This window comes from Methylobacterium hispanicum (assembly GCF_022179285.1).
Taxonomy (GTDB): Bacteria; Pseudomonadota; Alphaproteobacteria; order Rhizobiales; family Beijerinckiaceae; genus Methylobacterium; species Methylobacterium hispanicum.
In genome coordinates, this window is record NZ_BPQO01000012.1 from 1 (window position 1) to 111020 (window position 111020).

General features: G+C 71.7%; 102 protein-coding genes, 2 tRNA genes and 1 pseudogene (1 of these 105 running past the window's edge). 59 read left to right on the plus strand and 46 right to left on the minus strand.

Annotated features, from left to right (window positions below; all coding sequences use genetic code 11):
* From MFF56_RS14795 to MFF56_RS14805, 3 genes and pseudogenes are all read left to right on the plus strand, one after another.
* Nucleotides 1-859, plus strand: a pseudogene (locus MFF56_RS14795) (hypothetical protein); the annotation flags it as partial.
* A gap of 204 nt (nt 860-1063) precedes the next feature.
* Nucleotides 1064-1291, plus strand: a complete 228-nt coding sequence (locus MFF56_RS14800; RefSeq protein ID WP_066921142.1) for a hypothetical protein — start codon at nt 1064-1066, stop codon at nt 1289-1291.
* 258 nt (nt 1292-1549) lie between these two features.
* On the plus strand, nt 1550-1801 hold the full coding sequence (locus MFF56_RS14805) for a hypothetical protein (protein WP_066921144.1): 252 nt from the start codon (nt 1550-1552) through the stop codon (nt 1799-1801).
* Nucleotides 1802-2135: 334 nt separating this feature from the next.
* Here MFF56_RS14805 and MFF56_RS14810 read toward each other — a convergent pair whose 3' ends face one another.
* Entirely contained in the window at nt 2136-3272 is a 1137-nt protein-coding gene (locus MFF56_RS14810) for an HPP family protein (protein ID WP_066921146.1), read from the minus strand.
* Nucleotides 3273-3545: 273 nt separating this feature from the next.
* Here MFF56_RS14810 and MFF56_RS14815 point away from each other — a divergent pair, with 273 nt between their 5' ends.
* A complete protein-coding gene (locus tag MFF56_RS14815; protein ID WP_066921148.1) occupies nt 3546-5588 on the plus strand; it encodes a YgiQ family radical SAM protein in 2043 nt (680 codons plus the stop codon).
* A gap of 98 nt (nt 5589-5686) precedes the next feature.
* Nucleotides 5687-6421 carry a sulfite exporter TauE/SafE family protein gene (locus MFF56_RS14820; protein ID WP_066921150.1) on the plus strand — a complete coding sequence of 245 codons (735 nt, stop codon included), beginning with the start codon at nt 5687-5689 and terminating at the stop codon, nt 6419-6421.
* Nucleotides 6422-6458: 37 nt separating this feature from the next.
* Here MFF56_RS14820 and MFF56_RS14825 read toward each other — a convergent pair whose 3' ends face one another.
* Both MFF56_RS14825 and MFF56_RS14830 read right to left on the minus strand, forming a co-directional pair.
* Complete coding sequence (locus MFF56_RS14825; RefSeq protein ID WP_238230283.1) at nt 6459-6959, minus strand: hypothetical protein; 501 nt, start codon at nt 6957-6959, stop codon at nt 6459-6461.
* The gene (locus MFF56_RS14830) at nt 6952-7230 is read right to left on the minus strand and encodes a hypothetical protein (protein ID WP_066921152.1); all 279 of its coding nucleotides are present in this window, start codon (nt 7228-7230) and stop codon (nt 6952-6954) included. The genes MFF56_RS14825 and MFF56_RS14830 overlap by 8 nt, the downstream gene beginning before the upstream one ends.
* Nucleotides 7231-7762: 532 nt before the next feature.
* On the opposite strand from MFF56_RS14830, the gene MFF56_RS14835 reads away from it, so the two are divergent.
* From MFF56_RS14835 to MFF56_RS14870, 8 genes are all read left to right on the plus strand, one after another.
* Nucleotides 7763-8092 carry a hypothetical protein gene (locus MFF56_RS14835; protein ID WP_066921155.1) on the plus strand — a complete coding sequence of 110 codons (330 nt, stop codon included), beginning with the start codon at nt 7763-7765 and terminating at the stop codon, nt 8090-8092.
* Nucleotides 8093-8141: 49 nt separating this feature from the next.
* Nucleotides 8142-9857: an NAD(P)H-dependent oxidoreductase subunit E gene (locus MFF56_RS14840; protein WP_238230285.1), complete on the plus strand. Its 1716-nt coding sequence runs from the start codon at nt 8142-8144 to the stop codon at nt 9855-9857.
* A 55-nt stretch (nt 9858-9912) separates the two neighbouring features.
* Nucleotides 9913-12885 carry a formate dehydrogenase subunit alpha gene (gene fdhF / locus MFF56_RS14845; protein ID WP_238230287.1) on the plus strand — a complete coding sequence of 991 codons (2973 nt, stop codon included), beginning with the start codon at nt 9913-9915 and terminating at the stop codon, nt 12883-12885.
* Nucleotides 12886-13066: 181 nt separating this feature from the next.
* Nucleotides 13067-13384: a hypothetical protein gene (locus MFF56_RS14850; protein WP_066920324.1), complete on the plus strand. Its 318-nt coding sequence runs from the start codon at nt 13067-13069 to the stop codon at nt 13382-13384.
* A 109-nt stretch (nt 13385-13493) separates the two neighbouring features.
* Entirely contained in the window at nt 13494-13880 is a 387-nt protein-coding gene (locus tag MFF56_RS14855) for a hypothetical protein (protein ID WP_066920321.1), read from the plus strand.
* A gap of 82 nt (nt 13881-13962) precedes the next feature.
* Complete coding sequence (locus MFF56_RS14860; protein WP_066920320.1) at nt 13963-15681, plus strand: efflux RND transporter periplasmic adaptor subunit; 1719 nt, start codon at nt 13963-13965, stop codon at nt 15679-15681.
* Nucleotides 15682-15694: 13 nt separating this feature from the next.
* Nucleotides 15695-18913, plus strand: coding sequence for an efflux RND transporter permease subunit (locus MFF56_RS14865; protein ID WP_238230289.1), 3219 nt, complete (start codon nt 15695-15697; stop codon nt 18911-18913).
* A 33-nt stretch (nt 18914-18946) separates the two neighbouring features.
* Nucleotides 18947-19309, plus strand: a complete 363-nt coding sequence (locus MFF56_RS14870) for a hypothetical protein (RefSeq protein ID WP_066924553.1) — start codon at nt 18947-18949, stop codon at nt 19307-19309.
* 37 nt (nt 19310-19346) lie between these two features.
* Here the strand turns inward: MFF56_RS14870 and MFF56_RS14875 are convergent, their stop codons facing one another.
* Both MFF56_RS14875 and MFF56_RS14880 read right to left on the minus strand, forming a co-directional pair.
* Nucleotides 19347-22091: a cation-translocating P-type ATPase gene (locus tag MFF56_RS14875; RefSeq protein ID WP_066924551.1), complete on the minus strand. Its 2745-nt coding sequence runs from the start codon at nt 22089-22091 to the stop codon at nt 19347-19349.
* A gap of 200 nt (nt 22092-22291) precedes the next feature.
* Entirely contained in the window at nt 22292-23254 is a 963-nt protein-coding gene (locus tag MFF56_RS14880) for a 2-hydroxyacid dehydrogenase (protein ID WP_066924550.1), read from the minus strand.
* A 184-nt stretch (nt 23255-23438) separates the two neighbouring features.
* Here MFF56_RS14880 and MFF56_RS14885 point away from each other — a divergent pair, with 184 nt between their 5' ends.
* Nucleotides 23439-24494 (plus strand): asparaginase, encoded by a 1056-nt coding sequence (locus MFF56_RS14885; protein ID WP_066924548.1) that lies wholly within the window; start codon nt 23439-23441, stop codon nt 24492-24494.
* Between the two features lie 271 nt (nt 24495-24765).
* Nucleotides 24766-25734 (plus strand): sensor histidine kinase, encoded by a 969-nt coding sequence (locus MFF56_RS14890; protein WP_066924547.1) that lies wholly within the window; start codon nt 24766-24768, stop codon nt 25732-25734.
* Nucleotides 25735-25770: 36 nt separating this feature from the next.
* Here MFF56_RS14890 and MFF56_RS14895 read toward each other — a convergent pair whose 3' ends face one another.
* The 3 genes from MFF56_RS14895 to MFF56_RS14910 all read right to left on the minus strand — a co-directional run bounded on the left by MFF56_RS14895 (nt 25771) and on the right by MFF56_RS14910 (nt 31626).
* Nucleotides 25771-29607, minus strand: a complete 3837-nt coding sequence (locus tag MFF56_RS14895; protein WP_308445273.1) for a PAS domain S-box protein — start codon at nt 29605-29607, stop codon at nt 25771-25773.
* Between the two features lie 106 nt (nt 29608-29713).
* Complete coding sequence (locus MFF56_RS14905) at nt 29714-30496, minus strand: DJ-1/PfpI family protein (protein WP_082772840.1); 783 nt, start codon at nt 30494-30496, stop codon at nt 29714-29716.
* An 11-nt stretch (nt 30497-30507) separates the two neighbouring features.
* Nucleotides 30508-31626, minus strand: coding sequence for an FAD-binding domain-containing protein (locus MFF56_RS14910; RefSeq protein ID WP_082772841.1), 1119 nt, complete (start codon nt 31624-31626; stop codon nt 30508-30510).
* 358 nt (nt 31627-31984) lie between these two features.
* On the opposite strand from MFF56_RS14910, the gene MFF56_RS14915 reads away from it, so the two are divergent.
* The gene (locus MFF56_RS14915) at nt 31985-32242 is read left to right on the plus strand and encodes a hypothetical protein (protein WP_238230291.1); all 258 of its coding nucleotides are present in this window, start codon (nt 31985-31987) and stop codon (nt 32240-32242) included.
* A gap of 433 nt (nt 32243-32675) precedes the next feature.
* A complete protein-coding gene (locus MFF56_RS14920) occupies nt 32676-33227 on the plus strand; it encodes a fasciclin domain-containing protein (RefSeq protein WP_066918883.1) in 552 nt (183 codons plus the stop codon).
* Between the two features lie 39 nt (nt 33228-33266).
* Here MFF56_RS14920 and MFF56_RS14925 read toward each other — a convergent pair whose 3' ends face one another.
* From MFF56_RS14925 to MFF56_RS14945, 5 genes are all read right to left on the minus strand, one after another.
* Entirely contained in the window at nt 33267-34001 is a 735-nt protein-coding gene (locus MFF56_RS14925; RefSeq protein WP_066918885.1) for an anti-sigma factor, read from the minus strand.
* Nucleotides 33998-34555, minus strand: a complete 558-nt coding sequence (locus MFF56_RS14930; protein ID WP_082772842.1) for a sigma-70 family RNA polymerase sigma factor — start codon at nt 34553-34555, stop codon at nt 33998-34000. Before MFF56_RS14930 ends, MFF56_RS14925 begins: the two co-directional genes overlap by 4 nt.
* A gap of 464 nt (nt 34556-35019) precedes the next feature.
* Entirely contained in the window at nt 35020-35910 is an 891-nt protein-coding gene (locus MFF56_RS14935; protein WP_066918891.1) for an ImmA/IrrE family metallo-endopeptidase, read from the minus strand.
* Between the two features lie 193 nt (nt 35911-36103).
* The gene (locus MFF56_RS14940; RefSeq protein WP_003600567.1) at nt 36104-36286 is read right to left on the minus strand and encodes a DUF3606 domain-containing protein; all 183 of its coding nucleotides are present in this window, start codon (nt 36284-36286) and stop codon (nt 36104-36106) included.
* Nucleotides 36287-36710: 424 nt separating this feature from the next.
* Entirely contained in the window at nt 36711-37508 is a 798-nt protein-coding gene (locus tag MFF56_RS14945) for an FkbM family methyltransferase (RefSeq protein WP_066918893.1), read from the minus strand.
* A gap of 248 nt (nt 37509-37756) precedes the next feature.
* Between MFF56_RS14945 and MFF56_RS14950 the strand changes: the two genes are divergently transcribed.
* Nucleotides 37757-41521: a glycosyltransferase gene (locus MFF56_RS14950; protein ID WP_066918895.1), complete on the plus strand. Its 3765-nt coding sequence runs from the start codon at nt 37757-37759 to the stop codon at nt 41519-41521.
* Between the two features lie 585 nt (nt 41522-42106).
* Here the strand turns inward: MFF56_RS14950 and MFF56_RS14955 are convergent.
* The 5 genes from MFF56_RS14955 to MFF56_RS14970 form a co-directional block, all read right to left on the minus strand.
* Nucleotides 42107-42196, minus strand: a tRNA-Ser gene (locus MFF56_RS14955).
* Between the two features lie 97 nt (nt 42197-42293).
* Entirely contained in the window at nt 42294-42416 is a 123-nt protein-coding gene (locus MFF56_RS32120; RefSeq protein ID WP_280949053.1) for a hypothetical protein, read from the minus strand.
* Between the two features lie 44 nt (nt 42417-42460).
* Nucleotides 42461-42949: a DUF2243 domain-containing protein gene (locus MFF56_RS14960; RefSeq protein WP_066918900.1), complete on the minus strand. Its 489-nt coding sequence runs from the start codon at nt 42947-42949 to the stop codon at nt 42461-42463.
* A gap of 4 nt (nt 42950-42953) precedes the next feature.
* On the minus strand, nt 42954-43181 hold the full coding sequence (locus MFF56_RS14965) for a hypothetical protein (RefSeq protein WP_066918902.1): 228 nt from the start codon (nt 43179-43181) through the stop codon (nt 42954-42956).
* A complete protein-coding gene (locus tag MFF56_RS14970) occupies nt 43178-43363 on the minus strand; it encodes a hypothetical protein (protein ID WP_066918904.1) in 186 nt (61 codons plus the stop codon). Before MFF56_RS14970 ends, MFF56_RS14965 begins: the two co-directional genes overlap by 4 nt.
* Before the next feature lie 357 nt (nt 43364-43720).
* On the opposite strand from MFF56_RS14970, the gene MFF56_RS14975 reads away from it, so the two are divergent.
* The 6 genes from MFF56_RS14975 to MFF56_RS15000 all read left to right on the plus strand — a co-directional run bounded on the left by MFF56_RS14975 (nt 43721) and on the right by MFF56_RS15000 (nt 49087).
* The gene (locus tag MFF56_RS14975; protein ID WP_066918906.1) at nt 43721-44077 is read left to right on the plus strand and encodes a hypothetical protein; all 357 of its coding nucleotides are present in this window, start codon (nt 43721-43723) and stop codon (nt 44075-44077) included.
* A 110-nt stretch (nt 44078-44187) separates the two neighbouring features.
* Nucleotides 44188-44970, plus strand: coding sequence for a hemerythrin domain-containing protein (locus MFF56_RS14980; RefSeq protein WP_082772849.1), 783 nt, complete (start codon nt 44188-44190; stop codon nt 44968-44970).
* A 316-nt stretch (nt 44971-45286) separates the two neighbouring features.
* Nucleotides 45287-46291, plus strand: a complete 1005-nt coding sequence (locus tag MFF56_RS14985; RefSeq protein ID WP_066918920.1) for a sulfate ABC transporter substrate-binding protein — start codon at nt 45287-45289, stop codon at nt 46289-46291.
* Between the two features lie 7 nt (nt 46292-46298).
* A complete protein-coding gene (cysT, locus tag MFF56_RS14990; RefSeq protein ID WP_066918908.1) occupies nt 46299-47153 on the plus strand; it encodes a sulfate ABC transporter permease subunit CysT in 855 nt (284 codons plus the stop codon).
* Complete coding sequence (cysW, locus tag MFF56_RS14995) at nt 47146-48039, plus strand: sulfate ABC transporter permease subunit CysW (RefSeq protein WP_066918910.1); 894 nt, start codon at nt 47146-47148, stop codon at nt 48037-48039. The genes cysT and cysW overlap by 8 nt, the downstream gene beginning before the upstream one ends.
* Nucleotides 48040-48058: 19 nt before the next feature.
* Entirely contained in the window at nt 48059-49087 is a 1029-nt protein-coding gene (locus MFF56_RS15000; protein WP_280949055.1) for a sulfate/molybdate ABC transporter ATP-binding protein, read from the plus strand.
* 51 nt (nt 49088-49138) lie between these two features.
* Here the strand turns inward: MFF56_RS15000 and speB are convergent, their stop codons facing one another.
* Complete coding sequence (speB, locus tag MFF56_RS15005) at nt 49139-50143, minus strand: agmatinase (RefSeq protein WP_066918914.1); 1005 nt, start codon at nt 50141-50143, stop codon at nt 49139-49141.
* A 247-nt stretch (nt 50144-50390) separates the two neighbouring features.
* Between speB and rpsT the strand changes: the two genes are divergently transcribed.
* From rpsT to MFF56_RS15035, 6 genes are all read left to right on the plus strand, one after another.
* Nucleotides 50391-50672: a 30S ribosomal protein S20 gene (gene rpsT / locus MFF56_RS15010; RefSeq protein WP_066918916.1), complete on the plus strand. Its 282-nt coding sequence runs from the start codon at nt 50391-50393 to the stop codon at nt 50670-50672.
* Between the two features lie 558 nt (nt 50673-51230).
* Nucleotides 51231-52724, plus strand: a complete 1494-nt coding sequence (gene dnaA / locus MFF56_RS15015) for a chromosomal replication initiator protein DnaA (protein WP_238230293.1) — start codon at nt 51231-51233, stop codon at nt 52722-52724.
* A 172-nt stretch (nt 52725-52896) separates the two neighbouring features.
* Entirely contained in the window at nt 52897-54018 is a 1122-nt protein-coding gene (dnaN, locus tag MFF56_RS15020) for a DNA polymerase III subunit beta (protein ID WP_066924424.1), read from the plus strand.
* A 105-nt stretch (nt 54019-54123) separates the two neighbouring features.
* Nucleotides 54124-54462 (plus strand): hypothetical protein, encoded by a 339-nt coding sequence (locus MFF56_RS15025; RefSeq protein WP_066924428.1) that lies wholly within the window; start codon nt 54124-54126, stop codon nt 54460-54462.
* A gap of 87 nt (nt 54463-54549) precedes the next feature.
* Nucleotides 54550-55707 (plus strand): DNA replication/repair protein RecF, encoded by a 1158-nt coding sequence (gene recF, locus MFF56_RS15030; RefSeq protein WP_066924422.1) that lies wholly within the window; start codon nt 54550-54552, stop codon nt 55705-55707.
* Between the two features lie 8 nt (nt 55708-55715).
* A complete protein-coding gene (locus MFF56_RS15035; protein ID WP_066924420.1) occupies nt 55716-56327 on the plus strand; it encodes a LysE family translocator in 612 nt (203 codons plus the stop codon).
* Between the two features lie 45 nt (nt 56328-56372).
* Here MFF56_RS15035 and MFF56_RS15040 read toward each other — a convergent pair whose 3' ends face one another.
* Complete coding sequence (locus MFF56_RS15040; protein ID WP_066924418.1) at nt 56373-56612, minus strand: type II toxin-antitoxin system VapB family antitoxin; 240 nt, start codon at nt 56610-56612, stop codon at nt 56373-56375.
* 84 nt (nt 56613-56696) lie between these two features.
* Between MFF56_RS15040 and recQ the strand changes: the two genes are divergently transcribed.
* From recQ to MFF56_RS15080, 8 genes are all read left to right on the plus strand, one after another.
* Nucleotides 56697-58544 carry a DNA helicase RecQ gene (gene recQ, locus MFF56_RS15045; RefSeq protein WP_066924417.1) on the plus strand — a complete coding sequence of 616 codons (1848 nt, stop codon included), beginning with the start codon at nt 56697-56699 and terminating at the stop codon, nt 58542-58544.
* Nucleotides 58545-58655: 111 nt separating this feature from the next.
* A complete protein-coding gene (locus MFF56_RS15050; protein ID WP_238230295.1) occupies nt 58656-59858 on the plus strand; it encodes a hydrolase in 1203 nt (400 codons plus the stop codon).
* Between the two features lie 196 nt (nt 59859-60054).
* Nucleotides 60055-62283, plus strand: coding sequence for a phosphoribosylformylglycinamidine synthase subunit PurL (purL, locus tag MFF56_RS15055; RefSeq protein ID WP_066923486.1), 2229 nt, complete (start codon nt 60055-60057; stop codon nt 62281-62283).
* A gap of 22 nt (nt 62284-62305) precedes the next feature.
* Entirely contained in the window at nt 62306-62542 is a 237-nt protein-coding gene (locus MFF56_RS15060) for a BolA family protein (RefSeq protein ID WP_066923483.1), read from the plus strand.
* Nucleotides 62543-62567: 25 nt separating this feature from the next.
* Nucleotides 62568-63059, plus strand: coding sequence for a DUF29 domain-containing protein (locus MFF56_RS15065; protein WP_066923480.1), 492 nt, complete (start codon nt 62568-62570; stop codon nt 63057-63059).
* Nucleotides 63060-63129: 70 nt separating this feature from the next.
* Nucleotides 63130-63468 carry a Grx4 family monothiol glutaredoxin gene (gene grxD / locus MFF56_RS15070; RefSeq protein WP_066923477.1) on the plus strand — a complete coding sequence of 113 codons (339 nt, stop codon included), beginning with the start codon at nt 63130-63132 and terminating at the stop codon, nt 63466-63468.
* 116 nt (nt 63469-63584) lie between these two features.
* Nucleotides 63585-64484, plus strand: coding sequence for an NAD(P)/FAD-dependent oxidoreductase (locus MFF56_RS15075; protein WP_066923474.1), 900 nt, complete (start codon nt 63585-63587; stop codon nt 64482-64484).
* 220 nt (nt 64485-64704) lie between these two features.
* Nucleotides 64705-64920, plus strand: a complete 216-nt coding sequence (locus MFF56_RS15080) for a hypothetical protein (protein WP_066923471.1) — start codon at nt 64705-64707, stop codon at nt 64918-64920.
* 4 nt (nt 64921-64924) lie between these two features.
* Here MFF56_RS15080 and MFF56_RS15085 read toward each other — a convergent pair whose 3' ends face one another.
* Together MFF56_RS15085 and MFF56_RS15090 are read right to left on the minus strand one after the other, a co-directional pair.
* Complete coding sequence (locus MFF56_RS15085; protein ID WP_066923468.1) at nt 64925-65773, minus strand: hypothetical protein; 849 nt, start codon at nt 65771-65773, stop codon at nt 64925-64927.
* Between the two features lie 201 nt (nt 65774-65974).
* Nucleotides 65975-68044, minus strand: coding sequence for a M3 family metallopeptidase (locus tag MFF56_RS15090; RefSeq protein ID WP_066923465.1), 2070 nt, complete (start codon nt 68042-68044; stop codon nt 65975-65977).
* A 432-nt stretch (nt 68045-68476) separates the two neighbouring features.
* Here MFF56_RS15090 and MFF56_RS15095 point away from each other — a divergent pair, with 432 nt between their 5' ends.
* The 3 genes from MFF56_RS15095 (at nt 68477) to MFF56_RS15105 (ending at nt 71135) form a co-directional block, all read left to right on the plus strand.
* Nucleotides 68477-69295, plus strand: coding sequence for an extensin-like domain-containing protein (locus MFF56_RS15095; RefSeq protein ID WP_373324084.1), 819 nt, complete (start codon nt 68477-68479; stop codon nt 69293-69295).
* An 84-nt stretch (nt 69296-69379) separates the two neighbouring features.
* Complete coding sequence (locus tag MFF56_RS15100) at nt 69380-70480, plus strand: L,D-transpeptidase (protein ID WP_082772799.1); 1101 nt, start codon at nt 69380-69382, stop codon at nt 70478-70480.
* A 265-nt stretch (nt 70481-70745) separates the two neighbouring features.
* Nucleotides 70746-71135, plus strand: coding sequence for a response regulator (locus tag MFF56_RS15105; protein WP_066918148.1), 390 nt, complete (start codon nt 70746-70748; stop codon nt 71133-71135).
* A 13-nt stretch (nt 71136-71148) separates the two neighbouring features.
* Here the strand turns inward: MFF56_RS15105 and MFF56_RS15110 are convergent, their stop codons facing one another.
* The gene (locus tag MFF56_RS15110) at nt 71149-71535 is read right to left on the minus strand and encodes a YraN family protein (RefSeq protein ID WP_066918150.1); all 387 of its coding nucleotides are present in this window, start codon (nt 71533-71535) and stop codon (nt 71149-71151) included.
* On the minus strand, nt 71516-72499 hold the full coding sequence (gene rsmI / locus MFF56_RS15115) for a 16S rRNA (cytidine(1402)-2'-O)-methyltransferase (protein WP_238230297.1): 984 nt from the start codon (nt 72497-72499) through the stop codon (nt 71516-71518). Before rsmI ends, MFF56_RS15110 begins: the two co-directional genes overlap by 20 nt.
* Before the next feature lie 114 nt (nt 72500-72613).
* Between rsmI and MFF56_RS15120 the strand changes: the two genes are divergently transcribed.
* The gene (locus tag MFF56_RS15120; RefSeq protein WP_238230299.1) at nt 72614-73849 is read left to right on the plus strand and encodes a penicillin-binding protein activator; all 1236 of its coding nucleotides are present in this window, start codon (nt 72614-72616) and stop codon (nt 73847-73849) included.
* A 144-nt stretch (nt 73850-73993) separates the two neighbouring features.
* Here the strand turns inward: MFF56_RS15120 and hemW are convergent, their stop codons facing one another.
* The 4 genes from hemW to MFF56_RS15140 form a co-directional block, all read right to left on the minus strand.
* Complete coding sequence (gene hemW, locus MFF56_RS15125) at nt 73994-75166, minus strand: radical SAM family heme chaperone HemW (RefSeq protein ID WP_066922458.1); 1173 nt, start codon at nt 75164-75166, stop codon at nt 73994-73996.
* Between the two features lie 35 nt (nt 75167-75201).
* Nucleotides 75202-75831: an RdgB/HAM1 family non-canonical purine NTP pyrophosphatase gene (gene rdgB / locus MFF56_RS15130; protein ID WP_238230301.1), complete on the minus strand. Its 630-nt coding sequence runs from the start codon at nt 75829-75831 to the stop codon at nt 75202-75204.
* Nucleotides 75828-76544, minus strand: coding sequence for a ribonuclease PH (gene rph, locus MFF56_RS15135; RefSeq protein ID WP_066923966.1), 717 nt, complete (start codon nt 76542-76544; stop codon nt 75828-75830). Before rph ends, rdgB begins: the two co-directional genes overlap by 4 nt.
* 94 nt (nt 76545-76638) lie before the next feature.
* Nucleotides 76639-76941, minus strand: coding sequence for a hypothetical protein (locus MFF56_RS15140; RefSeq protein WP_066923962.1), 303 nt, complete (start codon nt 76939-76941; stop codon nt 76639-76641).
* Nucleotides 76942-77125: 184 nt separating this feature from the next.
* On the opposite strand from MFF56_RS15140, the gene hrcA reads away from it, so the two are divergent.
* The gene (gene hrcA, locus MFF56_RS15145) at nt 77126-78211 is read left to right on the plus strand and encodes a heat-inducible transcriptional repressor HrcA (protein ID WP_156453820.1); all 1086 of its coding nucleotides are present in this window, start codon (nt 77126-77128) and stop codon (nt 78209-78211) included.
* 192 nt (nt 78212-78403) lie between these two features.
* Nucleotides 78404-79753 (plus strand): MFS family transporter, encoded by a 1350-nt coding sequence (locus tag MFF56_RS15150; protein ID WP_066923960.1) that lies wholly within the window; start codon nt 78404-78406, stop codon nt 79751-79753.
* Between the two features lie 82 nt (nt 79754-79835).
* Here the strand turns inward: MFF56_RS15150 and MFF56_RS15155 are convergent, their stop codons facing one another.
* Complete coding sequence (locus MFF56_RS15155) at nt 79836-80408, minus strand: superoxide dismutase family protein (protein WP_066923958.1); 573 nt, start codon at nt 80406-80408, stop codon at nt 79836-79838.
* An 88-nt stretch (nt 80409-80496) separates the two neighbouring features.
* Here MFF56_RS15155 and MFF56_RS15160 point away from each other — a divergent pair, with 88 nt between their 5' ends.
* From MFF56_RS15160 to MFF56_RS15170, 3 genes are all read left to right on the plus strand, one after another.
* Nucleotides 80497-81249 (plus strand): TlyA family RNA methyltransferase, encoded by a 753-nt coding sequence (locus MFF56_RS15160; RefSeq protein ID WP_066923956.1) that lies wholly within the window; start codon nt 80497-80499, stop codon nt 81247-81249.
* A complete protein-coding gene (locus tag MFF56_RS15165; protein ID WP_066923954.1) occupies nt 81246-82505 on the plus strand; it encodes a class I SAM-dependent RNA methyltransferase in 1260 nt (419 codons plus the stop codon). The genes MFF56_RS15160 and MFF56_RS15165 overlap by 4 nt, the downstream gene beginning before the upstream one ends.
* A gap of 62 nt (nt 82506-82567) precedes the next feature.
* Nucleotides 82568-82834, plus strand: a complete 267-nt coding sequence (locus tag MFF56_RS15170; RefSeq protein ID WP_066923952.1) for a hypothetical protein — start codon at nt 82568-82570, stop codon at nt 82832-82834.
* Between the two features lie 103 nt (nt 82835-82937).
* On the opposite strand, the gene MFF56_RS15175 is transcribed toward MFF56_RS15170, so the two are convergent.
* The 5 genes from MFF56_RS15175 to MFF56_RS15195 all read right to left on the minus strand — a co-directional run bounded on the left by MFF56_RS15175 (nt 82938) and on the right by MFF56_RS15195 (nt 89382).
* Complete coding sequence (locus tag MFF56_RS15175; protein ID WP_066923948.1) at nt 82938-86180, minus strand: efflux RND transporter permease subunit; 3243 nt, start codon at nt 86178-86180, stop codon at nt 82938-82940.
* Nucleotides 86181-86303: 123 nt separating this feature from the next.
* Nucleotides 86304-86738: a tellurite resistance TerB family protein gene (locus MFF56_RS15180; RefSeq protein ID WP_066923946.1), complete on the minus strand. Its 435-nt coding sequence runs from the start codon at nt 86736-86738 to the stop codon at nt 86304-86306.
* Nucleotides 86739-86806: 68 nt separating this feature from the next.
* Nucleotides 86807-87007, minus strand: coding sequence for a DUF3606 domain-containing protein (locus MFF56_RS15185; RefSeq protein WP_066923944.1), 201 nt, complete (start codon nt 87005-87007; stop codon nt 86807-86809).
* A 79-nt stretch (nt 87008-87086) separates the two neighbouring features.
* On the minus strand, nt 87087-87308 hold the full coding sequence (locus MFF56_RS15190) for a YbdD/YjiX family protein (RefSeq protein WP_066923942.1): 222 nt from the start codon (nt 87306-87308) through the stop codon (nt 87087-87089).
* 4 nt (nt 87309-87312) lie between these two features.
* Nucleotides 87313-89382 carry a carbon starvation CstA family protein gene (locus MFF56_RS15195; protein ID WP_066923940.1) on the minus strand — a complete coding sequence of 690 codons (2070 nt, stop codon included), beginning with the start codon at nt 89380-89382 and terminating at the stop codon, nt 87313-87315.
* Between the two features lie 213 nt (nt 89383-89595).
* On the opposite strand from MFF56_RS15195, the gene MFF56_RS15200 reads away from it, so the two are divergent.
* The gene (locus MFF56_RS15200) at nt 89596-90462 is read left to right on the plus strand and encodes an NAD(P)-dependent oxidoreductase (RefSeq protein ID WP_066923938.1); all 867 of its coding nucleotides are present in this window, start codon (nt 89596-89598) and stop codon (nt 90460-90462) included.
* A 214-nt stretch (nt 90463-90676) separates the two neighbouring features.
* Here MFF56_RS15200 and miaA read toward each other — a convergent pair whose 3' ends face one another.
* A complete protein-coding gene (gene miaA, locus MFF56_RS15205) occupies nt 90677-91609 on the minus strand; it encodes a tRNA (adenosine(37)-N6)-dimethylallyltransferase MiaA (protein WP_066923936.1) in 933 nt (310 codons plus the stop codon).
* Nucleotides 91610-91627: 18 nt separating this feature from the next.
* On the opposite strand from miaA, the gene serB reads away from it, so the two are divergent.
* The 3 genes from serB to MFF56_RS15220 all read left to right on the plus strand — a co-directional run bounded on the left by serB (nt 91628) and on the right by MFF56_RS15220 (nt 93592).
* Nucleotides 91628-92524, plus strand: a complete 897-nt coding sequence (gene serB, locus MFF56_RS15210; RefSeq protein WP_066921828.1) for a phosphoserine phosphatase SerB — start codon at nt 91628-91630, stop codon at nt 92522-92524.
* A gap of 141 nt (nt 92525-92665) precedes the next feature.
* Nucleotides 92666-93277, plus strand: a complete 612-nt coding sequence (locus MFF56_RS15215) for a BA14K family protein (protein ID WP_238230303.1) — start codon at nt 92666-92668, stop codon at nt 93275-93277.
* Between the two features lie 102 nt (nt 93278-93379).
* Nucleotides 93380-93592, plus strand: coding sequence for a hypothetical protein (locus MFF56_RS15220; protein ID WP_066919087.1), 213 nt, complete (start codon nt 93380-93382; stop codon nt 93590-93592).
* A 15-nt stretch (nt 93593-93607) separates the two neighbouring features.
* Here the strand turns inward: MFF56_RS15220 and moaA are convergent, their stop codons facing one another.
* The gene (gene moaA, locus MFF56_RS15225) at nt 93608-94636 is read right to left on the minus strand and encodes a GTP 3',8-cyclase MoaA (protein WP_066919085.1); all 1029 of its coding nucleotides are present in this window, start codon (nt 94634-94636) and stop codon (nt 93608-93610) included.
* Between the two features lie 128 nt (nt 94637-94764).
* Here moaA and MFF56_RS15230 point away from each other — a divergent pair, with 128 nt between their 5' ends.
* On the plus strand, nt 94765-95196 hold the full coding sequence (locus MFF56_RS15230; RefSeq protein ID WP_066919089.1) for a gamma-butyrobetaine hydroxylase family protein: 432 nt from the start codon (nt 94765-94767) through the stop codon (nt 95194-95196).
* A gap of 135 nt (nt 95197-95331) precedes the next feature.
* Here MFF56_RS15230 and MFF56_RS15235 read toward each other — a convergent pair whose 3' ends face one another.
* The 4 genes from MFF56_RS15235 to nadA all read right to left on the minus strand — a co-directional run bounded on the left by MFF56_RS15235 (nt 95332) and on the right by nadA (nt 99791).
* Nucleotides 95332-95994, minus strand: coding sequence for a L,D-transpeptidase (locus tag MFF56_RS15235; protein WP_066919083.1), 663 nt, complete (start codon nt 95992-95994; stop codon nt 95332-95334).
* Between the two features lie 382 nt (nt 95995-96376).
* The gene (nadC, locus tag MFF56_RS15240; RefSeq protein WP_066919081.1) at nt 96377-97228 is read right to left on the minus strand and encodes a carboxylating nicotinate-nucleotide diphosphorylase; all 852 of its coding nucleotides are present in this window, start codon (nt 97226-97228) and stop codon (nt 96377-96379) included.
* Complete coding sequence (locus MFF56_RS15245) at nt 97225-98760, minus strand: L-aspartate oxidase (RefSeq protein WP_238230305.1); 1536 nt, start codon at nt 98758-98760, stop codon at nt 97225-97227. Before MFF56_RS15245 ends, nadC begins: the two co-directional genes overlap by 4 nt.
* Entirely contained in the window at nt 98757-99791 is a 1035-nt protein-coding gene (gene nadA, locus MFF56_RS15250; protein ID WP_066918129.1) for a quinolinate synthase NadA, read from the minus strand. Before nadA ends, MFF56_RS15245 begins: the two co-directional genes overlap by 4 nt.
* Before the next feature lie 449 nt (nt 99792-100240).
* Here nadA and MFF56_RS15255 point away from each other — a divergent pair, with 449 nt between their 5' ends.
* The 4 genes from MFF56_RS15255 (at nt 100241) to MFF56_RS15270 (ending at nt 105007) form a co-directional block, all read left to right on the plus strand.
* Nucleotides 100241-100975, plus strand: a complete 735-nt coding sequence (locus MFF56_RS15255) for a sigma-70 family RNA polymerase sigma factor (RefSeq protein ID WP_066918127.1) — start codon at nt 100241-100243, stop codon at nt 100973-100975.
* Between the two features lie 167 nt (nt 100976-101142).
* Nucleotides 101143-101796, plus strand: coding sequence for a 2Fe-2S iron-sulfur cluster-binding protein (locus MFF56_RS15260; protein ID WP_082772797.1), 654 nt, complete (start codon nt 101143-101145; stop codon nt 101794-101796).
* Nucleotides 101797-101807: 11 nt separating this feature from the next.
* Nucleotides 101808-102773 carry an FAD binding domain-containing protein gene (locus MFF56_RS15265; protein ID WP_066918125.1) on the plus strand — a complete coding sequence of 322 codons (966 nt, stop codon included), beginning with the start codon at nt 101808-101810 and terminating at the stop codon, nt 102771-102773.
* 8 nt (nt 102774-102781) lie between these two features.
* Complete coding sequence (locus MFF56_RS15270) at nt 102782-105007, plus strand: xanthine dehydrogenase family protein molybdopterin-binding subunit (protein WP_066918123.1); 2226 nt, start codon at nt 102782-102784, stop codon at nt 105005-105007.
* Between the two features lie 145 nt (nt 105008-105152).
* Here the strand turns inward: MFF56_RS15270 and MFF56_RS15275 are convergent, their stop codons facing one another.
* From MFF56_RS15275 to MFF56_RS15290, 4 genes are all read right to left on the minus strand, one after another.
* Nucleotides 105153-105593 carry a hypothetical protein gene (locus MFF56_RS15275; RefSeq protein WP_066921028.1) on the minus strand — a complete coding sequence of 147 codons (441 nt, stop codon included), beginning with the start codon at nt 105591-105593 and terminating at the stop codon, nt 105153-105155.
* 7 nt (nt 105594-105600) lie between these two features.
* Entirely contained in the window at nt 105601-105978 is a 378-nt protein-coding gene (locus MFF56_RS15280) for a glycosyl hydrolase (RefSeq protein WP_066921030.1), read from the minus strand.
* A gap of 73 nt (nt 105979-106051) precedes the next feature.
* Nucleotides 106052-106513 (minus strand): hypothetical protein, encoded by a 462-nt coding sequence (locus MFF56_RS15285; protein ID WP_238230307.1) that lies wholly within the window; start codon nt 106511-106513, stop codon nt 106052-106054.
* 354 nt (nt 106514-106867) lie between these two features.
* Complete coding sequence (locus tag MFF56_RS15290; protein WP_238230308.1) at nt 106868-107122, minus strand: hypothetical protein; 255 nt, start codon at nt 107120-107122, stop codon at nt 106868-106870.
* Between the two features lie 335 nt (nt 107123-107457).
* On the opposite strand from MFF56_RS15290, the gene MFF56_RS15295 reads away from it, so the two are divergent.
* From MFF56_RS15295 to MFF56_RS15305, 3 genes are all read left to right on the plus strand, one after another.
* The gene (locus MFF56_RS15295) at nt 107458-108987 is read left to right on the plus strand and encodes a class I adenylate-forming enzyme family protein (RefSeq protein ID WP_238230310.1); all 1530 of its coding nucleotides are present in this window, start codon (nt 107458-107460) and stop codon (nt 108985-108987) included.
* Between the two features lie 50 nt (nt 108988-109037).
* Entirely contained in the window at nt 109038-109883 is an 846-nt protein-coding gene (locus MFF56_RS15300) for a glycosyltransferase family 2 protein (protein ID WP_082773344.1), read from the plus strand.
* A gap of 13 nt (nt 109884-109896) precedes the next feature.
* A tRNA-Ser gene (locus MFF56_RS15305) sits at nt 109897-109989 on the plus strand.
* A 246-nt stretch (nt 109990-110235) separates the two neighbouring features.
* Here MFF56_RS15305 and MFF56_RS15310 read toward each other — a convergent pair.
* A complete protein-coding gene (locus tag MFF56_RS15310) occupies nt 110236-110388 on the minus strand; it encodes a hypothetical protein (protein ID WP_197430748.1) in 153 nt (50 codons plus the stop codon).
* 67 nt (nt 110389-110455) lie between these two features.
* Nucleotides 110456-111020: the 3' portion of a DNA-3-methyladenine glycosylase gene (locus tag MFF56_RS15315; protein WP_066927155.1), read on the minus strand. Its footprint extends 5 nt past the window's final position; 565 of the gene's 570 nt are visible here — the last part of the coding sequence; its start codon lies off the right edge, out of view; the stop codon is at nt 110456-110458.

Genomic DNA, 111020 nt, shown 5'->3' on the forward strand with positions numbered 1-111020 from the left:
GAACTCGGCCAACGTCTCCGGGATGGTGGGCGGCGACAACGCGATGGCGCGCGCCGACACGATCTGCTCGGCCGGCGGCTATCTCGGCCTGCGGGCCAACTTCGCCCCCCCGCCCCAGACCGGATGCCCGGTGATCGAGGATCCGCTCAAGGACCGGCCCGCGCCCGGCATCGGCGCGTGCATGACGCTTCCCTCGTCCGCGAAGAAGCCGCCGAAGCAGAAGCCCAACACGCCGGCGAACCAGATCGATCAGAGCGTCACGCTCGAGCCCGGCACCTATTGCGGCGGCCTGCAGATCACCAATAACGCGGTCGTGACGCTGCGGCCTGGGATCTACGTGATGAAGGATGGCCCCCTGATCGTGGACAAGTCCGCGACGATGACCGGCAGGGACGTGGCCTTCTACTTCACCGGGAACACGAGCGGGCTCGTCTTCGACAAGAAGACGACCATCAGCCTCACGGCGCCGACCACCGGCACGATGGCCGGCCTCCTGATGATGGAGGAGCGTGCGGTCGAGACACCCCTCGATCCGAGCGACGTGGTGGATGTCGATTACGGCGACACCATCGCGCCGACACCGCCGCCGCTCGGCCAGAGCAAGGCGATGCGGACCTACCGCATCATCAGCGACAACGCCCGCACCATGCTGGGCACGATCTACCTGCCGGCCGGGCGCGTGGTGATCGATGCGAAGCGCCCGGTGGCGGACCAATCCGCCTACACGGTCGTGGTGGCCCAGCAGGTCAACCTCTACGAGGGACCGAACCTCTACCTGAACGCCAACTACGACCAGACGAGTGTGCCGGTGCCCAAGGGCGTCGGGCCGATCTCGGGCAAGCTCCTGCTGTCGCAGTAGGCGCGGCCCGGCGCAGGTCCCGGCCCGGATCCTCGAGCGCACGGAGCGCGTACTCCGCGGGCCGGGAATCGCCGGAGCGGGGTTCCTGCGCCGGTCCGCCGCAAGAGTATTTATTTTGCTGTACGATCCGGGATCGGTTTCATCCGCCCGGTCGTTGATAGGGAGTTGCGGGTCGGCCGGCCCTGGGCCCGAGGGGAGCGTTCCATGATGCCCCAGACGTTCTTCCGGGTGACACTGGAAACGCAAGACGGCCGACGCGTCCTGCACGCGCCGGCCGAGCGCGAGGCCGCCCTCATGGCCGAGTCGGTGATGCGCCGCTACGAGGGAGAGACCCTCAGGGTGGGGTTCAGCATCGATTGCGCGGACCGCGAGGCGAGCCACCGCATCGCCTTCTACCTGACCGACCTGGCCCTCGAACTCGCGCTCGCCTGAGCGCCACGCGCGGGCGCCCCGGCGCCGGCTCGCCGATCGAGGTCGCGCCGGCCGTTCGGCCGCCTGCCCCGGACGACGGCCTGTCGGGCATGCGCCGGAGCGAGGCCGGGCTGACCTCGCAGCCGTCGATCTCGCGGACCACGGGCGGGCCTCCCGCCCCGAGCGCCGCATGCGGTCGAATACGGCAGCGTCGCATGCAACGTTTTCGCGCCGTCGCGACTTTCGTCCCGGTTTCTCTGAACGGATCGGAAGCACACCATGCTGGTACGCATCGTGACGTCTGTTGCACTTCTGGCGGGCGTGGCGAACGCCGCCCTGGCAGCGCCGATGTCCGCGGACGACAAGGCGCTCCTCCAGCAGCAATGCATGGGGGATTTCACGACGTTCTGCGGGGACATGCCGCCCGAGGACGGCCCGGAGACGCAGGCCTGCTTCGAGAAGAACCTGTCGAAGCTCTCACCCGGATGCCAGAACGCCATCCAGAGCTACAAGCAGGGCCGGAAGGGCTGAACGTCGGCGGCGGGGGCCGTGGCGGAACCGGAGGGCGGGCCCGGCACCGGAATTCGCCCTCTGCCCGCACCTCGGCAGGACGTTTGCCCCGAGTCGCACCGCCCGCGGAGATCGACCCTATTTCGCCGCGGGCTTGCGGAGGCGATGGACCTGCCAGGTCAGCATCATGCTCGCCGCCATCAGGGCGGCGTGCAGGAGGTGGAGGAGAAGCGCCCCGTCTTGCATCGGCTCGATCCCGCGGACCTGGCCGTGCCAGGATTGCGGGGTCTCTGGCAACAACCGGGCCAACGGCTCCGCCGCGGCGGCGCGCCCTCGCTCGAACCGGCGCGCGCGCCTAGGCCGGAACCGATTCCGCGGGTGCCACCGCCCTGGCCGAGAGGAGACGCGTCAGGGTCGCGAGCAGGTCGGTCTGGGTGATGATCCCGAGGACCCGCCGGTCGCCGTCGACGACGACCACCGCGTGCGTGCGGCCGTCCGTGAGCGAGGGGGCCAGCGAGACCACCGGCTCGTCCGGCCCGGTCGTCCGGGCCTCCGACATCACCTGCGCGATGCCGACATCGCCGTGCAGCGTCAGCTCGCGCAGGCCGAGCGTGCCCGCGAGCCGGCCGGCCCGGTCCACGACGGGCAGCGTGCGGATGTTGTGGGCGATCAGGAGTTCGCGCGCCCGCTCCGCACGCCCATCCAGCCCCACCGTCACCACGTCGCGCGACATCACCTCGCCGCAGGTGAGATCGCCCTGCGTCCGCACGAGCGCGCGAAGTTCGACCTGACGCAGAAGCCGGTCGATGTCGGCGCGGTCGATGTCCAGCGTCTCGTGCAGTTCGAGCAGGGCGGCGTCCACGTCCTCCGGCCGGAAGCCGACCCGCAGGGGCGCGGGCAGGTCCGCCGTCCCGTGGGTGTTGACCGGCGCCGCGACGGGAGCGTGCGGGTAGTTGCGGCGCGACACCTTGTGGAAGGCGACGCCGAGCGCGACCAGGATGACCGAGTTCACGCAGACCGGGAACAGCGGGAACAGGAAGCCCGCGGAGGTGACGGCCGGGCCGCCAATCAGCGCCGTCAGCGCGGCCGCGCCGCCGGGCGGGTGCAGGGAGCGGGTGAGCGACATCGCCGCGATGGCCAGCGAGACGCCGACGCCGATGGCGATGACCGGGTCCGGGATGAAGTGGGCGGCAAGCACCCCCATGAAGGCCGAGATCGTGTTGCCGCCGATGATCGACCAGGGCTGCGCGAGGGGACTGGCCGGCACGGCGAACAGCAGCACGGCCGAGGCGCCCATCGGGGCGACGATGAGCGGGATGTGGGGTCCCTGGCCGAAGACCAGACCGCAGATCAGGCCGGTCAGCGTGATGCCCACCAGCGCCCCCAGGCAGGCGACGAGCCGCTCTCTCAGGGTCGCCCCGGCCAGGATCGGTCTGAACAAGCGAAACCCGGACGCGGTGCCGGCCTCTCCGGTGCTGACCGTCTTGGACATCCGCGCGCGTCCCTCGCTCGCCGTCACCGATGCCGGAGCTGCCCGTTCCGCGGGCAGACGCTCGGACGGTCGGCACGGCATTCTGGTATACCAGAGTCCGGTTTACGGACGGCGGTCGAAATTGCAACCTGGAAAGGCAGGATGCCTGCTATCGAGGCATTCCTCGAGGCAGTCATCAAGGCAATGCGGGCGCCGACAGGACGGGCAGGTCCGGCCCAGCGTCCCGCCCGCCATTCGTTGAGATCGCGGTCGCGGCGGACTATGGATGCCGCCATGGAACTCCGAGCTTCGACCGAGCGACCCCCGGCGCCCTTCGCCCACAAACCGCCGCCGACCGGCAGGGCGGCGCCGTTCCTGCCGATGAGCCGCGCCGAGATGGCGGCACTCGGGTGGGACGCCTGCGACGTCGTCCTGGTCACGGGCGACGCCTACGTGGATCATCCCAGCTTCGGCATGGCGATCATCGGCCGGCTGCTCGAATCGCAGGGGTTCAGGGTCGGCATCATCGCGCAGCCCGACTGGCAGTCGGCCGAGCCGTTCCGGGCGCTCGGCAAGCCCAGGCTCTTCTTCGGCGTCACCGGCGGCAACCTCGACTCGATGGTGAACCGCTACACGGCGGACCGCCGGCTGCGCCACGACGACGCCTACACGGCCGGCGGCGAAGGCGGACGGCGTCCGGACCGCTGCACCATCGTCTACACGCAGCGCTGCCGCGAGGCCTACAAGGACGTGCCGATCGTGCTCGGCGGCATCGAGGCGTCGCTGCGCCGCATCGCCCACTACGATTACTGGTCCGACAAGGTGCGCCGCTCGATCCTGGCGGACGCCAAGGCCGACCTGCTGATCTACGGCAACGCCGAGCGCGCCGTGGTCGAGGTGGCGAACCGCCTCGCGGCCGGCGAGGCGCCGCAGGAGATCGACTCCGTCCGGGGCGTCGCCCTGTTCCGCCGCGTGCCCGGCCACTACACCGAGCTGCCCGCCGACGACCTCGATTCGGCCGACGAGGCCGCGGCCCGCCGGCCCGGCGACACCGTGATCCGGCTCCCCGCCTACGACGAGGTCAAGGACGACAAGGAGGCCTATGCCCGCGCCTCGCGCGTGCTGCACCGGGAAGCCAACCCCGGCAACGCGCGCCCGCTCGTCCAGCGCCACGGCGACCGCGACCTGTGGCTGAACCCGCCGCCGATCCCGCTCTCCAGCGACGAGATGGACGCGGTCTACGACCTGCCCTACGCCCGCGCGCCGCACCCGTCCTACGGCGACGCGAAGATCCCCGCCTGGGACATGATCAAGTTCTCGGTCACGATCATGCGCGGCTGCTTCGGCGGCTGCACCTTCTGCTCCATCACCGAGCACGAGGGCCGGGTCATCCAGAACCGCTCGGAGGGCTCGATCCTGCGCGAGATCGAGCGGATCCGCGACAAGACGCCGGGCTTCACGGGCGTGATCTCGGATGTCGGGGGGCCGACCGCGAACATGTACCGGATGGCCTGCAAGGACCCGAAGATCGAGGCGGCCTGCCGGTTGCCGTCCTGCGTCTTCCCGGACATCTGCCCGAACCTGAACACCTCGCACGACGACCTGATCCGGCTCTACCGCAAGGTGCGCGAGGTGAAGGGCGTCAAGAAGGTGATGGTGGCCTCGGGCGTGCGCTACGACCTCGCGGTCCGGAGTCCCGAATACGTCAAGGAGCTCGTGACCCATCACGTCGGCGGCCGCCTCAAGATCGCGCCCGAGCACACCGAGCGCGGGCCCCTCGACAAGATGATGAAGCCGGGGATCGGCACCTACGACCGCTTCAAGGAGATGTTCGACGCCGCCGCGAAGGAAGCGGGCAAGAAGTACTACCTGATCCCGTACTTCATCGCCGCCCATCCGGGCACGACCGACGAGGACATGATGCACCTCGCGCTCTGGCTCAAGAAGAACGACTACCGGGCCGACCAGGTCCAGACGTTCCTGCCCTCGCCCATGGCCACCGCCACGGCGATGTATCACACCGAGATCAACCCGCTGCGGGGCGTGCGGCGCGGCGGAGCCGAGCCGGTCGAGGCGATCAAGGGCCTGCGGCAGCGGCGCCTCCACAAGGCGTTCCTGCGCTACCACGACCCCGAGAACTGGCCCCTGCTTCGCGAGGCGCTGCGGGAGATGGGCCGCGCGGACCTGATCGGGCCGAGGCCGGACCAGCTGGTCCCGTTCTCGCAGCCGCCGGGAACGGGCGCGGGCGCGGGCAAGGCGGGCGGACCGCAACGGCCCGTGCGCCGCGCGGGTGGCGGGCCGCGCTTCACCACGAAGGGCGTGCCGCTGAGGAAGTGACGGCCTCGCGCGCCTGATCTCGGGGACGCTCCGGCGCCTCCCGCGGCAGGACGCGCGATCCGGGTCGTCCGTCGAGACCGTCAGCCAGATCCCCCGCCATGCTCGTCCTCATCGCCGCCGTCTTCGGCATCGCCGGCTTCGTGAAGGGCGTGATCGGCCTCGGTCTGCCCACCGTCTCGATGGGCCTGCTCGCGGTGGCGATGACTCCGCTGCAGGCCCTGACCATCGTCATCGTGCCCGCCATCGTCACCAACCTCTGGCAGACCTTCGCCGGCCCGTACCTGCCCGGCATCCTGCGCAGGCTGTGGCCGCTGCTCCTCGGCACGGGCTTCGCGATCTGGGGCGCGGGCGCGCTGATGGCGGGTCCCTACGCGCGCTACGCCACGATCGTGCTCGGGTTCCTCCTGGTGGTCTACGCCTGGCTCGGGCTGACGCGCCTGCAGTTCCGGACGCCACCCCGGAACGAGAAATGGGTCGGGGGCGTCGTCGGCCTCCTCACGGGCGTGATCTCGGCCGCCACGGGCATCCAGGTGATCCCGTCGATGCCCTACCTGCAGTCAATCGGGTTGGAGAAGGACGAGCTGGTGCAGGCGCTCGGCGTGTTCTTCACGGTGGCGACCCTGGCGCAGGCGTTCAACCTCACGAGCGTGGGCCTCCTCGACGCCTCGACGGCCCTGCCCGGACTCGTCGCCATGGGAACGGCCTTCGCGGGGATGTTCGCGGGCCAGGCGGTCCGCCAGCGGATGGACCCGGAGGGGTTCCGACGGTGGTTCCTGATCGCGATGCTCGTGCTCGGCCTCTACCTGACGGCCAGCACGATCGTGTCGCTGTAAGGCCGCGCCGGGTCGGGTTCACCCGCGGGGCCGCACCTCAACGGCGCGTCCCGGAGGCCGTCGCGTCGTCCGGCGGGCGCCCGGGCCCGGCATACATCAGGGTCGCCGCATCACCGCAGGCCCGCCACACCGGCAGGGACCCTTCCCGGACGAACATTGCGAACGCCTCGCTCACCCGCCCTTCGTCGAAGGTCTGCACGCCCGCGACGGCGCGGCCCACGATGCAGGCTCCCTCCGGTGCCCCGGCGACCGGCGGCCGGCTATCCATCGAGAACATCACCCCGGACCGATCCGGCCTCAGCGCGTCCGGCAAGCTGTCGATCCTGCGCCAGAGGCAGTGCCACCGGGCACAGGCGTCCGGCCGCTGCGCGTAGATACCGCAGGCCGCGCCGGTATTGTGCCCGCACAGGATGCCCGCGGGTTTGCCGAGGGCTTCGATTTCCAGGATGCTGCAGCACGCGGTGCACGGGCCGCATCCGCGCCCAGGCGCAAGGGTGCCGCCGGTTCGACGGGACGGCACGCGGCCGCGCTCACCCAACGGGCCGGGCCTGCCGCACGACCGCGACCTTGGTCTGCTCGATCATGCCCACGACGGCCATGTCGAAGGCGCGCTGATCGTTCGTCATGTCGGGCACGCGGTAGCCCGTCAGCGCAACCTGCAGGTCATCCAGGGCGGCCGCGCGCGCTTCCGCTCCCTTCTGGCACAGCGCGTAGTGGAGCAGCAGATCCTGTGCCGCGCCGAGATCCTCGCGCTTCCCGGCTCGGATGAAGGAGCGGAGGTCGCGGGCGCATTCGTCTCTGGAAATCATTCGGTACCATGGCACATGCGCGGCCGTGGCCCAAGCGGATGGCCGGCGGCGCGGGCCGATGGCGCGGGCCGATGGCGCCGTCACAGGAGCGTCGCGAGCGTCAGAAGCCCGGCAAAGAACAGGCCCGAGGAGGCGAGCACGCCCGCGATCTCGCGATGCTCGCGGATGAGGGAGCGGGAAGCAGCGATCATGGTCGACCGGATCGCGCCCGATTGGGTCGGGCTTGGGCTGAAAGCTTGACGCTTCGAAGGCAGGCGGGCCCGTCCACAGCGTCCGAGGCGGACCAGCGCCCCCGCACCGGCGGTCGCGGCCGTCCGCGCGGCGATCCCGCGTCAGGCGTTCCGATCCGGATCTAGCTGCGGCGCGGCCGCGGACGCTGCGCTGCAGCATTTTGCAAAGTCACCAAACCGATATAACAATCATTCCAACGCGGCTGCCATGTGGTATACCAAAGGCCGACCGCCGTCCGTGCGACCGATCCGGACCCTCATGTGCGGCTCGAACGAGTTTGAGTGAACGAGCAGGCCTGAGCATGAACGCCGAGCACGATGCAGCCTTCTGGGCGGACGCCGTCGCCGAGGCGTATGCGGCGGCCGCCAAGCCGCCGCTCACCCGGGACCTCGTCGATCAGGTCCGCGCGACCCTGCTCGAGGCTCTCGTCGAGCCTCTCGAGCCGGGGTTGCGGGATGACGCGCGGGCCGGCAAGGCAGACCGGTTGAACGCCGCCCTCGACGGCTTCGAGATCGAGCTTCGGGCGGTCGTCGGCCCCCGCATCGCGTCGCTGGACGAGACGAGCGGCGCGGTCGTCATGGAGCACCGGTCCGAGGCCGGGCAGCCGCTGCGCGCCTTCGGCGGGCAGTAGCCGCCCCACCTCAACCGTCCGTCTCAACAGCTGGAAATCAGATCGCATCATGAGTGAGGCTCCGGGGACTGTCAGGCAATTCGCGCATCCCGGCCGGGGCCGGGAGCGGGCGAGGCCGGTGCCGAAGGGGCGGCAGGTCGAGCCGCGCGCGAAGGTGGAGATCGAGGCGCTGCTCGGCGACCGCCCGCGCCAGCGCGACCTCCTGATCGAGCACCTGCACCTGATCCAGGACACCTACGGCCAGATCAGCGCCGCCCATCTGGCGGCTCTGGCCGACGAGATGCGCCTCGCCTTCGCGGAGGTGTTCGAGACCGCAACGTTCTACGCGCATTTCGACGTGGTGAAGGAGGGCGAGGCCGCCATCCCCCGGCTCACGGTTCGGGTCTGCGACAGCATCACCTGCGCGATGTTCGGCGCCGAGAAGCTCCTGGAGACCCTGCAGGCGGAACTCGGCGGCGACGTGCGCGTCGTGCGCGCGCCCTGCGTCGGGCTCTGCGACCACGCGCCCGCCGTCGAGGTGGGGCACAACTTCCTGCACCGCGCCGACGTGGCGGCCGTGAAGGCGGCGGTGGAGGCGCAGGACACGCACGCCCACATCCCGGCCTACACCGATTACGACGCCTACCGGGCCGAGGGCGGCTACGCCACGCTGGAGCGGATCCGCAGCGGGGCGCTCACGGTCGACGACGTGCTCGCGGTGCTCGACGACGGCGGCCTGCGGGGGCTGGGCGGGGCGGGCTTCCCCACGGGCCGCAAGTGGCGCTCGGTGCGCGGCGAGCCGGGCCCGCGCCTGATGGCGGTGAACGGCGACGAGGGCGAGCCCGGCACGTTCAAGGACCAGCTCTACCTGAACACCGACCCGCACCGCTTCCTGGAAGGCATGCTGATCGGCGCCCACGTGGTCGAGGCCGCGGACGTCTACATCTACCTGCGCGACGAGTACCCGATCGCCCGGGAGATCCTGGCCCGCGAGATCGCCAAGCTGCCCGAGGGCGGCCCGCGCATCCATCTGCGCCGCGGGGCCGGCGCCTATATCTGCGGCGAGGAATCCTCGCTCATCGAGTCGCTCGAGGGCAAGCGCGGGCTGCCGCGGCACAAGCCGCCCTTCCCGTTCCAGGTCGGCCTCTTCAACCGCCCGACGCTCATCAACAACGTCGAGACCCTGTTCTGGGTGCGCGATCTCCTCGAGCGCGGCGCCGGCTGGTGGAAGAGCCACGGCCGCAACGGCCGCGTGGGCCTGCGCTCCTACTCGGTGTCGGGGCGCGTGCGGCAGCCGGGCGTGAAGCTCGCGCCCGCCGGCCTCACCATCCAGGAGCTGATCGACGAGTATTGCGGCGGCCTCAGCGAGGGCCACGCCTTCGCGGCCTACCTGCCGGGCGGCGCCTCGGGCGGCATCCTGCCCGCCTCGATGAACGACATCCCGCTCGATTTCGGCACGCTCGAGAAGTACGGCTGCTTCATCGGCTCGGCCGCGGTCGTGGTGCTGTCGGACCAGGACGACGTGCGCGGCGCCGCGCTCAACCTGATGCGCTTCTTCGAGGACGAGAGCTGCGGGCAGTGCACGCCCTGCCGCTCCGGCACGCAGAAGGCCCGCATGCTGATGGAGAACGGCGTCTGGGACACGGACCTCCTCGGCGAACTCGCGCAGTGCATGCGCGACGCCTCGATCTGCGGCCTGGGTCAGGCGGCCTCGAACCCGGTCAGCTCCGTGATCAAGTATTTCCCGGACCTCTTCCCGGCCCCGCGCGCGGTCGCGGCCGAATGACGATCGCGCGCCCGACCGAAAGCCCGACACAGACGCCCCAGACTGGAGCGGACGCATGAGCAACGCACCCGAAACGCACGGCGACAAGACCGAGCGGGCCGAGATCCGGGCCGCCGAGCCCCAGGACGCCGGTGGCCCCGCCCCCGGCGCGGGGCCTGCCGCAGCCAATAGCTACACGCAGGGCGTGAAGGCCGGCGGCCAGGCCGCGCCCGAGCCCACCGGCCTCTACGGCCTCGCGGAGCGCCCGAGCGCGCCCCCGACGATCCAGTTCGAGTTCGACGGCCGCCAAGTCGAGGCGCAGCCCGGCGAGACGATCTGGGCGGTCGCCAAGCGGCTCGGCACCCACATCCCGCATCTCTGCCACAAGCCCGAGCCCGGCTACCGGCCGGACGGCAATTGCCGCGCCTGCATGGTCGAGATCGAGGGCGAGCGGGTGCTCGCGGCCTCGTGCAAGCGCACGCCGGCGGTCGGCATGAAGGTGAAGTCCGCCACCGAGCGGGCCGAGAAGGCCCGCGCCATGGTGCTGGAACTCCTGGTCGCAGACCAGCCGGAGCGGGCGACCTCGCACGACCCGGCCTCGCATTTCTGGATCCAGGCCGACCACGTCGAGATCACGGAGAGCCGCTTCCCGGCGGCCGAGCGCTGGACCGGCGACTTCAGCCACCCGGCCATGAGCGTCAACCTCGACGCCTGCATCCAGTGCAACCTCTGCGTCCGCGCCTGCCGCGAGGTCCAGGTCAACGACGTGATCGGCATGGCCTACCGGGCGGCCGACGCGAAGGTCGTGTTCGATTTCGACGACCCGATGGGCGGCTCGACCTGCGTCGCCTGCGGCGAGTGCGTGCAGGCCTGCCCCACCGGCGCGCTGATGCCCTCGGCCTATCTCGACGCCGAGCACAACACCCGCACGGTCTATCCCGACCGCGAGGTCGCCTCGCTCTGCCCCTATTGCGGTGTCGGCTGCCAGATCTCCTACAAGGTCAAGGACGAGAAGATCGTCTACGCCGAGGGCCTGAACGGCCCGGCCAACCACAACCGCCTCTGCGTCAAGGGCCGCTTCGGCTTCGACTACGTCCACCACCCCCACCGGCTGACGAAGCCCCTCATCCGCCTCGACAACGTGGGCAAGGACGCCAACGATCAGGTCGATCCGGCCAATCCCTGGACCCATTTCCGCGAGGCCAGCTGGGAGGAGGCGCTCGACCGCGCCGCCGCCGGGCTCGTCCGGATCCGTGACACCAGCGGGCCGAAGGCGCTCGCGGGCTTCGGCTCGGCCAAGGGCTCGAACGAGGAGGCCTACCTCTTCCAGAAGCTGGTGCGGCTGGGCTTCGGCTCGAACAACGTCGATCACTGCACGCGCCTCTGCCACGCCTCGTCGGTGGCGGCCCTGATGGAGGGGCTGAACTCGGGCGCCGTCTCCGCGCCCTTCTCGGCCGCGCTCGATGCCGAGGTGATCATCGTCATCGGCGCCAACCCGACCGTGAACCACCCCGTCGCCGCGACCTTCCTGAAGAACGCGGTGAAGCAGCGCGGCGCCAAGCTGATCATCATGGATCCGCGGCGCCAGAGCCTGTCGCGGCACGCCTACAAGCACCTTGCCTTCCGCAACGGCACCGACGTGGCGATGCTCAACGCGATGCTCAATGTCATCGTGGAGGAGAAGCTCTACGACGAGCAGTACATCGCCGGCTACACGGAGAACTTCGAGGCGCTGAAGGAGAAGATCGTCGATTTCACGCCGGAGAAGATGGCGCCGGTCTGCGGCATCGACGCGGAGACCCTGCGGGAGGTCGCACGCCTCTACGCCCGGGCCAAGTCCTCGATCATCTTCTGGGGCATGGGCGTCAGCCAGCACGTCCACGGCACCGACAATTCCCGCTGCCTGATCGCGCTCGCGCTGATCACCGGGCAGATCGGGCGTCCGGGCACGGGGCTGCACCCGCTGCGCGGCCAGAACAACGTGCAGGGCGCCTCCGACGCCGGCCTGATCCCGATGGTCTACCCGGACTACCAGTCCGTCGAGAAGGCGGCGGTGCGCGAGCTCTTCGAGGAGTTCTGGGGCCAGTCCCTCGATCCGCAGCGGGGCCTGACCGTCGTCGAGATCATGCGGGCGATCCACGCGGGCGAGATCCGCGGCATGTTCGTCGAGGGCGAGAACCCGGCGATGTCCGATCCCGACCTCAACCATGCCCGGCACGCGCTCGCGATGCTCGACCATCTCGTGGTGCAGGACCTCTTCCTCACCGAGACGGCCTTCCACGCCGACGTGGTGCTGCCGGCCTCGGCCTTCGCCGAGAAGGCGGGCAGCTTCACCAACACGGACCGGCGCGTGCAGATCGCCCAGCCCGTCGTCAGCCCGCCCGGCGACGCGCGCCAGGACTGGTGGATCATCCAGGAGCTGGCCCGGCGCATGGGCCTGCCGTGGAGCTACGGGGGGCCTGCCGACATCTTCGCCGAGATGGCGCAGGTGATGCCCTCGCTGAACAACATCACCTGGGAGCGGCTGGAGCGCGAGGGGGCGGTGACCTACCCGGTCGATGCGCCCGACCAGCCCGGCAACGAGATCATCTTCTACGCCGGCTTCCCGACCGAGAGCGGCCGCGCCAAGATCGTGCCGGCCGCCATCGTGCCGCCGGACGAGGTGCCGGACGCGGAGTTCCCGATGGTGCTCTCGACGGGGCGCGTGCTGGAACACTGGCACACCGGCTCGATGACCCGCCGGGCGGGCGTGCTCGACGCGCTCGAACCGGAGGCCGTGGCCTTCATGGCGCCCAAGGAGCTCTACCGGCTCGGCCTGGAGCCGGGAGACACGATGCGGCTCGAGACGCGCCGCGGCGCCGTCGAGCTGAAGGTGCGCTCCGACCGCGACGTGCCGGAGGGCATGATCTTCATGCCCTTCTGCTACGCCGAGGCCGCGGCCAACCTGCTGACCAACCCGGCGCTCGACCCGATGGGCAAGATCCCGGAGTTCAAGTTCTGCGCCGCGCGGGTGACGCCCCTCCACGCGATGCCCGTCGCCGCGGAGTGAACGCCGGCCGGCCCCGAGCCTCCGCGCCGGCGGCACGTCCCGACGTGCCGCCGGATCCCGGCCGCGTTCCGGCCCCGCACGCTTCCGGAGCCGATCCACGCGATCTTCACCAGGGTTAAGGAGGGGCGGACGCGCCGGGCCTAAAGCATGATCCAGGCCTCTGTTACGGGGAGGGATCGCCATGCACGGGCACGCTGCGGACGTCGATGGTGAGACCGCTTGGCTGGTGCAGCAGCTCGCCCAGGAGGGACCGGAACGCCGTGATGCGGCGACGGTCCTGACGATCGAGAAGCTGCGCCGCCTGGAGGATCTGGCCCGCAACGCCGGAACCAGCCGGCAGGCGTTCCAGAAGATCGTCTCGGCACGCCGGGTCCTCGGCGATCACGCCGAGCTGGGCCCGACACCGGACTTCGCGTGGGATGCGGATCAGGACCTGTTCGGTCCGTCCTCGGACGCGCTGCCGCCCGTGCCGGGGTACGACGCGCAGAACATCCGGTGAGACCGGGCCTGCCGGCCCTAGCTGGCCGGCAGGTGTCGATCCGTGCGTGTCGATCGGCACCAGAAACCGCGTGGCCGCACAGCCCGCGTCGTGCTAAGCGTGCGGCGTCATGTCGGCCACCCGCTCCCTCTGGCGCTCGCTTCTCACGGTCCTCCTGGCCGTGTCGCTCGTCGCCGTCTCGGTGCTGGGTGCCGGACATGCGCATGCCGGGGCGCGGCATGGCGGCGTCCTGCAGCATGCCGCGGCGGTTCACCCGGACGCGGCGGGCCCGGAACGCACCCTCGGCCTGTCGGGCTGCGCCGAGCTTGCCGGCGACGAGACGCCGACGAGCCCCTGCGGCCTGAACTGCTGCTGCCACGCGACCTTCCTGCGCCGGGACTTCCCGGCCGTGGCGGTCGGCTGGAGGCCCGGTCGGATGCTGGCCGGCATCCACGAGGTCTTGTTCGACAGCCTCGCCCCCGAAAGCCTTCCCGAGCCCCCTCGAACCTTCGCCTGAGGTCCGCGCATCGATGCGCGTCCTGAGCGGCGGCCCCTGAGGGCTGCCGCCAGCCTCCCTGTCGCGAAGGCTCGGTTTCCCCATGCGTGTCCTCTCCGCCGCCGCCCTGCGGACGGCTGTCCTGGCTCTCGGCCTCTGCGCCGCTGCGCCGCCGACGTCCCGTGCCCACGAGGGACACGATCACGGCAGCGAGGCGCAGGCGCCGCCGACGGCGACCGCACCGCGCGGCTCATCGAGCACGGAGGCGCTCGAGCTGGTCGCCATCGCCCGCGACGGTCGTCTGTCCGTGTTCCTCGACCGCGCGGGCACCAACGAACCGGTGACGGACGCCGTCGTGCAGGCCGAGACGCCGGAGGGCTCCGTCCCGGTCTTGCCGATGCCCGACGGCAGCTACGGGCTCGATGCCCATTGGAGCCAGCATCCCGGCGCCTACGAGGTGCTGTTCACGGTGACGGCATCGGGCACGACCGACATGTTCCCCGTCTCGCTCACCGTTCCGGAGGCGCCGCCGGCACCGGAGGCGGCGGGTGCCTCGGCCTGGGCGGCCGGCCTCGCCGCGGCCCACGATTTCCAGCGCCACCTGAAGGAGGCGGATCCCTTGCCGCTCGCCGTCGGCGGCCTCGGCTTCCTCCTGGGCAGCGCGGTCACGCTGCTGATGCGGGGCCGCCGCTACCTGCCGGCCACCGCCCTGGTCGTGCTCGTCGTCGCCCTCGCCTTCGCGCCCCGGGCCTTCGCGCACGAGGGCCACGGCGAAGGCGGGTCCGCGCCCCCCCTCGCGCCGATGGCCGCGCCCTCCGCCCAGGACCTCGCGCGACGCCAGCCGGACGGCTCGGTCTTCGTGCCCAAGCCCACCCAGCGCGTCCTCGCGGTCCGGACCGTGGTGACCGCCTCCGACACCCTGCGACGCACGGTCGAGCTGCCCGGCCGCATCGTCCCCGATCCGAGCGCCAGCGGCGTCGTACAATCCTCGGTCGGCGGCCGCCTCTCGCCGCCGGAATCCGGGATCTTCCCGCGCCTGGGCGCGCGGGTGCGCAAGGGCGAGGTGCTCGCCTACGTGACGCCCCCGGTGCAGGCGGTGGACGTCTCCGACATGCGCCAGCGGCAGGGGGAACTCGACCAGCAGATCGTGATCACCGAGCGGCGGGTCGAGCGCTACCGCAAGCTCGCGCCGGGCGGCGCCGTCTCGCAGGTCCAGCTGGAGGATGCCCAGGCCGAACTCAAGGGCCTGCACGACCGCCGCGCGGCCCTCGACAACATCCGCCAGCAGCCCGAGGCGCTGAGAGCGCCGGTCGACGGGGTCGTCGCGGAGGCGAGCGCGGTGGCCGGCCAGATGGCGAGCCCCGGCGTGCAGGTCTTCCAGATCGTCGATCCGAGCCGGCTCTGGGTCGAGGCGCTGAGCTTCGACGCGCTGGCGGGCGGGCAGGACGCGACGGCGCGCCTGGCGGACGGCCGGATGCTGCGCCTGGCCTACATGGGCGCCGGCCTCGCCGACAGGAGCCAAGCGGTGCCGATGCACTTCGCGGTGGAGGGCGCGCCGCCCGAACTGCGCACCGGCCAGTTCGTCACCGTGCTGGCCGCGACGGACGCCCAGCAGGCGGGGTTGGCGCTGCCGCGCATGAGCGTGGTGCGCGGCGGCAACGGCCAGAGCATCGTGTACGAGCACGTCGCGCCCGAGCGCTTCCAGCCGCGCGAGGTGCGGGTCGAGCCCCTCGACGCGGGCAACGTCCTGGTCGTGTCCGGGCTGGCCCCGGGGAAGCGGATCGTGACCCAGGGCGCCGAACTCCTCAACCAGGTCCGCTGAGGAGACGCGCCCGATGTTCACGCTCCTCGTCGCGCAGTCCCTGCGCAACCGCCTGCTCGTCCTGGCGCTCGCGGCGGTGCTCGTCCTCTACGGCGGCTTCGTCGTCACGAAGCTGCCGGTGGACGTCTTCCCCGACCTCAACCGGCCGACCGTCACCATCATGACCGAGGCCGAGGGGCTGGCGCCCCAGGAGGTCGAGCAGCTCGTCAGCTTTCCCGTCGAGACGCAGATGAACGGGCTGCCCGGCGTCGCCCGCGTCCGCTCGGTCTCGGGCGTCGGGCTCTCGGTGATCTATGTCGAGTTCGACTGGGGCACCGACATCTACCGCAACCGCCAGCAGGTCTCCGAGCGGCTGGCGATGGTGCGGCCGCAGCTGCCCCCCACCGTGAACCCGATGATGGGCCCGGTCTCCTCGATCATGGGCCAGATCGTGATGGTGGCGCTCTCCGGCGGCTCGGTCTCGCCGATGCAGCTGCGGGAACTCGCCGACTTCACCATCCGCCCGCGCCTGCTCTCGATCCCCGGCGTCGCCCAGGTGATCCCGATGGGCGGCGAGGTGCGCCAGTTCCGCGTGGCGCCCCAGCCCACGGCGCTGCGGGCGCTGGGCGTCACCCACGCCCAGCTGGAGACGGCGCTCGCGCAGTTCGGCACCAACACGGGCGGCGGCTTCACCGACCAGTACGCCCGCGAGTACCTGATCCGGAACATCGGCCGGACCATGGACCTCGACGACCTGCGCACCCTGGTTGTGGCCAACGTCCAGGGCCGGCCGATCTACCTGCGGCAGGTCGCCGAGGTCTCGTTCGCGGCCCGGGTGAAGCGGGGCGATGCGGGCTACATGGGCGCGCCCGCGGTGGTCGTCTCGGTGGAGAAGCAGCCGGGCGTCGACACGGTCCGGCTCACCCGTCAGGTCGAGGCGGCGCTCGCGGAGATCACCGCCGGCCTGAACGCCTGCGGCGCCGGGAAGACGCCGGAGCGCGGGGGCCCGTCCCGGACGGAGGCCGCGGGCGAGGCCTGCGCCTTCAAGGGGGTGCGCGCCGACCAGCTCATCTTCCGGCAGGCCAACTTCATCGAGACCTCGATCCGCAACGTCGAGACCGTGCTGATGGAGGCGGTCGCCGTCGTCGCCGTGGTACTGTTCGCCTTCCTGCTGAACGTGCGCACCACCGCGATCTCGCTGACTGCGATTCCCGTCTCGATCCTGGCCACCGCGATCGTGTTCCACGCGGCCGGGCTGTCCATCAACACGATGACGCTCGGCGGCCTCGCGATCGCCATCGGCGAGCTCGTCGACGACGCGGTCGTCGATGTCGAGAACATCTTCCGCCGCCTCGGCGAGAACCGGCGGGCCGGCAATACGCGCTCGGTCTTCGAGGTCGTGGTCTCGGCCTCGAACGAGGTGCGCTCCGGCATCGTCTACGCCACGATGGTGATCGTGCTCGTCTTCGTGCCGCTCTTCGCCCTCTCCGGCATCGAGGGCCGGCTCTTCGCGCCGCTCGGGCAGGCCTACATCGTCTCGATCCTGGCAAGCCTCCTCGTCTCGATCACCCTGACGCCGGTGCTGGCCTACTACCTGCTGCCGGGCCTGAAGCGCCTGGAGGAGCACGAGAGCGGGCTGGTGCGCGTCCTCAAGCGCGGCAACGCCGCGCTGCTGCGCGCCCTGCTCGGGCATGCCCGCCCGGTGATGGTCGCGGCGGCCCTCGCGGTGGCGGGCGCGGGCTTGGCCGCGGCCTTCCTGCCGCGCACCTTCCTGCCGCCGTTCAACGAGGGCTCGTTCACGGTCAACATGAGCTTCAACCCCGGCATCTCGCTCGCCGAGAGCAACCGGATCGGCCTCGTGGCCGAGCGCCTGCTCCTCGACATGCCGGACGTGCGCTCCATCGGCCGCCGCACCGGGCGGGCCGAACTCGACGAGCACGCGGAAGGCGTGCACGCCTCCGACCTGGAGATCGACCTGAAGCCCGGGGCCCGGCCCAAGCGCGAGCTCGTGGCCGACATCCGCGGCCGCCTCGCGGTGCTGCCGGTCAGCGTGAACGTCGGCCAGCCGATCTCGCACCGGCTCGACCACATGCTGTCGGGCGTGCGCGCCGAGATCGCGCTCAAGATCTTCGGCGAGGATCTCGACACCCTGCGGGGGCTGGCCGAGGACATCCGGCGGCGCGTGGCCGACATCCCGGGCATCGCCGACCTGCAGGTCGAGAAGCAGGTGCTGATCCCGCAACTCGAGATCCGCGTCGACTACGCCCGGGCCGCCCTCTACGGGGTGCAGCCGGCGGCCCTGGTGGAGCAGCTGAGCCGCCTCTCGAACGGCCAGGTCGTCTCGCGCGTGGTCGACGGCTACCGCCGCTTCGCCGTGGTGATGCGGCTGTCCGACACGATGCGCACCACCCAGCGCCTCGGCGACATGCTGGTCGAGACGCCCTCGGGCTGGGTGCCGGCGCGCCAGATCGCCGACATCCGCGAGACCGACGGGCCGAACCAGATCCTGCGCGAGAACGCCCGCCGCCGCATCGTGGTCCAGGCCAACACGCAGGCCGGCGCCGACATGGGCCGGATCGTCCAGGCCATCCGGGAGAGGGTCGCCGCGACGCACCTGCCCGACGGCTACGCCACCAGTCTGGAGGGCTCGTTCCAGGCGCAGGCCGAGGCGAGCCGGACCATCGGCCTGCTCTCGCTCCTCTCGCTCGCGCTGGTCTTCGCGCTGCTCTACAGCCGCTACCGTTCCGTCGTGTTCACGCTGATCATCCTCGGCAGCATCCCGCTGGCGCTGATCGGCTCGGTGGCGGCCCTGTGGCTCGCCGGGCAGCCGCTCTCGGTCGCCTCGATGATCGGCTTCATCACGCTGACGGGCATCGCCACGCGCAACGGCATCCTCAAGATCAGCCACTACCTGAACCTCGCGATCCACGAGGGCATGCCGTTCGGGCGCGACCTCGTGATCCGCGGCAGCCTGGAGCGGCTGGCGCCGGTGCTGATGACGGCGCTCTCGGCCGGCATCGCCCTGGTGCCGCTGCTGGTCGGCGCGGACGCGCCCGGCAAGGAGATCCTGCACCCGGTGGCGGTGACGATCTTCGGCGGCCTGATCAGCGCCACGCTCCTCGACACGGTCCTGACGCCGGTCCTCTTCCTGACCTTCGGCCGCGGGCCGCTCGAGCGGCTGCGGGCGGAGGCCCGGCGCCGGCCGGAGGCCTCGCCCGACGCCCCGAGATCCACCCCGGCCGAGGCGTTCTGAGGCCGCCCTCACCCACCCAGAAGGGACATCACCATGCGCACCGCACTCCGCGCCGCGGCCCTCGTCCTGGCGCTCGGCGCCACGCCGGCGCTCGGCGCCGGCCCGAACGGCGGCCAGACCACGGTCTCGGACGGCCATCCGGTCGAGTTCGTCGCCACCGAGAGCGGCGTCACGTTCTTCCTCAGCGACGAGGCGGGGAAGCCGGTCGACACGGCCGGCCTGGCGGCCAAGGCCTTCATCCAGGCCGGGGGTAGGACGGAGACCGTGACCCTGAGGCCTGCGGCTCCGAACAGGCTCGTCGGCGACCTGAAGGCGCCGCTGGCGGTGGGCACGAAGGTCGTGCTTTCGGCAAAGCTGCACGGCCACAGCCTCCAGGCCCGCTTCGAGCAGCGGTGAGGCTGGCCCTCGGCCCGCGCCCCGAGGCCGGCGGCGGTCATGCGGGCCTCGGCCGCCTCGGCCGCCTCGGCTCGCCGACGATCATCGCCCGGAGCTCGACGAGGAGGAGCGGCGCGAGGCTCGCGCCGAGGATCACGCCCCACATGGCCGGATCGGGCGGGACGATGCCGAGCACGGCGCCGACCGGAGGCAGGTAGGCCGGCCCGACGAGCAGCACCGTACAAAGCAGCAGGGCGGCCCAGACCCAGGGGTTGCGGGTGACCTCGTTGCGGAGCGGATGCGAGCCCGGGGCCCGCATGTTGAAGATCTGCCAGAGCTGCGTGAAGGCGAGCGTCAGGAACGTCACGGTCACCACCCCGGCCCGGTCGAGGCCGAGCCACAGGGCGGCGACCGCCAGGGCCCCGAACGTCGCGGCCGTCATGGCGGCGGCGTGGGCGGCGATCCGGACCCATTGGGCGCTTCCGAGGATGGGCTCCTTCGGGTCGCGCGGGGGGCGTTCGAGGATGTCGTCCGGCCCCTCCCCCAGCGCGAGCGCGAAGGCCGGGAACATGTCGGTCACGACGTTCAGGTAGAGGATCTGCAGCGGCAGGATGGGCAGCGGCAGTTCCGTCGGGACCGCGAGCCCGACGACCAGCACCTCGCTCAGGTTGCAGCACAGCAGGTAGGCGACGAAGCGGCGGATGTTGTCGAAGATGATCCGCCCCTCGCGGATCGCGCCGACGATGGTCGGGAAGGCGTCGTCCAGCAGGACCATGGCGGCCGCCTCGCGCGCCACGTCGGTTCCCCGCCCGCCCATCGCCACGCCGATATCGGCCTGTTTCAGGGCCGGGGCGTCGTTGACGCCGTCGCCGGTCATGGCGACGATCTCGCCTCTCTCCTGGTACGCCCGGACCAGCGACAGCTTCTCGGCGGGGCTCACCCGGGCGAAGACCGAGACGTCCGCGAGCCCCTCCGGATCCCCGTCGCCCGGAACGCCCTCCGCGACCCGGTCGCCCGGCCGCGCGAGCCCGACCGACTCGGCGACGCTCCGGGCCGTGACGGCGTGATCGCCCGTGACCATCACCACGCGGATGCCGGCCGCGCGGCAAGCCGCCAGCGCGGCCGGGACGTCCGCGCGCGCCGGGTCCTCCAGCCCGATCAATCCCAGGACGGCGAGATCCTCGAACGGGCGGGCCCGCGCATCCGCCAGGGGGGCCTCGGCGCAGGCGATGACCCGCAGGCCCCGCGCGCCCATGGCCTCCACGCGGCGGCGCCACAGGTCCCGGGCGGCGCCGTCGAGGGGGACGGGGCACTGCGCATCGCCGACGCGGCGCGAGGCGGCGAGCACCGCCTCCGGCGCGCCCTTGACGAGCGCCACGTACCCCTGCCCGGCGGTGTGGACCGTCGCCATCATCCGCGTGGCCGCGTCGAAGGCGTGCTTTCCGACGAGCGGCCAGTCGCGCAGGAGCGCCGCACGGTCGAGCCCGCCGGCACGGCCCGCCCGCAGCAGCGCCTGCTCCATCGGGTCGCCGCTGGCCCCGCCCGGGCCCTGCCCGAGCGCCGCATCGTTGCAGAGCATGGCCGCGCGGAGAAGACGCTCGGCCCCGGCGCCGCCTCGGCCAGGCTCGGCCAGGTCCACCTCGCCCGAGGGCAGCGACAGGTGCCGCACCGTCATCCGGTTCTCGGTAACGGTGCCGGTCTTGTCGGTCAGGATCACGGTGGTGGCGCCGAGCGTCTCGACGGCCGCGAGGCGCTCGATCAGCGCGTTCTTCCGCGCCATGCGCCACAGGCCGCGCGCGAGCGCCAGGGTCGCCACGATCGGCAGGCCTTCCGGGATGGCCGCGACGGCGAGCGCGATGCTCGCCTCGGCCATGAGGCGAAGGTCCTTGCCGGCCGCCACGCCGAGACCGGCGAGGAGGGCGGCCGTCGCCAGGACCGCCCAGACCATCTGGCCGGACAGGCGCTCCAGGCGACGCTCCAGCGGCGAGGCGTCGGGCTCGGCGCCTTCGACGAGCTGCGACACATGGCCGAGCTCGGTTCCCGCCCCCGTCGCGACGACGACGCCCGTGCCGCTGCCGCGGGTCACCAGGGTGCCCCGGAACATCATGGAGGCGCGCTCGGCCAAGCGTGCGCCGGGGGCGACCGGATCGGCCGACTTGTCCACCGGAACGGCCTCGCCGGTGAGCATGGACTCGTCCACGCCGAGGTTCGACGCGTCGATCAGCCGGAGGTCGGCCGGCACGGCGTCGCCGCCTTCGACCAGCACGATGTCGCCCGGGACGAGCTGCTCCGCGGCGAGCACCCGCGCGTGCCCGTCGCGGCGCACGCGGGCCGCATGCGTGCACAGGGCCCGCAATCCCTCGACGGAGCGAGCCGCGCGCAGTTCGGTGAAGAAGCCGAGGCCGGTATTGACCGCCAGGACCGCGACGATCGCCGCCGTCTCCCGCCAGTCGCCGAAGGCGAGCGACAGGGCGGCGGCCGCCGCGAGCAGGTAGACGACGGGGCTCGCGAACTGGTGCAGGAGCAGGCCCAGTGCGCCGGCCCGCTCCCTGGCGGCGATCACGTTGCCACCGAACCGTGCGAGCCGTGCGCGGGCCTCCGCCTCCGTCAGACCCGTATGCGGGACGGTCCCGAAGCGTCCGAGGACCTCGGGGACCGGCAGGGCATGGATCTGCCGCGTGTCGTGGGGGGCATCGTCGGCCGTCGCGTCGGGAGGGGCGAGCGGGCGCGCCGCCGGCCCGCGGATCGCCGCGCTCCGCGCGCGCACCGGCTCGTGGACCCGATGGGCTCGCTCGCTCGCCATCCGAATGCCTCGCCCGGTGCGCCTGCCCGGCCCCCGTCCGGACGGGCAGGCCCGATCCGCGAGGGCCCGCGCGCCCGAAGGCTCCTTCTATCGAGGGGCATCCCGGCCGCCTTGATTCAGGACAACGGGTGCGACGCGGCGGTGGACCGGCCGGCCCGGCTTCGGCGCTCGGCCCGGGGAGGACGCGATGCGCAGGCGCGTCAGTAGCCGCGCGCGGTATCGACGGAGGCGGGTATCCGCCCGGTCGCCCGATAGGCGCGCAGGTTGCCCGCGACCACGGCCGCGGCGGTCACGGGGTTCGTCGGAGCCGCGACGTGCGGCAGGACCGTGACGTCCGGGTGCCGCCACAGCGGGGAACCGGCGGGCAGCGGCTCGGCGTCGAACACGTCGAGGACCGCGTGCGAGAGATGGCCGGCATCGAGGGCGGCGAGCAGGTCCCCGGTGACGACGATCGGCCCACGCGCGAGGTTGACGAGGGCACCGCCCGGCTTCATCGCGGCAAGCCGCCGCGCATCGAGGAGGCCGCGGGTCTCCGCAGTCAGCGGGAGCAGGCAGACCACGATGTCGCTGCGCGCGAGGAGATCCGGCAGCGCGTCGGGACCGGCGCAGGTCACGATCGGCGGCAGCGCCGCGCGGGCCGTCGCGGACGGAGCCGACCGGCTCCAGGCCGCCACGCGGAAGCCCGCCTCGAGCAGCCGATGCGCCGCCGCGGCGCCGAGGGCGCCGAGCCCGAGCAGCCCGACCGTCGTGTCGGCCGGCGCGCGGTAGGCCCGCGGGCGCCACATCGCCGCCTCCTGCTGGCGCCGATAGGCGGGCATGTCGCGCTGCAGGTAGTAGGTCCAGGCCAGGACGGCCTCGGCCATGGTGCGGGCGAGTTCGGGATCGACCAGCCGCACGATCGGCGGCGCCCCGGCGCCGAGATCCCGCACGAGACGCTCGACACCGGCCCACAGGGAGTGGATCCAGGCGAGGCGCGGCAGCCGCGCCACCTCCGCGGGGTCGGAGTTGGCCACGACCGCGACCTCGACCGTGGCCCGTTCCATCTCCGTCAGCGCGCGAAACGGCCGGACGCACTCCTCGGGCATCGCGGCGGACAATGCCGCGAGGTACCGGACCTCGTCGTCGGTCCCGAGGTTCCCGACGAGGGCGACAGGTGGGTGCATCGTTACCGACCAGATCCGTAGCGCCGCAGTGCGTCTATCCCATACCCGCAAAGGTCGTTAGATCGCGAGCGGAAGTCGTCCCGGTCGGCGTCGTGCGTCCCGCGAAGCATCACCGCGGATGTGAGGAACCCTCGCGTCGTGCAGGGTGTTCGAATGGCCGATTCTCGGCGACGGAGGTTTGGGTATGGCTGGAGAGTTTCTCAGGCAAACGCTGCTCGGCCTCGCCGGCTTGACTTTGCTCGGGGCCCAGGCGGGTGCCGCGGAGCTTCCGAAGATCGCCGTGGTCGCGACCGGCGGCACGATCGCGATGAAGCTCGACCCCACCACCCATGCGCCGGTGCCGGCGCTGTCGGGCGAGGACCTCGTCTCGGCCGTGCCGAAGCTGAAGGACATCGCCACCATCGCGGTCACCGAGTTCAGCAACGTCCCGAGCGACTACATGGGGCCGGACCGCTGGCCGGCGCTGTCGCGCAAGGTCGATGAGATCCTGGCCGACCCGGGCGTTCGGGGCGCGATCGTCCTGCACGGCACCGACACCCTCGACCAGACCGCCTACTTCCTCGACCTGACGCTGAAGAGCGACAAGCCGGTGGTGCTGGTCGGCGCGCAGCGCAACGCGTCCGACTGGGACGCGGACGGCCCGCGCAACCTCCTCAACGCGGCGCGCCAGATCCTGGCGGACGGATCGGCCGGCCTCGGGGTCACGGTGACCCTCAACCACCGCATCAACGCGGCGCGCGAGGTCCGCAAGACCCACACGAGCAACGTCGAGACCTTCAATTCGGGGGATGCGGGCATCCTCGGCTACGTGGACGAGGACCGGGTCGTCTTCAGCCGGAAGTCGCTGCGGCGCCAGACCCTGCCGCTGCCCGAGCGGATGCCGCGGATCGATCTGGTCGCGATGTATGCCGGCGCCGACGGCAGTCAGGTCCGCCACGCGGCAGAGACCGGCGCCGAGGCGATCGTGGTCGAGGCCTATGGCTGGGGCAACATGAACGCGGAGATGCACGACGCCATCGCCGAGGTGATCGCCAAGGGCGTTCCGGTCATCGTGGCCACCAAGGTCTACGACGGGCGCGCCCTGCCGGTCTACGGCTTCAAGGGCGGCGGCAACACGCTGCTCAAGGCCGGCGCGGTGTTCGCGGGCGACCTCACGCCGGACAAGGCCCGGATCCTGGCGCTCATCGCGCTGCCGGCGACGAAAGAGCGGGCCGCCCTCCAGGCCATCTTCGACAAGTAGCCGCCGCGGCCGGGTGTGCCGCGCGCGAATCGCCGATCGCGCGCTGGGACCCGCGTGATGCCGGATCGAGACCTTCGGCACCGGCGCCGCCGGGCCGTTAAGCACCTGTTAAGGCCGGGTTCGCCGTAACGGTGCGGGTGCGCATGGCGGGCCGCCCGGCCGGCCTCACCCGAACGGGAGTGTCCTCATCAGCTCGACCGCGACGTCACGGCATCGACCCGATCTCCGCGTCCTGGCCCACCTCACGGGGCGGCTGCGCGCCCATCCCTGGATGGGCGACGTCGCGGCCGTGGCGGCGACCGGAATCGCGCTCGCGCTGCGCTTCGCGGTCGACGACGTGCTGCCGCCGGGCTTTCCCTACCTGACCTTCTTCCCGGCCGTGATCCTCACGACCTTCTTCTGCGGCCTGCGGCCGGGCATCGTCTGCGCGGTGCTGTGCGGCCTCTCCGCCTGGTACTTCTTCCTGCCGCCGACCGGATCCTACGCGCTGGACGGGGCGACCGCGCTCGCGCTGCTGTTCTATGCCGGCATCGTGGGGGTCGACATCGCGCTGATCCACCTCATGCAGCGCGCCGGCACGCGCCTGCAGGCCGAGCGTGCCGTCACCGCGACGCTGTACGAGCAGCAGCGGACCATGTTCCAGGAGTTGCAGCACCGCGTCGCCAACAACATGCAGTTCGTCGCCGCGCTGCTCACCCTTCAGAAGAGGAAGGTCGGCGCGGATCCGTCGGCGGCGCTGTCGGCCCTGGACGAGGCGCGCGTGCGCCTCGAGACGATCTCCCGGATCCACCGGCGCCTCTACGACCCGGAGCGGGTGAGCCAGCCGGTCGGCCGGTACCTGCAGGAGCTGTGCTCCGACCTGCTCGACGCGACCGGCGCACGCAACGTCGTCTGCCTGGTCGATGCCTCCCACGTCCAGCTCGACCTGCCACGCCTGACGACCTTGTCCCTCCTCGTGGTCGAGGTGGTCACCAACGCCCTCAAGCACGCCTTCGTCCCGGGTGGGCGCGGCACCATCACGGTCCGGCTGGACCAGCTGACGCCGGAGCGCCTGATGCTGACCATCGCCGACGACGGGCGGGGTCTGCCCGCCGCGTTCGACCCAGAGGCCGGCAGGAGTCTCGGCTTCCGCATCTGCCAGGGACTGGCGAGCCAGCTCGGCGGCGTCCTCCGGCACAGCTCGGAGGGCGGCGTGGTGGTGCGCCTCGATTTCCCGGTCGCCGGGCCGGCCTCTCCCTGAGGCGGCGGCCCGGCCCGGCAGCCGTGCCCGGACGCCCTAAAGGCTCATCAGCGCGCGGACCCGGGAGGCCAGCGTATCGATCGCGAACGGCTTGGTCAGCACCTGCGTGCCCGGCCGCAGGTGGCCGTTGCCGACGGCGGCGTTCTCGGCATAGCCGGTGATGAACAGGGTCTTGAGCTGCGGGCGGACGTCCTGGCCCGCATCGGCCATCTGCCGGCCGTTCATGCCCCCGGGCAGGCCGACATCGGTGATCAGCAGGTCGATGCGCACGTCCGAGCGCAGCACCTTGAGGCCGGCGACGCTGTCGGCGGCCTCGATCACCGCGTAGCCGAGATCGCAGAGCACGTCCGTCACCAGCATGCGCACGGAGGGCTCGTCGTCCACGACCAGCACGGTCTCGCCGGCCTCCGCGAAGGCGGCAGGCGTGCGCTCGACGCCGCCCTCGTCCGGTGAGGCGTCGCCGTAGTAGCGCGGCAGGTAGATGCACACCGTGGTGCCCTGGCCGACCTCCGAGTAGATCCGGACCTGCCCCCCCGACTGCTGGGCGAAGCCGTAGATCATCGAGAGGCCGAGGCCCGTGCCCTGGCCGATCGGCTTCGTTGTGAAGAAGGGCTCGAAGACGCGCGCGACGATCTCGGGTGGCATGCCGGTGCCGGTGTCGGTCACGCACAGGGACAGGTACTGGCCCTCCGGGATCTCGTGGGCGCGGGCGGCCTCGCGGTCCATCCAGCGGTTGGCGGTCTCGACCGTGATGCGCCCGCCGTCCGGCATGGCGTCGCGGGCGTTGATGCAGAGGTTCAGGAGCGCGTTCTCGAGCTGGCTCGGATCGACCAGCGCCGGCCAGAGGCCGGTCGCCCCCACGGCCTCGACCGGGATGCTCGGCCCGACCGTGCGCTGGATCAGGTCGGTCATGCCCTCCACGAGCGCGTTCACGTTGGTCGGGCGCGGGTCGAGGGTCTGGCGCCGGGAGAAGGCGAGGAGCCGGTGCGTCAGGGCGGCGGCGCGCTTGGCCGCGCCCTGGGCGGCGGCCATGTACTTGTCGACGTCCGACAGGCGGCCCTGGGCGATCCGCGTGCCCATCAGTTCCAGGGAGCCGGAGATGCCCGCCAGCAGGTTGTTGAAGTCGTGCGCGAGGCCGCCGGTGAGCTGGCCCACCGCCTCCATCTTCTGCGACTGGCGCAGCTTCTCCTCGGTCTGCATCAGCTCGTCGGTCCGTTCGGCCACGCGCTGCTCGAGGGTCTCGTTGAGGGCGCGCAGCGCCGCGATGGCCCGGTCGCGCTCGGCCTCGACGGCGCGGCGCTCCTCAACGTCGATGAGGACGCCGGGGAAGCTCAGCGGCGTGCCGTCCGGCGCGTGGTCCACGCGGCCGTTGGCCTCCAGCCAGTAGTACTTCCCGTCCGTCCGGCGCGTGCGGTACTGGTGGGCGTAGGCGCCTCCCCGGGCGATCGCCTCCCGGATCGCCTCGGCCAGCCCCGCCTGGTCGTCGGGGTGCACGGTCGCGACGATCTGGGCGAGCGGGATGCCCTCGCGCCCGAGCGCCGGGTCGAGGCCGAAGCTGCGCGCGAAGGCCTCGTCGACCGCGAACCGATCGGTGGGCAGGTCCCAGTGCCAGGTGCCGATGATCGCGCCGGCCGCCAGCGCGAGCTGGACGCGCTCCACGTTCTCGCGCGCGAGCGCCTCGCTGGCGCGCAGGCGCTCCTCCGCGACCCGCCGGGCGGTCACGTCGTTGAAGATGATCGCGATCTGGCGGTCGGCCGGCTCCCCGACGGGCACCGCGCGCACGTCGAACCAGCGCTTGAAGGCCTCCGCATAGCTCTCGAAATTCGCGGGCTCCCGGGTCTTGGCGACGCGCCCGTAGGTCTCGAACCAGAATCGTTCGAGGTCCGGCGCGAACTCCGTCACCCACTTGCCGCGCAGGTTGACGCCGGATTCCCGCTCGAAGGCCGGGTTGGCCTCGAGGAAGCGGTAATCGACCGGCCGGTCGTCGGCGTCGAACTTGACCTCGACGATGGCGAAGGCCGCCTCGATCGTGTCCAGGATCATCCTGAAGCGCTCCTCGCTGCGCGCCAGGGCATCGACGGCGCGCCGCTGCTCGGTGATGTCGCGCGCCACGCCCGAGAACCGGACCGGCCGGCCCCGGGCGTCGCGCTCAATCTCGCCCCGGCGGGCGATCCAGCGCAGGGCGCCGGTATCCGGCCGGCGGATGCGGTACTCGACGTCGCGGGGTGGCCGGCCGCTGCGGCGGGTCTCGGCCGTCGAGATCAAGTGCCGGTCCTCGGCGACGATCAGCCGCTCGAAATCGCCTGCCGGGTAGCTCTCTCGCACGGGCAGGCCGTAGAGACGGCAGAATTCCGGAGTGGGGTGGAGGAGGCCGTCCGCGATGCTGACGGTGAACAGGCCGACCCCGCCGGCCGCCTGCGCGCGCCGCAGGTTGGCCTCGGCCGTGCGGAGGGCTTCGCCGGCCGCGTGCTGCGCGGTGCGGTCGCGCAGGAACTTGACGTATCCCTGATGGGTTCCGGCCGGATCCTGCAGCCGCATCAGCTCGCCGGACGCCCACAAGGCCGTGCCGTCCTTGCGCAGATGCCAGCGCTCGTCGAGCGCCCGCCCCTCGCGAGCCGCCGTCAGCAGTTCTTGGGCCGGTATGCCCGCCTCCCGGTCCTCGGGCGTGAAGATCAGGTCCGTGGTGAGCCCCGCCACCTCCTCCGGCGACCAGCCGAGGATGCGCGCAGCACCCGCGTTCCAATCGACGATCCGGCCGGCGAGGTCGAGCAGGAGGATGGCGTAGTCGGTCGCGCTGTCGAACAGCGCGCGGTAGCGACCCTCGCTGACCTGCCCGGCCCGGCGCGCCTCGGCTTCGCTGGCCTGGGCCAGCCCCGCCGAGATCATGCCGGCGAACAGGCGCGCCGCCCGGAGGTCGAGCTCGGCGAACGCTCCGGCCCGGTCCGACTGGAGCTTGAGGACCCCGACCGTGTCGGATCCGCGCTTGATCGGCGCCATCACGCAGGCGCGCAGGCCCATGCGCGCGGCCAGGTCCTGGTTGACGCGGCCATCCGCCCGCACGTCGTCCAGGCGCAGGGCCTCGCCGCCGCGGAAGCAGGCGCCCGACAGGCTGCCGTCGAGCGGGACGCGCAAACCCTGCCGGTCCGTCAGGCGGCCACGGGTCGTGCGGTAGAGCAAAGTGTCGTCGTCCAGGAGTTCGATCACCCCGCCCTCGGCCTGCGGGACGGCGCGCATGGCCCCGGCCAGGAGCGCATCGAGGATGCGGTCGAGGTCGCCGCCGGCCGCCAGCACGTCGGCCTGTGTGGCGATCAGGGCGTTCTGCTGCGCGATGGTGGCCGCCTGCTCCGCCAGGGCCACGTCGCGGGCCGCGACGGCGCGGCGGATCTCCAGCTGGCTCATCACCTGCCGGGCCAGCGCCCGCAGCCCGCGGGCCTGTGAGGCGGTCAGGCCGTCCGGCCGCGGCGCGCCGTCGATCACGCACAGGCTGCCGAGCACATGGCCCTCGGGGCTGCGCAGCGGCGCGCCCGCGTAGAAGCGCAGGTGCGGATCCTCGACCACGAGGGGATTGGCCCGAGTCCGCGGATCCTGGGTCAGGTCGGGTATGACCAGCAGATCCGGTGCGGACAGGACGTGGACGCAGACCGACCGGTCGAGGTCGGTCTGGCAGTCCGGGAAACCCAGGCGGGCCTTGAACCACTGCCGACTGTCGGCAACCAGGCTGACCAGCGCCACCGGGGCGGCGCAGAGCTCGGCGGCGAGCTGGACGACGTCGTCGAATCCCTCCTCCGCCGGCGTATCGAGGATGCCGTAGGAAGCGAGGGCGTTCAGGCGTTCGGTGTCGTGGACGTCGGACAGGTCGGACGGGTGTGACATGCGGAATGGGATCTTCGACGGTTCCGGCTCATAGCGTGAAGCGAGCGGCCGCGTCAGCCTCTGCGCTCGCCCCGCGCGACCTCTCGCATCCGCCCGAAGCGCGCGGCTAACGGGGGCGACTTGCGGTTGCGGCCGCTCGCGCCTCGGCGACGAGATCGCCGAGGATCGCGAGCGCCCCGCGCGTGATCGCTGGTCCCGCCTTTGCCGGGCTACCCGCCGCGAAGGGCGGCTGCGGCGCATATTCCGCGACGAGCTGGGCCGTTCGCGCATAGTCGTCACCCCGCAGGCGGGCGGCGAGCGCGAGGGCGAAGTCGAGCCCGGCCGAGATGCCCGCCGCGGTGATCCGGTTTCGGTCGAACACCACGCGCTCATCGACCGGGACCGCGCCGAGGAGGGGCAGCACGGTGTCGCGCACGCACCAGTGCGAGGTCGCGCGGTATCCGTCGAGCAGCCCCGCGGCCCCGAGGATCAGCGAACCGGTACAGACGCCCGTGACCCAGCGCGCGCGACCCGCCCGGTCCCGCAGGAAGGCGAGCGTGGCGGCGTCGCGCATCTGGGCGGGGGTACCGTCACCGCCGGGCACGAACAGCACGTCGAGGTCGGCGGGACAGGCGGCAAAGCTCGTCGTGGCAAGCAGGCCGATGCCGGTGTCGCTCGGTACGGGGCCGGGAGTCCGGGCGACGAGATGGAGGCTGCCGGGTGCGAGGCCCGCGAGCAAGTCGTGCGGGCCGACCACGTCGAGGGCCGTCATGCCCGGATAGAGCAGCATGGCGATGCGCATCGGCCGCCCTGCGGCGAGCGGAGGGGGTGCGTCGCGGGCCTGCGCCCGACGGGGCAGAAGGCTCGCGGCCATGAGGGCGGCCGCACCGACCTCGCGGCGACTCACCATGATCGGTCTCCCTACGCCGCGACGGCGTCGAGGATGCGCGGGATCGCCGTGCGCATCCTGAAGAAGCCGCGCGTCGCGTGCGGCCAACTCGCCTCGTCCCAGGTTCGGCGCAGCCGCAGAACCCCGGCCGGCAGATTCGAGGCGCTCGGCCCGACCGGTGCCCAAGCACCAACCACCGGAAGGTCGCTGGACCAGCCGGCATCCGCCGGCATGGCCGGGCAGGCGAAGTGCGCCCCCGCTCGGGCCAGGGCGTCCGCCATCGCCGCCGCGTCGGCTGCCCGCACCGCCTCGCTCGCGCCCGGTGCGTGGGCCAGCAGCCCGCCGACGCATACGACGCGGGCGGGGTCGAGCGGCAGGCTCTCCGGGTGCAGGTCGTCGAGATGGATCAGCAAGGCGACCGAGCCGGCAGGAAGCGGGTCGGCCGGTGCCAGCGGCACTGTCGGGGCGATCTCGACCTCGCTCAGCGGGGCGGCCCGCTCATCGAGACCGACCGGATCGAAGCGGCCATCGGTGTGGCGGCGGATGTTCTCGGCACGGGCGAGGTAGTGCTTGCCACGCGTGTGCAGTCCCGCCACCCATCGCCAGGACAGGGTGTTCGAGGCCGGATCGCCATCGAGCAGGTGGCGCAGGAAGAAGTCGGCACCGAGCGCCCAGGGCAGGCGCAGGGTGAAGATCCAGATCGAGGCGAACCACATCCGCGCGTGGTTGTGCAGCCAGCCGGTCTCGACGAGTTCGCGCGCCCAGTCGTCGAAGCCCTCGATGCCCGTGCGTCCCGCCACCGCCCGCTCGTAGGCGCGGCGCAACCCGGACGCGGTGGCAAGCTGCTCCTCGCCCGCGGCGACGAGGCGGAGATAGTCGGCCCAGATCGCCGGGTGCGTCTCGAGATAGCCCTTGAAGTAGGTCCGCCAGAACACCTCCGAGATGAATTTCTCCGCGGCTCCGCCATGCGCCTCCCGGGCTCGGGCGACGATCTCCTGCTCGGTGGTCAGCCGGCGTCGCAGGTAGGGCGAGAGCGCCGATGTCGTCGTCTCCGCGTCCGGACCGGGTGCGATGTTGCGCTCGGCCGCGTAGTGTGGCCCGAGCCGGTCGGTGATGGCGGCGAGACGAGCGAGGCCGGCCTCGCGGGTCATGGGAAAGGCGCGATCCATGCCGCCCAGGTAGAGCGCTGCAGAGCCGGGCTCACGCCCTGCGACCTTGCGACCGTCCGCGGCGCATCGGCCGCGGGCTGATACCGGCAGGTCCGGACATCGACCTCGTAGGCGCAGGCCTGTCACCCGACGCGGTGCCGCAGGCAGTCGCGGTCGTGGAGGCCCCGTCGTCCGCAGGGCGTCAACGCGATTGTGATGCGGCGCCCCCGGCGATCGCGCAGAGGGCTCGCGCCGTGCGAGATTGCGAGACCAGTCCGTGTAGCGGGGCCCGGCGGACGACGACCCTGCCTGGGACGCCATCACCGATCACACGGCCGGCGGCTCGAAGGTGAAGAGCGCGATGACGCACGGCACCGTTCGGGCCGGCAAGGTCTCGGCGGAGGGCGGCGCGCGCACGCTCACCGTGAGCTACGGCAAGGACGGTGGTGCGAAGACGATCGTCGTGCCCTCGGATGCGCCGATCGTCGCCTTCGAGCCGGCCGGCAAGCAGGGGCTTGTCCCCGGCGCGAAGGTCTTCGCCGTGGTGGCCAAGGATGGCGGCAAGACCGACGGAAAGCTCGTCGCGGTGGGCAGGGACGGCTTGACGCCTCCCATGTGATCGGAGCCTCGAACGAGGCCGTTTCGGGGGGCTGGCGTTCGTCCGGACGCTCTCGCCTTCGACAGGCGCTGGGCGGCCATCGCGCCGCCCTTGCCGCCCGGACCCGCTGGCTGCGCCTGCGCCGATCGGACGGCGATCCTGAAGGGTCAGCGCATATCCGGGAGGATCGGCGGCGATGCGTCGGCGGCTCGGCGAACCGGGATCGCCCGCATCCCTGGACGGGGTTGGGAGCGGGTCGCCCGGTTCCGGGCGCGGCGCGAGAGCCCGCCCCATTCGGACGCTCTGGCCGAGCACGTCGCGGCGACTGGGCTTGTCGGCCGGCGACCCGTTCGATTTTTTAAGCATCGCCGGGACGCAAGGCTGAAACTTTCCCACCCCTGGCCTCCGTAGGGGCTCGCGACGCCCCCATAGGGCGCACCTCCAGGGAGACACCATGTCCACGACCCTTCTCCGCCTCGCTCTCGGCCTCGCTCTCGTGGCCGCCACCCCGGCTCTGGCCAAGAATCCGATGGTCGGCGGCGCGCCGATGTTCGCGAGCAAGACCATCGTCGAGAACGCGGTCAATTCGAAGGACCACACCACGCTGGTCGCCGCCGTGAAGGCCGCGGGCCTCGTCGACACGCTGTCGGGCCCCGGCCCTTTCACCGTGTTCGCGCCGACCAACGCGGCCTTCGGCAAGCTGCCGCCGGGCACGGTCGAGACGCTGGTCCAGCCGCAGAACAAGGCCCAGCTCACCGGCATCCTGACCTACCACGTGGTGCCGGGCACCTACACGTCGAAGGAGCTGATGAAGCTGGTCCGACAGGGCGGCGGCGAGGCCACGCTGAAGACCGCACAGGGCGAGCCGCTCACCGTGGCGATGGCGCGCGGCGGCAAGGGCCTGACCGTGACCGACACCAAGGGCAACACCGCCCGTGTCACCATCGCCAACGTGATGCAGTCGAACGGCGTGATCCACGTCATCAACGGCGTGCTGATGCCCTGATCCCCTCCGAGCGGGCTCCGGCAGACGTCGGAGCCCGCCTCACTCGCGCACGAGCTTGCCCGAATAGATGACCGGACCGGTCGGTACGCCGGTCGGCGAACCGCCCTTCGGCTCCACCGAGACCGCTAGGCTCATACCGTCCGCGTCCGCACGCAGGGCAGCCGGTATGGGCCGCCGGGCGACGCCCTCCGTGATGAGACCCAGGGAGCGCGGCGCGGCGCCTGCCCCCACGTACCAGAGCTCCAGGTTGCGGTCCGGCGGCGTCTCCGCGGCGAGGCTGCGGACCTGCACGGTGCCGCTGTCGAGATCGACCCGCACGATCAGAGCGGGCAGAGCGCCGCCGCGATCCACCACGGCGAGATACTGCCGCTCCGTGCCCGTGGGGCGCAGGCCGAGGGCCAGCCAGAGGGCCAGGCCGGCCGCGAGCGCGGTCGCCGCCCCCGCCGCGAGGCGCCAGTTTCGCACCTTGCGCTCCAGCCTCCGAATGCGCGCCCCACCATCGGCGGATACGGCTGCGGGCGCCTGCGCGATCCGCGCCTCGATCCCGTCCCACACGCCCGGGGCGGGTTCGACGGCCCGGGGCGCGGCCGCGAGCGGTGAGAGCCGCACCTCCCACGCTGCTACCGCTGCGCGCAGGGACGCGTCGCGCTCCAGCGCCTCGGCGAAGGCGGCGCGCTCCTCGGCGGTCAGGGTGCCGAGCACGTACTCACCCGCCGCCCCGTCCCGATCTTCGTCCCAGAAAGGCACGGCGCCCGTTCGTGTCTCGCCGCTCATGACGCCTCCAGGCAACCGCGCAGGCTGATGAGGCCACGACGCAGCCACGTCTTGATCGTATTGACCGGACGATCGTGCCGCGCCGCCAGCTCCTCGCGTGACCAGCCCTCGCAGTACGCCAGGAGGAGGCAGTCGCGTTGGCTGGGCTCGACGGCTTCGAGGCAATGCGCGAGGGCGTCTCGACGGGCGAGGTCTGCCTCGCCGTCGCGTGTGTCGGCGAGGCGCTCGAGCCAGTTCTCGTCGGCCTGTGTCAGACGCGCGGCCTTGTCCTGCCGGAGCCGATCGATCGCCTTGTGCCGGGCGATCGCACCGAGCCAGACGAGCGATGGGGCAGCCTGCGCATCATAGGTGGCTGCCCGCTGCCAGACGCGCACGAAGACCTCCTGCAGCGCATCCTCGGCCGCGCCCCGATCCCGCAGGATACGCAGGATGATCCCGAGAAGTTTCGGGGCGGTCGCGTCATAGAGTGCGCGCAGGGCTGTGCGGTCGCCCTCCGCCACGGCCCTGATCAGCCGCGCAAGATCTGCGTCGGCAGGCGCCTTCAAAGTCGGCACGGCTCCCCCACCCGCCCAGAGCGATCCCGCTTATCCTGCGGGCTCCAGCGCCTCAACCGGCACGCTACGCCCCTCTGTGCACGAACGGGAGACCCGAGTCCTGAATCTCTGTCCGGGGCCAGTCGTACGCACTGACCTCAGGTCCCGGCAGGCCGTAACGGGTGGCTACCGCGGTGTAGTCCGGTTCGTTCATGCTGTTCGGCACCGTCCGGACGTTGGAGAGGAAGCCGCCATACCGCTGGACGTGCGGGATACGTTCGGGCCGGCCAAGCAGCCCCCGAGCCGTCTCGCGATTCCGGGCGAAGGCCGCGTCGGCGGAGCGGGCCATGGTCTCGGCATTGCGCGCCTCGACCCGGGCGACAGCCTCCGCCCCATCGATCTCCACAAGCCAGAGATGCGGGTCATGCCAAGCGAAGCGAGTTGAAACCGGCGCGCTGCCGGATCCGACCGTGACCGAGTGCCGCCTACCGTCGCCCCGAGTGGAAGCGGTGACGCCAGCCCTCCTCCAGCCTGCGCTCCTCCGCGCTCTCCTCCGGGACGGGGTCCAGACGCAGCAGGATCATCGCGAAGCCGTTCGGCTGAAGATACACCTGCTCGTAGAGGGCCGGCGCGCGGAGGTCGCGCTTCACATCGATCCAGAGATCGGGAGAGGACGCGGCGATGTCGCTCGCGCTGTTCGGCCGATGCGGGCTGCCGTGATAGAGCGAGCCGGTCGAGACGGGGTCGCCGACCGCGCGGATGATCTCCGGGAAGGAGAGGCTGCGGTAGCACCGCTGCACCCGGCCTCTGCCCGTCACGACGATCGCGATCCGGGCGGGATGGTACTGTACGTAGACCCGAGCCGCCGTCTCCTTGCCGACCGCGAAGTCGCGCGCGAGCGCGAGAACGTGCTGCAGGTCGGGCTCGCGAAAGGCCGCCATCGCCCCCCGCAGCCGGTGCGGGGGCATCAGAAGCAGGGTGGCGAAGCGGTTGGCCTCGACCTCCCTTTGCTGCCGCCCGTCGCCCGCTCTGGCCGTGGTGCGCAGCATGTCCGCACTCGTGCACAGGAACCGGCCGGGTTGATCTGGGACGTGGTGCGCCATCAGGAAATGGCCGAGTTCGTGAGCGATGGTGAAGCGGCGACGCGGTTCGCCTCCGCGCTTGACGAGGATGGTGCCGTCTGACCGCTTCGCATCGGTCACGAGGCCACCCTCGAACCCGGGGGTGTCGAGATCCTCGATCTCGATGATGCCGAGGCGCGCGCACAAGTCCTGGATCGGCACGGGCACTGAGAGGTTCGGCTCGGCCTCGAAGATGCGTTTGACGAGCGCCTCCGGTGAGCGCGCGTCCGCGAGGTCCTTCCTGCTGATCGGCATTCGCGCAGCCCCTTCCGTCCCTGGACCCATCCATCAGGCCGCCACGCGCCCGCGATGCCGAGATCGGATCGTGGGGAGTCTTTGCGGGCGATGACCCGCCTTGCGTTCAGCAACGTGGTCCGGCCGACGTCCACGGCGTCTTCACCATCGCCCGGGTCCGCCAACCTGGTGTGCCGCCGCAGCGAGCACGCGCCTAACGCTTCTTACCCAACTCGGCGGCGATATCCTTCGTCATCCGGCCGACCTTCCGATGCGCTGCCGTAAGCTGGTCCTGCGTGACGCCCCATCGCTTCATCCAGAACTCGACAGCCTTGCGCTCCGACAGGTCAAGCCGGTCCTTATCGATGAAGCCACGCTTGTCCTTGAGGCCGGCCATGGGGATCCTGGTGGCTTGATGATGTGCGGTCTGGGATGGACCTGGCGGTTCCCCCGACGATGACGGTGGCGAAAGGATGCCGGGAACCGAGCTGATACGCCAAAGCGTCTAGCACGTCGGTGTCTGGATGCGTATGGCCGAGGCCACAAGCGCTAGGCCGAGCGGCCGGTCCCACGGAGCCGAGCCAGCGGCCCGAACCGATTCCCCCCACGCAATCGTCCACCGGGGTGCAGCGGCGCGCACTCCCAGCCGTCAGAACAAGTCCGCACGAGTCGTTCTTCTATAATGATAGAACGAGCGCATCATTCTGCATGAGCAAGCAGCTGCGCGAAAAACGAGCCTCAGGTGCTGCACTGCATTTGGTTTCGGCAAGCTGTCCGCTTGGAATAGGTCGGGAAGCATCGTCCATGCTTCATGATGCCGATCAAGTCAGCTGAAACCGGCGAAGCAGAGTCAGATTGCAGGAATCGCACGCTGCTTTGAAGTCCGGCAGGCGCTCCCTGGGTACAAGGGCATGATTCCAGGCGGCATTGTCGAACATCACCGCCCCGTCGTGGATCGCCATATCGGGCCGCAGGCGGAAATCCATGTAATCGACGCTGTGCAGGAACGCACCGATGGCGGCGCGCTTGGCCGGACCGACCACCTCCGCGAAGATGATAGGTCGGTCTCGCAGGATCGTGTCGCGCGCGCCCCGCAGGAACGCGTGCTCGTGCCCCTCGATGTCGACCTTGATCACCCCGATCTGATCGGTGATCCCGATGTCGTCCAGCCGTTCGACCCGCACCGCGCAGACCGAATGGGCCGGCTGGAAATCGGGCTCCAGCGACGCGCTCGTTTCGACGAGGCCGTGACCCGGGTCGGGCAGGTGGAGCGTCGCCGTTCCGGCCCTCTCGCTGAGCGCGACCTCGATCAGACGCACGCGCTCCGCCAATCCGTTGGCCAGGATGTTGCGCTTCAGAATCTCGACGACGGGCGGCAACGGTTCGAAGGCGATGATGGACCGATCGGGAGCGATCGCCCCGGCCATGACTGTGTAGACGCCCGTATTGGCTCCGACGTCGACGAAAATCCCCTCGGCACGAACCAGGGCCGCCATCATCAGCATCGGCAGGGGCGGCTCGTAGGAACCGCCGGCGATCTGCCGGGCCACGAGGTCCATGTCGTTCCGATTCTCGAGCTGAAACACGCGACCGGCGAAGCTAACCTCCACGAACGCCATGATCCCTGCTCGCCCGTCTGTGCTGCGCGTGAGGGCGACACGCGCGCCGCCGATCTCCGATCATCCTATTTGGGATCGGCTGGGGGAGCCATGGGCTCGGCCCACGAAGCTCCGCGAAGTCGGTCGCGTTCGAGGCGGGCGGCCTGCTGATAGCCCCAAAGTGTGCACTCGTCCCCTCGACGGTGCCGATCCACTGCTGCCATAGTGATCGGGTCAGGGTGTCCGATTTCTCGTAGCTCGGCGGCGTTTTGGTCAGTTTGTTTCCGACCCGTGCCCTCGCCAACCTGCGTCGTCTCGGCAGGAGCAAAGCCCGCATCGACGGCTTCGATCCGGTCTTCTACCGGCGATGCTACCCCGACCTGCACCGACTGACGAGCGACGAGGCCCTGGCCCTTCATTTCCAGCGTCATGGGTGCGTGGAGTCCCGCTTTCCGAACGCGGACGCCCTGATCGCCGCGCTGGAACGACGTCACGGCCCGCTGCCGGACGATTTCGTTCCGGTCCAGTACCGGCTCAATCATGCCGATCTGGTCGAGTTTTCTCTCCCCTGGCAACTCAAGGCCCATTACCTGCAATTCGGCCGTGCGGAGGGCCGCACCTATCGGTCGCTGGACCTGGCGCCGTACGAGCGGTCGTTCGAGCGCATGCGCGCCGCCCAGGCCCAGGATCTTGGCTGTTCTGAAGGGACACCTGCAACCGACACGTTCGCCGAACGCCTGTCGATCGCGGGCGTGCTGCCGGGGGCTTGGCTCGAATGCTTCGTCCTCCACGAATTCAACATCCTCAACGCGTCGTGGCTGGCGCGGCAGCCGGTCTCCCGAATCGATGGCCTGTGCGTGTTTCTCGAGCAGGGTATCGAGCGCCTCGCGCCGATTGCCCTCGGCAGGCGCTTCGACCCCGCGTTCTATCGCGGCCATGTCGGCGCGCGTGCGACCGCGAGCGATACAGACCTGTATCGACAGTGGCTCGGACTCGGTATTGCCGAGGGACTACCCGGCTGCGAGGGTGAGGCGCTTCTCGCGCTCCTGCGGGAGGAGGCTTTCCCGGATTGCTTCGACGAAGCAGCCTACCGGGCCAAGCTGCCACGAACCGTTGAGAAGCCCGGATCCGGGCGCTTCGCCGCGCTCGCGCAGTTCGTCACGAAGACGTTTCAGCTTCCCGCCCTTGAGAGCGTCCGTCGCCAGTGCTCCGCACGCCTTCTGGAGCAGATCGGCGAGTACCACATCCTGCGGGGCGACAACGTCATTGCCCACGACGCGCTGAACCGAGCGATCGCGGCCAAGCCGGGGATCGGGCGCTTCCATCATCGCCGCGGCGACGCGTTGCGGGCCTTGGGGCGCGCGCGCGAGGCAACCGCGGACTATCTGGTGGCCGCCGAAGCGCCGGATGCCATCGTCTGGAGCCACATTCACGCGGCAGAAGGGCTCGCGGCCGAGCGCGACGGGCTGGAGGCCGCGTTCGATCGCCTGCGACGCTCCGCGCCGCACTGGTGCGGTTCGCCGCACTGGCGCGCCGCAGGTCATCGGGTGATTGCGCGTGCCTTCGAGGCGGCGAGCGCGCGGGCGCACACGCTCTATGCGGCACATCGGCGTATCGAGGCAGATTCAGCGCTGACGGCGTGTCTGGATGAGATCGCCGCGCTGTTGCCGGTCGTCGATCCGCTGCCCGCCCCCCTGCCGCCCGCCTCGTCCGCCCGCATCGTCCTCGTCGCCAACCGGGACCTTCCGCAATGCGATCATTACCGCGTGGTCCAGAAGATCGAGCAGCTGGAGCACCTCGGCTGGCACGTTGAGGTGTTCCGCCAGGGCGAGGCAGGCCGGTGCCGTCCGGCGATCGATGCGGCATCGGCCGTGATCTTCTATCGCGTGGCAGCCCTCCCCGAGGTCGTTCACGCCATCCTGTACGCACGCGCACTCGGCGTCCCGACCCTCTACGAGATCGATGACCTGCTGTTCGAGCCCGCCTTCTACCCGGATCCGTTCGACAGCTTCGAGGGTCAGATCACCCCCGCCGAGTACGCCGGGCTGCAGTACGGCGTGCCGCTATTCCGCTACGCGATGCACCTGTGCGAGACCGGCCTCGCCTCGACGCCTGCCCTGGCGGAAGCCATGCAGCCGCTCGTGCGATCGGGCGTCTGTTACGTCCTGCGCAACGGGCTCGACAGCCGCAACGAGCCGTTCATCGCGCGCGGTCCAATGCCGGCCGCCACCGATACGGTCACGCTGTTCTACGGGTCTGGGACGAAAGCGCACAACCGGGATTTCAATGATCTCGTCGCCTCGGCTCTGATCGAGATCTTCGAGAAACATGCAGGCGTCCGGCTGGTCGTCGCCGGCTACCTCAAGCTCGATGAGCGCTTCCGGACCTATGCTCACCGGATCCACCAGCTCGGCTTCGATCCGAATGTGAGGGCCTACTGGGAGGTGCTCTCGAGCGCCGACATCAACATCGCGGTGCTCGCGATCAATCCGATGACGGATGCCAAGAGCGAGATCAAATGGCTTGAGGCGGCCATGTGCGGCCTGCCGTCGGTCGTGACGCCGACGCGCACCTACCGCGAGATGCTCGTCGACGGCGAGGATGTCCTCTTTGCCACGACCCCGGACGAGTGGGCGACGGCGCTTGGGCGCCTGATCTCGGACGCGCGCTTGCGCCGACGGATCGGCCTCGGCGCCCATGCCAAGGCGCGGAATGCCTACACCTTGAACGCCGCGAGCGCGGTCCTCGCTCAGGCTCTACCGCCGCTCCCGCCCAAGGCCCCGGTGGGTCGCAGCAGCGCTCCGGTCCAGCGCACCCGGAAGGCGGGCCGACCGCGCCTCCTCTTCGTGCACGTGTACTTCCCACCGCAGACGATCGGCGGTGCGACGCGCGTGCTGCGCGACAACGTCGATCACCTCATCGCGGTCGGAGCCGACAGATTCGAGATCGCGATCGCTGCGACCGACCTCGATGCGGAGCCGGCCTATCGGACACGGATCGACAACTACCGCGGGCTGCCTGTCTATCGGATCGCGGTCCCGGCCGAAATGCACATGGACTGGCGCCCATTCGATCCCGAAATGGAGGGACCCTTCGAGGCGCTGATCGACCGCTTCGAACCCGACTTCGTGCATTTCCACTGCGTGCAGCGCCTGACGGGGTCCGTCGTGGAAGCCGTGCGGGCGCGCGGCGTGCCCTACCTGATCACCCTGCATGACGCTTGGTGGATCTCCGACTTCCAGTTCCTGACCGATGCCGACGGCATCCTTCAGATGCCGTCCGACGACGCGCTTGCCGACGCAACGGATCGCAAGCTCAGCCCCATCAACTCGATCGCGCGGCGGCGGCGGCTCGGTCGTTTGCTGGATGGGGCGACCGCCCTCCTTGCCGTGTCGGATGCCTTCGCCGAGGTGTACCGCCGTGCAGGCCACCCACAGACGCTCGCCGTGCCGAACGGCGTGTCATCCTTTACGCCCCGGTCGCGCGTCTTCGGACGCGACGGGTGCGTGCGCCTGGGCCATGTTGGAGGCCGTACAGCGCACAAAGGCGCCTCGTTGCTGGAGGTAGCCCTGCGCACGGGTGCTTATGAGAATCTCGACCTGACCCTTGTCGATCACAGCTATCCTCCCGACTACACGAGTGCGGAGGTCTGGGGAGCAACCCCTGTCCGGATCATTGGCCGCCTGCCACAGGACCGCATCGCCGACCTCTACGCCGAACTCGATGTGCTGGTGGCGCCTTCCATTTGGCCGGAGAGTTTCGGACTCGTCACCCGCGAAGCCCGCGCCGCGGGTCTTTGGGTGGTGGCCAGCGATCGTGGCGCGATCGGCCAGGACATTCGCCAAGGCGTCGATGGCTTCCGGATCAATGTCGAGTCGCTGCAGGATCTGCGCGAGGTGCTCTCCCGGTTGAACACCGAGCCCCATCATTTCTCGCGCAGTCCGCCGGACGCTCAATCGATGCGGACGGCCTCAGACCAGGGGTCTGATTTGATTGCCCTGTACAGCGACTTGATCGCGCGTCGCGCTGGATGACGCTCCAGGCTCGGTCAAGCTCAACGGACGAGTAGCAGTTTTCACTGATGATGTCTCCATCCTACTATCCGGATATTCAATCAATTAAATGATCGAAGGCGTAAAATGCACTGATATACCTCATATCATTCAGTGAAATACAGCATAAAGGTAGAAATTTGCCTACACGGGCGAATGGCCCTGCGCTACAATCCTTTCTATCGCAAGGAACTGGACGCGGCGCATCATGAAAGGACTGTATGGAGGCGCACAAACTTGAGGCTCTGAAGAAAACGAACGCCGAACTGCTGCTCGCGCTGCGGGGCCCTCTGAGGCACGCTGAGAACCCAGGGGGCAGCCATGAGACCCCCCGAACTGGCGTACAAGTTCGGCTGGGTAGAGTGCTACAACTGCCTGCAAACCTGGGATGCGAGCGATCCACCGGTCGCCGCCGCTGTCCAGTTTGAGCGGTCACTTACCACCAGCGTGGATATCGGCGCGCCCCTCCTCTGGAGCCATGACCCGTTGGGCGGCTGAGCGAAAAGAGAATGCCGAAGAGGCCAAAAATCAAAACGCCCAATGTACACAACGACCTACAAGTCCGCTTGGCGGAAGGGGTGGGATTCGAACCCACGGTGGAGTTGCCCCCACGGCGGTTTTCAAGACCGCTGCCTTAAACCGCTCGGCCACCCTTCCACAGGGGCTCGGGCCCTGTCGGCGCGCTCTGCGCGGCGAGCCGTTCGTGTCTAGGGTGTTCGTGCGCTCAGCGTCAACCGGGTCGCGACCGGAAGCGTCAGCAGCGCAGGCGCAGCAGCGCATCGAGCGGCAGGTCCGTCCCGAAGACGAGGGCGCGCCAGGCGGGCGCCGACGCCAGCACGAGACCGAGGATCAGGAGAAGCCACGCGAGCGCCGGCATCCGGGGCCGGTCCGCGCGTTCGCCAGGAGGCGCGGGGTCCGTCATCAGGCGGGCGCCGGGCGGCCGCGCCGGGCGGTCAGCCACGTGCCCGCGGCGACCATCGCGAGGCCCCAGGCGAGAAAGCCGAGATCCCAGACGAGCCAGCGGTCCCGGGGGGCCAGCTCGTTGACGTGGTGCACGCCCAGGATCTGGTGATCGATCAGCCCCTCGACGAGGTTGAACAGGCCCCAGCCGACGAGGACGGCGCCGGCGAAGCGCGGGGTCGACCACGTCACGTGCGGCAGGCGGGCGGCGCGCCAGAACAGGAACAGGCCGAGCACGACGAACACGTAGGTGGCCGAGTGGAAGAGGCCGTCCCACAGCGTGTTCAGGCGGATGTTGTCGATCGTGTCGGCGGGGTACCAGCTGCTCAGCATGTGATGCCATTGCAGCACCTGATGCAGCACGATCCCGTCGAAGAACCCGCCGAGGCCCAGCCCGAACAGAAGGCCGGCGCCGAGCGGGAACGGGATCGGCCGCGCCCGCTCGGCCATCCGCTCAATGCGACCGGTCGGAGCGGTCGGGCGCGTGGCCCTGGCCGCTGTGGCGGTGGTGCCGGTCGCGCTCGCCCCCACCCCCGGAGACGTGCGAGCGGGTGTCGTTCGTCGGAGAGCCGGGCGTCGGCCCGGAGCGCTCCTCGGCGCGGGGCTTCGACGCGTCCTGGTGGCTGCTGCCCGGACCGCCCTGGTGGCGGTCGGCCGCAGGCGTCTTGCTCGATGTGCTCATCGGTCCTGCTGATATCCCTGGTTGGTGGTGTTGACCTTCGTGTTGCCGGCCTGCCCGACCTTGTCGGGGTCGCGCGTCTGGCCGGCTCCCTTCGGGCCGGTTTCGGTCGGCGCCGCGGCGGCGCTGCCGGGGCCTTTGTCGGAGCGGTTCGCGGGCGGAACGGGGGGCGGTTTCGTAGTCATCGGATCTCCGCTGTCTCGGGTCTGGACGGCGCGCCGGGCGCCGGGTCCCGGATGGGACGAGTCTCGGGCGGCGGGCCGGGATCGTTCGATGAGCCAACGCCGGGCCGGAAGTCGGGTTCATCGCGGCTCGAACGTTTCCGCACGACCAGATCCGTCCGGCCCTCAAGACCAAGCCAAGATTATCCACGCCGACGACCTGTCGAATCCGCCGCTCGCGATCCTGGATCCTGGCAGAATGTTCCGGGACGGCGGCCGGATAAATTCGCAGCGGCTCCGCTTGCTCTGTCGGCCCGCGCGGCCATCTTCGTTCGCCTGATGTCGCCGGTCCGGCGGCGCGACGAAGAACGGAGGACGATCATGGCGAACGCCAGCAAGAACAGCATCGGCCCGGGCGCCCAGGGCAAGCAGTCCGGCACCGGCGCGATGACCGACCTGCCGGAGGGAATCCTCCCCGAGAACATGGTGTTGAGCAACCGCGACAAGAGCCGCCACGGCGACGAGCGCGGCCTGGACGGCAAGCACGTGCAGACCGAGCAGTACCAGGACCACGCGGGCAACCGCCTGGACGCGCCGGGAGCCGAGGGGCCCGGCGAGAGGCTGGGCGCCGCCGAGCGTACAGCCGGCGGCCGCCCGGGCAACACCAGCGGGCTCGCCGAGCCGATGACCGATCTCTCCGGCGACGAGAGCAGCCTGAAGCGGCGCCAGCACGGCTGAGCGCCGCCGCGGCGCGCGACGCGGAACAAACGGCCGTGCCGCGCGCCTGATCAGGACGACAGGAGCGGCGACCCCGGACCGGGATCCGGGCGCCCGGAGGACAGGACCGCATGGACATCTGGCAGCGCATCGAGAACGATCACGCGAACATCGCGCAGCTGATCCACGAGACGCCGAACGCGCTGAACGGTCCGGGCGTGGTGCGCAGCCGCGAACGGCTGCTCGGCGACCTGATCGATGCGCTCGACCGGCACGGTGCGGCGCTCGCGGCCGGACTCTACCCGCCGCTGCGACGCGAGGCGCGCACCGCGCGGCTGGTGGACGAACTCGCGCACGAGCAGGCCGCCTTCATGCGCGACCTCCGGGCGCTCGCGCGGCGCCGCGGCGGCTCCGGGTGGCTCAACCGCTTCGAGGACGTGACCTACGCGGTCGATCAGTGCCTGCACCGCCACGTGCACGAGCTGGTGCCCGCGGCCCGCGCCCTGCTCTCGGCGGAGGCGGCCGAGCGGGCAGGCCACGCCTACGTCCGGGCCAAGATCCAGGCCTTGCGCGGCGACGGCGCGCTCCTGGGTGGCGCCCTTGGCGGCGGCGCGGCGACGGGGGCCGCGGTCGCCGCGGTCGCCGGCCTCGCCCTGCTCGCATGGCGGCTCGCCGGCTCGCGGCGGCGGTCGGCGGGCGGCGACCGGTCCGAGGGCGGTAACGCAGGTCGGCAGACCCGCCCGGTCGGCGTCGGCTCTGGTCGGCCCGGCCCGGACCGGGGGACGCGGTCGGCTTCGGGCGAGCGGCGCGGCGGTGAAGAGCTCCGCGCGCGCCAGGAACGCCTCCTCGACGAGGCGATCGAGGAAACCTTTCCGGCGAGCGACCCGATCGCGCCGAAGAGGATCACGCGGTAGCGCGCCCGGCACGGGACGGCGACGTTCTTTCTACAGGACGCGCGAGGGAGGCAAGTTTCGTCTCCCTCGCGGGGGCCTGGAAGAACGTTCTTCCGGAGGCCGACACAAGACAGGGACGCGGGCACCGTCCCGCGCCGCGGTGGCGATGGTGGACAGCAGGATCGCCTCCCCGTCCCGGCCCGCCGGACGGGTTGACTTCGTTCTGTAAAACGAACACCTGATGGGCTTCAGCCCCGGTCGCGTTCCGCGCACCGGCTCTCTGGAGGCCATCGTGACCGATCTGCGCGCCCACCGTCCCGCCGCGCCCGCCCGCCGGATGCGCCGCCTCGCCTGCGCGCTGGCGCTCGCCGTCCTGGTGCCGTCCGGCGCCGCGCGGGCGCAGTCCGAGCTTCTCAACGTCTCGTACGACCCGACGCGCGAACTCTACCGCGACGTGAACGCGGCCTTCGCCGAGGAGTGGAAGGCCAAGACCGGCGAGACCCTGACGGTCCGTGCCTCGCACGGCGGCTCGGGCTCGCAGGCCCGCACGGTGATCGACGGCGTGCCGGCCGACGTTGTGACGCTCGGCATCCCCTCCGACATCGACGCGATCGCCCGGATCTCGAAGAAGATCGATCCGAACTGGCGCAGCAAGCTGCCGAACGAGGGCCTGCCCTATACCTCGACGGTGGTCTTCCTCGTCCGCAAGGGCAACCCGAAGGCCGTGAAGGACTGGTCGGACCTCGCCAAGCCCGACGTCAAGGTGATCACCCCGAACCCGAAGACATCGGCGGGCGGGCGCTGGAACTTCCTGGCCGCCTGGGGCTACGCCTACGAGCGCGAGGGCAAGGACACCGAGAAGGCCAACGCCTTCGTGGGCCAGCTCTACAAGAACGTGCCGGTGCTCGACACGGGCGCGCGCGGCTCGACCGTCACCTTCGCCCAGCGGGGCTTGGGCGACGTGCTGCCGACCTGGGAGAACGAGGCCTTCCTGGTGCTGCAGGAATTCGGCGCCGACAAGTTCGACATCGTGGTGCCGCCGACCTCGATCTACGCCGAGCCGCCGGTCGCGATCGTCGATGCCAACGTCGATTCCAAGGGCACCCGCCGCCAAGCCGAGGCCTACCTGCAGTTCCTCTACGGCGACCGGGCGCAGGCGATCTTCGCCAAGCACCGCTACCGGCCGCTCAAGCTCGAGGCCGCCGACCCGAAGGACCTCGCCTTCCTCCCCGAGGTGAAGCTGTTCAAGATCGAGGACATCCAGGGCAGCTGGGACGATATCCAGAAGCGGAACTTCGACAACGGCGGCCTGTTCGATCAGCTCAGCAAGGCCGGCCGCTGACCGCCCCATGACCGCATCGACCAAACCGCGCTGGCGCTTCCGCCGGCCGAGCGTGCTCCCGGGCTTCGGGATCACCTTCGGCTACACCATCCTGTGCCTCTCGCTTGTGGTGCTGATCCCGCTCGGCGCGCTGGTGGTGCGCGCCTCCGGGCTCGGCCTCTCCGGCATCCTGGAGGTCGCCGCCGACCCGCGGGTGGCGAGCGCGCTGAAGATCAGCTTCGGCGTCTCGCTGCTCGCCGCCCTCACGGCCTCGGTGTTCGGCTTCCTGGTGGCCTGGGTGCTGACCCGCTACCGCTTCCCCGGCCGCCGGATCGTGGACGCGGTGGTGGACCTGCCCTTCGCGCTGCCGACCGCTGTCGCGGGCATCGCCCTCGCCCAGGTCTACGCGCCGAACGGCGTGATAGGGGCGCAGCTGGAGCGGATCGGCATCAAGGCGGCCTACACGCCGGTCGGCATCTTCATCGCCATGGTGTTCATCGGCCTGCCCTTCGCGGTGCGCACCGTGCAGCCGTTGATCGCCGAGATCGACAAGGAGGTCGAGGAGGCCTCCGCCACGCTCGGCGCCAGCCGCCGGGCGACGCTCTGGAAGGTGGTGCTGCCGCCCCTCATCCCGGCGGTGCTGACCGGCTTCGCGCTCGCCTTCGCCCGGGGCGTCGGCGAGTACGGCTCGATCATCTTCATCGCCGGCAACCTTCCTTACGTCTCCGAGATCGCGCCGCTGCTCATCGTGATCAAGCTCTCGGAATACGACTACGCGGGGGCGGCGGCCATCGCCACGATCATGCTCGGGATCTCGTTCCTGACGCTGCTTGCCATCAACCTGATCCAAGCCTGGAGCCGCCGGAGGTTCGGCTATGTCTGAGACCGCCGCCACGACCTTCGCGGCCCTGCCCGCCAAGCCCGACACGCCGCGCAGCGCCGTCACCGAGGGGCGCGCGGTGCGCTGGACCCTGATCGCCGTCGCGATCGTGTTCCTGGCGCTCTTCCTCGTGGTGCCGCTGGCGACGGTCTTCGTCCAGGCACTCTCGAAGGGATGGGAGACCTACCTCGCCACCTTCCGGGAGCCCGACGCGCTCGCGGCTGTGCGGCTCACCCTGATCGTCGCCGCCATCGCGGTGCCGTTCAACCTCGTCTTCGGCATCGCGGCCTCTTGGGCGATCGCCAAGTTCGAGTTCCCGGGCAAGAGCCTGCTCGTCACGCTGATCGACCTGCCCTTCTCGGTCTCGCCGGTGGTCTCGGGGCTGATCTACGTGCTGGTCTTCAGCGCGCAGGGGGTGTTCGGCGCCTTCTTCGTGCAGCACGGGATCCAGGTGCTGTTCGCGCTGCCCGGCATCGTGCTGGCGACGATCTTCGTCACCTTCCCGTTCGTGGCGCGCGAGCTGATCCCCCTGATGCAGGAGCAGGGCACCGCCGAGGAGGAGGCCGCGCTGACGCTCGGCGCCTCCGGGCTCTGGGCCTTCCTCACCGTCACGCTCCCCAACATCCGCTGGGGCCTCCTGTACAGCGTGCTCCTCTGCAATGCCCGGGCGATGGGCGAGTTCGGCGCGGTCTCGGTCGTGTCGGGCCACATCCGCGGCCTCACCAACACGATCCCGCTCCACGTGGAGATCCTCTACAATGAGTACAACTTCGTCGCGGCCTTCGCCGTCGCCTCTCTCCTCGCCGGCCTCGCCCTTGTCACGCTCCTCATCAAATCCGTCCTCGAGTGGCGCTACGCGGGCGAGCTCGCCGCCGGCGGGCGTCATTAGCGGCCGCCCCTCGACGGCGATCCGGGTCGAGGGCCTGTCGAAGACCTTCGACACGGCCGCGGTGCTGCACGATTTCGACCTCGACGTGCGGGCGGGCGAACTGCTCGGCCTTCTCGGCCCCTCGGGCTCGGGCAAGACGACGCTGTTGCGCATCATCGCCGGGCTGGACTTCCCCGACCGCGGCCGCGTGCTCTTCGGCGGCGACGACGCCACCGGCCTGCCCGTGCAGAAGCGGGCGGTGGGCTTCGTCTTCCAGCACTACGCCCTGTTCAAGCACATGAGCGTGGCCGACAACATCGCGTACGGGTTGAATGCGAGGAAGCGCGCCGACCGCCCCGACAAGGCCGAGATCAAGCGCCGGGTCGGCGACCTGCTCGACCTGATCAAGCTCTCGGGGTTCGCCGACCGCTACCCCTCACAGCTCTCGGGCGGCCAGCGCCAGCGCGTGGCCTTGGCCCGCGCGCTCGCCGTCGAGCCGCGGGTCCTGCTCCTCGACGAGCCCTTCGGGGCGCTCGACGCGCAGGTGCGCAAGGACCTGCGCCGCTGGCTGCGCGAGATCCACGACCGCACCGGGCAGACCACGATCTTCGTGACCCACGACCAGGACGAGGCGCTGGAACTCTCCGACCGGGTCGCCGTGCTGGACCGGGGCCGCCTCGAGCAGGTCGGCACGCCCGACGAGGTGCAGGACAACCCGGCCTCAGCCACGGTGCTGAGGTTCCTGGGCGACGCCGTCGAGGTCGAGGCGATCGCCGAGAGCGGGCAGGTGCGGGTCGACGGTCGCCCGGTGCCGGGCGTCGTGTCGCCCGCCGGCCTGATCGGCCCGGTGAAGCTCTACGTGCGGCCCTGGCAGTTCCAGCTGACCGAACCCTCCGCCGCGCATCTGCGCGGCACCGTGCGGGCCTCGCACCGCAGCCAGGGGCGGCAACGCATCGAGGTCGAGCGCGGCGAAGGCCGCCCGCTGCTCGTCGAGGATTTCGACGGCGAGCGCTACGCGGCCGGCCACCCGGTGGGCCTGCGCATCGTCGGCGGCTACGTCTTCGCCTGACATCGCGACGTACCCCCTCCCCCGCGGAGGGGGGAGGGAAAATCGCGCGCCCTACCCTGCCCCTGCCCGTCGCGCCGCCACGGCGTCGGCGAGCAGGCACAGAATCTCGAAGGCGAGCTGCCCGCCGGCCAGCGCCGTCACCCCGGACGGATCGAGCGGCGGGGCCACCTCCACCAGATCCGCACCGACGAGGTCGAGGCCGCGGAGCGCCCGCACGAGGTAGAGCGCCTCCCGCGCCGTGAAGCCGCCGATCTCCGGCGTGCCGGTGCCGGGCGCGTAGGCCGGGTCCAGCGCGTCGATGTCGAAGCTGAGATAGGCTGGCCCCGCCCCCACGATCGCCCGCGCCTCGGCGACGATCTCCGGCAGGCCGCGGGCCACCGCCTCCTCCATCGTGACGATGCGGATCCCTTGCCCGCAGGCCCAGTCGCGCTCGTCGGCCGCGTCCATGCTGCCCCGGATGCCGATCTGCACGCAGCGGCGCGGATCGAGCACGCCCGCCTCCACCGCTCGCCGAAACGGCGTGCCGTGGGTGAGCCGGGTACCGTCGTACTGCACGTCGTCGGTATCGCTGTGAGCGTCGATGTGGACGAGCCCGAGCGGGCGTCCCTGCCCGAGCGCCCGGAGGATCGGGTACGTGACGAGGTGGTCGCCGCCGACCGCGAGGGGCACGATGCCCTGCCCGCGCAGGTCCGCGAAGAACGCCTCGATGCGCCGGCAGGTCGCGGCGGCGTCGATCGGGTTCACCGGCACGTCGCCGAGGTCGGCGCAGGCCGCGAGCGCGTAGGGCGCGATGCCGCTGGCGTGGTTGACCATGCGGGTGCCGGTGGAGGCCTCGCGCACGCCCCGTGGCCCGAGCCGGGCACCGGGCCGGTTGGTTGTCGCGCCGTCGAACGGGATGCCGACAAGCCCGATCTCCACCCCCTCCGCCGAATCGGGCGCCCGGACGGGGAGCCGCATGAAGCTCGCCAACCCGGCGAATCGCGGCGTCTCCATGCCGGAGGCCGGCCGGAAGCGGGCGATGCGCGCGGCGTCGGCCTCGCTGACGCTGTGGTGCATGGGGGGCTCCGCCTCGGCGTTTTCCGCTGATGGACCAGTATCATCCGGGCGCGGCCGGGCGGGATCAACCCGCGGCGCCGCCGGCACCCCGCGTTGACGCCCGGGCCGGGCCTGTCTATAGAGCGCGCTCTGCCGGAGCGGGCGTTCGCACGCTGCGGCTTCGCTTATTGCCTGTACAACCTGCACGCGTTGACCGACCCCCGGTACCACCGGCCCGTCGGTATCGCCCGACGAGACGAGGATGCCCATGGCCAACACCACGTCGGCCAAGAAGATGACCCGCAAGATCGCCAAGCGCACGGCGATCAACCGCTCCCGCCGGTCCCGCATGCGGACCTTCATCCGCAAGGTCGAGGAGGCTATCGCCGCCGGCGATTCCACCGTCGCCGCCGACGTCCTGCGCACCGCGCAGCCGGAGATCATGCGCGCTGCCCAGAAGGGCATCGTTCACAAGAACACCGCCTCCCGCAAGGTCTCGCGCCTCGCGGCCCGCGTGAAGGCCCTCTCGGCGGCCCCCGCCGCCGCCTGAGGCGCAAGCGGATCCATCGCGATCGAGATTGAGCCCGGCCCTCGCGCCGGGCTTTTTCGTGCGCGCCGTCCAGCCCGTAGCCCTCCCTCCTCTGCGGGGGAGGGAGAGCGCGGCGGCTCGGACGCCTACCATGTGAGCGGCCATGCCCCGACGCCCCTCGGGCGGCGCCACGATAGCCCCCCCCCGCACACCCTTCGTTTACCCTGCCGTCGATTGATCCGCCGCGCCCGCCGCCGGCGCCGCATCTGCACGGCGGCGTCAGGCCCGCACGCCGCGAAGATCCCGCCCGTCGATTTCCGTGGAAGACCAAGACGATAGCGGTCACCGAACCGCCCGCGCGCACATATCCGGCTGCCCTGGCGGCGCTGTCCCCGCAAGTCCCACTGTTAAAACCCGGGTAGGTCTTTGTTGATAGCGTCCGAGCATCGACGAATGTCGGCGGCGGAGGCCTTGACTCTCCCCGTTATCTGCGCCCTGCCCGTATTCGCGGGGCTCCAAGCGTAGTGTTGCGTACGTCCCGCCGGCGGTCCTCCGTCCTCGGGGCGAGGAGAGCGATTGATGCGTGTCGACGGAAACGTTGCAGGCGACGACGGGAACGGCCGGAACGGCTCCGGCGACTCCGAGATCTCGGCCGCCTGGGCCCGGGTGAAGCGCCGCCTGCGGGCGGAACTCGGCGAGGACGTCTACGCGAGCTGGTTCGCCCGGCTCGAGCTGGAGGCGGTCGATGGCGGCACCGCCCGCCTCACCGTGCCGACCCGCTTTCTGAAGAGCTGGATCGAGTCGCACTATCTCGACCGGGTGCTCACCACCTTCCGAGCCGAGGTCGAGGCGATCGCCCGCATCGAGGTCGGCGTGCGCGGCACCGGCGCCCCCACCCGGCCCGTGACCGCCCCCGGCGCGTCGCGCCCGAGCCCGACGAGCGGCCCGCTCGCCCGCCTGCAGGCCTCGCCCCAGCCGACCCCCGTGGCGGTCGCCGCTGTGCCCGAGGCGCGCCCCGCGGAGGGCGGCGACCTCAACGGTACCCCGCTCGACGCCCGCCTCACCTTCGCGAGCTTCGTGGTCGGGCGCTCGAACGCGCTCGCCCACGCGGCGGCCGAGCGCGTGGCCCGGCACGAGGGCGAGGGCGCGCTCTACAACCCGCTCTACCTCCACGCGGGCGTGGGCCTCGGCAAGACGCACCTGCTGCACGGCATCGGCCACGCCGCGCGGGAGTCCGGCCGCCGGGTGATCTACCTCACCGCCGACCGCTTCATGTACGGCTTCGTCAACGCCCTGAAGACCCAGAACGCGCTGGCCTACAAGGAGCGCCTGCGCGGCATCGATCTGCTCATCCTCGACGACGTGCAGTTCATCCAGGGCAAGTCGATCCAGGCCGAGTTCGGCCACACCATCAACGCGCTGATCGATGCCGGCCGCCAGGTCGTCGTCGCCTCCGACCGGCCGCCGACCGAGCTGGAGGCGCTCGACGAGCGCGTGCGCTCGCGGCTCGCGGGCGGCCTCGTGGTCGAGATCGGCACGCTCGACGAGGCGCTGCGCGTCTCGATCCTCACCGCGCGCCTGCAGGCGGTGCGGACCGCGCACCCGACCTTCGAGGTCTCGCCGACGGTGGCGGCCTACGTCGCCCGCGCCATCACGGCGAACGGCCGCGACCTCGAGGGTGCGGTGAACCGCCTGCTGGCCCACGCCACGCTCACCGGCACCGCCGTGACGATGGAGACCGCCGAGACCGCGATCCGCGACCTCGTGAAGAACCGCGAGCCCAAGCGCATCAAGATCGAGGACATCCAGAAGCTGGTGGCCTCGCGCTACAACGTCTCGCGCTCGGACATCCTCTCGGAGCGCCGGACCGCCGCCGTGGTCAAGCCGCGCCAGATCGCCATGTACCTCTCCAAGGTACTGACGCTGCGCTCGCTGCCCGAGATCGGCCGCCGCTTCGGGGGCCGCGACCACACCACGGTGCTGCACGCCGTGCGCAAGATCGAGAAGCAGATCGGCGAGGACGCGGTGCTGGGCGACGAGGTCGAGCTCCTGAAGCGCATGCTGCAGGATTGACCCGACAGCGCCGGGGGCGCGACGCCCGGGGCCAGACCTGTGGGTGCGGGGCGCGAGCTTGGCCTTAGGCCGGGCCGCGCCCTTGCCTTCGCCCCCACCCTTCGCCAAGCTGACCGGCCAATTTCAGTGGCGCCGCCGGCCGCGGCGGCGCGTCAGCTTCAGAGTTTGAGCGATGAGAGTCACTGTCGAGCGCGCGGCCCTTCTCAGGTCGCTCGGCCACGTGCACCGCGTCGTCGAGCGGCGCAACACGATACCGATCCTGTCGAACGTCCTGCTGCGCGCGGAATCCGGTGGCCTGCAGCTTCGTGCGACCGACCTCGACATCGAGGTGACCGAGAGCGTGCCCGCCGACGTGGCCGATCCGGGCGCCACCACGGTGCCGGCCCACGTCATCTACGACATCGTCCGCAAGCTGCCCGACGGCGCCCAGGTCTCGCTGGAGACGGGCGGCGAGTCCGGCCAGATGACGATCCGCTCGGGCCGCTCGCGCTTCGCGCTCGGCGCCCTGCCGGAGGGCGACTTCCCGGATCTGGCCGCGGGCGAGTTGCCCCACAGCTTCTCGATCCTCTCCGCCGACCTGAAGCGGCTGATCGACAAGACGCAGTTCGCGATCTCCACGGAAGAGACGCGCTACTACCTCAACGGCATCTACCTGCACACGATCGAGTCCGAGGGCGCGCTGAAGATGCGCGCGGTCGCGACCGACGGGCACCGCCTCGCCCGGGTCGAGCTCGACGCGCCCCCGGGCAGCCAGGGCATGCCGGGCGTGATCGTGCCCCGCAAGGCGGTGGCCGAGATCCAGAAGCTCGTGGACGACGGCGGCGAGAGCGTCGACATCGACCTCTCGCCCGCCAAGATCCGCCTGCGCTTCGCGGGCGGCGTGACCCTGATCTCGAAGCTGATCGACGGCACCTTCCCGGACTACCAGCGGGTGATCCCGACCGGCAACGACAAGCGCCTGACGGTTGAGCGCGAATCCTTCGCCCGCGCGGTCGATCGCGTCTCGACCATCTCCTCCGAGCGCGGGCGGGCGGTGAAGCTCGGGCTCTCGGAGGGCCGCCTTGCCCTCTCGGTGAACAACCCGGATTCCGGCAGCGCCACCGAGGAGCTCGACGTGGATTACGAGGCCGCGGGCCTCGATATCGGCTTCAACGCCCGCTACCTCCTCGACATCACCAGCCAGCTCGAGGGCGACACCGCCCTCTTCCGGCTGGCCGACCCGGGCTCCCCCACCCTGATCCAGGACCGCGAGGGGGCGCCGGCCCTCTACGTACTGATGCCGATGCGGGTGTGAGCGCGCGGCGGGCCGCGCGGCATCCACTTCGGTCGCGCGCGCCCTAGGTGTGGTCGGCGTGACCCGCGCCGCCCGGCGGCGCGAAACATGGAAGAGGGGAACGAGATGAGAGCGATTCTGGCGATGGCGGTGGCGGGCATGACCCTGATCGCCCCGATGAATCTCGCCTCCGCCCAGCCCTACGGCTACGGCGACCGCGATTACCGCGACCGCGGGGATTACCGCGACCGCGACTACCGCGACCGGGGCGACTACCGCCGCGGCCGCGACGACGACTACGACCGCCCGCGCGGGCGCAACCGGGGCGACTACGCCTTCGACGAGCGCGAGTACCTGCGCTGCAACCCGGACGTCCGCAGGGCCATCGTGAACGGCCAGATGCAATCGGGCCTCGCCCATTACCGCACCTTCGGCCAGCGCGAGGGCCGCCGCCTCAGCTGCTGAGGACCGATCCGACGACATCCCGCCGCGCCCACTGCGCGGCGGGACCCGAGAGGCCGAAGAGGCCGCGACAGCCCTCACCCTGGCCGCATGACTGACACCGAGGGCGCCCAGCGTCTCACCCGCCTGATCGCCCGCGACTTCCGCAATCACGCCGACCTCGACCTCGCACTCGGGCGCCGCTTCGTGGCGCTGGTCGGCGAGAACGGGGCCGGCAAGACGAACCTCCTGGAAGCGATCTCACTGTTCTCGCCGGGGCGCGGCCTGCGGCGGGCCGACCTCGCCACCATGGCGCGCGAGGGCGGGACCGGCGGCTTCGCGGTTTCGGCGACGCTCGCCCGCGACGGCGACGCCCACCGCCTCGGCACCGGCATCGAGCCGCCGGGCTACGACGGAAAGGTCGCGCGCGTCTGCCGGATCGACGGCGGCAACGTCCCCTCCCCGATCGCCTTCGCGGAGTTCCTGCGGGTGGTCTGGCTGACCCCCGACCTCGACGGCCTGTTCCGGGGCCCGGCGGGCGACCGCCGCCGCTTCCTCGACCGGCTCGTTCTCGCGGTCGACGCCGCCCACGGCGCCCGGGTCTCGGCGATGGAGCGGGCCCTGCGCTCGCGCAACCGCATCCTAGAGGAGCGCCCGAACGACGGGCAGTGGCTCGACGCCGTGGAGCGGGAGGCCGCCGAGCTCGGCGTCGCGGTGGCGCTCGCCCGCCGCGAGACCGTGGAGCGCCTCGACCGCCTCATCGCCGAGACCCGCGACGACGCCCAGCCCTTTCCCTGGGCGAGCGTGCGGCTCGAGGGCGAACTCGACGACCTCGTGGCGGTCTGGCCGGCGGTGGAGGCGGAGGACCGCTTCCGCGTGGCGCTCGCCCGCGGCCGCCACCGCGACCGCGCCGCCGGCCGCACCCTGATCGGCCCGCAGACGACCGACCTCACCGTGCGCCACGGCCCGAAGGACGTGCCGGCCGCCACCGCTTCGACCGGCGAGCAGAAGGCGCTGCTGATCGGGCTGGTCCTGGCCCATGCCCGCCTCGTCCAGGCGATGAGCGGCATCGCGCCGCTGATCCTCTTGGACGAGGTCGCGGCCCATCTCGACCCGCGCCGCCGCGCCGGCCTGTTCGACGCGCTGGAAGCCCTGCCGGGTCAGGTCTGGATGACGGGGGCCGACCCGGCGATGTTTTCGGAACTGGCGGGACGCGCCGACGTGGTCCGGATCGCGGACGGGCGCGTCGTTGCGTCGGAAGCGGGTTGAGGCATTCAATGCCCCTATCGAGCCTCCTCCTGTTCGCCGTCGTCTACGCGGTCGCCGTCGCCTCGCCCGGGCCCGGCGTCTTCGCGCTCGTCGCCCGCGTCCTGGCGCGCGGCACCCGCGGCATCCCGGCCTTCATCGCGGGTTTCCTCGTCGGCGACCTGCTCTGGTTCTCGGTCGCGGCAACGGGGTTCGCGTTGCTCGCGCAGAGCTTCGCCGCCCTCTTCGTCGTCATCCGCTATCTCGGTGCGGCCTATCTGGCCTACCTCGCGTGGCGCGCCTGGACCGCACCGGTCGAGCCGCTCGCGGGCGAACCGATCCGGGGCGAGAGCGAGCTGCGCCTCTTCCTCGGCGGCCTCGCTCTGACGCTTGGCAATCCGAAGGTCGTCCTGTTCTTCCTCGCCCTGCTGCCGACCGTGATCGATCTCGAACACCTGACCATGATCGGGATGATGGAGAACGCCGCGATCATCGTGATCGTGCTCGGCACGACTCTCGCCGCCTATGCGCTCGCGGCGGCCCGGGTCCGGCGCTTCTTCGGCTCGGTCCGCGCGCGGCGGGCGGTCAACCGGGGAGCCGGCACCGTGATGGCGGGGGCGGCACTCGCCGTCGCGACGCGGTAAATTCCCGGTTGGGGATCGCGATGATCCCAGAGGCATCGACGGACATCACGGATCCCCGCTCAGATCGTCGTAAAACGCCTTGTCTGCCTCGTGCCCGGTCTTGGGGGCCGCCGCGATCTCGTCCAACAAGGGCTGTAGACGCTCTGCCAGGAAAACGCATTGCTCCTCTCGCCAGAGGTCATGAACGAGGGCGCCGCGCACAGACTCGGTCTTGCTCACCGTGGCTGTGAGGGCCAGTTTGTCGGCCGAGCGATTCGCTTCCTCGTCGCAGATGTCCGGCGGCACGGGCCTCTCCACCGCATAGACATTGAAGGCTACGGCCTACACAAACCCGCTTCAAGCCGTTCGTAGTCCCGGACCCCCAGCCCCATGTCCCAACGCCTCGACGAGGCCCGCGCCGCCCTTCGAAAAACCTTCGGCTACGACGATTTCCGGCCCGGACAGGCCGAGGTGATCGGCGCCGTCCTCGACGGCACCGACGTGTTCGCCGTGATGCCGACGGGCTCCGGCAAGTCGATGACCTACCAGCTCCCCGCCCTGGTGGAGGATGGCCTCTGCGTCGTGGTCTCGCCGCTGATCGCGCTGATGCACGACCAGGTCCAGCAGATGCGCGCCTTCGGCATCCCGGCCGCCACCCTGAACTCCACGGTGCCGGAAGCCGAGTCGCGCGAGACGTGGCGGCGCATCCGCTCCGGGGAACTCCGCCTCCTCTTCGTCTCGCCCGAGCGCCTGCTGATGGACGGCTGCATGGAGGCGCTGCGGGGCGCGGGCGTGCGGCGGCTCGCTGTCGACGAGGCGCACTGCGTCTCGCAATGGGGCCACGACTTCCGGCCCGAGTACCGCGAGATCGCCCGCGCCCGCGAGACGCTCGGCAACGTGCAGGTGCTGGCCCTGACCGCGACCGCCGACGCCACGACGCGCGCGGAGATCGCCGAGCGCCTGTTCCAGGCCGGCCGCCCGCCCCGGGTGTTCGTGCACTCCTTCGACCGGCCGAACATCCGCCTGACCTTCGTGCCGAAGGACAACCCGACGCGGCAGATCGAGCGCTTCCTGAAGCACCGCCGCCAGGAGAGCGGGATCATCTACTGCTCGTCGCGCAAGCGCACCGAGCAGCTCGCCGACAGCCTGAAGGCGGACGGCTTCAACGCCTTGCCCTACCACGCGGGCCTCGACCAGGCGACGCGGATGAAGAACCAGGACGTCTTCCTGCAGGAGGACGGCGTGGTGATGACCGCGACGATCGCCTTCGGCATGGGCATCAACAAGCCGGACGTGCGCTTCGTCTGCCACGCCGACATGCCCAACAACATCGAGGGCTACTACCAGGAGATCGGGCGCGCCGGCCGCGACGGGCTGCCCGCCGACACGCTCACCCTCTACGGCCTCGACGACATGGCGCTCCGCCGCCGCCAGATCGACGAGAAGGAGGTCGGCGACGAGCGCCGCCGGGTCGAGCGGCGCAAGCTCGAGGCGATGATCGCGCTCTGCGAGGGCGCCGCCTGCCGCCGCCAGTCGCTGCTCGGCTATTTCGGCGAGGCGAGCGCTCCGTGCGGGCGCTGCGACCTCTGCCGCGGCGGCGTCGAGCTGATCGACGGCACGGTCGCCGCCCAGAAGGTGCTCTCGGCGATCGTGCGCACCGGCCAGCGCTTCGGCGCGGCCTATGTGTGCGACGTGGTGCACGGGAAGGAGAGCGAGCAGATCCGCCGCAACGGCCACACGCAGCTCAAGACCTACGGGGTCGGGGCCGACAAGCCGGTGGCGGCTTGGCGCGCCATCCTGCGCCAGCTCTTCGCCGCGGGCGCGGTCGCTGAGAACAGCGACGGATACGGCGGCCTCTGCATGACCGAGCGCGGCGAGGCGATCCTGTTCGGGCGCGAGAGCGTGCAGCTGCGGCCCGACCCGCAACCGAAGGCGGAGAGCCGGGACCGACGCCGCGCCTCGTCCCGGGGCGACGACGACGCGCTCGCGCTCTCGGACGCCGACGAGGCGCTGTTCCAGCATCTCAGGGGCCTGCGCGCCACGATCGCGCGGGCGGAGGGCATCGCGGCCTTCATGGTCTTCCCCGACCGGACGCTCGTCGAGATGGCGCGCCAGAAGCCCGTCGATCTCTGGGCGCTCCGCTCGGTCCACGGCGTCGGCGAGCGCAAGCGCGAGGCCTACGGCGAGCGTTTCGTGGGGGCGATCGCGGATTTCCTCAGCCACACGCCCGCCGGCTGACGGAGGGGCGCGGCTGACCGCTCCGCGCCGCGCTTTCTCCTCGTCCGCGCCCGATTCGGTCTGTTAGGGACGGCCACCCCGGCGGCCGCGAGCGATCCCATTTCCCAGACGATGACAGACGAGGCGTGCGCGCGCTCCCCGCGGATCGGCCGGCGTGCCGTGTTCTACATGCCGGGCTTCGACCCGCGCGACCCCGAAACCTACTGGGGCCTGTTCCGGCGCGAGGCGCGGCGCACCGCGGCGCTGCGCGGTCGCGCCATCGCGGTCGGCGAGCCGGCCCGCGCCCCGGACGGGATCAGCCTTGACTGGGACGTGGAGGAGGACGGCACGCGCACGCGCTACAGCCTGCTGCGCTGGGAGGACGTGGTGCGCGCCCACTTCCCCCGCCCGGAATGGCGCCGCCTCTCGGAAGTGCCCGTCCTGCTCTGGCGCCTCGCCCGCAGCGGCTACGGCCGGAACCTGCGCCGCGAGGCGCGGCGCTTCGCGACCGTGATCTATAGCGTCCACCGCATCTATCTGGGGCTGGCCGTGCTGAGCCTCGTGCTCGCTGCCCTGCCGCTGCTTCTCCTGCCGCCCGGGTGGCGCCTCCTCGGCCTGCTTGCCGTGCCGGTCATGGCCTACCCGATCCTCGCGCTGCTGACCCGGCTGACCCGCGGCAAGCCGCTCTACGTGGCCCATCTCGTGGACGACACCGCCTTCACGCACGCCCACGCGGCCGGGGCGGTCGCCGAGATGCCGGCCCGCCTCGACGCCTTCGCGGCCCGCATCCGCGCCGCCGAGGGCACGGCCGACGAGATCGTGCTGATCGGCCACTCCTCCTCAAGCTTCCTCGGCGTCGAGGTGCTGGACCGGGTGCTCGCCCGCGATCCCGGCTTCGGCGCGCGCGGCACGCCGGTCTCCTTCGTGACGCTCGGCAGCGTGATCCCGTGGATCGGCCTCGACCCGGCGGCGGTGCGGGTGCGCGCCGCGCTCGCGCGCGTCGCCGCGGCGGAGGCGATCGGCTGGCTCGACATCCGCGCGCCCTGGGACTGGCTGTCGATCCACCTGCGCGACCCGCTCACGGCCTGCGGCATCCCCTCGCCGGGGCCGGGGCGCCCGGCGGTGCTGCGGGTGCAGATCCGGGACTTGGTCGAGCCCCGCAAGGTGGCGCGGCTGAGCTGGAACCTGTTCCGCATGCACTTCCAGCTGCTGATGGCGAGCCGGCAGGCGACGGGCTTCGACTACATCGATCTGGTCTCCGGGCCGGAGCCGGTCCACCGGGTCGTGCAGTCCTGCCGCCGGGCGCCCGCGCGCGCGCCGGCCGCCGCGGCCTGAGCCGGATCCGCCGAGCTGGCGCGCGCCGGACGCAACCCTGCGCCGGATGCGTGGGCGCCGCGGGCGCTCGGCAGTTGCCTCCGTGCCCGCTTCCGCTCTAGAGCCGGGGCGGCTTGTATTCTTTCGGCCCGGTCCGGGCACGGTCGCGGGCCCACCGCCCCCGCGGCCGCGACCACCACTTGTCGAGACCCTGCGCATGTTCCGCAACGATGTCCCGATCACACCCGAACTCGTGCGCCAGCACGGTTTGACGCCCGACGAGTACGAACGCTTCCGCGCGCTCATCGGCCGCGACCCGACGCTGACCGAGCTCGGCATCGTCTCGGCGATGTGGAACGAGCACTGCTCGTACAAGTCCTCGCGCAAGCACCTGCGCGGCCTGCCGACCTCGGCGCCATGGGTGATCCAGGGCCCCGGCGAGAACGCGGGCGTCATCGACATCGGCGACGGGCTGGCCTGTATCTTCAAGATGGAGAGCCACAACCACCCGAGCTTCATCGAGCCCTACCAGGGCGCGGCGACCGGCGTCGGCGGCATCCTGCGCGACGTCTTCACCATGGGCGCGCGCCCGATCGCGGCCTTGAACGCGCTCCGCTTCGGCTCGCCCGACCACCCGCGCACCCGCCACCTCGTCTCGGGCGTGGTCGCCGGCATCGGCGGCTACGGCAACTCCTTCGGCGTGCCGACCGTCGGCGGCCAGATGGGCTTCCACGCGCGCTATGACGGGAACATCCTGGTCAACGCGATGGCGGTCGGCCTCGCCCGGACCGACGCGATCTTCTACGCGGCGGCCGCGGGCGTCGGGAACCCGATCGTCTATCTCGGCTCCAAGACCGGCCGCGACGGCATCCACGGCGCCACCATGGCCTCGGCGGAGTTCGACGAGGAGAGCGAGTCGAAGCGCCCGACCGTGCAGGTCGGCGACCCCTTCGCCGAGAAGCTGCTGCTTGAGGCCTGCCTGGAGCTGATGGCGTCGGGTGCCGTCATCGCGATCCAGGACATGGGCGCGGCGGGCCTGACCTGCTCGGCCGTCGAGATGGGCGCCAAGGGCGACCTCGGCGTCGAGCTCGACATCGACAAGGTACCGGCCCGCGAAGCGGGCATGACGCCCTATGAGATGATGCTCTCCGAGAGCCAGGAGCGCATGCTCATGGTGCTCAAGCCCGGCATGGAAGCTGAGGCCGAGGCGATCTTCGTGAAGTGGGGCCTCGACTTCGCGGTGATCGGGCGCACCACCGACACGCTCCGGTTCGTCATCAAGTGGCACGGCGAGACGGTGGCCGACCTGCCGATCAAGGAACTCGGCGACGAGGCCCCGCTCTACGACCGGCCCCACATCGCCAACACGCACCTGCCCGTGCTGAAGGCCGAGGAGATCGCGCATCCGGCCTCGCTCGCGGACGCGCTGCGCCGCCTCGTGGCCTCGCCCGACCTCGCCTCGAAGCGCTGGGTCTACGAGCAGTACGACCACTACATCCTCGGCAACACCGTGCAGAAGCCGGGCGGCGACGCCGCGATCGTGCGCGTCGAGGGCGGGCCGAAGGGCCTCGCGCTGACCTGCGACGTGACGCCCCGCTACTGCGAGGCCGACCCCGTCGAGGGCGGCCGGCAGGCGGTGGCCGAGGCGTGGCGCAACATCACGGCGGTCGGCGCGCGCCCGCTCGCCATCACCGACAACCTGAACTTCGGCAATCCCGAGAAGCCCGAGGTGATGGGCCAGCTCGTCGGCTGCCTGCAGGGCATCGGCGAGGCCTGCCGGGCGCTGGACTTCCCCGTCGTGTCGGGCAACGTCTCGCTCTACAACGAGACCAACGGCGTCGGCATCCTGCCCACCCCGACCATCGGCGGCGTCGGCGTGCTCGACGACGTGGAGCGCCACGCGACGCTGGCCCTGAAGCGCGAGGGTGACGTGCTCGTCCTCGTCGGCGCGAGTGAGGGCTGGCTCGGCCAGTCCGCCTACCTCTCGGTGATCGAGGGTCGGGAAGAGGGCGCGCCGCCGCCGGTCGACCTCGGCCTGGAGCGCCGCAACGGCGACTTCGTGCGCGGCCTGATCACCTCGGGGCTCGTCGACACGGTGCACGACCTCTCGGACGGGGGGCTCGCCATGGCGCTCGCCGAGATGGCGATGGCCGGCGACATCGGCGCCGCGCTTCCCGAGGTCGCGGTCGAGGGTCTGCCCGCCCACGCCTACCTGTTCGGCGAGGACCAGGGCCGCTACCTGATCGCCGTCGAGGCGGACGCGGCTTCCGACATCCTCTACAGCGCCTCCTCGCAGGGGATCGACGCGGCGGTGGTCGGCGTCACCGGCTCCGACCGTTTGACCCTGCCGGGCGGCGAGACCATATCGGTGGCCGACCTGCGCCAGGCCAACGAGAACTGGCTGCCCGCCTACATGGCGAGCCAGCCGGCCGCGGTCGCATCCTGATCCGATCCGTAGGAGTACACCGATGCCGATGGATGCGCGCGAGATCGAGCGGATGATCCGCGAGGCCCTGCCCGACGCCCAGATCGAGATCCGGGATCTGGCGGGCGACGGCGACCACTACGCCGCCACCGTCCTCTCCACCGCCTTCAAGGGCAAGACCCGCGTCGCCCAGCACCAGATGGTCTACGGGGCGCTCCAGGGGCGGATGGGAGGCGTGCTGCACGCGCTTGCGCTGACCACGGGCCTGCCGCAGGATTGAGCCCTCGCGCGGGAGTTCTCCCCCGATGGACCGACCAAGCCTCTACGACGACGACATCGTGGCCTGGGCCGAGGAGCAGGCCGCCGCGCTGCGCGCCCTCGGCGCGCGGGGCGAGCTGTCGAACGCGGTCGATTGGGAGAACGTCGCCGAGGAGATCGAGAGCGTGGGACGGGCGCAGATTCGGGCTGTCGAGAGTCTGCTGGTTCAGGTGCTCGCCCACCTATTGAAGCAGGCCTCTGCACCGCTCGCCCCCGTCGTCTCCCACTGGCGACATGAAACGCTGACGTTCCAGCAGGCAGCCTATCAGCGCATCGAGCCCGGGATGCGCCAGCGCCTCAATTGGCGCTACATCTGGGCCATTGCACGAACGAATGCCGAGGCCAACATGCTGATCTATGGACAGGAACTCCTGCCGAACGTGCCGGACACGTGTCCGCTCACCCCGGAGGCGATCCTGACCGAGCGCTTCGATCTCGACGCCGCGCTCCGCGTCATCACCGGGACCGTACAGCGCTGAGCCAGCGGCCATAGACGCAACGATTCCCGCTGTTCGTACAATCACCTATTCACCAGCAAGGACCGAGAACATGTCGGACGTCAACGCCACGATCGAGAACGAGATCAAGTCACAGGACGTGGTCGTGTTCATGAAAGGCACGCCGCAGATGCCGCAATGCGGCTTCTCGGGCCAGGTCGTGCAGATCCTCAACTACCTCGGCGTGCCCTTCAAGGGCGTCAACGTGCTGGCCGACCAGGGCATCCGCGAGGGCATCAAGGCCTTCTCGAACTGGCCGACCATCCCGCAGATCTACGTGAAGGGCGAGTTCGTCGGCGGCTGCGACATCACCCGCGAGATGTTCCAGTCGGGCGAGCTGCAGACCTTCCTCGCCGAGAAGGGCGTGCCGGTGAAGCCCGCCGCCGCCTGAGCAGGGGCGCAGCGCCGGACGGAGGAGGGCGCGCGAGCGCCCTTTTTCGTGTGCGCTGCGGAAAGATCGGCGCCCGCGCCCCGTTTCCCCGACGAGACGGTTGAGCGGGCGATCCGATGCGCGACGTCATCATCGTGGGCGGCGGACCCGCCGGACTGAACGCCGCCCTGATCCTCGGGCGCTGCCGCCGCGACGTCCTGCTCTGCGACCTTGGCCGGCCCCGAAACGCTGCCACGCCCCTGACCTGGGGGATCTTCACCCGCGACGGCACGCCGCCCGCGGAGCTGCGCGCCCGCGCCGAGGCGGATCTCGCCCGCTACGACACCGTCGAGCGGCGGGAGATCGAGGTCGTCGACGCGCAGCGGACGGAGGACGGCTTCGCGGTCGCGCTCGCCGACGGCACCCGGGAGCATGCCCGGCGCCTGATCGTCGCCACCGGCCTGCATCAGGACCTGCCCGAGATCGAGGGCGTCTCCGCCTTCTGGGGCACGGGCGTGCATTCCTGCCCGTACTGCGACGGTTACGAGGCGCGCGACCAGCCCCTCGTCGCCCTGGGTCACGGGCCGGGCGCCAAGGGCTTCGCCCTCGAGCTGACGGTCTGGAGCCGCGACGTCGCCCTTTGCACGGATGCTCGCCCGACCGATCTCTCGGGGGAGGACCGCGACCGCCTCGCCCGCAACGGCGTTCGGGTGGACGAGCGCCCGATCCGGGCGCTGCGCGGCGCGGACGGCCGGCCGACGCATCTCGAATTCGCGGATGGCGGCACGCGGCCGTGCCGGAGCCTCTTCCTGATGCCCGCGGGCTGCCGCCCTTCGGACCTGCTCGCGGGCCTCGGCTGCGACCTGACCGACAAGGGCGTGGTGCCGACCGACGACTACGAGAAGACGAACGTGCCGGGCCTCTACGTCGCGGGCGACGCCTCGCGGCGGGTCCAGTTCGCCGTGGTGGCGGCCGCCGAGGGCGCGATGGCCGCCTTCGCGGTCAACACCGAATTGCTGCGCGAGGATACGCGCTGAACTCGGTCATGCCAGGCCGCTGGACTGAGAAACCGGTGCCGCGGGCGTGCTCGAACGTGCCATTCGGCACAGCTACCGATGCGCACCCCTGCAAGGGTAAAGACGAGGTTACGAAACGTCGATATTCGGAACCTGTTCAGGTTATCCCCGTTATTCCCACGCGGCCGAGCTTGTCCCGGCCGATTGCCCCGTCACCGTCGCTGCTCCCGCAAGGCCGGCCATGCCCGTCTTCGATTCCAAAAATCTTGATGCCGCCTTCGAGGGGCAGGCGCTCCTCGCGGCCATCCTGCAGCCGACGCGTGCCGCCCGCGGCCAGGCCCTGCTGAACGGCCGCCGCCGGGCGAACCGCGGGATCATGCCGGCAGGCCCTGCCGCGGCGCTGCCGCTGCGCGAGCCGGCCTCGGCGGAGACGGTCGTCCCGGCCTCCGCCCGCTGAGCCGCTACCACGCCTGGTGCGTGATCAGACCCTGGCGCGTCACCACCACCCATTCGCGGCCGCGGCGCTCGATGCCCTCGACGCGCCCGACGCCCGGTACCGAATCACCCGGCCCCACCTCGACCAGACGCCGCCGCCGATCCTCCAGGATGGCGGTCCCGTCGTAGACGTCGCGCACCGCCCAGGCCTCGACCACGGCGGGCTTCTCGGGCGCCTTCTTCGGCTCGATGCTGCCCGTCTGGGTCGGCTCGGGCTTGGTGGGAGCGACGACCGGCGCCGCCGCCTGCTGAACGGGCGCCTGCACCGCCACGGCGGCGCGCTTCTCGATCTGCGTCGTGAGGGCAGCGAGCTTGGCACCCTGGTCCCGCTCGGCCTGCTCGAACCGGTCGCCGAGCGCGGCGATCTTGCCCGAGAGACCCTGCTCGGCCTTCGCGACGCGCTCGGTGAGTCCGGCGCTGCGGCCGGCGATCTCCTTGCGGGCCGCCTCCTGGCTCTCCTTCAGCGCGGCGAGCGCACGGCCGAGTTGCTCGACCTCCGTGCCGATCCGGGCCGATTCCGTCCGGGCGGCATCGATACCGGCATGGACCTCGGCCAAGGCCTCGCCCTGGCCGCCGCGCGGCAGCGAGGCCGCGGTGAGGCCGGCCCCGCAGATCAGCCCGAGGGCGAGCGCACCGCCGGCCACGCCCATCAGGCGCGGGTCGAGGCGCCCCCGCAGCGAGGCCGTCCCGGCGGCAGGCGCGGCCTTGGCCGTCGCGGCGTCGGCCGCCCCGGCATCGGCCGCCCTCTTGCCGCCCGAGACGGCGGCCTTGAGCAGGGCCTCGGGCGAGACCGGTCCGGTGGCTTTCGTCGTCATGGCCGTCGCCTTTCCCAAAGCTCGTGCGGCGTGTTCCCCGAAAGCTTTGGTTAAGGACGCTTGTTTACCGAACCGTTACCGCACGCATGCCTCCGGCCGAGCCGTTCGGCTCCGCGCGGCAGCGGGTTCGCGCCCCCTCCCCCGCACGGGGGAGGGCGTGCGGTGCCGGCCCCCGCGTCGGGCACCGCACGGACCCTCCGCTCAGGCCGCCAGCCCGCGCTTCTTCAGGAGGGGCTCCGTGCTCGGCAGGCGCCCGCGGAACAGGGTGTAGGCCTCGCGCGGGTCGCGCAGGTTCCCGGCGCCGTAGACGTACCGGCGCAGGCGCGCCGCGGTCTCCGGGTGGAAGATGTCGCCGGCCTCCCGAAAGGCGTCGAAGGCGTCGGCGTCCAGCACCTCCGACCAGAGATAGCTGTAGTAGCCGGCCGCATAGCCGTCGCCCGAGAAGATGTGGGCGAAGTGCGGGGAGCGGTGGCGCATGCCGATCTCGCCCGGCATGGCGATGCGCTTCAGGGCCTCCGCCTCGAAGTCCAGCACGTCGAGGCCCGCCTCTGCGGCGTTCGAGAGGTGCAGCGTCATGTCGACGATCGCCGAGGCCGCGTACTCGACGGTCGCGAAGCCCTGGTTGAAGGTGCGGGCGGCGAGCAGCTTCGTGAGCAGCGCCTCCGGCATCGGCTCGCCGGTGCGGTGGTGGCGAGCGTGGGTGCGCAGCACCTCGGGCTGCTCCAGCCAGTGCTCGTAGAGCTGCGAGGGCAGTTCCACGAAGTCGCCCGAGACGGCGGTGCCGGAGAGGAGCGGGTAGGTAACGTCCGAGAGGAGCCCGTGCAGGGCGTGGCCGAACTCGTGGAACAGGGTGCGGGCGTCGTCGAAGGAGAGCAGAGCCGTCTCGCCGGGGGGCGCCTTGGCGAAGTTCATCACGTTGACGATGATGGGCGTGACGGTTCCGTTCAGCCGCTCCTGCGAGCGGAAGGCGCTCATCCAGGCGCCCGAGCGCTTGGAGGCGCGGGCGAAGTAGTCGCCCAGGAAGAGGCCGACCTCGGATCCGTCGCGGTCGCTCACCCGCCAGACCCGCACGTCCGGGTGGTAGCGCGGCACGTCGGGCAGTTCCGCGAAGGACAGACCGAACAGGCGGGACGCGGTGTCGAAGGCCGCCTGGATCATGCCGTCGAGGGGCAGGTAGGCCTTCACCTCGCCCTCGTCGAGGTCGTGCTCGGCCCGGCGCAGCTTCTCGGCGTAGTGGCGCCAGTCGTGCGCCTGGAGCGCGAAGTCGCCGCCCTCCCGGGCGATGATGGCCTGGAGCCGGTCGCGCTCGGCGCCCGCGCGCCGCTGCGCCGGGGCCCAGACCTCGGTGAGCAGCGCGGTCGCGGCCTCCGGGCTCGCCGCCATCGTGTCGTCGAGCTTGTAGTGGGCGAAGCTCGCGTAGCCGAGGAGGCGCGCCCGCTCGGCCCGGAGCTGCACGATCTTGCGGATGATCGCGCGGTTGTCGGTCTCACCCCCCGACTCGCCGCGGCGGGTCCAGGCCTCGTAGGCCCGCTCGCGCAGGTCGCGCCGGGTCGAGAAGACGAGGAACGGCTCGATCAGCGAGCGCGACAGGGTGATGACGTGGCCGTGCTCGCCCCCACGCTCCTCGGCGGCGCTGGCGGCGGCGGCCCGCAGGAAGGGCGGCAGGCCGGCGAGGTCGTCCTCGCCGTCGAGCGGCAGCACGAAGCGGCTCTCGTCGGCGAGGAGGTTCTGGCTGAACTGCGTGCCGAGTTCCGACATCCGCGCGGCGATCTCGGCCATGCGGGCCTTGGCCTCGGGCGCGAGGTCGGCGCCCGCCCGGCGGAAGCGGGTGCGGTAGCGCTCCAGCACCCGCCGCTCCTCGTCGCCGAGACCGTCCGCGGGGATCGCGGCGAGGCGGGCCCAGAGATCCGGGTTGAGGTAGATGGCGCTGCCGTGCCGGGCGAGCCTCGGCCCGACCGTGCGCTCGATCGCCTGGAGGTCCGGGTTCGTGTGGCTGCCGGTGAGATTGTAGAACACGCCCGCCACCCGATCGAGCGCCAGCCCGGCCCGCTCCATCGCCGCGACGGTGTTGTCGAAGTCCGGGGCCGCGGGGCTCGTCGCGATGGCGGCGATCTCGGCCTCGTGGGCGGCGATGGCCGCCTCGAAGGCCGGCAGGTAGTGCTCGGGCCGGATGCGCTCGAAGGGCGGCAGCTCGTGGGGCGTGTCCCAGCGCGCCGCCGAGAACGGGTTCCCGGTGTCGAGCGTGGGGAGCCCTGCGCTGGATGACGTCATGTGCCGGTCCTCGTCGTTTCCGTCTGGCGGGCGGGTGGGGCCGCGCCCCGCCGCCCGCGAAAGTCGCCCGAGCCTAGCACGATCGCGCCCGAGCGTTGCAGCCGCGCCCTTGCCGCGGCGGGTGCGGCGCCCGATCGTTCGGGGCGAAGGCTGCGTGCCGGCACGCGCCCGGGAGGAGACGCCATGACACTGCGCCGGCAACCGGGCGGCACCAAATCCATGTGCGCGACTCTCCCTCCGCCCTCTGCGGGAGAGGGTGGGCCGGCCGTAAGGCCGGGTCGGTCGGGACGAAGTCCCGCAGAGGGGGGAAGGAGGGAGCGCGCGAAGTTCCTCGCCGCCCGTACCGGAACGGCCTGTGCCCTCGCCCTGCTCCTCGCCACCCCCCTCCCCGGTCGCGCCGCGCCGCAGGACGCGCCGGCCGCCAGCGTTCCATTGCCGCCGCCGATCCCGCCGGAACGCCCGCAGGACCTGACGCCCCCGCCTCCGCCCGGGGAGGCGATCAAGGCGGCGCCGACGCCGCCGGAGCGGCCGGCCGAGCTGACGCCCGCCGTTCAGGCGGACACGAAGCCCGACGGAAAGCTGGACGCGAAGCCCGAGGGCCCCGCACCGACCGCGGAATCAGGGAAACCCGAGGCCGCCCAGCCCACCCCCCTGCCCCCGGCGCGGCCGCCCGAACTCTCCGGGGAGGCGGCGCTCGCCCTCAAGGTCTCGGCCCCCGACGACGCGGCCTGCCGCACCCGCCTCGCGCGGCTCGGCGCGCGCTTCGAGCCCCTGCCCGCGATCGCGAACGGCCAGTGCGGCGCGCCGCTGCCCCTGAAGCTGACCGCGCTCGACGGGGTCGCCCTGCCGCAATCGGCGACGCTGACCTGCACGGCCGCGGAGGCGCTGGCGCGCTGGGCGACCGAGGCGCAGGTCGCGGCCGAGCGCGAGCTGAAGCAGCCGCTGCGGTCGATCGCGATCGGCACTTCCTACGAGTGCCGCGGCCAGAACCACGACGTCGAGGCCAAGCTCAGCGAGCACGCCTTCGCCAACGGCATCGACGTGATGAGCTTCGGCCTCGAGGGACGGGCGCCGGTCACGGTCGCCGCCAAGCCCGCCGGCTCGGACGAGGGCCGTTTCCTCGACGCCGTGCGGGGCCGGGCCTGCGCGTTCTTCCGCACCGTGCTGGGGCCGGGCTCGAACGCCGCCCACGCCGACCACCTCCACCTCGACGAGCGCGAGCGCAACGCCGGCCACCGCCTCTGCCAGTAGGGCCGCGGGGCCGCGGAACGTTCGCCCCGGCCCGGGACTTTATCGCCGCGGAGCGCCACGCTCCCGGAGTCTCGGACGGGGATGATGCAGGGGTTCTCGATGCGGGCGGGCCTCGCCGCCCTCGCGCTGGCGGCGCTCTCCGGCACGGCCGCCGCCCGGAAGACCCCACCCAAGGCGCCCGAACTGCCGCCGCTCACCGCCGGGGCGATCAACGACGCGGCGCTCCCGGCCGAAGCCGGCGGGGACAAGGCCGCGGACAAGGCCGGGAAGGCTTCGGACCGGAAGACGGCCACCAGGACCGAGCGCCCCGACCCGCTCCTCGTGAAGGTTCAGGTCCTGCTCGATCGGGCCCGCTTCTCCCCCGGCGCGATCGACGGCCGGGACGGCGACAACCTCAAGGGCGCGATCGCGGCCTACGCGGCGGCGCAGGGGCTGCCCGCCACGCGCGCGCCGACGCCCGCGCTGCTTGAAAAGCTGCGGGCGGATTCGAAGCCCGTCGTCACGGAGTACACGGTCAGCGAGGACGACGCGAAGACGCCGTTCGTGGAGCGGGTGCCGCGCGAGTTGGAGAAGCAGGCCGAACTCGACGACCTCGGCTACACCAACGCCCGCGAGATGCTGGCCGAGCGCTTCCACATGAGCCGCGACCTCCTGAGCGCGCTCAACCCCGGCAAGCCCTTCGACAAGCCCGGCACGGTGCTCCTCGTCGCGGCGGTGACGCCGCTGGAGGGCGGGCGGCCGAACCCGAAGGCGCTCCCGCAGGAGCCGAAGGTGGAGCGCATCGAGGTCGACAAGGGCAGCCGCGACGTGCGCGCCTTCGACAAGGAGGGCACGCTGCTCGCCTACTACCCGGCCTCGATCGGCAGCGCCGAGAAGCCGGCGCCGAGCGGCGAGACCAAGGTGACCCGCGTCGCCTTCGACCCGACCTATACCTACAACCCCAAATACGGGTTCAAGGGCGTGAAGGCGCGCCGGAAGTTCACCGTCAAGGCAGGGCCGAACAACCCGGTCGGCGCGGTCTGGATCGACCTGGCTATCGAGTCCTACGGCATCCACGGCACGCCGGAGCCGGAGAACGTCGGCAAGACCGAGTCCCACGGCTGCATCCGGCTCACCAACTGGGACGCGCGCGACCTCGGGCTGCACGTCGCCAAGGGCGCCCGCGTGAGCTTCAAGGACGGCTGAGACGGCCCCGATGGAGGCAGCTTCGCCGCGTCCTCGGACAAAATGTATCAGGGCGTAACATTGCCTTTCGGTCGCGGGGCCGCCAAGCTCCGGAGCGCTTGACACGCTCGGCTTTCCAGGCGACGGCTCAGGCTATCCCGCAGGTCCGCTCCGGCTCCGCGGGTTCGCGTTTCGGAGGGTTACGGCCGCTGCCTCCGCGGTTCGGCACCAACCGCACGGCAGGGCTCCGAGTCTCGGGGCGAGATCGAAGGAAAGACATCTCGGCGTGACTGCGGAACCGAACGAGGACATCCTTCAGGGCGCCCGCGTCCTCGTCGTGGAGGATGAGGCGGCGATCTCGATGCTGCTGGAAGACATGCTGCTCGATTTCGGCTGCGACGTCGTCGGGCCAGCCGCCCGGCTCGCCACCGCGCTCGAGATGGCCGAGGGCGAGAGCTTCGACGTGGCGATCCTCGACGTGAACGTCGCGGGCGAGCCGATCTACCCGGTCGCCGAGACCATCGCCAAGCGCGCCCTGCCGCTGATCTTCTCCACGGGCTACGGCGGCGCAGGCATCCGCGAGCCGTTCCGCGACCGGCCCGTGGTGCAGAAGCCCTTCAGTCAGGCCGACCTCAAGCGCACGCTGATCTCGGCGATTCGCACCGCGCGGGGCTGAGGCTCCGGGCGCCTCACGTCCCCTCGATCGCGAAGGCGTCGGGCACGTGCTCCGGCCAGGCGCCCCGTCCCAGGAAGACCGCGTCGGCCCGCAGGGTGAGGCCGGTGCAGGCCGGGTGCCGCGCCAGCCACGCCCGCACCGCCCGCGAGAACAGCCGGCGCTTGCGCGCGTCGATCGCCTCCCGGGCCGCGCGCAGCTCAGCCCTGGCCTTCACCTCGACGAAGGCCAGGGTGCCGCCGCGGCGCACCACGAGGTCGATCTCACCGCCCGCGAGCGCGACCCGCAGGTCGAGCGGCCGGTAGCCCTTCAGCATCAGCCACGCGAGCGCGATCCATTCCGCCCGGCGCCCGCTGGCATAGGCCCGGCGGCGGGCGCTCCGCTCAGGCGTCGTCCGGTCCATCTCCCGCCTCGCCTCCCGTATCCTGCCGGCTGAGCGCCAGGGCGCGCGCGTAGACGAGGCGCCGCTTCAGTCCGGTCTCGTCGGAGACCAGGCTCGCCGCGTCCTTGATCGAGTGGCGGGCGAGCGCCGTGCGGAGCGCGGCGTCGAGCGCCGCGTCGCCGTCCGCCTCCGGCGCGGCCTCCGGACCCGTGCCGATCAGGACGACGATCTCGCCCTTGGGCGCCCCCTCCTCGGCGAAGAGGGCGGAGAGGTGGCCGAGCGTCCCGCGCCGGACCGTCTCGTAGAGCTTCGTCAGTTCCCGCGTCACGGCCGCGGGCCGCTCGGGACCCAGCACCTCGGCGGCGTCGGCGAGCATCTCGGGCAGGCGGTGGGGCGATTCGAACAGCACCAGCGTGCCGGGCAGGCCGGTGAGCGCCTCCAGGCGGTTGCGCCGGGCACCCGCCTTCTGGGGCAGGAAGCCCTCGAAGAAGAAGCGGTCGGTCGGCAGGCCGGCGGCGACGAGGGCCGTCATCACCGCGGAGGCACCGGGCACGGGTGTCACCGGGATGCCCGCCTCGATCGCCGCCTGGACGAGCTTGAAGCCCGGATCCGAGACGAGCGGCGTGCCCGCATCCGAGACCAGGGCCAGGGCCTGCCCCTCCCGCAGGCGCTCGACCATCCGGGCGCGCACGGCATCCGTCGAGTGCTCGTGGTAGGCGAGGAGCGGGGTCGTGATGCCGTAATGGGCGAGCAGCGTGCGCGTGACGCGGGTATCCTCGGCCAGCACCGCGTCGGCGGCTGCCAGCGTCGCGAGCGCCCGGATGGTGATGTCGCGCAGGTTGCCGATCGGGGTCGCCACCACGTGGAGCCCGGGCGCGAGCGGCTCGGCCTCGCTGGCCAGCCCGAAGGCCGTGAAGGTGGTCGGGCCCTCGCGGCGGGACGCGGTGCCGGGCGGGCGGCGGGCGGGGTCGGGGCGCTGGCTCATTGCGGCGACAATGCCACGGACACGGGGAGAACGCGGTCCCTTTCCGGCGCGCGCGTTTACTTTTCACCGGCAGACTTTAGCGTTGGGGCGACCTGACCGCCAAGGAGATCCGCGATGGCGCGCCCAAAGCTGCCGGGACCCGGCCCGGGGCTTCTCGGCCGGCTCGCCCTGCTCGGCGCCCTGGCGCTGCCCTTGGCCGCCTGCATCGGCGGACCCGACGGTCCTCGCGCCGTGCGCGGCGCGCCGCCGCCCCAGGCCGAGGCGCTGCCGGCCGCCCCCGGCCTGCCCGGCGCGGGCGCGGGACGCATCGGTTCCGGCACCGTGAAGGTGGCGCTGATCCTGCCGCTCTCCGGCCAGGGCTCCGCCCTCGGCGCGGCCATGCGCAACGCCGCCGAACTCGCCTACGAGGAGTTCCAGCAGCCCGACCTCCAGATCCTGGTGAAGGACGACCGCGCCAGCCCCGAGGGCGCGCGCGAGGCGGTGCAGGCGGCGCTGGCGGAGGGCGCCGACCTCGTGCTCGGGCCGGTCTTCGCCGCCAACGTCCAGGCCGCGGCGCTCCCGGCGCGCAACGCCGGCAAGCCGGTCATCGCCTTCTCGACCGACGCGGCGGTGGCGGCGCGCGGCGTCTACCTCCTCAGCTTCCTGCCCCAGCCGGAGGTCGACCGGATCGTCGACGCCTCGGTCGCCGACGGCAAGCGCTCCTTCGCGGCGCTGATTCCCGAGACCGCCTACGGCAACGCCGTCGAGGCGCAGTTCCGCGAGGCGGTGGCGCGCAAGGGCGCGCGGGTCGTGGCCATCGAGCGCTACCCGGCCGGCGCGCCGGGCCCGGCGGTCGAGCGGCTCGCCCGCGTCATCGCCGGGCCGGCCCCGCAGGCGGACGCGCTGTTCCTGCCCGAGACCGCGGACGGGATGCCCGCGCTCGCAGCCGCCTTGACGAAGGCCGGCTACGCGCCGGGCAGGGTGCGCCCGGTCGGCACGGCGGTGTGGAACGAGCCGCGCCTCTTCGCCCTGCCCGCCCTGCAGGGCGGGCGCTTCGCGGCGCCCGACACGGCGGGGTTCGCGGGCTTCGCCGGCCGCTATCAGGCGCGCTTCGGGACGAACCCGCCGCGGGTCGCCTCGCTCGCCTACGACGCGGTCTCGCTCGCGGCCGCGCTGACCCGCCGCTACGGCAGCCAGCGCTTCGCCGAGGAGACGCTGACCACGGGCGCGGGCTTCGCCGGCACGGACGGCACCTTCCGGCTGATGCCGGAAGGGCTCAGCGAGCGGTCGCTCGCGGTCTACGAGATCCGCAACAACGCCGTGACGGTGATGAGCCCGGCCCCGCGGGCGCTGGGCAAGCCGGGGACCTGAGCGGGGCGCTTGCGCTCGCGGGGCGGCGCGGTTTCGCCGGGCAGCCCGATGGGCACACACCTCCCTGATCGGGCGCCAATCCCCTCTCCCCGCGTGCGGGGAGAGGGGATGCGCGTCGCCCGACGTGGTAAGCTGGCGCGTCGATCACGCCGCGAGTTCGGCCACCAGGGCGTTCAGCACCGGCGCGCCGCGGGCGGTCGCGGCGATGCGTCCTGCGGCGAGCCGGGCCACCAGCCCGTCCGCGACCAGCGCGTCGAGGCGGGCGGCGTCGAGCGGGCGGCCCTTGAGCGCCGCGTAGCGGGCCGGATCGATGCCCTCGGCGAGGCGCAGGCCCATCATCAGGAACTCGTCGGCCTGGTCGGATCCGGCGATCGCCTCCGTCTCGGCGATGCCGTGCCCCTCCGCCTCCACCCGCGCCAGCCACGCCTCCGGCGCCCGCTCGGTGACGGTGCCGAGCCGGCCCGCCGCGGTGACGAGGCGGCCGTGCGCGCCGGGGCCGATGCCCGCGTACTCGCCGTAGCGCCAGTAGAGCAGGTTGTGGCGCGATTCGGCCCCCGCCCTGGCGTGGTTCGAGATCTCGTAGGCCGGCAGGCCCGCGGCGCCGCAGACCTCCTGGGTCACGTCGTAGAGGATGCGCGCGCTCTCCTCGTCCGGCGGCACCAGTCGGCCGGCCGCCGCGAGGCCATAGAAGGGCGTGCCGGGCTCGATGGTCAGCTGGTAGAGCGAGAGGTGCTCGGCCGCGCGCCGGATCGCCTCGGCGAGCTCCGTGCGCCACGCCGCCGGCGTCTGGCCCGGCCGCGCGTAGATCAGGTCGAAGGAGGTGCGGGCGAAGGTCGCCTGCGCGATCTCGACCGCCGCGAAGGCCTCGGCCGCGCTGTGGAGGCGGCCGAGCGCCTTCAGGGCGGCGTCGTCGAGCGCCTGCACGCCGAGCGAGACCCGGTTGACGCCCGCCGCGCGGTAGCCCCGGAAGCGACCGGCCTCGACGCTCGTCGGGTTGGCCTCGAGCGTGATCTCGGCCCCGGGCAGGATGCCCCAGGCGGCATCGACCGCCTCGATCAGCCCGGCCACGGTCTCGGGGCGCATCAGGGAGGGCGTGCCGCCGCCGAGGAAGACGCTGGAGACCCGCCGCCCCGGCGTGCGCGCGGCGACATGCGCGATCTCCGCCCGGAAGGCCGCGAGGAAGCGCGCCTCGTCCGGGGGTACGTGGCGGACATGGCTGTTGAAGTCGCAGTACGGGCACTTCGCGGCGCAGAAGGGCCAGTGCAGGTAGACCCCGAACCCCGCGTCGCGGGTCGGGTGCTCGGGGTAGGCGGTCATCGGCTGGATGTGAGGGGTGGCGCGTCGGTCCGCAATCAGCCCGGCCGCCGCAGGCAGGCGGCGGCGAGCGCCACGAAGGCGCGGGCCCGGTGCGAGAGCGCGTCGCCGCTTTGCCAATCGACCCCGTGCTTCTCCTCCGACGAGATCTCGCCGAAGGTCCGCTCGAACCCTTCGGGCCGGAACATCGGGTCGTAGCCGAAGCCCGCCGCGCCGCGGGGCGCGACGAGATCGCCGAAGACCCGGCCCTCGAACAGCTCGGCGTGGCCGTCCGGCCAAGCGAGCACCAGGGCGGAGACGAAGTGCGCCCGCCGGTCGGTGGCGCCGCGCCGGTCGAGTTCGGAGAGGATGCGCGCCATCGCGCCGGAGAAATCCTTCGCCGCGCCGGCCCAGCGCGCCGAGAAGATGCCGGGCGCGCCGTCGAGCGCATCGACGCACAGGCCCGAATCGTCCGCGAAGGCGGGAAGCCCCGAGGCTTGGGCGGCAGCGTGCGCCTTGATGGCCGCGTTCTCGGCGAACATCGTGCCGGTCTCGTCGGGTTCAGGGAGCCCGAGTTCGCCCGCCGAGACGGCCTCCACGCCGAAGGGGGCCAGAAGCTCGCGCATCTCGACGAGCTTGCCGGCGTTGTGGGTCGCGATCACGACCTTGCCCGAGAGGATCCGGCTCACGCGGCGATCGCCTGCTTCTGGAGGGCGACGAGGTCGGACACGCCCGCCTTGGCGAGGCGCAGCAGGTCGAGGAGTTCGGCCTCCGAGAACGGCGCGCCCTCGGCGGTGCCCTGGACCTCGACGAGTCCGCCCGAGCCCGTGATCACGAAGTTGGCGTCGGTCTCGGCGGCCGAATCCTCGGCGTAGTCGAGGTCGAGCACCGGCGTGCCCTTCGAGATGCCGCAGGAGACCGCCGCGACGTGGTCGCGCAGCGGATCGACCGAGATGATCGAGCGCCCGCGCATCCAGGTGAAGCACTCGTGCAGCGCCACCCAGGCGCCGGTGATCGCCGCCGTGCGGGTGCCGCCGTCGGCCTGGATCACGTCGCAATCGACCGTGATCTGGCGCTCGCCGATCGCCGGCAGGTTGGTGACGGCGCGCAGGGACCGGCCGATCAGGCGCTGGATCTCGTGCGTGCGGCCCGACGGCTTGCCCGAGGAGATCTCGCGGCGCGTCCGGGTGTGGGTGGCGCGCGGCAGCATGGAATACTCGGCCGTGACCCAGCCCTTGCCGGAGCCGCGCAGCCAGGGGGGGCCGCGCTCCTCCAGCGAGGCCGTGCAGAGCACCTTGGTCTCGCCGAAGCTGACGAGGCAGGAGCCTTCGGCGTAGCGCGCCACGGCGCGCTCGAGCGTGACCTTGCGCAGCTCGTCCGGCGCGCGCTTCGAGGGCCGCATGACCCGCTCCTCCATCGATGATCGAGGCCGGGCTCTTAAGGGCCGCGGGCGCGGGCGGCAACCCGCCCCCGCGGCGGAGGCCTATGAGGCAGCCTCAGTAGCGGTAGAAGCCGCGGCGGTGATGATGGTGGTGCCCGCGCCAGTGGTGCGGCCGGAAGTGCCGGTGATGATGGCGGTGGAAGTGGCGGCGATGGTGCCAGCCGCGGTGCATGCCGGGGTGCCGGTGATGGTGGCGGAACTGCACCGTCTCCAGGCCCGAGGCGGGCGCCTCGACGGCCGACGGGACGGCGAGCGGCGCGGCCTCGGCCACGCGGGGCGCGACCGTGACGCCGAGCCCGGCAAGGAGCAGGAAGACGGCGGCGAGTTTGACGAGGATCGATCGTGCACCGAGGCGCATGCGTTGGTCTCCCTTGAACGCGTCGTACAGGGGCCCCGGTTCGTCCGGCGCCCTACCCTGACAACGCATGCCGGCCCGGTTCCGTCCCACGCTTTCGTGCTGCCAGGGCCGGAAAGTTCCGGGATGCCGCCCGATTGATCGCGCGCCGCCCTACCGACACAATCGCCGGCCCAGGATCAAAGCCGTGACAGACCAGAACCCCCTCCCCGCCCCGGCCCCGCCGCTCAACGTCCTCAACGAGCGCGCCCGCGAGATCTTCCGCCAGATCGTGGAGAGCTACCTGACGACCGGCGAGCCGGTCGGCTCGCGCAACCTCGCGCGCATCCTGCCGATGGGGCTGTCGCCGGCCTCGATCCGCAACGTGATGTCGGACCTCGAACATTCCGGGCTGATCTTCGCGCCCCACACCTCGGCCGGGCGCCTGCCCACCGAGCTCGGGCTGCGCTTCTTCGTCGACGCGATGATGGAGCTCGGCGATGTCGGCCGCGACGAGCAGGAGCGCATCGAGGCGCAGATGCGGGCGGCCGCCTCCGGGCACACCTTCGAGTCGGCGCTGGCCGAGGCCTCGATCCTGCTCTCCGGCATCTCGCGCGGCGCGGGCGTGGTGCTCACCACGAAGTCGAACGTGCATCTCAAGCATATCGAGTTCGTGCGCCTCGATCCGGCCCGCGCCCTCGTGGTGCTGGTCTCCAACGACGGCTCCGTCGAGAACCGCCTGCTCGACCTGCCGCCGGGCCTGCCGGCCGGCGCCCTGCAGGAGGCCTCGAACTACCTCAACGCCCGGCTGCAGGGCCGCACGCTCGGCAGCCTGCGCCAGCAGATCGAGGCCGACCGGCAGGCGATGAAGCGCGAACTCGACGCGATCACCGAGCGGCTGGTCGATGCCGGGCTCGCGACCACGGTCGGCCCGTCGGAGGCGCGCCAGCTCATCGTGCGCGGCCAGGCGAACCTGCTCGACGACCTGCGGGCGGCCGAGGACCTGGAACGCATCCGCCTGCTCTTCAACGACCTGGAGACCCAGAAGGACGTGATCGACCTGCTCGCCCGCGCCGAGGACGGCGACGGGGTGCGGATCTTCATCGGCTCCGAGAACAAGCTGTTCTCGCTCTCCGGCTCGTCGATGATCGCCGCGCCCTTCCGCGACGGGCAGCAGAAGATCGTCGGCGTCGTCGGGGTGATCGGCCCGACGCGGCTGAACTACGCCCGCATCGTGCCGATGGTCGACTACACCGCCCGCGTGGTCTCGCGGCTTCTCGACGGACACCGCTGAGGACGGCGGGCGCGGCCCGATCGGCAGCACACCCCGTTCGAATATCGAACACCGCCGCGCGTGACACTTCGCGACCCGTCACGCGCGCGACGTTCCCTCGGGGGCGCGGCGCCCTGTTCGCGCGCCGGTTCCGCATGCTACCCCGTCGGCCACGAAAAAGGGCTGCCCGCGGCCGCGGGCCAGGGAGACGCCATGTCAGACTCGATCGGAATCGCCCCGACGGCGGCGGATGTCGCGGCCGACCGCCGCCGCCGCATCAAGGCCATCGTCGGCTCGTCATCGGGCAATCTGGTCGAGTGGTACGACTTCTACACCTACGCCTTCTTCGCCCTCTACTTCGCACCGGCCTTCTTCCCGAAGGGCGATTCCACCAGCCAGCTCCTGCAGACCGCCGGCATCTTCGCGGTCGGCTTCTTCATGCGCCCGATCGGCGGCTGGCTGTTCGGCCGCATCGCCGACCGCGTAGGCCGCAAGACCTCGATGGTCATCTCGGTGCTGATGATGTGCTTCGGCTCGCTGATGATCGGCATCCTGCCGACCTACGAGACCGTCGGCTCCCTCGCCCCGCTCCTGCTCCTCCTCGCCCGCATGCTGCAGGGCCTGTCGGTGGGCGGCGAGTACGGCACCAGCGCGACCTACATGAGCGAGGTGGCGATCAAGGGCCATCGCGGCTTCTTCGCCTCGTTCCAGTACGTCACGCTGATCGGCGGCCAGCTCCTGGCCTCGCTCGTCCTCATCACCATGCAATCCGTGATGCCCGCCGAGCAGATCACGGCCTGGGGCTGGCGCATCCCGTTCTTCATCGGCGCGGCGGCCGCGGTCGTGGCGCTCTACCTGCGCCGCTCGCTCGCCGAGACCGGGGGCTCCGACAAGGAGGATGCCGGCACCTTCAGCGAGCTGTTCAAGCACTGGCGCGCCTTCTGCGTCGTGCTCGCCTATACGGCCGGCGGCTCGCTGGTGTTCTACACCTTCACGACGTACATGCAGAAGTACCTCGTCAACACCGCGCACATGGACAAGGCGGTCGCCTCGCGCACGATGACGGCGGTACTCCTGGTCTACATGGCGGTGCAGCCGTTCTTCGGCTGGCTCTCGGACCGGATCGGCCGCAAGGCCAACATGATCGCCTATAGCGGCCTCGGCACCGTGATGGTGGTCCCGCTGATGACGGCGATCGGCGCGAACCAGAACCCCTACGTCGCCTTCGGCCTGATCACGCTCGGCCTGCTCGCGGTGAGCTTCTACACGGGCATCTCGGGCATCGTGAAGGCCGAGCTGTTCCCCACCAAGGTGCGGGCGCTGGGCGTCGGGCTCTCCTACGCGCTCGCCAACGCCACCTTCGGCGGCACGGCCGAGTACGTCGCCCTCTGGTTCAAGGACAACGGCATGGAATCGACCTTCTTCTGGTACGTCACCGTGCTGCTGGCGATCGCCTTCGTGGCCTCGCTGATCATGCCGAACCCGAAGGTGCACGGCTATCTCGACGGCGCCGGCACGGTCGAGGAGGCGCTCGGCAAGAAGCGCGCGCTGGCCCACGCCTGAGCGGCAGGCTCCGAACGGACGAGCGGCCCCGGGGCTTCCCCCGGGGCCGCTCGCGTTCGGGGCCTTGAAGCGTCAGGCCCTGCTACTTGATCACCGCGCAGCCGATCCGGGCGCCCGCGCCGCCGATGGGCTGGCTCGCGTGGTCGTCCTCGTTGGCGTGGATGATCAGCGCCGAGCCGTCGCCGTCCTTCAGGCCGCCCTCGCCGGTCAGCGGCGTCTCGCTCGACACCTCGGCGTTGGCCGAGCCGTCCTGCCCCGCGAAGAGGTTCGGCAGGTCGCCCTCGTCGGGCCCGTCCGGGTTGAGCAGGCCGTGCTTGCTCTGGTCGTGGTTCACGTGGGCCTTCGACTTCTCGAACTTCTCGGTGTCCGAGCAGTCGCCGACCGCGTGGAAGTGCATGCCGTGCCAGCCGGGGGGCAGGCCGCCGGGCTGGATCGTCACCCGCGCGACGAGGGTGTTGGCCCCGTCGCGCAGCTTCAGGGTGCCGATGGTGTCGCCCTTGTTGTTCCTGATCTGCGTCTCGTAGGCCTGGGGCTCGGCGGGCTTGCTCTGCTCGGCGGGCTTGGTCTGCTCGCCGGGCTTGGCCGGCTCCTGGGCGAGCGCCGCGGCGGGCGCGAGGCCCGCGGCGAGCGCGAGCAGGGGCAGGATGCGTGTCATGCGATGGCTCTCCTCTCGGTGTCGGGCTAGTTAGGCCGACTTGCCCGCCCCGACAGGGCGGGACGAACACGCGGGCGACGAGAGGACGATGACGGGCGAGCGCCTCAGGGCTGACCGCTTCCTGGTCGAGCACGGGCATTTCGAGAGCCGGGCGCGGGCGCAGGCCGCGATCTCCGCAGGCCTCGTGCGCGTGAACGGCCGCGTGCTCGCCCGCGCCTCCGCGGCGATTCCCCCCGGGGCCCGGGTCGAGGCCGAGGCGCCCCACCCCTACGTCTCCCGCGGCGGCCTCAAGCTGGAGGCGGCGCTCGACGCCTTCGGGCTCGATCCGGCGGGCCGCGCGGCGCTCGACGTCGGCGCCTCGACGGGGGGCTTCACCGACCTGCTGCTGCGGCGCGGCGCGGCGCGCGTCCACGCGGTCGATGTCGGGCGCGACCAGCTCCACGCCTCGCTGCGGGCCGACCCGCGCGTCGCCTGCCGCGAGGGCACCGACATCCGCGCGCTCGCGGGCCCGCTCGATCCCGTACCGGATCTGTGCGGGATCGACGTCAGCTTCATCGCGCTGCGCCTCGTACTTCCGGCAGTGGCCTTCCTCCTCGCGCCGCGAACGGACCTCGTCGCGCTGATCAAGCCGCAATTCGAGGCCGGGCGGGCGCGGGTCGGGCGCGGCGGGATCGTGCGCGACCCCGCCGTCCACGCCGCGGTCTGCGAAGAGGTGCGGGCGGCCCTGGCCGAACTCGGCTTCGCGGTCCTCGGCCTCCTGCCCTCCCCGATCCAGGGCGGCGACGGCAATACCGAATTCCTGGTCGGCGCCCGCCGCGCGACCCTCGAGGATCCCACATGAGCGAGAGCGTCACCATCGGCCGCCTGGGTGCGCGCGGCGACGGCATCGCCGAGGACGGAACCCCCGTCGCGGGCGCGCTGCCGGGCGAGCGCGTCGCCGTCCGGCGCGAGGGTGGGCGCGGCGTGCTGGAGGCGGTCGAGACCGCATCCATCGATCGGGTCGAGCCGTTCTGCCCCTATTTCGGGCGCTGCGGCGGCTGCGCCGTGCAGCATCTGGCGCCCGAGCCCTATGCCGCCTGGAAGCGGGGCCTCCTCGCCCAGGCCCTGTCGCAGGCCGGCCTCGCGGTCGAGCCCGGCGCGCTGATCGACGCGCACGGCGAGGGGCGGCGCCGCATCACGCTGCACGTGCGCGAGCGGGACGGCCGGGCCGAGGCCGGGCTGATGGCCGCGCGCAGCCACGACCTCGTGGCGATCGACCATTGCCCGATCACGGTGCCGGCGCTCCACACGGCCCCGGCGATCGCGCGGGCGCTGAGCGCGCCGCTGGGCCACGGCCGCAAGCCCCTCGACGTCGCCGTGACGGCGACGGAGCCGGGCCTCGACGTCGATATCCGCGGGCACGGCCCGGTCCCGGCCGGCGTACGCGCGGCCCTGGTGCGCCTGGCCGAGACGCTGCGCCTCGCCCGGCTCTCGCTGCACGGGGACGTGGTGGTGGAGCGGACGCCCCCGAGCGTGGCCTCCGGCCCCGGCCGGCTCTACCCGCCGCCGGGCGGCTTCCTGCAGGCGACGGCGGCCGGCGAGGCGGCGCTGACTGCCCTCGTGCTCGAGGCCCTGCCGAAGAAGGCGCGACGCGCCGCCGACCTATTCGCGGGCTGCGGACCGTTCAGCCTCGCGATGGCGCGGACCACGGAGGTCCACGCGGTCGAGGGCGAGGCCGGGCCGCTCGCCGGCCTCGACCGGGCGGTCCGGGCCCAGGGCGGCCTGCGCCGGCTCACCCACGAGCGCCGGGACCTGTTCCGCCGCCCGCTGCTCGCCCACGACCTCAACGCCTACGACGCGGTGGTGCTCGACCCGCCTCGGGCCGGCGCGGAGGCCCAGATGAACCAGCTCGCCGAATCGCGCGTGCCGCTGGTCGTCGGCGTCGCCTGCGATGCCGGCACCTTCGCGCGCGACGCCGCCACCCTGGTGGCCGGCGGCTACAGCCTCGATTCGGTCACGCCCGTCGATCAGTTCCGGTATTCGAGCCATCTCGAGATGGTCGGCGTATTCCGTCGTACAGTCGAACGCCGCAAACCGGGCCTGCGCCGCCCGCGCTGAGACCGGGATTTACTGTACTCCCTCGCATGGTAGACTTCTGCCGTGTTCGACGGAGGTCCGCCATGCCGCTCGCCCGCCCGACGCTTCCGCTCGTCCTGCTTCTCGCCAACCTGCCCGCCGCGGCTCACGCCCAGGCCCCCGACCTCACCGGGACCGGCGGTAGACCGACCACCACGATCACCGCGCCCTACACGGACCGGGAGGGCGTGACGAAGCCGCCGGGCGCGGCGCTCGGGCCCCGCGACCGGCCCTCGGCCGACGCGCAGCGTCGCGAGGAGCGCGCGATCGAGCGCATCGAGGACAGCATCTGCACCGGCTGCGAGGATTGAGCGGGTCCGCAGCCCGCCTGTCCCCGGGCGCCCCGAGCCTCGGCGGGGGGCGGATCCGGGACGGGAGGCCGACGCATCCGTGTGCGGCACCCCGCGTCGAGGCTCACGCCGGCTCGGCCCCCTCGAGGTAGTCGCTCGGCGCCCGCACGGGCGCGCCGCGCAGCAGCGTGTAGAGGAAGGGCACGAAGAGCAGCGTGGCCGGCGTGCCGAAGGCGATGCCGCCCATCACCGCGCGGGCGAGCGCCGCGTTCTGCTCGCCGCCCTCGCCGGTGCCGAGGGCCATCGGGATCAGGCCCAGGAACATCGCGCCCGCCGTCATCAGGACCGGGCGCAGGCGCGTCTCGCCCGCGAGCAGGGCCGCCTCCAGCGCCGAGCATCCCGTCGCCTCCCGGTGCTCGCGGGCGAAGGTGACGAGCAGGATCGAGTTCGCGGAGGCAATGCCCACCGACATGATCGCGCCGAACAGCGAGGGGATCGAGAAGCTGGTGCCCGTGACGAACAGGCTGAAGACGATGCCGCAGAAAGCGAGCGGCAGCGCCAGCAGCACCACGAACGGGTCGCCCCAGCTCTGGTAGTTCACCGCCATCAGGAGGTAGACGGCCACCAGCGCGATCGAGAGGCCGATGCCGAGCCGGAAGAAGGCCTGGTCCATGTTCTCGATCTGGCCGCGGACCGTGATCTTGTCGGGGGCCGGCAGGTTCTTCTGCTCGTCGTCCACGATCCTGCGGATCTCGGCCGCCACCGAGCCGAGGTCGGAATCCTGCACCGAGGCGTAGACGTTGAAGGTCGGCGCGGTGTTGACGTGGTTGATCACCGTCTGGATGCCCTGGCGGCGGAAATCGGCGACGCTGGAGAGGAGCGTGAGCACGCCCGGCTGGTCGCCCTCCGCGCGCACCATCAGGGGCGTGTTGCGCAAGGCGGTGAGCGAGTCGTTGCGGTATTCCGGCGTCTGCACCCAGAGCTGGTAGGGGATGCCGGTCTTCGGGTCCGACCAGAAGTTCGGCGTGACCTGGAAGGAGCCGGCCAGCGAGACGTTGAGCCCCTGCGCGATCTGCTGCTGCGTCAGGCCGAGTTCCGAGGCGAGGCGCCGGTCGACATCCACGAAGAATTGCGGCGTGCCGACGATCTGGTGCAGGTGCACGTCGACGGCGCCCGGCACCTCCTTGAGGCGGCGCACGATGTTCTGGGCGACCGCGAGGTCCTTCTCCGTATTGCGGCCGGACACCTGGATGTCGATCTGCGCCAGCGTGCCGAAATTGAGGATCTGCGTGATGATGTCGGAGGGCTGGGTGTAGACCACGAGGTCGGGGAAGCGCTCGCGCAGCACCTCGCGCAGGCGCTTGGTGTAGAGCGCCGTCGAGCCGTGGCCCTCCTTCAGGCTGATCAGCATCTGGCCGTCGTTGTAGGCCACGAAGGAGCCGTCCGAGAAGGCGAAGTTGTAGTTGTTCGAGGGCAGGCCGATATTGTCGAGGATCTGCTCGATCTCACCCTCCGGAATGACCTCCCGCACGACCGCCTGCACCGCCGCGAAGGTCTGCACGGCGGTCTCGATGCGCATGCCGGGGCGGGTGCGCAGGTGCAGGGTGATCTGGCTCGACGCCACCTGCGGGAAGTAGTCCCGCCCGACGAAGGTGAAGAGCGCGCCCGTGCCCGCGAAGATCAGTCCGACAGAGGCGAGCGTGGCCGCGCGCCGGGCCAGCACCGCGTGCAGCAGCCCGAGATAGCCGCAGTGGAAGCGACTGAACCGCGCCTCGAAGCCGTGCCGGAAGGCACCCGCCGCCCGGACGACCGGGCCGCCGACGAGGCCGAGTGCGCGCCCGATCCGGGTGCGCGGCGGCTCGGCCCCTTCGCCGTGGTGCTGCGCGTACTCGCGCGCCACCAGCACGTCGATCAGCACCGGCACCAGGGTGCGCGAGAGGAGGTAGGAGGTCAGCATCGCGAAGACGACCGCGAGCGCTTGGGGGGTGAACAGGTAGCGGGGCGTGTCGGCGAGCGCGAAGACCGAGGTGAAGGCCGCGCAGATCGAGAGCGTCGAGATGAGCGTCGGCTTGGCGATGCTGGCCGCGCCCTCGACGACAGATTTCCGGAAGGGCTCGCCCTCCTCGAACAGCCGGTAGGTGTTCTCGACCGCGACCGTCGCGTCGTCCACCAGGATGCCGATGGCGAGCGCGAGACCGCCCAGCGTCATCACGTTGATGGTCTGGCCGAGGGCTGCCAGCACCGCGAGCGAGGTGAGGATCGAGAGTGGGATCGAGATCAGCACCACCAGCGTCGAGCGCCAGGAGCCGAGGAAGAGCAGGATGGTCAGCCCGGTGAGCCCGGCCGCGATCATCGCCTCGTGCAGCACGCCCTCGATCGCCGCGGTGACGAAGACCGACTGGTCGAAGAGCGGCTTGATCTGCAGGCCGTCCGGCGCCGCGGCGCGGATCTCGGGCAGCGCCTTCTTCACGTTGTTGACGACGTCGAGGGTCGAGGCGGTGCCGTTCTTGAACACCCGCATCAGCACCGACTGGATGCCGTCCGCCCGCACCACGTTGACCTGGGGCGGACCGCCGTCGCGGACCTGGGCGACGTCGCGCACCAGCACCGGCTGGCCCGCCACCGTCTTGATCGGCAGGGCGTTGAGCGCCTCGATGGCGTCGGGCGTGGCGTTGAGCTGGATCGGGTATTGCTGCTCGCCGATCTTGGCGAGCCCCGAGGGGATCGTCAGGTTCTGGGCGGAGATCGCGTTGGTGACGTCGAGGGCGGTGAGCCCCAGCGCCTGGAGCGCGTGCAGGTCGAGATCGACCATGATCTGGCGCGGGGTGCCGCCGAAGGGCGAGGGCAGCGTCGAGCCCGGCACCTGCGTCAGGCGCTGGCGGATGCGGTACTGGGCGTAGTCGTTGACCTTGGTCAGGCTCTCCTTGGTGGAGGTGAGCGCGAGCTGGATCACCGGCACCGAGGAGGCGGAGAAGCGCAGCACGATCGGCGGCTGGATGCCGGGCGGCATCGCGGCGCGGATCGAGTTCATCGCCGAGACGGTCTGGGAGATCGCGAGATCGATGCTGACCGCGTCGTCGAAGTAGATCTTCTGGATCGCCGTGCCCTGCAGGGTGGTCGATTCCATCCGCTTGATGTTGTTGACGTTGTTGGAGAGCGAGAACTCCGCGTAGGTGGTGACGCGCCGCTCCATCTCAGGCGTCGAGAGGCCCGTATAGGTCCAGACCACCACGACGACCGGGATGTCGACGACGGGCAGCACGTCCTTGGGCGTCGTCACGACGGCCGCCGCGCCGCCGAGCATCATCAGCACGGCGAGCACGTAGACGGTGATGCGGAACTTCAGCGCGTACTGAACGAGACCCATGTCGCTACCGGTCGCCGGGCGACGTCCGGGCCCGGCAATTCAACCAGCGATACGATTGTTTCCGCAGGATGTCCGCCCCGTCCGGGGGCGTATCGGCGGGTCGTCGTGCCGCACGGCCGGCCCTCAGCCCAGCAGCGCGTCCTTGTCCACGTCGAGGCTCTGGGCGATCTCACTGAGCGCGCGGTGCTCGGCCTCCTTCACGCCGCCGGCGTCGGCCACGTCCGCGGCGATCAGGAAGATGTCCTGGCGCTGCTCGAGTGCGCGGTCGGCCACCGCCCCGACGAGGCGCAGGTTCTCCACCCGGCCGGCCCGGGTCTTGGCCCGCGCGATGCCCTCGTAGAGCTCCTGCTCGATGCGCAGGGTGTCGTAGGACTTCTCGAGGATCGGGTTGGCCCGCATGCCGGCGATGGCCGACTCGACCTCCTCCTCGGCGATGTCGCCGTCGGCCACGATCACGTTGGCCGCGGCCGACACTGCCGCCTCGAGGAACACGGCGTCGCCCGCGTAGGACATGATCGTGCGGCCGAAGCGAAGGATTGCGTCCTGAAGGATGCTCATGCGGTTCTCCCGCGCAGGAAGGACGGCGATTGTCCCGGCCGAGTCAAGACCCGCGGCCGGGAGGCGCCTCAGGTGATGGTCTCGTGCCCCGGCCAGTCGCGCCCGAGATGGGCCGCCACCTGGGCCGGATCGTCGCCGACCGCGGCGACCGCCGCCACCACCTGCTCCACCGGCACCATGAAGCGGCGCGCCCAGTAGGCCCGCTCCCAGGGCTCGGCCGTGTTCACCGCCCGCGGCTCCGGCGCATCGTCGGTTCGCTCCGCCACCATCGTGTCCCCGTCCTCCGGCGGACACAGAGCAGCCCGCGCGTGGGAACGCGCGGGCGCCGGGATTCTTTCCGTGGCGGCCTCAGCAGCAGCGGAAGCCGCTGGTGTTGCCGACGCCGAAGCGGGCGTTCTCCCGGTTGCGGAAGAACTCCACCTCGCTCATCGGCCGCTGGTCCGGGTGGGTGCGGCGGATGTGCTCGGCATAGGCCGCGTAATCCCCCTGCCCCACCATCAGCCGGGCGCCGTCGCAGACGCATTTCTGCAGCGTCTTCCAGCGCTCCATCAGGTTCTGCGACGCGCCCATCGGCCTACTCCGCCGGGACGGGACGGCCGCCGGCGGGCGCGTCGCTCTCGCGCGCCGTCCAGCCGACGGCGCGCAGCGCCCGGATGCAGGAGAGGACGCCGAAGGCGCCGATCGCCAGCACGAGGCCGATGAACACGACGGCGAGCGCCGCGTCGATCCGGTCGTTGAAGATGATCTGCGCCATCTGGTCGGCGTTCTTGGCCGGCGGCAGCACCTTGCCCTCGGCGGCGGCCGCCGCGTAGCGGTCGGCGTGGGCGAGGAAGCCGATGCGCGGGTCGGCCGAGAAGATCTTCTGCCAGCCCGCCGTGAGGGTGCAGATGCAGAGCCACAGCGTCGGGACGATGGTAACGAAGGCGTAGCGCTCGCGCTTCATCTTGAAGATCACCACCGTGCAGAGCGTCAGCGCGACCGCGGCCAGCATCTGGTTCGAGATGCCGAAGAGCGGCCACAGGGTGTTGATGCCCCCCAGCGGATCGGTCACGCCCTGGTAGAGGAAGTAACCCCAGGCCCCCACCGCGATGGCGGTCGCCACGATGCTGGGAACCCACGAGGTGGTCTCCTTGAAGGCCGGCACCGCCAGCCCGATCAGGTCCTGCACCATGAAGCGGCAGGCGCGCGTGCCCGCATCGACCGCCGTAAGGATGAAGAGCGCCTCGAACAGGATGGCGAAGTGGTACCAGAAGGCCATCATGGCCTTGCCGCCCACCGCCGAGGAGATGATGTGCGCCATGCCGACCGCCAGCGTCGGGGCGCCGCCCGCGCGCGAGATGATGGTGTGCTCGCCGACATCCTGCGCGGTCTGGGTGATGGTCTCCGGGCTGACGGGGAAGCCGAGCTTGGTCACCGCGGCCGCCGCGCTCTCCGGCGTGGTGCCGAGGATCGCCGCCGGGGTGTTCATGGTGAAGTAGACGCCCGGGTCGATCACGCAGGCCGAGATCAGCGCCATGATGGCCACGAAGGATTCCATCAGCATGCCGCCGTAGCCGACGAAGCGGGCGTCGCTCTCGTTGGCGATCAGCTTCGGGGTGGTGCCCGACGAGATCAGCGCGTGGAAGCCCGAGACGGCGCCGCACGCGATGGTGATGAACAGGAACGGGAAGAGCTGGCCCGACCAGACCGGGCCGGTGCCGTCCACGAACTTGGTCATCGCCGGCATCTGCATGTGCGGCGCGACGACGGCGATGCCGAGCGCAAGGCCCACGATGGTACCGATCTTGAGGAAGGTCGAGAGGTAGTCGCGGGGCGCGAGCAGCAGCCAGACCGGCAGGATCGAGGCGACGAAGCCGTAGCCGATCAGCAGCCAGCAGAGCTGGGTGCCCGTGAAGGTGAAGGCGGGGCCCCAGACCGGGCTCGCCGCGACGTTCTGGCCGTAGAGGATCGCGGCCATCAGCAGCACGAAGCCGATGATCGAGACCTCGCCGATCTTACCCGGGCGGATGTAGCGCGTGTAGACGCCCATCAGCATCGCGATCGGGATGGTCATCATCACCGTGAAGGTGCCCCAGGGGCTCTCGGCCAGCGCCTTCACGACGATGAGCGCCAGGACGGCGAGCAGGATCACCATGATCAGGAAGGTGCCCACCAGCGCGATGATGCCGGGAATCGTGCCGAGTTCCGAGCGGATCAGCTCGCCGAGCGAGCGCCCGTCGCGGCGCATCGAGACGAACAGGACCATGAAGTCCTGCACGGCGCCGGCCAGCACCACGCCCGCCAGGATCCAGAGCATGCCGGGCAGGTAGCCCATCTGCGCGGCGAGCACCGGGCCGACCAGCGGGCCCGCGCCCGCGATCGCCGCGAAGTGGTGGCCGAACAGCACGGTCTTGTTGGTGGGGACGTAGTCGAGGCCGTCGTTGTGGCGCACCGCCGGGGTCTCGCGGGCCGGATCGAGGCGCATCACCTTCTCGGCGATGAAGAGCGAGTAGTAGCGGTAGGCGATGAGATAGGTGCAGACCGCCGCCACCACGAGCCAGAGGGCGTTGACGGCCTCGCCGCGCTCGATCGCGACGATAGAGAGTGCGGCGGCGCCGAGCGCCCCCACCAGGGCCCAGGGCCCGTGCTTGCTGATCGCGCCCATGGGCGTCCCACTCCAAGAACCGGCTCTTCCGCGGCCGGCAATCCGGGCCCCTTCTGGCGCAAAATTTTCGGGTGGAGAACAGGGATTGGTTAATTTCCCGGAACAATCGCCGCGCTCGCTCAAGCGCCGCAGCCCGCGCGCCGCGCGGGTTTGACCGGTTGCACGGGCAAATCTAGACCACCCCACCGGTTGCGGTTGGTGGGAGACGAGACGATGGCGAAGGTAGCCTTTCTGGGCCTCGGCGTGATGGGAAGCCCGATGGCCCGACACCTGGCGGCCAAGGGCCACGACGTCACGGTCTACAACCGCACGGCCGCCAAGGCCGAGGCCTGGGTCGCGGCGAACGGGGGCGCGCACGCCGCGACGCCGCGCGAGGCGGTGCGCGGCGCCGAGATCGTCTTCGCTTGCGTCGGCAACGACGACGACCTCCGCAGCGTCGTGCTGGGCGCGGACGGGGCGCTCGCCGGGATGGAGCGGGGCGCCACCTTCGTGGACCACACCACCGCCTCGGCCGAGGTGGCGCGCGAACTCGCGGCTGCCGCCGCCGAGGCCGGCATCGGCTTCGTGGACGCGCCGGTCTCCGGCGGCCAGGCCGGCGCCGAGAACGGCGTGCTCACCGTGATGTGCGGCGGCGATCCGGAGACCTACGCGCGGGTCGAGCCGGCCATCATGAGCTTCGCCCGCGCCTGCCGCCTGATGGGCCCGGCGGGCGCCGGCCAGCTCACCAAGATGGTCAACCAGATCTGCATCGCCGGCCTCGTCCAGGGCCTGTCGGAGGGCGTACACTTCGCCAAGCGCGCCGGCCTCGACGTCGAGGCGGTGCTGGAGGTGATCTCCAAGGGCGCGGCCGGCTCCTGGCAGATGGAGAACCGCGGCAAGACCATGAATGCCGGCACGTTCGATTTCGGCTTCGCGGTCGACTGGATGCGCAAGGATCTCGGCATCCTGCTCGACGAGGCCCGCCGCAACGGCGCCAAGCTGCCCATCAGTGCCCTCGTGGACCAGTTCTACGCCGAGGTGCAGAGCATGGGCGGCGGCCGCTGGGACACGTCGAGCCTGGTCGCGCGCCTGGAGCGCTGAGGTCCGACGGCCGGCGGGGGCTTGCGTCCGCCGCTGACCTTTCCCGGACAGGTGGGGTGAAGCAGAACCCGATCCGGGACCCAGCACAAGAGGACGCGGAGCGGCCGCGTTCCGCATCGGCGCATGAAGGTCGGGCCGCTGCGCGGCGCTCCATCCTCTGGATCCCGGATCACCGTCCGCCGACGCTCCAGGCGTCCGGGAAAGGGGCGGAGCCTCAATCGGCCAACCGCCCCGCCGCCTCCGGATCGAGCCACGTCCAGTCCGTCCCCATCTGGTGGCGGAACCACGTGAACTGGCGCTTGGCGTAGGCGCGGGTGTCGGCCTGCCCCCGCGCAATCGCGTCCTCCAGGCGCATCGTGCCGTCGAGATGGGCGATCAGGGCCGGCACGCCGTGGGCGCGCATGATCGGCAGCAGCGGATCGAGCCGGCGCGCCCGCAGCGCCGCCACCTCGTCCAGCGCGCCGCCCGCGATCATCGCGCGGAAGCGCGCGTCGATGCGCGCCCGCAGGACGTCGCGGTCGGGTGCCAGGAAGATCCGTCTCAGCGGCAGGCCGGCGAGCGGGCCGGGCAGGCGCTCGCCCCGGAAGGCGGCGATGGGCCGGCCGGTCGCGGCCAGCACCTCGAGCGCCCGCAGGATCCGGGCGCGGTCGCTCGGGCGCAGGCCGGCCGCGCCCTCCGGATCCTGCGCGGCGAGGTCGGCGTGGAGCGCCTCGGTCGCGCGCTCCGCCGCGCGGGCGCGCACCTCGGCCCGCACGGCGTCGGGCACGGGCGGCATCTCCGAGAACCCCTCCTCGAGCGCGCGGAAGTACAGGCCGGTGCCGCCGCAGAAGACCGGCAGCCGCCCGCCGAGGTCGGCGAGGAGCGCGGCGACGTCCCGGGCGAACCGGCCGGCCGAGTGGTTCACCGCCCCATCGACGTGGCCATAGAGGCGGTGGGGCACCCGCGCCGCCTCGGCCGCGTCCGGCCGCGCGGTGAGCACGCGCAGGTCGGCGTAGACCTGCATCGAGTCCGTGTTGACCACGACGCCGCAGTGCCGGAGCGCCAGGGCGGCGGCGAGCGCCGACTTGCCCGAGGCGGTCGGCCCTGCAATGAGGATCGCCGCCGGCCGCCCGCCCGCCGGCTCCCGTGACTCGACGCTCCCCGACACCAGCCTGGACGCTCCCCGATGACCCTCGTCGCGGTCCTGATATCAAACCCGCAGCGGCCCGCCATCACCGATGCGGTGCTGGCCGAGGCGCGGCGCGTGCTCGCGACCGAGCACCAGCCGCGGGTGCTGCACGGCGAAGTCGCGGCCGAGATCCTGGTGCCGGGCGCGCCCGCCGCGGCCCCGGCGCTCGCCGAGCGCCTGCGCGCGGCGCTCGGGTCCGAGCCGATCGACGTCGCGGTGCTCGGCGCGGACGCGCACCGCCGCAAGCGCCTGTTCCTGGCCGACATGGATTCCACCATGATCGAGCAGGAATGCATCGACGAGCTGGCGGACATGGTCGGGCTGAAGCCCCACGTGGCGGCGATCACCGAGCGGGCGATGCGCGGCGAGATCGCCTTCGAGCCGGCCCTGCGCGAGCGCGTCGCGCTGCTGAAGGACCTGCCGGTCGGCACGATCGACGGGCTGATCGCCGAGCGCATCACGCTCACGCCGGGCGGGCGCACGCTGGTGCGGACGCTCAAGGCGCACGGCGCGCGCACCTGCCTCGTCTCGGGCGGCTTCACCCTGTTCACCGGCCCCGTGGCCGACAGGCTCGGCTTCGACGAGAACCACGCCAACCGGCTCGTCCTCGCGGGGGACCGGCTCGCCGGCACGGTCGCGGAGCCCATCGTCGGCAAGGAGGCCAAGCGGGCGACGCTGATCGACCTGCGCACCCGGCTCGGCCTCGACCCGGCCGAGACGCTCGCGGTCGGCGACGGGGCGAACGACCTCGCCATGATCGCCGAGGCCGGCCTCGGCGTCGCCTTCCGGGCCAAGCCCGCCGTGGCGGAGGCGGCGCGCGCGCGCATCGACCACGGCGACCTCACGGCGCTGCTCTACCTGCAGGGCTTCGGAGCGGCCGAGTTCGTGGACTGATCCCCGGTACGCTGAAGAGATACGGCGCGTGCGGCGCTCGACGGACAAGCTCAGCCGTTCGCCGGACAAAGTGTAGCAGGCATAGGATCCCGCAATCGAGCGTTGACCGGACAGATAGTCATCACGTTCGATGAGGTCGGCATGCTCAAGCACTCCCTCCTGTTCGCGTCGGCGGTCGCCGGCGCGCTCACCCTGATCCCGGCAGCCTCCGAGGCCCAGAACGTCCTGGCCTTCCGGGGCGGCGGGGGCGGCGGCAACGCGCTGGCGGGCGGCTTCGCCGGTCGCGGCGTCGGCGGCGGCGCCATCGGCGGCGGCTTCAACCGCGGCGGCGTCGGGATCGGCGGCGGCTTCAATCGTGGGGCCGGCTTCGGCGGGGCCGGTCTGGCGGGCCGCGGCTACGGCTTCAACCGCGGCTACGGCTTCAACCGCGGTTATTACGGCAACCGCTACGGATACGGCTACGGCCGGCGCGGCTACGGCCTCGGCGGCCTCGGCGTCGGCGTGGGGCTCGGCCTCGCGGGCGGCCTGGCGGCCGGCAGCCTCTACGGCGGCTACGGCTATCCGGGCTACGGCTACGACGACGGCTATTACGGCGGCTACGCCCCGGCGGGTTACGGCTACGCCCCGGTGAACTACGGCTATGCCGAGACCGACGGCTCGGCCGAGGAGGCCTGCGCGCGCCGCTTCCGCACCTACGACCCGCGGACCGGCACCTACATCGCCAAGGGCGGCGTGCGCCGCGCCTGCCCCTGAGCCGACGGACCCGCTCGACGCGCGGACGGCCCCGCACGCGACGGCGTGCGGGGCCGCTTCTTCGTGCGAGGCCCCGATCCGAGGCGATGAGAAGGACGCGCGATGACCGCGGAGGCCGTACAGACCCTCAACCGAGCCCGGGCGAGCCTCGCGCGGGCGCGCGACGGGCTGGCCCGCCGCATCGCCGGCATGGATCCCTCGCCCGTCACCATGGCCGAGGACCTCACGCGGATCCTGGTGGCGATCGAGGCCGTGGACCGGGCCCTGACCGCGGAGGGCCACCCCTACATGCCGCCCGACCTCGCCGCGGGCTGAGCGGGCGCGCCCGCCTCAGCCGCCCGTCACGCTCATGTGGCGCGGCACCGCCGCCTTGCGCTGGCGCTCGATGACGAAGTCGTGCCCCTTCGGCTTGCGGGCGATCGCGTCGATCACCGCCTGCGTCACCAGCGCGTCGTCGGGCGAGGCGCGGAGCGCCGCGCGCAGGTCCGCCGCGTCCTCCTGGCCGAGGCACATGTAGAGCTTGCCGGTACAGGTCAGGCGCACCCGGTTGCAGCTCTCGCAGAAATTGTGGGTCAGCGGCGTGATGAAGCCGAGCCGCCCGCCCGTCTCCTCGACCCGGACGTAGCGGGCCGGACCGCCGGTGCGGTCGGGCAGCGGGGTCAGGGTCCAGCGCTCCTCGAGGCGCGCGCGGGCCACCGAGAGCGGCAGGAACTGGTCGGTGCGGTCGCCCTCGACCTCGCCGAGCGGCATCACCTCGATCAGCGTCATCTCCATGCCGAGCCCGTGGGCCCAGGCGATCATGTCGGCGATCTCGTGCTCGTTGACGCCCTTCAGCGCCACCGCGTTGATCTTCACCTTGATCCCCGCCTCGCGCGCCGCCGCGATCCCGTCGAGCACGACCTTCAGGTCGCCGCGCCGGGTGATCGCCCGGAACTTGTCCGGGTCGAGGGTGTCCAGCGAGACGTTGACCCGGCGCACGCCGAGGTCGGCGAGCTCACCCGCGAAGCGCCCGAGCTGCGTGCCGTTGGTGGTCAGCGTCAGCTCCTGCAGCGCCCCCGAATCGAGGTGGCGCGAGAGCCGCCGGAACAGGTGCAGGATGTCGCGCCGGACCAGGGGCTCGCCGCCCGTGATGCGAAGCTTGCGCACGCCCCGCGCGATGAACACGCCGCAGAGCCGGTCCAGCTCCTCCAGCGTGAGCAGGTCGCGCTTGGGCAGGAAGTTCATCTCCTCCGCCATGCAGTAGACGCAGCGCAGGTCGCAGCGATCCGTGACGGAGATGCGCAGATAGGTGATCGCCCGCTGGAACGGGTCGATCAGCGGCGTCACGGGCGCGGCGGTGTCGGTACGCGGACCCCACATACGGAACTCGGTGCTCTGCGGCGTGGCGGGCGATACGTCGGGTGACGAACCTGGCATGCCTTGGCATATGAGGGGATGCGCGCCGCGGAGCAAGCGTGGGCGCGGAACGCTTCCAGGGAGATTGGACCGTGAGCGAGGAACGCTGGCCCACCGAGATCCGCCTGTCCGCGGACAGGCGCGTCCTCAAACTGGCCTTCGACGACGGAGGGCGCTTCGACCTGCCGGCCGAGTACCTGCGGATCTCGAGCCCGTCCGCCGAGGTGCAGGGTCACTCGCCGGCCGAGCGCAAGGTCATCGGCGGCAAGCGCAACGTCGAGATCCTATCGGTGCAGCCGGTGGGCAACTACGCGGTGAAGCTCGCCTTCGACGACATGCACGACACCGGCATCTACGGCTGGGGCTACCTGCACGAGCTGGGCGCGCAGTACGGCGACCGCTGGCAGACCTACCTGAAGGAGCTGGCCGAGCGCGGCCTCGACCGCGACAGGCGGGGACAGGCCGACCTCAAGGCCAAGGCGGCCGGCGGTGGATGCGGCGGCGGCTCCTGCGGCTGCCACTGAGAACGCCCCCGCGCGATCGCGAGGGCTCCCCCTCTCCCCGCGCAGCGGGGAGAGGGGATCCGACGAACTCCGTGCGCGTGCGCGAAAAAAGGCCTGCGTCGCCGCCGGCCCGCTCAGAATGGATGCGTCCGGCGCTCAGCGCTGGACGATGACCTTCGTGCCCACCTTCGTGCGGGTGTAGAGGTCGGTGACGTCCTCGTTGGTCATGCGGATGCAGCCCGACGAGACGGCGGTGCCGATGCTCTCCGGCTCGTTCGAGCCGTGGATGCGGTAGATGGTGCCGCCGAGATACATCGCGCGAGCGCCGAGCGGGTTCTCGATGCCGCCCTTCATGTAGCGCGGCAGGTCGGGCCGGCGGCGCAGCATCGTGGCGGGCGGGCGCCAATCCGGCCACTCGCGCTTCATCGTGATGGTCTGCACGCCGCCCCAGGTGAAGCCCGGGCGGCCGACGCCGACGCCGTAGCGCAGGGCCTGGCCGCCGCCGAGCACGTAGTAGAGCCGCCGCTCGGCCGTCGACACCACGATGGTGCCGGCGCCGTAGGGACCGTTATAGGCCACCGTCTCGCGCGGGATCGCCGACATCTGCGGGACCGCGGAGGCCAGCGGGTCGGCGGCGTTGAGCGAGGCGTTGGAGACCGGCACGGCCACGGTCTCGACCGCCTGCGGGCGCACGCGCACCGTGAGGGCGTTGTCGAGGGGCTGGCGGGTCAGCGGATCGATCTCGTAGGCGAGCGCGGGCGAGGCCCAGGCCGCGGCGGCGCAGGCGAGCCCGGCGAGGGCGGTGGCGGAACGACGCATCGAGGTCTCTCGAAGGCAGGCGGGAAGGTGCGGGACGCGACAGGTTGGTCGGCACGCACGATGGCGCGCGACGTCTCGCCAACGGGTAAACGACGCGCGCGCAAAGCCAAGCTTCAAACCTGCTCCGGCCGCGCTTCCGCCGGCCTCGTGACCCCGTGGCAACACTGTGGCAGCTTGGCCGTAAGACGGGAATAAACGGCCGCGTGCGGCTGAACGAGCGACATCGACCGCATATCGTATACAATTTTCACGCGAACCGGGCTGCCCCGCGAACCGAATCACGGTTGAGTGATCGCGCCCGTCCCCTGAGACCGCGGGCCACCTTTCGAGCGCGCGCTTCTCCCGCGACCCTTTCGCGGAGGAGCGCGCGTCTTTTGTGTGCTCAGGCGTCCAGGCCGAGGTCGATGATCGCGGCGCTGTGGGTGATCCAGCCGCAGGAGATCAGGTCCACGCCCGAGGCCGCGACCGCGCCGACCGTCTCACGGGTGATGCGGCCCGAGGCCTCGGAGAGGGCCCGCCTGTCGATCATCGCGACCGCGCGGCCGAGCGTGTCCGGATCCATGTTGTCGAGCAGAACCGCGTCGGCGCCGACCGAGAGCGCCTCCTCCAGCTGGGCCAGGGTGTCGACCTCGACCTCGATCTTCACGAGATGGCCGGCGCGCGCGCGGGCCCGCTCGATCGCCGGCACGATGCCGCCCGCCACCGCGACGTGGTTGTCCTTGATCAGCACTGCGTCGTCGAGGCCGAAGCGGTGGTTCGAGCCGCCGCCGGCCCGCACCGCGTGCTTCTCCAGCGCGCGCAGGCCCGGCGTCGTCTTGCGGGTGCAGACGATCGCGGCCTTGCCGTGGGGACGCGCGGCCTCGACGAGGCCCGCGGTGGCGGTGGCCACGCCCGAGAGGCGGCAGAGCAGGTTGAGGGCGACGCGCTCGGCGGTGAGTACGGCGCGGGCCGGCCCGGCGAGGCGCAGCACCGTGTCGCCCGGCGCGACGCGGGCGCCGTCCGGCCGCTCGACCGCGACGGAGACCGCCGGATCGATCAGCTCGAAGGCGATGCGGGCGCAGTCCACGCCCGCGATCACGCCGTGCTGGCGGGCCGCGATCACGCCCTCGAGGCGGGCCTCGGGCGGCACGATCGCGTCCGTGGTGATGTCGCCGGCCCGGCCGAGATCCTCCAAGAGGGCGGCGCGCACGACGGGCTCCACTAGGAGCCGCGGGAGAGGGAGAAGGTCGCTCATCGGGCCAGGGCCTCCGCGGCCTCGCGGGCCGCCGGTTCGGTCTCGGCGAGCACGGCGCCGAGGGTGGTCTCGCTGTGGCGGGCGGGCACCTGTCCGCCGAAGTCGCTGCGCCAGTGCGCCCCGCGGCTCTCCCGCCGGCCGAGCGCGGCGTGCGCGACGAGGAGCGCGACGAGGGCGGCGTCGCATGTGGCCGCCCGCGGCGCGAGCCGGGCGACGGCCTCGGTGAGGCCCGCCTCGTCCCGCACCACGCCGACCCGGGCCTCCATCAGGGCGCGGATCGGGGCGAGGTCGGCTGGCGGTCGGGGCGCGCCCGTCTGCGGCCGCGCGGGGCCCGGCGCCGCCGCGAGCCCGTCCGCGATGAAGTTCGCGATGAAGCCCGCGAAGGCCAGCCCTTCGAGGAGCGAGTTGCTGGCGAGCCGGTTCGCCCCGTGCAGCCCCGTGGAGGCGACCTCGCCGCAGGCGTAGAGGCCCGGCACCGAGGTGGCGCCGTGGGCGTCCACCTTCACGCCGCCCATGTGGTAGTGGGCCGCCGGCCGCACGGGAATCGCCTGCACGGCCGGGTCGATGCCCGCCGCCGCGCAGAGCGCCGCCACGGTGGGGAAGCGGGCGGCCATGCGGTGGCCGAGCGCGCCGCGCGTGTCGAGATGGACGCTCCGGCCCCGGGCCAGCGCCCCGAAGATGCCGCGCGCCACCACGTCCCGGGGGGCGAGGTCGCCGCCCGCGACGCCGGCCATCACCGGCTCGCCGTGCTCGTCCACGAGCCGGGCCCCCTCCCCCCGCAGCGCCTCGGTGGCGAGCGGCATCGGGTCGGCGCCGGCCGCGATGGCGGTCGGGTGGAACTGCACGAACTCCATGTCGCGCATCACCGCCCCGGCACGCGCCGCGAGCGCGAGGCCGCGGCCGGTGGCGCCGCGCGGGTTGGTGGTGGCCGCGTAGAGCGCGCCGAGCCCGCCGGTGGCCAGAACCACGGCGCGGGCCGGGATGCGGAAGGGCACGCCGTCCCGCTCGCAGACCACGCCCGCCACCGCGCCGTGCCCGTCGCGGAGGAGGTCACGGACCGTGGCGACCACGACCTCGACGGAGGGCGCACCCTGCACCGCCCGGACCAAGCCCTCGAGGACGCGCGCGCCCGTGGCGTCGCCGCCCGCGCGAACGATGCGCCGCCGGCCGTGGGCCGCCTCGAGGCCGAGGGCGAGCGCCCCGTCCTCCGCCCGGTCGAAGGCGACGCCGACGCGGACGAGCCAGTCGATCAGGCGCGGCCCCTCGGCGGCGACGCGCGCCGCGACCTCGGGCTCGCCGAGGCCGGCGCCGGCCGCCAGCGTGTCGGCGGCGTGGAACGAAGCCGCGTCGTCGGCGCCGATCGCGGCGGCGATGCCGCCTTGCGCCCAGCCGGTGGCGGTGCCGAGCCCGAGCGGGCTCGCGCTGACGAGCGTCACGGGCCAGGGCGCGAGGCGGAGCGCGACGCTGAGGCCGGCGACGCCCGCACCGACCACCACGACGCGGTCGGCCGGATTGCGGAGCAGCGCGTTCATCGGGCGCGCACCGCCAGCATCCGCTCCACCGCGGCCCGCGCCCGGTCGGCGAGGGCAGGATCGACCGTCACCTCGTGGGTCAGGGTCTCCAGCGCCCGGCGGATGTTCCCGAGGCTCATCCGCTTCATGTGCGGGCACATGTTGCAGGGCTTGATGAACTCGATGTCCGGGTTCTGCGCCGCGATGTTGTCGGCCATCGAGCACTCGGTGACGAGCACGACCTGGGCGGGCCGCTTCTCGGTCACGAAGTCCATCATCATGGCGGTCGAACCCGAGAAGTCGGATTCGGCCACCACGTCCGGCGGGCATTCGGGATGCGCGATCACGGTGACGCCGGGGTAGCTCTCGCGTACGTCGCGGATATCGGCCGGCGTGAAGCGCTCGTGCACCTCGCAGTGCCCGGCCCAGGTCAGGATCTCGACCTCGGGCACCTCCGCCTGGACGTTCTGGGCCAGGAACTCGTCGGGGATCATCAGCACCCGCGGGGCGTTCAGCGAGCGCACGACCGCGACCGCGTTGCCCGAGGTGCAGCAGAGGTCGGACTCGGCCTTCACCGCGGCCGAGGTGTTGACGTAGGTCACGATCGGCACGCCCGGGTAGCGGGCCCGCAGGCCCCGCACGTCCTCGGCGGTGATCGAGTCGGCGAGCGAGCAGCCGGCGCCCATGTCGGGGATCAGCACGGTCTTGCCCGGGTTCAGGAGCTTGGCCGTCTCGGCCATGAAGTGGACGCCCGCCAGCACGATCACGTCGGCGTCGACGCTCACGGCCTCGCGGGCGAGCGCGAGGCTGTCGCCGACGATGTCCGCCACCGTGTGGAAGATCTCCGGCGCCTGGTAGTTGTGCGCCAGGATCACCGCATTCCGCTCCCGCTTGAGGCGCAGGATCGCCTCGATGTCGGGCGCCAGCGCCGGCCACTCGATCGCCGGGACGTGCCGGCTGACGCGGGCGAAGATCTCCGGGAGCGGCAGGGACGATGCGGGGGCGCCGCCCGGAACGGGGCCGCGGGGGAACGGTTGACTGGTCGCCGCCATGGCGTCCTCCATTATGCTCAGTTTGAGCATTGCGCCGCCTAACTTAGGCGGGCCGACCGCCCCTGTCCAGATATGCTGAGAGTGAGCATAACGGTTTTGCGACGCACTGTTATGGTGCGGCGCGAAGACGAGCGCGCCCGCGTTCGGCGTTCATGCGATGCCGGCCCCGCCTCGCGACAACGCTCGGGCGCGCGGTGAAATCCCCCGCGGCGCAGCGTACAGGCGCCGCCTTCGTGCCCTCGCATCACCTCAGGACAGCGATCGAAACGGGGCGCTACAAGCTGAATTCAGAAAAGGTTCCATAGAAAGGCAAATATTTGCGGCCGATCTGAGGGAAGGACCGGCAACCTATGTTGCTGCGCCTGCCCCGGCACGGCGCGAGAGTGGGGACAATCCGCGAGGCCGCGCACCCGACGTCTCTCGCTCAACGTTCCAGTGCTCGAGGTCCGATGTCCGGCACCACCTGTCCGACAGACGCAACAGCCGCCCCCGTCCTGTCCGAGGGGATCCGCCAGCATCTCGGCACCCGGCTGCAGGAAGCCTACGCGGCCCTGCGGCACGAGCCGCCCTCCGCGCGCATCGCAGATCTCGTCGCCAAGCTCGACGCGGCCCTGGCCAAGGCGCAGGACGCGGACGAGCGCACCTTCCGCGCCGGCCTGCTGGAGGCGGTGCCGAGCCTCCACAACTTCGCGGTCTCGCTGACCCGCAACCCCACCGCCGCCGACGACCTCGTGCAGGACACGCTGCTGCGGGCCTGGCGCAGCCGCGGGAGCTTCAAGGCCGGCACGAATCTGGGCGCGTGGCTCTTCACGATCATGCGCAACGCCTTCTACAGCGTGCACCGCAAGCAGGCCCGCGAGGTCTCCGACACGGACGGCGACCACGCCGCCCGCCTCGCCACCGTGCCGGCCCAGGGCGGCCATCTCGACCTGCAGGACGTGCAGGCGGCGCTGCAGCGGCTGCCGACGGTGATGCGCGAGGCCCTGATCCTGGTCGCGGTCGAGAACGCCTCCTACGAGGAGGCGGCCGAGATCCTGAACTGCCGCATCGGCACCGTGAAGAGCCGCGTCTGGCGCGCCCGCGACCAGCTCGCGCACATGCTGGGCTACTCGGGCGCCGAGGTCGGCGCCGACCACCTCACTCTCTCGGCCCTCGGGCACGAAGGGCTCGCGGCCGAGATCTAGCGAGATCGAGCGAGATCTAGCTGCCGCGCGCGCGCCGCGCCGATCCGGCGCAGTCCGGGCCGGATCCAAGCCGTCCCGCCCGCGTTCCCCGCTCGCACGGATTGCAGCGCGGGCCTTCCCACCACCCGCGCCGGGGCCGGCCCCGAGGCCGGCGCGGGATGATGGCCATGACCGATACGAACGAGCGCGGCGCGTCCAGGTTGACGCGGCGCACGGCGATGCAGGGCTGCGCGGCGGCCTTCGGCGCGGCGGGCTTCGGCTGGCCGGGGCGCCCGGTGGCGGCCCCCGCTCCCGACGATCCGGACCCGCAGATGCTGCCGGTGCGGCTCGCGGTCAACGGCACGGCGCGCGACCTCACCCTCGACAGCCGCACGACGCTCCTCGACGCCCTGCGCGAGCATCTCGCGCTCACCGGCACCAAGAAGGGCTGCGACCACGGCCAGTGCGGCGCCTGCACGGTGCTGGTGAACGGCACGCGGATCAACGCCTGCCTGACGCTCGCCGCGATGCACGAGGGCGACACCGTCACCACGATCGAGGGGCTGGCGGAGGGCGACGCGCTGCACCCGCTCCAGGCGGCCTTCCTCGCGCATGACGGCTTCCAGTGCGGCTACTGCACGCCCGGCCAGATCTGCTCGGCGGCCGGCATGCTCGCCGAGGTCGAGGCCGGCTGGCCGAGCCACGCGGGCGCCGACATCACGGTCGCGGCCGAACTCAGCGACGACGAGATCCGCGAGCGGATGAGCGGCAACCTCTGCCGCTGCAGCGCCTATCCGAACATCGTCGCGGCGATCAAGGACGCCGCCGGCCGCAAAGCCTGAGGGGGCGCGCCATGAAGGCTTTTTCCTACGAGCGGCCGAAGACGGTGCAGGAGGCCGCCCAGATCGCGGCGGAGCGGCCGAACGCCCGGTTCATCGCCGGCGGCACCAACCTGCTCGACCTGATGAAGCTGCAGATCGAGACCCCGCGCACGCTCGTCGACGTGAACCGCCTGCCCCTCGACCAGGTGGCGGACACCGGCGACGGCGGCCTGCGCGTCGGCGCGCTGGTGCGCAATTCCGAGCTCGCCGCGCATCCGCGGGTGCGCCGGGAATACGGCGTGCTGGCCAAGGCCCTGCTCGCGGGCGCCTCGGGACAGCTGCGCAACAAGGCGACCACCGCGGGCAACCTGCTGCAGCGCACGCGGTGCTACTATTTCCACGACACGACGAAACCTTGCAACAAGCGCGCGCCCGGCTCCGGCTGCGCGGCGATCGGCGGGTACAACCGGATCATGGCGGTGCTGGGCGCCTCCGAATCCTGCATCGCCACCAACCCCTCCGACATGAACGTGGCGCTGCGGGCGCTGGACGCCACCGTCGAGACCGTGGACGCGGGCGGCGCCGCGCGGACGATCCCGATCGCCGACTTCCACCGCCTGCCGGGCGACACCCCCGAGATCGAGACCGCGCTCGAGCCCGGCGAGATCATCACGGCGGTCGTGCTGCCGAAGCCCGTCCCCGGCACCCACGTCTACCGCAAGGTGCGCGACCGGGCCTCCTACGCCTTCGCCACCGTGTCGGTCGCGGCCGTGATCGCGCATGAGGGCGGCAGGCCGAAGGCCGCGCGGCTCGCCTTCGGCGGGCTCGCCCACAAGCCCTGGCGGGTGGAGGCGGCCGAAGCCGCGCTCGTCGAGACCGGTCAGGCGGAGGCGGCCGCCGACCGGGTTCTGGAGGGGGCGAAGGGCTACGGCTCCAACGACTTCAAGATCCCGCTGACCCGCCGGACCCTGCGCGCCGTGCTCGCCGAGATCGCCTGAGGCTCCCCATGGACATGAACCAGCCGGTCGGCGCGACCCCGCTCGACAACCGCCCCGACGGGCTCGTCGGCAAGCCCATCGACCGCTACGAGGGCCGCCTCAAGGTCACGGGCCGGGCGCCCTACGCCTACGAGGTGCGCGAGCCGCGGGATCCGGCCTACGGCTTCATCCTCGGCGCGGGGATCGCCAGCGGGCGCATCCGCGCCCTGCAGGTCGGCGCGGCTCGGCGCGCGCCCGGCGTCCTCTATGTGATGACGCACGAGACCGTGCCGCCCCAGGGGGAGAAGTCGGAGCAGGTCTTCCCCCAGCTCCAGGGCACGGAGATCCGCCACTTCGACCAGCCCATCGCCTTCGTGGTGGCCGAGACCTTCGAGCAGGCCCGCGCGGCGGCCGCCCTGATCACCGTGCAGTACGACGCCGCGACCCCGAAGGCCTCGCTGCGCGCGGCGCTTCCCGAGACCTTCAAGCCCAAGAAGGCCCAGACCGAGCCCGACAGCGCGCTCGGCGACTTCGAGGGCGCGTTCCAGGCCGCCCCGGTGCGGCTCGACGTGGAGTACACCACCCCGCCCCAGATCCACGCCCAGATGGAGCCCCACGCCACCATCGCGGAGTGGCGGGGCGACCGGCTGGTGCTGCACACCTCCAACCAGATGCTGAACCGCGGGCGCAAATCCATCGCCACCGTGCTGGCGATCCCGGAGGAGCGGGTGCGGCTGGTGAGCCGCTACATCGGCGGCGGCTTCGGCTCGAAGCTGCAGCCGCAGCCCGAGGCGATCCTCGCCGCGCTCGCCGCCCGGGTGGTCAACCGTCCCGTGAAGGTGGCGATGACCCGCCAGCAGGAGTTCCACGTCGCCACCCACCGCACGCCGACCATCCAGCGCGTGCGCCTCGGCGCCGACGAGAGCGGGCGCCTCAGCGCGATCAGTCACGAATCGTGGTCGGACGCGACGCCGGGCGACCAGTTCTTCGAGACCTCGGCCAACGTCACCCGCTCGCTCTACGCGGCCCCGAACCGCCTCACCCGGCACCGCATCGCCAACCTCAACGTGCCGGTGACCTCGTCGATGCGCGCGCCCGGCGAGGCGGTGGGCCAGCTCGCCTTCGAGTGCGCCATGGACGAGCTGGCCGAGCGGCTGAACCTCGACCCGATCGAGCTGCGCGTGCGCAACGAACCCGCCCAGGACCCGGAGAAGGGGGTGCCCTTCACGGTGCGCCAGCTCGTGCCCTGCATGCGCGAGGGCGCGCGCCTGTTCGGCTGGGACAGGCGGCAGGCCGCGGGCACACGGCGCGAGGGGCGCTGGCTCGTCGGGCTCGGCATGTCGGCCGCGGCCCGCCTCAACCCGCTGATGCCCTCCTCCGCCCTGGTGCGGCTGAACCCGGACGGCACCCTCACCGTCCGCATGGCGATGACCGATATCGGCACCGGCACCTACACGATCCTCGCCCAGATCGCGGGCGAGATGATGGGGCTGCCGGTCGAGAAGATCCGGGTCGAGATCGGCGACACGGCCTATCCGGCGGCCGCGGGCTCGGGCGGCTCCTTCGGGGCGGGCTCGGCGGGCTCGGCGCTCTACGTGGCCTGCGACAACCTCCGGCGGGCGCTGCTCGCCAAGGCCGGCATGAACCCGGAGGGCGCCGACTTCCAGGGGGGCCGGGCCGTCTCCGGCAACCGCTCGGAGGCGCTCGGCGACCTCGCGGGGCCGGAAGGGCTGGAGGCACGGGGCGAGATCAAGCCCGGCAGTCTGAAGGAGGCCTTCTCGCACTACTCCTTCGGCGCGCATTTCGCCGAGGTCGGCGTCGATCGCGACACGGGCGAGGTCCGGCTGCGGCGGATGCTCGGCGTGTTCACGGGCGGGCGCATCCTCAACGCCAAGACGGCCCGCTCCCAGGCCATCGGCGGCATGACCTTCGGGGTCGGCGCGGCGCTGATGGAGGACGCCGTGATGGACCCGCGCTCCGGGACCTTCGTGAACCGGGATCTCGCCGAGTACCACGTGCCGGTCCACGCCGACATCCCGGCCATCGACGCGGTCTTCCTGCCCGAGCTCGACGACAAGGCGAACCCGCTCAAGAGCAAGGGCCTGGGCGAGCTCGGCATCTGCGGCGCGGGCGCGGCGCTCGCCAACGCGATCTACAACGCCACGGGCGTGCGGATCCGGGATTACCCGATGACGCTCGACAAGGTGATGAAGGGGTTGGAGGAGCAGGAGGGGCGCGGGGCGCGGCGGAGCTAGCGGTGCGGCCCGCGCCGATGGTGCCGGCGGCAGCAATTGCCGCCGCCCCTGCCGTCTCGATCGATTGCCCGCCGCACGCGCCGCCCGCACAGGCTACGGCGGGGCGGCCCGCCGTGACACATCCCCCGCGCGGGCTTCGCGAGCTTCATTGACCGGTCGTCGAGCCCGTCGTGGTGGTCGATTTGACCGGCTTCGAGCCGGGTTCGTGCGACATGGTCTTCGTACGGGACTCGACGCTCTCGCCGTCCCGAACCTTCGTCTTCGTGTGCGACTTCGAGAAGGTGCCGCCGTCGTGGGCCATCGCCTTCGACTGTCCGTTGAGCCCGCCATTGCCGGTCTCGTTGACGTGCGAGCGGTCCATCGTCTTGCCCCCGGCCGCGCTACCGCCGGTCGCCAGCGACGAGCCGGTCGATCCGTTCGCGCCGGTGGAGGTGCCCCCGGTCCCGACGGTCGAGGCGGATGTCCCCCCGGCCGCGGCCGAGCCGGCGCTGCCCGCGGTGGCGCTCCCCCCGGCCTGGGCCTGCGCGACCGCCGGGATGACCAGCAGCCCGAGGGCGGCGACGGGAACAATGAACCTTGCCATCATGTCAGCCTCACTTTGAGCCCTTGGGAACGGTGACGACGCAGTCGCCGTCGCCGGTGGTCGTCACGGTGCCGCCGCCGGAGCTTGAACTGGCGGCCGAGCTGCTGGTCGATCCGTTCCCGGACCGCGTGGTCACCGAGGGACCACCCGTGGTCGAGCTGCTCACGCCGCCGGGGCCGGCCGTGACCGAGCTCGAGAGCGTGCCGGAGTTCTTCGCGTCGTCGGAATGCACGACCTTGCACGGCCTGCCGTCCGGGCCGGTCTTGACCGTCGTGCTGCCCGAGACGCCGTTCGGGCCCGTCGTGACGGTGCTGGTCTGGGCGTGGCTTGCGGCGACGCCGGCGAGGACGAGGGCGCCGCCGATAAGCGGCCTGAACAGGCGAACCATGGTCCGGTCTCCTCGAAGACAGGGTGGGCGCGGTCCGGAGGGACCGCGCCCGATGCTCGAACCCGTCGCGGGCTCAGCGCTTGTTGTGGCCGGGGGCGTTCTCGGAGTTGCCGGGACCGCTCTTGTCGTGGCCGGGCGCGCTGCCCGACTTGCCCGCTCCATCGGACATCCCCGCCGAAGAGCCGCCGGTGCCGACCGACGAGCCGCTCGTGCCCTTGCCGGCCGACGAGCCGCCGGTGCCCAGCGTCGAGGAGGAGCCGCTGCCCGAACCGGCCGACGAGCCGCCGGTGCCCACGGTGGAGGAACTGGTGCCGCCGCCCGCCGACGAGCCGCCGGTCCCGAGCGTCGAGGACGAGCCCGAGCCGCTGCCCGAGCCGGCCGACGAGCCCCCGGTGCCGACCGTCGACGAGCTGGTGCCGCCGCCGGCCGACGAGCCGCCGGTACCGACGGTGGAAGAGGACTGCGCGAGCGCCAGGGCCGCACCGCCGACGATAAAGGTGGTCGCGAGGGCCGCGACGCGAACGTGCTTCAGCATAGAGAGACTCCAATCTTCAGTCGTACGGGACCAGAAACGGGCACCTTTTGCAAAACGTTCCAGCAAAATGCGGGACTAATAGGCAAAAGGAACAATCGTTTGCAAGATTTCCGGCCGATGAGCCGAGCCCAATACTCAAAGAACCGCGAGGCTTGGGTGCCTCCGGTTGCAAGTCCGCCATGTCGCCGTGGTCCGGGCCATCCCGGCAGAGGTTCTGCCTGCTTGGGTATCCGCCGAAGCCCGGGCGTGTCGGACCGTCGAACTCTGCAATGCTGGTCCCCGCCCGGGGGCGCCGTTGGTGACGCAAGCCGGCTCGGCCTGCGGGCGGCCCGTTCCCGTGCGGGGATGTCTTTCCTAGTAGCGGTCGCGGTATCCGTAGCCTTCGTAGCGACGCCCCTCGTAGACGCGCACGTCCCTGCGGCCGTAACCGCCGTACTCCCGATGGCGACGGTAGCCGTGGGCGGGGGCCCAGGGCGGGGGACCGCCGTGCCGGAAGCCGCGCTCGCCCCGGGCCCAGGGCGGGTCGGCCATGGCGGGCGAAGATGCCCCGAGGATGCCGGCCGCCAGGGTCAGTGCGCCGAGCATCGTCAACATCGTTTTGCGGGCCATTGAGCGCCTCCCTCCGGCCGGCTCGTAGCCGACCACGGACCAGAGACGGAGAACGGAGCCAAACCGTTCCGCCAATCGCGACGGGCCGGGCGGCCTTCCCCCGCGGCCGGCCGAGCATAGAGCATCGGAGCGCGTGCGCTGGCCATCGGACCGCGATCGATCGCTCGCCCCCCTGTCGGCGGCCTTCCGTCGCCGGCGCACCGCATGGCCCCCTCGGGGTCGGCCGCAGACGATCGAGGAAGGCCGGACCGCCGACGGCGAGGCGCAGGATCCCCGTTGACGCTCCCACCGCGATACCCGACACCCGGACAAAACATGCGTCCGGGAGCGCCCCCTTGTCCGACCGTCACCCGCCCGCCCGCTTCAACGCCGCCCGCTACTGCCTCGGCGCGAACGCGGCGGCGCGGCCGGACAAGACGGCGCTCGTCCTGGTGGGCGACGGCTCCGAGACCACCCGCCTGACCTTCGGGGAGGCCGACCGGGCCGTGCGCGGCATCGCGGCGGGGCTCCTCGGGCTCGGGCTGGTGCCGGGCGACCGGGTGATGATCCGCATGGGCAACGAGGCCGACTACGTGCTGACCTACTTCGGCGCGCTCGCGGCCGGGCTGGTGGCCCTGCCCTCCTCGCCGCAGCTGACGCCGGCCGAGGCCGCCTTCCTGATGGAGAATTCCGGGGCCCGCGCGGTGGCGCTGGCCGGCGGCTGCCGGATCGAGCCCGCCGACCTCGGCGACCGCCTGCTGCTCGGGCCGGAGGACATCGCCCGGCTCAAGGGCCACGCGCCGCTCGCCGACTACGCCGACACCGCCGCCGACGACCCGGCCACCCTCGTCTACACCTCCGGCACCACCAGCCGGCCGAAGGGCGTGCTGCACGCCCACCGCACCATCTGGGGCCGTAGGCCGATGCTGGCGCACTGGCTCGGCCTCTCCGAGACCGACGTGATGCTGCATGCCGGCACCATGAACTGGACCTACACGCTGGGCGTCGGCATCACCGACCCCTGGGCGGCCGGCGCCACCGCGGTGCTCTACAACGGGCCGCGCGACCCGGGCGTCTGGCCGCGGCTCATCGCCGAGCAGGGCGCCACCATCTTCGCCGCGGTGCCGAGCCTCTACCGGCAGATCCTGAAATACGGCGACCTCCGCGCGCACGACCTCTCGCGCCTGCGCCACGGCTGCACCGCGGGCGAGGCGCTGCCCGTGGACCTGCTGGAGGCCTGGGAGACCGCCACGGGCAAGCCGCTCTACGAGGCGCTCGGGATGAGCGAGGTCTCGACCTACGTGTCCAGCGGGCCCACCACCCCGGTGCGGCCGGGCTCGCCGGGCCGGCCCCAGCCGGGGCGCCGGGTGGCGATCCTGCCCCGCGAGGGCCACCCCGAGCCGCTGCCGGCGGGCGAGACGGGGCTGCTCGCCGTCCACCGCTCCGAGCCGGGGCTGATGCTGGGCTACTGGAACCGGCCCGACGAGGAGGCGGCGGTGTTCCGCGGCGACTGGTTCTGCGGCGGCGACCTCGCCCGGCTCGACGCGGCGGGCTACCTCTGGTTCGAGGGCCGGGCCGACGACCTGATGAACGCGATGGGCTACCGCGTCTCCCCGAACGAGGTCGAGGGCGTGCTGGCCCTGCACCCGGACGTCGCCGAGGTGGGCGTGAGCGAGCTGCGCGTGCGGGCCGACGTCTCGGTGATCTGCGGCTTCGTGGTGCTGCAGCCGGGGGCCTTGCCCGACGCCGAGGCGCTGCTGGCGTGGTGCCGCGAGCGGCTCGCCGCCTACAAGTGCCCCCGCGAGATCCGCTTCCTGGCAAGCCTCCCTCGCACGCCGAACGGCAAGGTGCAGAGGAAGCGCCTGCCCGAGGCCGCGGCCGCCTGAGGCTTGTCGGGCGCTTGCCCGCCCGCGGGGGCGCCGCTAGGGCGGAGTCCATGTCCGGATCCGCCCCGCTTCCGCTCTCCGTCTTCATCATCGCCCAGAACGAGGCCGACCGCATCGGCGCCGTGATTCGGGCGGTGGCCGACCTCACCGACGACCTCGTCGTAGTGGATTCCGGCTCGACGGACGGGACGCAAGCCTTGGCCGAGAGCCTCGGCGCCCGGGTGATCCACAATCCCTGGCCGGGCTACGGCCCGCAGAAACGCTTCGCGGAAGCCCAGTGCCGCCATCCCTGGCTCCTCAACCTCGACGCCGACGAGGTGGTGCCGCCCGCGCTCGCCGCCGAGATCCGGGCGCTCTTCGCCGCCGGCGAGCCCGCCCGGCCCGCTTGGCGGCTGGCCATCGCGGAGATCTTCCCTGGCGAGAGCCGGCCCCACCGTTGGGCCTACACGCTCACCCCCGTGCGGCTCTACCGGCTCGATGCCGGCCGCTACGCGCCCTCCCCCGTCCACGACCGGGTCGAGCTGAGGCCCGGCATCGAGCCCGGGCTGTTGCGGGCCCGCGTCCACCACTTCTCCGTGCGCTCGCTCGGCGACCAGTTGATCAAGCTCAACCGCTACTCCGACCAGCAGGCCGACGACCTCGAGGCGCGCGGCGTGACGATCCCCGTCTGGCGGGTCTTCGTGGAGCTGCCGGGCAACTTCCTCAAGGCCTATCTCGGCCGGCGCCACTTCGCGCGCGGCACCTACGGTTTCCTGACGGCGATGAACTACGCGATCTCGCGGCATCTGCGCGTCGCCAAGCACTACGAGCGCCGCCGCCGCGCCGCCGCGGGCAACCCGCGCTGGGCAGCTGGTAGCCCGCGGGCCCCGCTTGACCGGAACGGGCCGAACCCGTAGAGCCATCAGCGCCGGAGACGTGGCCGAGAGGCTGAAGGCACTCGTTTGCTAAATGAGCATACCCCTAATAAGGGTATCGAGGGTTCGAATCCCTCCGTCTCCGCCACTACCTTTCGCTCAATAATTGATCCGCCTACCGTTTTGGCGACGTGCAGGCCGTTCAGCCCACAGGTTGGCCTACATCTTGTAGCGGTTCACGGCGAACGCTGTCGAACGATCTTCGCTTCGGCGAGGCTCAGCGTTGGGCCTAGCCATTCCCGAAGCTTGCGATTGGCCGAGCGTTCGCGCCAAGGACTGTGAATCGCTCCGGGTTTCCTGGGGACGAGGGAATCCGCCGAGAGAACCGCGGGGATCAGCCGAACACGTCCCAGCGGATGAACATCGCCACCGAGACGACGGCGAAGATCGCGAGCAGGAGCGGGTTGCCGAGATAGAGCGCGGCGGCGAGCAGCCCCGCCCAGGCGACCAGGATCCCGAGCATGACGGCGATGGCGACGGGGTTCATGCGCGCATCCATGCCATTCCCGGCCGAAGACTTCCATGCCCATCCGTCCATGTCCATCCGACACCGGTCACGCGGCGGGCGGGCGGGGCGTGCGAGGCAGCGGCCGGCTGACGAAGCGGGAGCCGGCGAGCAGGAAGCGCCATGGCGTCCCAGCGGCGCGGGTGATGCCGATGCGCGGGCCCGCCGCCACCGCAACGGCCCCGCCCGGCGGATCGAGGTGGAACGGTGCGCGGTCCAGCGGCAGCCCGTCCTGCGCGCGGGAGACCGCGAGCGCTTGGCAGAGCCGGCCGGGACCGGCGCAGAGCAGCCGCAGCGCCTCGGTGCCGCGGCGGGCCCGCATGGTCTCCAATCCGTCCGTCGGCTCGAGCGCGCGGATCAGCACGGCGCTGCCCGGCTCGCAGACGAGGTTGAGGCACCAGTGCATGCCGTAGGAGCGGTAGACGTAGGCGTGCCCCGGCGGCCCGAACATGCTGGCGTTGCGGGGTGTCGGCCCCGCGAAGCTGTGCGAGGCCGGATCGCTCCGGTCGTAGGCCTCGGTCTCGACGATCGACCCGCCGACCCCGTCGACGAGCAGCCGCCAGCCGATGAGCTCCGGCGCGACCGCGGCGGCGTTGCGGGCGAAGAAGTCGGGT

Excerpts from the sequence above, each read along its gene's own strand:
- MFF56_RS15075 (WP_066923474.1), top strand. The coding sequence starts at position 63,585 with ATGCGCGACGTCATCATCGTGGGCGGCGGACCCGCCGGACTGAACGCC.
- dnaN (WP_066924424.1), top strand. The coding sequence starts at position 52,897 with ATGAGAGTCACTGTCGAGCGCGCGGCCCTTCTCAGGTCGCTCGGCCAC.
- rsmI (WP_238230297.1), bottom strand. The coding sequence starts at position 72,499 with ATGAGCCAGCGCCCCGACCCCGCCCGCCGCCCGCCCGGCACCGCGTCC.
- MFF56_RS15090 (WP_066923465.1), bottom strand. The coding sequence starts at position 68,044 with ATGACGTCATCCAGCGCAGGGCTCCCCACGCTCGACACCGGGAACCCG.
- MFF56_RS15245 (WP_238230305.1), bottom strand. The coding sequence starts at position 98,760 with ATGAACGCGCTGCTCCGCAATCCGGCCGACCGCGTCGTGGTGGTCGGT.
- MFF56_RS15280 (WP_066921030.1), bottom strand. The coding sequence starts at position 105,978 with ATGGTTCGCCTGTTCAGGCCGCTTATCGGCGGCGCCCTCGTCCTCGCC.
- purL (WP_066923486.1), top strand. The coding sequence starts at position 60,055 with ATGTTCCGCAACGATGTCCCGATCACACCCGAACTCGTGCGCCAGCAC.
- MFF56_RS15185 (WP_066923944.1), bottom strand. The coding sequence starts at position 87,007 with ATGGTGGCGGAGCGAACCGACGATGCGCCGGAGCCGCGGGCGGTGAAC.
- MFF56_RS14805 (WP_066921144.1), top strand. The coding sequence starts at position 1,550 with ATGCTGGTACGCATCGTGACGTCTGTTGCACTTCTGGCGGGCGTGGCG.
- recF (WP_066924422.1), top strand. The coding sequence starts at position 54,550 with ATGACTGACACCGAGGGCGCCCAGCGTCTCACCCGCCTGATCGCCCGC.
- MFF56_RS14890 (WP_066924547.1), top strand. The coding sequence starts at position 24,766 with ATGGGCGACGTCGCGGCCGTGGCGGCGACCGGAATCGCGCTCGCGCTG.
- hemW (WP_066922458.1), bottom strand. The coding sequence starts at position 75,166 with ATGACCGCCTACCCCGAGCACCCGACCCGCGACGCGGGGTTCGGGGTC.
- MFF56_RS15290 (WP_238230308.1), bottom strand. The coding sequence starts at position 107,122 with ATGGCCCGCAAAACGATGTTGACGATGCTCGGCGCACTGACCCTGGCG.
- MFF56_RS14810 (WP_066921146.1), bottom strand. The coding sequence starts at position 3,272 with ATGTCCAAGACGGTCAGCACCGGAGAGGCCGGCACCGCGTCCGGGTTT.
- MFF56_RS15160 (WP_066923956.1), top strand. The coding sequence starts at position 80,497 with ATGACGGGCGAGCGCCTCAGGGCTGACCGCTTCCTGGTCGAGCACGGG.
- MFF56_RS15310 (WP_197430748.1), bottom strand. The coding sequence starts at position 110,388 with ATGAACCCCGTCGCCATCGCCGTCATGCTCGGGATCCTGGTCGCCTGG.
- MFF56_RS14835 (WP_066921155.1), top strand. The coding sequence starts at position 7,763 with ATGAACGCCGAGCACGATGCAGCCTTCTGGGCGGACGCCGTCGCCGAG.
- MFF56_RS14885 (WP_066924548.1), top strand. The coding sequence starts at position 23,439 with ATGGCTGGAGAGTTTCTCAGGCAAACGCTGCTCGGCCTCGCCGGCTTG.
- MFF56_RS15215 (WP_238230303.1), top strand. The coding sequence starts at position 92,666 with ATGCTCAAGCACTCCCTCCTGTTCGCGTCGGCGGTCGCCGGCGCGCTC.
- MFF56_RS15100 (WP_082772799.1), top strand. The coding sequence starts at position 69,380 with ATGCAGGGGTTCTCGATGCGGGCGGGCCTCGCCGCCCTCGCGCTGGCG.
- MFF56_RS15035 (WP_066924420.1), top strand. The coding sequence starts at position 55,716 with ATGCCCCTATCGAGCCTCCTCCTGTTCGCCGTCGTCTACGCGGTCGCC.
- MFF56_RS15195 (WP_066923940.1), bottom strand. The coding sequence starts at position 89,382 with ATGGGCGCGATCAGCAAGCACGGGCCCTGGGCCCTGGTGGGGGCGCTC.
- MFF56_RS14910 (WP_082772841.1), bottom strand. The coding sequence starts at position 31,626 with ATGACCCGCGAGGCCGGCCTCGCTCGTCTCGCCGCCATCACCGACCGG.
- MFF56_RS15190 (WP_066923942.1), bottom strand. The coding sequence starts at position 87,308 with ATGGGCGCGTCGCAGAACCTGATGGAGCGCTGGAAGACGCTGCAGAAA.
- MFF56_RS14985 (WP_066918920.1), top strand. The coding sequence starts at position 45,287 with ATGCGCCGCCTCGCCTGCGCGCTGGCGCTCGCCGTCCTGGTGCCGTCC.
- MFF56_RS15270 (WP_066918123.1), top strand. The coding sequence starts at position 102,782 with ATGGACATGAACCAGCCGGTCGGCGCGACCCCGCTCGACAACCGCCCC.
- MFF56_RS14970 (WP_066918904.1), bottom strand. The coding sequence starts at position 43,363 with ATGACTACGAAACCGCCCCCCGTTCCGCCCGCGAACCGCTCCGACAAA.
- MFF56_RS14850 (WP_066920324.1), top strand. The coding sequence starts at position 13,067 with ATGCACGGGCACGCTGCGGACGTCGATGGTGAGACCGCTTGGCTGGTG.
- MFF56_RS14975 (WP_066918906.1), top strand. The coding sequence starts at position 43,721 with ATGGCGAACGCCAGCAAGAACAGCATCGGCCCGGGCGCCCAGGGCAAG.
- MFF56_RS15140 (WP_066923962.1), bottom strand. The coding sequence starts at position 76,941 with ATGCGCCTCGGTGCACGATCGATCCTCGTCAAACTCGCCGCCGTCTTC.
- MFF56_RS14870 (WP_066924553.1), top strand. The coding sequence starts at position 18,947 with ATGCGCACCGCACTCCGCGCCGCGGCCCTCGTCCTGGCGCTCGGCGCC.
- MFF56_RS14880 (WP_066924550.1), bottom strand. The coding sequence starts at position 23,254 with ATGCACCCACCTGTCGCCCTCGTCGGGAACCTCGGGACCGACGACGAG.
- MFF56_RS14895 (WP_308445273.1), bottom strand. The coding sequence starts at position 29,607 with ATGTCACACCCGTCCGACCTGTCCGACGTCCACGACACCGAACGCCTG.
- fdhF (WP_238230287.1), top strand. The coding sequence starts at position 9,913 with ATGAGCAACGCACCCGAAACGCACGGCGACAAGACCGAGCGGGCCGAG.
- MFF56_RS15300 (WP_082773344.1), top strand. The coding sequence starts at position 109,038 with ATGTCCGGATCCGCCCCGCTTCCGCTCTCCGTCTTCATCATCGCCCAG.
- MFF56_RS14875 (WP_066924551.1), bottom strand. The coding sequence starts at position 22,091 with ATGGCGAGCGAGCGAGCCCATCGGGTCCACGAGCCGGTGCGCGCGCGG.
- MFF56_RS15180 (WP_066923946.1), bottom strand. The coding sequence starts at position 86,738 with ATGAGCATCCTTCAGGACGCAATCCTTCGCTTCGGCCGCACGATCATG.
- MFF56_RS15065 (WP_066923480.1), top strand. The coding sequence starts at position 62,568 with ATGGACCGACCAAGCCTCTACGACGACGACATCGTGGCCTGGGCCGAG.
- MFF56_RS14945 (WP_066918893.1), bottom strand. The coding sequence starts at position 37,508 with ATGGCGTTCGTGGAGGTTAGCTTCGCCGGTCGCGTGTTTCAGCTCGAG.
- cysT (WP_066918908.1), top strand. The coding sequence starts at position 46,299 with ATGACCGCATCGACCAAACCGCGCTGGCGCTTCCGCCGGCCGAGCGTG.
- MFF56_RS15165 (WP_066923954.1), top strand. The coding sequence starts at position 81,246 with ATGAGCGAGAGCGTCACCATCGGCCGCCTGGGTGCGCGCGGCGACGGC.
- dnaA (WP_238230293.1), top strand. The coding sequence starts at position 51,231 with ATGCGTGTCGACGGAAACGTTGCAGGCGACGACGGGAACGGCCGGAAC.
- MFF56_RS15265 (WP_066918125.1), top strand. The coding sequence starts at position 101,808 with ATGAAGGCTTTTTCCTACGAGCGGCCGAAGACGGTGCAGGAGGCCGCC.
- MFF56_RS15025 (WP_066924428.1), top strand. The coding sequence starts at position 54,124 with ATGAGAGCGATTCTGGCGATGGCGGTGGCGGGCATGACCCTGATCGCC.
- MFF56_RS15120 (WP_238230299.1), top strand. The coding sequence starts at position 72,614 with ATGGCGCGCCCAAAGCTGCCGGGACCCGGCCCGGGGCTTCTCGGCCGG.
- moaA (WP_066919085.1), bottom strand. The coding sequence starts at position 94,636 with ATGTGGGGTCCGCGTACCGACACCGCCGCGCCCGTGACGCCGCTGATC.
- MFF56_RS14925 (WP_066918885.1), bottom strand. The coding sequence starts at position 34,001 with ATGAGCGGCGAGACACGAACGGGCGCCGTGCCTTTCTGGGACGAAGAT.
- MFF56_RS15060 (WP_066923483.1), top strand. The coding sequence starts at position 62,306 with ATGCCGATGGATGCGCGCGAGATCGAGCGGATGATCCGCGAGGCCCTG.
- nadC (WP_066919081.1), bottom strand. The coding sequence starts at position 97,228 with ATGAGCGACCTTCTCCCTCTCCCGCGGCTCCTAGTGGAGCCCGTCGTG.
- MFF56_RS14840 (WP_238230285.1), top strand. The coding sequence starts at position 8,142 with ATGAGTGAGGCTCCGGGGACTGTCAGGCAATTCGCGCATCCCGGCCGG.
- MFF56_RS15080 (WP_066923471.1), top strand. The coding sequence starts at position 64,705 with ATGCCCGTCTTCGATTCCAAAAATCTTGATGCCGCCTTCGAGGGGCAG.
- nadA (WP_066918129.1), bottom strand. The coding sequence starts at position 99,791 with ATGGCGGCGACCAGTCAACCGTTCCCCCGCGGCCCCGTTCCGGGCGGC.
- cysW (WP_066918910.1), top strand. The coding sequence starts at position 47,146 with ATGTCTGAGACCGCCGCCACGACCTTCGCGGCCCTGCCCGCCAAGCCC.
- MFF56_RS15150 (WP_066923960.1), top strand. The coding sequence starts at position 78,404 with ATGTCAGACTCGATCGGAATCGCCCCGACGGCGGCGGATGTCGCGGCC.
- MFF56_RS14820 (WP_066921150.1), top strand. The coding sequence starts at position 5,687 with ATGCTCGTCCTCATCGCCGCCGTCTTCGGCATCGCCGGCTTCGTGAAG.
- speB (WP_066918914.1), bottom strand. The coding sequence starts at position 50,143 with ATGCACCACAGCGTCAGCGAGGCCGACGCCGCGCGCATCGCCCGCTTC.
- MFF56_RS14920 (WP_066918883.1), top strand. The coding sequence starts at position 32,676 with ATGTCCACGACCCTTCTCCGCCTCGCTCTCGGCCTCGCTCTCGTGGCC.
- MFF56_RS15235 (WP_066919083.1), bottom strand. The coding sequence starts at position 95,994 with ATGCGTCGTTCCGCCACCGCCCTCGCCGGGCTCGCCTGCGCCGCCGCG.
- MFF56_RS32120 (WP_280949053.1), bottom strand. The coding sequence starts at position 42,416 with ATGCCGGCGCTCGCGTGGCTTCTCCTGATCCTCGGTCTCGTGCTGGCG.
- rpsT (WP_066918916.1), top strand. The coding sequence starts at position 50,391 with ATGGCCAACACCACGTCGGCCAAGAAGATGACCCGCAAGATCGCCAAG.
- MFF56_RS15200 (WP_066923938.1), top strand. The coding sequence starts at position 89,596 with ATGGCGAAGGTAGCCTTTCTGGGCCTCGGCGTGATGGGAAGCCCGATG.
- MFF56_RS15175 (WP_066923948.1), bottom strand. The coding sequence starts at position 86,180 with ATGGGTCTCGTTCAGTACGCGCTGAAGTTCCGCATCACCGTCTACGTG.
- MFF56_RS14800 (WP_066921142.1), top strand. The coding sequence starts at position 1,064 with ATGATGCCCCAGACGTTCTTCCGGGTGACACTGGAAACGCAAGACGGC.
- MFF56_RS14865 (WP_238230289.1), top strand. The coding sequence starts at position 15,695 with ATGTTCACGCTCCTCGTCGCGCAGTCCCTGCGCAACCGCCTGCTCGTC.
- MFF56_RS14980 (WP_082772849.1), top strand. The coding sequence starts at position 44,188 with ATGGACATCTGGCAGCGCATCGAGAACGATCACGCGAACATCGCGCAG.
- MFF56_RS15155 (WP_066923958.1), bottom strand. The coding sequence starts at position 80,408 with ATGACACGCATCCTGCCCCTGCTCGCGCTCGCCGCGGGCCTCGCGCCC.
- MFF56_RS14915 (WP_238230291.1), top strand. The coding sequence starts at position 31,985 with ATGACGCACGGCACCGTTCGGGCCGGCAAGGTCTCGGCGGAGGGCGGC.
- MFF56_RS15170 (WP_066923952.1), top strand. The coding sequence starts at position 82,568 with ATGCCGCTCGCCCGCCCGACGCTTCCGCTCGTCCTGCTTCTCGCCAAC.
- MFF56_RS14815 (WP_066921148.1), top strand. The coding sequence starts at position 3,546 with ATGGAACTCCGAGCTTCGACCGAGCGACCCCCGGCGCCCTTCGCCCAC.
- MFF56_RS15085 (WP_066923468.1), bottom strand. The coding sequence starts at position 65,773 with ATGACGACGAAAGCCACCGGACCGGTCTCGCCCGAGGCCCTGCTCAAG.
- MFF56_RS14935 (WP_066918891.1), bottom strand. The coding sequence starts at position 35,910 with ATGCCGATCAGCAGGAAGGACCTCGCGGACGCGCGCTCACCGGAGGCG.
- MFF56_RS15050 (WP_238230295.1), top strand. The coding sequence starts at position 58,656 with ATGACAGACGAGGCGTGCGCGCGCTCCCCGCGGATCGGCCGGCGTGCC.
- MFF56_RS14830 (WP_066921152.1), bottom strand. The coding sequence starts at position 7,230 with ATGATTTCCAGAGACGAATGCGCCCGCGACCTCCGCTCCTTCATCCGA.
- MFF56_RS14905 (WP_082772840.1), bottom strand. The coding sequence starts at position 30,496 with ATGGTGAGTCGCCGCGAGGTCGGTGCGGCCGCCCTCATGGCCGCGAGC.
- MFF56_RS15275 (WP_066921028.1), bottom strand. The coding sequence starts at position 105,593 with ATGATGGCAAGGTTCATTGTTCCCGTCGCCGCCCTCGGGCTGCTGGTC.
- MFF56_RS15220 (WP_066919087.1), top strand. The coding sequence starts at position 93,380 with ATGACCGCGGAGGCCGTACAGACCCTCAACCGAGCCCGGGCGAGCCTC.
- MFF56_RS14940 (WP_003600567.1), bottom strand. The coding sequence starts at position 36,286 with ATGGCCGGCCTCAAGGACAAGCGTGGCTTCATCGATAAGGACCGGCTT.
- serB (WP_066921828.1), top strand. The coding sequence starts at position 91,628 with ATGACCCTCGTCGCGGTCCTGATATCAAACCCGCAGCGGCCCGCCATC.
- MFF56_RS15110 (WP_066918150.1), bottom strand. The coding sequence starts at position 71,535 with ATGGACCGGACGACGCCTGAGCGGAGCGCCCGCCGCCGGGCCTATGCC.
- grxD (WP_066923477.1), top strand. The coding sequence starts at position 63,130 with ATGTCGGACGTCAACGCCACGATCGAGAACGAGATCAAGTCACAGGAC.
- MFF56_RS14965 (WP_066918902.1), bottom strand. The coding sequence starts at position 43,181 with ATGAGCACATCGAGCAAGACGCCTGCGGCCGACCGCCACCAGGGCGGT.
- rph (WP_066923966.1), bottom strand. The coding sequence starts at position 76,544 with ATGCGGCCCTCGAAGCGCGCGCCGGACGAGCTGCGCAAGGTCACGCTC.
- recQ (WP_066924417.1), top strand. The coding sequence starts at position 56,697 with ATGTCCCAACGCCTCGACGAGGCCCGCGCCGCCCTTCGAAAAACCTTC.
- MFF56_RS15255 (WP_066918127.1), top strand. The coding sequence starts at position 100,241 with ATGTCCGGCACCACCTGTCCGACAGACGCAACAGCCGCCCCCGTCCTG.
- MFF56_RS14855 (WP_066920321.1), top strand. The coding sequence starts at position 13,494 with ATGTCGGCCACCCGCTCCCTCTGGCGCTCGCTTCTCACGGTCCTCCTG.
- MFF56_RS15285 (WP_238230307.1), bottom strand. The coding sequence starts at position 106,513 with ATGCTGAAGCACGTTCGCGTCGCGGCCCTCGCGACCACCTTTATCGTC.
- MFF56_RS14860 (WP_066920320.1), top strand. The coding sequence starts at position 13,963 with ATGCGTGTCCTCTCCGCCGCCGCCCTGCGGACGGCTGTCCTGGCTCTC.
- MFF56_RS15260 (WP_082772797.1), top strand. The coding sequence starts at position 101,143 with ATGACCGATACGAACGAGCGCGGCGCGTCCAGGTTGACGCGGCGCACG.
- MFF56_RS14960 (WP_066918900.1), bottom strand. The coding sequence starts at position 42,949 with ATGGCCGAGCGGGCGCGGCCGATCCCGTTCCCGCTCGGCGCCGGCCTT.